Here is a 100,756-nt window from a genome sequence, read left to right as displayed (position 1 = left end):
CGTGCCGGCACCTGCCGCATCACGCTTGTAGTGCCAATTTTGAAAACGCGTTTCCAGGCTAATCAGTGGTTTACGCTTCTATCTGTCGAACTCGGGGGCGCCGGGCCGTTGCCCTCGCCGGAGCCGTGAACGCCCCTAGAGCGTCTTGAGGTACTCGACCAGCGCATCGCGGTCCTCCGCCGGCAGCTCGGTGCCGTACTCGTGGCCGGCGTTGCCGTTGCCGGGCTCGGCGGTGTCGTAGCGGAAGCCGTGCCGCTCGGCCTCCTCGCCCTCGTGGATGAAGCCCAGGCGTTCGGGGTGATAGACGTCGTAGCCGCGGTAGAACACCTCGGGACGCTCCTCGGCGGGGCGCAGCAGGTCCTCGATCGTGGGCACCGAGCCGTTGTGCAGGTAGGGCGCGCGCAGCCAGATGCCGGTCAGGGGCTTGGCCACGTAGCCATCGGTCTTGACGAAGGCGTCGAAGTCCCAGGGGTACTCCTCGGCGTAGGCGTTGTAGCGTTCGGCGGCCTCGGCGGTCCACATCGCCAGGCGGTGGCGGTCGGTGCCCACCTCTTCCTGGGGGATCACCGTACCGGTGCGCGCCCCCTCGGGGCCGTGGCAGTTCGCGCAGTGCTCCGCGAACAGCGCCTCGCCGCGCGCGGCCATCTGCCGGTCCCGGGAGTCGAAGGGGTAGGGCGGCGGCGCCAGCTCGCGCAGGTAGGTCTCCAGTTCACCCAAGGCCTCCACCGGCAGGGAGTCGGGGCGGGCGCCGTCGCCGATGGCGCCGCTGAGCACCACCTCGGTGAGGGAGTCGTTGAGCCCGTCCCAGTGCAGGGCGTAGCCCTCCTGCTCGTCCATGGCCCACAGCGGCATGATGTCGGAGTTGCCGATGGTGGCGTCCTCGGCGGGGTCCAGGGCCAGCAGGTCGGGGTGGAACTTCACCGGGTTGAAGGGATCGATGCGCCCCGGTCCCCAGCGTGGCCGGTCGTCGGTCCAGGTGAAGCGCTCGGCCTGCTCCAGCAGCCCGTCGCGGGTGCGCGGGATGATCAGGAAGCGGTAGAGCAGGCGGTCGAGCCAGGAGAGCTCGGTCTCTTCCTGGATGGCCGCCAGCAGGGTGTCGGCGGTGAAGTCCGGGTCCGCGGCGGCGTCGCCCAGGAAGCGCAGGTAGGCCTGGGGATCGAAGGTCTGATGGGGGCCGGCGGGCACGATGCGGCGCTCGGCCTCCGGCGCCGTGCGGTAGGTGGCGGTGTGGCAGGCCGCGCAGTTGATGCCGATGCGCGGGAAGCCGATGGTCTTCAGCGAGAACCCCACCGGCGTGGGTTCGCCTTCCTCCCAGACCACGCCCAGGGCGGCGTAGCCCGCGTCCTCCCCATCGCCCGGCAGGTGCTGCGGGAACACCTCCGGCAGCACGCGCCAGACCCAGTAGGGCAGGCCCTCCTCCGGTTCGGTGCCGATGGAGCCGTAGCGGTAGTAGGCCTCGACGCCCTCGAGGTGCTGGGGCTCCTCGCGGAACAGCTTGTACCAGCCGATCGCCGCCACCGCGGCGCCCAGCACCAGCAGCAGGGCCAGCCAGGCCAGCCAGCGGCGGGACTTGGGGTGGGCGTGATCCTTGCGAGCCATGACCGCTTCCTCCCGAATGAGCCGAAGACGCCGCTCAGCGTCGGCCGAGCGCCAGCAGCAGCGCGCCCTGGGTGGCGCCGAAGAACAGGTCGAACAGGGCGAGCAGCAGGAATGGTGGATACAGCAGCGTGAAGAACGCGACCCCGGCGAAGCGTGCCAACACCGTCAGCACGGCGACGACCCGGTAGCGGATGGGGTCGAAGGCCGCCGGCAGGTAGAACAGGCTGAGCAGGATCAGCAGCCAGCCGGCGAAGGCGGGCCACACCGTCTCGGCCACCGGTGCCCCACCCACCAGCGCGACCACTGCTTCGGGGACGAAGACTGCGGGTATCGCCAGGGCCAGGTTGGCCACCACCCCCAGCAGTACCATGAAGCGGAATCCCGTCGCGTAGCCACCCTTAGCCAAGCGTCCTCCTTGGGCCCCATGAGACGGGGCGCGACATTGAGGGAGATATAACCCTGTGCTAAAGGTTAGATGTCACTTGCGGTAGGGTCACGTTCAACCTGCGGGGTTGAGGCCTTCCATACCTCGACGAGGCGAAGGCCGGCAAGGGGCGATGCCCCCGTCCTGATCTCAGCGACGGCGTCTACCAGGGAGGATTCCCATGTTCGGACAACGTGGCAGCGGGCTGCTCGGTCGCCTGTTCCGGCGCATCAACCGGCGCCGCCAGTGGTACCGGTTCCCCTTCCCGATCGCCGTCCTCAACCTCGTCGCCCTGCGCGGCAACCTGCGCTGGCACAACCTCCACGACACCGAACGCGAGCGGCCGCCGGACCCCGACAAGGGCGACTTCGACGTGCGCGACTGCCGCACCGCCGATGGCAGCTACAACGACCTGGCGGCCCCCTGCATGGGCAAGGCCCATACCCGCTTCGGGCGCAACGTGCCCATCGCCGAGACCTTCGGCGAGAGCGGCGAGGCGCTGATGACGCCGAGCCCGCGGGTGGTGAGTCGCCGGCTGATGACCCGCGAGACCTTCACCCCGGCCACCACGCTGAACGTCCTGGTGCCCGCCTGGCTGCAGTTCATGGTCCACGACTGGTTCAGCCACGGCAGCAACGACGCCGAGGCGACGCCCCACGAGGTCCCTCTCGACGAGGACGACGACTGGCCCTGGGAGCGCATGACGGTGCTTCGCTCGCGCCGCGACTCGACCCGCGGCGCCGCCGACGAGGGCTATCCGGAGACCTTCCTCAACACCGAGACCCAGTGGTGGGACGGCTCGCAGATCTACGGCAGCAGCCTCAAGCGCCAGCGCCTGGTGCGCAGCGACCCGGAGAGCGGCGAGCTGCTGCCCGACGGCAAGCTCTACCTGCGCCCCGACGGCCACCTGCCCCGGGACGAGCACGGCATCGAGCTGGCGGGGGTCAACGGCAACTGGTGGGTGGGGCTGTCGCTGATGCACACCCTCTTCGCCCGGGAGCACAACGCCATCGTCGACCGGCTGCGCATCGACCATCCGGACCGCGACGGCGAGTGGCTGTTCCAGAAGGCGCGCCTGATCAACGCCGCCCTGATCGCCAAGATCCACACCGTGGAGTGGACGCCGGCGCTGCTCGACACCCCGGAGCTTCGCTTCGGCATGCGCGCCAACTGGTGGGGCATCCTCGACGAGCACTTCTACCGCAGCCGCGGCCGGGTCAGCGACCGCGAGGTGATCAGCGGCATCGTCGGCTCACCGGCGGATCACCACGCCGCGCCCTACGCCATCACCGAGGAGTTCACTGCCGTCTACCGCATGCATCCGCTGGTGCCCGACGACTTCGACTTCCGGCGCCTGGCCGACGACGGCCCGCTCAAGGCGTGCGGCCTGACCGAGGTGGCCGGCTCGCGCACCCAGTCGCTCTACGACGAGGTGCCGCTGGCCGACGCACTCTATTCGCTGGGCACCAGCCACCCCGGGGCGCTGGTGCTGCACAACTTCCCGCGCCACCTGCAGCAGCATGCCAAGCAGGCGCCCCACGAGCGCAACATCGACCTGGCCACCATCGACGTGCTGCGCGACCGCGAGCGTGGGGTGCCGCGCTACTGCCGCTTCCGCCGGCTGATCGACATGCCGGCGCCGAAAAGCTTCGCCGAGCTCACCGACAACCCCGCATGGCAGCGCGAGCTGGAGGCGGTCTACGGCGACGTGGAGCAGGTCGACCTGCTCACCGGCTGCCTGGCCGAGACGCCGCCGCCCGGCTTCGCCTTCAGCGACACCGCCTTCCGCATCTTCATCCTGATGGCCTCCCGGCGCCTCAAGAGCGATCGTTTCTTCACCGACGACTACACCCCCGAGGTCTACACCCGGGCGGGCATGCAGTGGATCGACGACAACAGCCTGCGCACGGTGATCGGTCGCCACTTTCCCGAGCTGTCGCCGCGGATGGAAGGGGTGCGCAACGTCTTCTTCCCCTGGTCTCGTGAAACCAAGCCGCGTGGATAGGGAGGAGCCATGGCCAGGCGCCTGAGCATTCCCGGTCTCGTCAACCTGCTGGAGGTGAGCGACGCCCGGGAGATCCGCCGGTTGGACGGCGAGCCGCGCCTCGATCGCCACCTGGCGCCCGCCGGCGGGCTGATCAATCGCCTGCGCCTGGCCCGCCTGCGCCAGGCCTTCGAATTCGACGGCGAGCCGCTGCCCGCCCTGCTGGCCCGCGAGGCGGAGGGGCGCGAGGCGCGCCACGCCGCGCTGGGGCGGCGCCTCGACGAGCGCGCCGAGGCGTCGGCCTGGAAGCGGGACCCGGCCTTCAAGACCCTGGTGGAGGCGGTGGCCGGCCAGGCCGAGGCCGAGGCGCTGGGCCCCGCCGCCCAGGGGCTGCTGGGGCGGCTGTTCCACGACGATTACCGCGCCGACGAGGCGAGCTACGCGGCGGCCCGGCTGCTCGATGCCTATCCCCGCGTCAACGTCCTGCGCGCCCTGGGCCAACGGCTGACCGGGCGCCTGCGCCATGCCCGGCGGCTGCTGGCCGAGCGTGCCCGGGGCGAGCCGCTGGCCCTGCACGCCACCGGCATCGCCGTGCACAACCTGGTGGCGTCGCTGGCGGCGATGCGCGAACTGGCCGCCACGCCCCAGGCCCGCGGGCTCTCCCAGGCGGCGGTGCTGGGCCGCACCCTGGCGACGCCGGAGACGCTGCTGCGCCGGGTGCGGACGCCGCTGTCGACGCCCTGCGCGCCGCGTCGGCTGGAACCCGGCGACCTGGTGGTGCTGCGCCTGGCGGAGGCCGCCCGGGGCAGCGGTGATCGCGAACTGGCCTTCATGGGCGGGAGCTGGGCGCGCTGCCCGGCCCAGGGCTTCGTCCTGGCGCTGCTGGCGGCGGTCTGGGAGCAGGCCCTGGCGGTGCGGCAAGGGGGGCGAGGCGCATGAGCGAGGACGTCATCTTCACGCCGCTCGAGTGGCGCAACATCACGATCAAGAACCGCCTGCTGCGTTCGAACGTCTCCGGGCGCTTCGACAATGAGGACGGCAGCCTGACCCAGACCCGCATCAACTGGGAGTGCCGCTTCGCCCGCGGCGGGGTGGGGGCCATCCTCTCCTCCTTCGTGCCGGTGCAGATGGAGGGGCGCATCGTCGCCGGCTACGCCACCATCCACCGCGACGACTTCATCCCCCTCTGGCAGCGCCTCGGCGAGGCGGTGCATCGCTTCGACTGCAAGTACATCCTGCAGCTCAGCCACTCCGGCCGGCAGATGGACCTGCCCGGAGTGCACAACCAGCATCGGCGGGCGCTCAGTGCCACCGACCACAAGGAGTCGCTGCACGGCTTCCTGTGCCGCGCGATGACCGGCCACGAGGTCGAGCGCACCGTCGAGGCCTTCGCCCGCGGCGCCTGGCGGGCCCGGGAGGCGGGGCTCGACGGCGTGGAACTGCACGCCGCCAACGGCTACCTCTTCACCCAGTTCCTGAGCTCGGCGATCAACGATCGGCGCGATCGCTACGGCGGCTCGCTGATGAACCGGGCGCGCTTCCTGCTGGAGGTGATCGAGGCGATCCGCGACCGGGTGGGGCCGGACTTCCACCTGCAGGTGAAGATCAGCGCCGTGGACCACAACGACGTGCTGCCCTGGGAGGGCAAGGGCAACAGCCTGGCGGAGACCGTCCAGGTGTGCCGGTGGGCCGAGACCGCCGGCGCCGACGCCCTGCACGTCTCGCTGGGCAGCCTCTTTCCCCACCCCCTGAACCCGCCCGGGGACTTCTCCTTCGAGACCATCGCCAGCACCTACGACACCATGCTCTCCGCCGGGGTCGACACCTTCCGCAACTACCTGCTGTTCCGCTACCCGGCGCTGCGCTGGATCTTCCGCTGGCTGTGGTACCGTCACCGGCGCGGCCGCGAGGTGGAGGGCATCGGCCTGGACGAGGCGCGTGCCATCCGCGAGGCGGTGAGTATCCCGGTGATCAGCACCGGCGGCTACCAGCGTGCCTCCCTGGTGCGCGAGGCGATCGAGACCGGTGCCTGCGACGCCGTCTCCAGTGCCCGGGCGCTGATCGCCAACCCCGACCTGCCGCGCCAGTGGCAGGCCGGCCACGATGCGCCGGAGAACCCCTGTACCTTCTGCAACAAGTGCCTGCTCAACGCGCCCAAGAATCCCCTGGGCTGCTACGAGCTCGAGCGCTTCGGCGGCGACCACGAGCGCATGCTCGAGTCCGTGATGGCCATCTACGAGACCCGGCCCGAGTTGCAGTTGCCGCCGGTGCCGCCCGCTCGCGAAACGCAAGCGGACACCCCGTGAGGCCGCCATGAGACGCCAGGAGCCCCCCGTCACCGCCGTACAGGACGCGTCCCGCCGTCGCCGTCGGCGGCGCCTGCCGTTGACCCTGCTGGCGCTGGCCGTGGTGGTGGCCGGCGTGCTGGTCCTGGCGATCGGCGTCCCCACCCTGTGGCGCTACAGCGGCGAGTCGGTGCGCCACTACGCCGACCCGGAGGCGCACTTCCGCCACGGCTCCATCGGCAGCGAGCCGGAAAGCGGCCTGCCGGTGCGGCTGTGGCGGGTGTTGCCCGAGCTCTTCCCCGAGACACTGGGCGAGGAGGGCTACGCGGCCTTCGGCTTCCTCTACGCCCCGGGCGACAGCCTGGACGCGGGCGACCTGCCCATCGGCGTGGGCACCCGCGAGGTGCGCGGGGTGGAGCTGGGCTGGCTCAACTGTGCGGTATGCCACACCGGCACGGTGCGCGAGTCCCCCGAAGACGAGCCGCGGCTGGTCTCGGGCATGCCTTCCAACAACCTGGACCTCAACGGCTTCATCGCCTTCCTGCTGGAGATCGCCGACGACCCGCGGCTGGCGCCGGACAGCGTGCTCGCCGCCATGGAGGAGCAGGGCCAGGAGTTGGGCTGGGTCGAGCGCCTGGTGTGGCGGCACGCGGTGCTGCCGCGGGTGCGCGAGGGACTGCTGGCGACCCGGGCGCGGCTCGCCCCGCTGCTGGCGGAGCAGCCGGCCTGGGGGCCGGGGCGGGTCGACACCTTCAATCCCTACAAGCTGATCCAGTTCGACATGACGCTCGCCGACCTGACGGAGGGCGAGCGGATCGGCACCGCGGACTTCCCGTCGATCTTCCTGCAGCGTCCCCGCCAGGGCATGGACCTGCACTGGGACGGCAATAACGCCTCGCTGCAGGAGCGCAACCTGAGCGCCGCCCTGGGCGCCGGGGTCACCGAGGAGAGCGTCGACCACGCCGCCATCGAGCGGGTCGCCGACTGGCTGCTCGATCTCGAGCCGCCGCCGAGCCCCCACGACCCCGAGGCCGACGACGTGGCGGCCGGCAAGGCGCTCTACATGCGCCACTGCGCCGACTGCCACGGCTACCAGGAGGGCGAGCGCTACGTCTTCGAGGGCGAGCGGCTCGGCGAGGTGGTGCCCAACGCCCGGCTCGGCGTCGACCCGGCGCGCCTGGACAGCTACACCGAGACGCTGCGCCGCTACCAGCTCACCCTGTTCGCTGAGGATGAGCGCTACCGCTTCCGCCACTTCCGCAAGACCGATGGTTACGCCAACCAACCCCTCGACGGGCTCTGGCTGCGCGCCCCCTATCTGCACAACGGTTCGGTGCCGACCCTGCATGACCTGCTGCTGCCGCCGGAGGAGCGTCCCACGGCCTTCGTCCGTGGCCTGGACGTGCTGGACGGCGACAAGGGCGGCTTCGTGGCCCCCGACTGCACCCCGGGGGAACCCCTGGACGAGGGCTTCTGCTTCGACACCCGCCTGCCCGGCAATGGCAACCAGGGCCATGACTATGGCACGGGGCTGGCGGCGGGGGAGCGGGCGGCCCTGCTCGACTATCTGCTCACCTTCTAGCGGCCGACCGGCCAGGGAGCCTCGCTATGCAGACCTCACACGACGCCTTCCGGACCTTTCGGCGGGTGATGTTCGTCGGCATCGCCCTCAACGTGCTGCTCGGCCTGTGGCTGTGGTGGTGGCCCGAGGGCTTCCTGGCGCTGATCCGCGCCGACCTGGCGGCGCCCCTGACCTGGCCCCGCTACGTCGGCCTGGCCATGCTGGCGATGGGGTTGCTCTACCTGCCGGCGGCCCTGGCGCCGCTGCACAACCGCCTGGTGGCGCTGCTGTCGATCCTGTTCCGGGGGCTCCTCGCGCTGTTCTTCCTGTTCGCCTCGGGGCTGCTGTGGCTACCGGCGCTCTACGAGGCGGTGCTGGCCGTGCTGCAGGGCGTGAGCTTCTGGCGGGGCTGGCGAGCGGACCTGATGGCCAAGCCTTAGGCTTGGCCCGAGAGCTGGCGGCGCTTGGCCAGACGGCGTTAAAAATCGGGTTCTTCGCAAATCAGCGTGAAGCGACAGGTTTCACGCCAAAGTGCGATGATTCAAAAATCGACGCAAAAACCGCATTTACACCCCGTATCTTCGCCGATCTTTGCCTTGTCTGGCCTTTGCTCGCCAAAGGGCCCGCGATCGCTCGCGGGCCCCTGGTCTGGTGCAGCGTAGCGCGATGCGGCGCTAGTCGGTGCAGGCCTCCATCCGGAAGTGCTCCCAGGCATGATGGTAGAGAACGCCGGCATAGCCGTTGCGCTGCATGATCTTGAGGATCTTCGCCGGGTTACCGTCATCCAGGGCCTTGTGCAGTTTCGCCCGCTGCTCGTCATCGAGATCTTCGTACCAGTGGTAGGGTTCGCCCTTGGCGTCGCCTTCCTCGGCCTTGCGCATCAGGTCGATCTCGATGCGTCCACCATGGTGATAGAGGATGTCGTAGCCCTCCTGCAGGTGGTCCGACGGCACATCGCTCGGTTTTTCCAGGCCTTCCAGCACGTTGTAGTAGTAATAGCTCAGCGGTTGCATTATGGCTCCTCCAACGGTATGCCGAGGCTCATCCATCCTTGGCAGCTGTTCCTTGCTCTATCCTGACCGAGATCAGGCGCCGAGCTCAATGGAAAAATGCACGTCATCCTCGCACCCGCTCCACCCCCGGGGGCGGCCCCGGCGAAGCCGCGCGGCTCGGCTTGTCGGGGATCACTGCTGGAAGATATTCGGCCAGTGCTCATCGGCCGCCTCGATGTTGGCGGGAATGGTCGTGGCGGCCTCACCGCGTGCCGCCGATGGCCAGGCCATCGCGGGTAAAGATGCGCCCCGCCGCTCACGAGGTACTGTCGAGAAACGGCCCTCCGCCTTACAGGCGCTGTTGTGCGGGGGCCTCGAGACCGCCTTCCGCCGTCGGGGGAAGGGGAGACTTACCTGCTAGACTGGACTCGAGCCTGGTAGTGCATCGGGCGCTGCCGATAACCCGGTGTCCACCGAACCGGGTCAACTTCAGTCGGCCCCTATGCCCTGTCGTTCTTCTGGAGTCCCTACTGTATGCGCGTCTTTGCCAACCCAGTCGGATCCGGTTCGCTGTGGTTCGACAACCTTGCCACCGCCGATGGCACCCCCGTGGCTTACGACCCGCAGGCGCGGGCCTTCCTGCCCATGCCACCCTTCTGCGCCAACCGGGACGTCATCGGCTGTAACTGGATCGCTTCTGAGCAGGGCGCCTTCTGTCGATCCTGCGCCATGACGGCGCTGGCCCCGGACCCCGCCATCCCCGGCGCCATCCCCAACTGGGCGCAGACCGAGGCCGCCAAGCGCTGGGCGCTCGATAATCTCGGCCGCTGGCACTGGTTCCGGCCGGAGGATCCGGGCACACGACCCGTTTTCCACCTGCTCGCCGAGGGACCGACGCCCGTGCTCATGGGGCATGTCGCGGGCGTGGTGACCATCAGCGTGGCCGAGGCGGACCCGGTCCTGCGCGCAACCCGCCGCCAGGCGCTGGACGAGCCCTACCGCACCATGATCGGCCATATGCGTCACGAGATCGCGCATATGCTTTGGTGGCGGCTCAGCCTGCGCGCCGACTTCCTCGATGCCTTCCGCGCCATGTTCGGCGACGAACGCGCGGATTACCCCACCGCGCTCCAGCGCCACTACCATGACGGTCCGCCGCCCGACTGGAGGCTACGCTTCCTGACCAGCTATGCCTCCGCGCATCCGCACGAGGATTGGGCCGAGACCGCCTCGCACTTACTGCACCTGACCGATATTACCGACAGCTTCGTCGCGGCTGGCCTGTCCTCACCAGAGCTGCCGAGTCCGGGCTGGGACCCGTATTCGGAACCGGATGCCGAGCGCCTGATTCACGTCGCGGCTTCCCTCGCCATAGGGGTCAATCACGTCAACCGCTCCATGGGTCTGTCGGATCTCTACCCCTTCGTGTTGTCGGCCGCCGCGCGCGATAAGCTCGCCTTCGTGCATGACTGGCTGCGCCGAGGCGCGCAGGGGCGTTGACGCGATGCGTCACCGAGGGAGAGAGTCGCGGTCAGCGGGTTGATGCGAGTTCACGAACGAGCGCGATTACGCTGGTCCGACATTGTCGGATCGCATGCAGCTGGCTGTGTTCTTGTCCAGCATTGGGGCTTGTTGGTTCAGACTCGATATCCATTGCGAATGAATACACACCTGCCGAGTAATCTATGACCACTGCTACTTGGTTTATCTTGATCGGTTCGCTGTTGTTGGTAGTGGGCTTTACCTTTTCCTATCTCAAAAGCGTGCCCGCTACCTCTGCCATAGTGTATCTTCTTGTCGGATTTATTATGGGGCCCATGGGCTTTGAGCTGTTTCATTTTAATCCGCTGGAAGAGTCGGCCTTGTTGGAGCTTCTGACCGAGATCGCCGTACTCATTTCATTGTATTGCGCCGGCGTAAAAATGCCGGCGCCGGTTACCCTGAAGCGATGGCGAAATCCCCTGCAACTGGCGGTGGTTTCGATGGCGCTTACCGTCGGATTAGTGACGCTGTTCGGTTACTACTGGCTCGCTTTGCCCCTTGGGGCTGCCGTGTTGCTGGGTGCCGTGGTCGCACCGACCGACCCTGTATTGGCGACCGAGGTTCAGGTTCGTCACGCCGATGATCCTGACGAACTACGTTTTGCATTGACCTGCGAGGCCGGAATGAACGACGGCAGCGCCTTCCCGTTCGTGATGCTCGGCCTGGGGTTGCTGGGGCTGCACGATCTGGGCGACGCCGGTTGGCGGTGGCTGGCAATGGATGTGTTATGGGCAAGCGGTGCGGGTATCGGCATCGGTATCCTGGCGGGCGTTGGTGTCGGTTGGCTGGTCAACAGGATACGCACCCGCTTTGTGGGCACTGCCTTTCTGGAAAGTTTTCTTGGCCTGGGGCTGATTGCGTTCGCCTACGGCATCAGCCTGTTAGTGGATGCCTGGGGCTTTTTGGCTGTTTTTAGTGCAGCGGTGGCGCTGCGCCATACCGAATTGAAATTGGCCGGCCTCAAGCAAGGTTACTCGACACCTGTCGAGACACCTCTGGAAGGTGAGCCGCAAGCTATAGCGCACGTGCACGTGAGCGAAAGCTCTCTGGTATTCAACGAGCACCTCGAACGGCTGGCCGAAATCGTGCTGGTTTTACTGATCGGTGGCTCGCTCTTCTGGGATTCCTGGAGTTGGCGAGCCGTGGGTTTCGCGGCATTTGTGTTTTTTGTCGCCCGCCCCGTCAGTGTGCACCTTGGCGTGCTGGGAAGCAGGGCGCCCATGCGCATGCGCCACCTCATGGGCTGGTTTGGCGTTCGCGGTATTGGCTCGCTGTACTATCTGATGTATGCCATCCAACACGGGCTGCCAGAGGAAGTCGCGCTGGAATTGATACACCTGATCCTGGTGGTGGTTGCCTTGTCGATTCTGGTTCACGGGGTCAGCGTAAAGCCCACTATTGCGCGTTATTGGCGTTCGCGGAAGCCTCGGTAATAGCCATGACCTCACGTCGTCACACTGGCCGACTGTCAGGCCGCTATCCTCATCCCACCAACCGATTCAATCGGCCTGTTCCTCGCCGCCGCCCTGCAGGGCCTGGTCCAGGTCGGCGATCAGGTCGTCGATGTCTTCGAGGCCCACCGAGAGCCGGATCAGCCCATCCTCGATGCCCAGCCGCTCGCGGGTCTTGGCGGGTACGGAGGCGTGGGTCATGATGCCGGGGTGCTCGATCAGGCTCTCCACCCCGCCCAGGCTCTCGGCCAGGGCGAACAGCCGGCAGCGCTCCAGCACGCGTCTCGCCGTCGGTTCGCCGCCGCGTACCACCAGCGAGAGCATGCCACCGAAGTCGCTCATCTGGCGGTTGGCCAGGTCGTGCTGGGGATGGCTGGCGAGGCCGGGGTAGATGACCCGCTCCACGGCCGGGTGGGCGTCCAGCCAGGCGGCCAGCGCCCGGGCGTTCTCGCAGTGCTGGCGCATGCGCAGCACCAGGGTCTTCAGCCCGCGCAGGGCGAGGAAGCTCTCGAAGGGCCCGGCGATACCACCCACGGCGTTGTGGAGGAAGGCCAGGCGCTCGGCGAGTTCGTCATCGGCCACCACGGCCACGCCGCCGACGATATCGGAGTGGCCCCCCAGGTACTTGGTGGTGGAGTGCACCACGATGTCGAAGCCGAGCTCCAGGGGCCGCTGCAGCACCGGACTGGCGAAGGTGTTGTCCATGACGCTGATCAGGCCGTGGTCGCGGGCGAAGGCGGCGACCCGCTCCAGGTCGACGAGCTTGAGCAGCGGGTTGCTGGGCGATTCCACCCAGAGCATGCGGCTGTTGTCGTGCAGGGCGATGTCCAGCGCATCCTCGAGGCTCAGGTCGACGAAACTGAAATCGAGCCCGGCCGAGCGCCGGCGGACGTTCTGGAACAGGCGGTAGGAGCCGCCGTAGAGGTCGTCCATGGCGATCACGTGGCTGCCGTGGTCGAGCAGTTCCAGCACGCTGGCCGTGGCCGCCATGCCCGAGGCGAAGGCGAAGCCCGCCGTGCCGCCCTCCAGGTCCGCCATGCAGCGCTCCAGCGCCAGGCGGGTGGGATTGCCGCTGCGCGAGTATTCGAAGCCCTGGTGGTGGCCGGGGCTGGCCTGCACATAGGTGGAGGTGGCATAGATCGGCGTCATGATGGCCCCGGTGCTGGGATCCGGGGCCTGGCCGGCATGGATGGCCCGGGTCGCCAGCCGATGCGGTCCGTTGCGCTTGTCGTCGTTCATCGTCGCCTCCCTTCAGTCGATCCGGCGTCGCAGGTAGTTAAGCAGGTCGATCCGCGTGATCAGGCCATGGAAGCGGTCGCCTTCGGCGACGATGGCGACGTGGTCCTCCTCGAACACCGCCACCAGGTCATCCAGGCTGGCGCCGGGGCCGAGCTCCTGCAGCTGGGTGATCATCGCCTCGGCAACCGGTGCCTTGAAATGGTCCTCGTGGCCGTACACCGCCATCAGCACGTCCGACTCGTCGATGATGCCGACCACCCGGTCGCCCTCCATCACTGGCAGCTGGGAGACGTCGTAGAGCTTCATGCGCGCATAGGCGGTGGTCAGCGGCTCGTCGGGGGCCACCACCACGGTGTCGTGCTCGGCATAGGGATGGCGGATCAGGTCGCGCAGGTCGCCGTAGTGGTGGCGCTCGATGAAGCCCTGGTCCTCCATCCAGTGCTCGTTGAACATCCTGGACAGGTACTTGTTGCCGGTATCGCAGACGAAGGTCACCACCCGCCTGGGGCGGGTCTGGGCCCGGCAGTAGCGCAGCGCCGCCGCCAGGCAGGTGCCGGTGGAGGTGCCGCCCAGGATGCCCTCGCGCCGCAGCAGCTCGCGGCCGCACAGCAGGCTCTCCTTGTCGCTCACGGTGATTGCCTCGCGGACCCGGGAGAGGTCGGCGATGGGGGGCACGAAGTCCTCGCCGATCCCCTCGATCAGCCAGCTGCCGCTCTCGGTGCTGAGCTGGCCGGTACGCACGTACTCGGCCAGCACCGAGCCCTCGGGGTCGGCGAGGATCAGTTCCACCTCGGGGGCGGCCTTGGCGAAGCAGCGCGACAGGCCGGTCATGGTGCCGCTCGAGCCGACGCCGCACACCACGGCGTCGAGCCGTTGATGCATCTGGCGCAGGATCTCCGGGCCGGTGCCCCGTTCGTGGGCCAGGGGATTGGCGGGGTTGCCGAACTGGTTGACGAAGACCGCGCCGGGCGTCTCCCGGGCGATGGCCGCGGCCTTGTCCTGGTAGTACTCCGGGTGGCCCTTGGCCACGTCCGAACGGGTCATCACCACCTCGGCGCCCATGGCCTTGAGGTTGAAGATCTTCTCGCGGCTCATCTTGTCGGGGATCACCAGGATCACGCGATAGCCCTTCTGCTGGGCGACCAGCGCCAGGGCCAGGCCGGTATTGCCGGCGGTGCCCTCGACCAGGGTGCCACCCGGCTGGAGCTCGCCCGAGGCCTCGGCGGCCTCGATCATCGACAGCCCGATACGGTCCTTGATGGAGCCGGTCGGGTTCATGTTCTCCAGCTTCAGGTAGAGCTCGCAGGGGCCGGTGTCCAGGGTGGCGACCCGCACCATCGGCGTGTTGCCGATCAGCTCCATGGCATTCGCTAGCGGTTGCATCGCGGCCTCCGGAAGTGGCGCCTTCCCTTCCTCAGTGTAGGCCCCCCGGCATCACGGTTTCAGGATATCCACTAGTATGTTGAGAGTATTAAAAGTTTCGTACCGGAAACGGAGGTGATAATGACATCGGATGCCAGGATCGCCGATCTTCGGCAACGCATCCAGCGCTGGCTGCATGAAACGCCATCCGGGGAAGGGGCAGGCCTCGGGACGATCGAGGGACTGGATGCCGATATCATGGCACTCGAAGCCGAGCTGCGGACACTCTTCCAACGCGATGAGTCGACGCCAGATACCTTCGAGGCGCTTCGGGAGCAAGCGGTGCTGCGGACCGTGCTGGAATCGATGGTCGAGGGCGTCATCGTGGCCGACATGGCGGGACACTTTCTCATCTTCAACACGGCCGCCCGGAATCTGCTGGGTCAAGGGCCGGTGGACCAAGGGCCCGCCTCCTGGAGTGAGGCATACGGCCTCTTCCGAGCGGACGGAGAGACGCCTTACCCGTCGGAGGAGTTGCCCCTTAGCCGCTCATTACGCGGCGAGCCGGTGGATCGGGACGAACTGGTCATCCGGACCCCCGAACGGCCGGCCGATTGCCATGTTGCAGCGAGTGGTAGACCCCTGTGGGGAGAAGATGGCCGACAGATCGGTGCCGTCGTGGTGTTCCATGACATCACCGAAACCAAGGCACTGGAGCGGGAACTGCGGCGAGCGCGAGAGAGTGCGGAGGAAACCGCGCGTGTCAAAAGCGAATTCCTTGCCAACATGAGCCACGAAATCCGGACGCCATTGACCGCCGTGCTTGGCTTCACGGACCTGTTACTGGCCCCGTCACTGAGTGATAGTGACCGGCTCAACTACGTACAGGCTGTCCGTCGCAATGGGGAACACCTGCTGGCGCTGATCAACGATGTGCTCGATATTTCCAAGATCAACGCCGACCAGGTCAATGTCGAGTCGGTCGATTTCTCGTTGCACCAAGTGTTGCATGAAGCCGCCTCCGTCATGCAGGTTCGTGCCTATGAGAAGGGCCTGGCTTTCGACGTCGCCTACGAGACGCCTATCCCGGCGCGTATCGAGAGTGACCCCATGCGGGTGCGACAGATCCTGTTCAATCTTCTCAGCAATGCGGTCAAGTTTACCCAAGAGGGTGGGGTCGAGCTGACGGCACGTTGTCTCGATGCGGGCACGGACTCGTCTCGGGTGGAAGTTGTCGTCACCGATACCGGCATCGGCCTGAGCGACGCCGAGATCGAGGGGCTTTTCCAGCCATTCCGGCAGGCCAACCCCTCCACCACTCGGCAATATGGGGGGACCGGCCTGGGCCTGGCCATCTGTCGGTCGCTGGCCGAGGCGCTGGGAGGCGAGGTCCGGGTGAAAAGCACCCCGGGGGAGGGGAGTACCTTCTCCCTGATCCTGTATCAGCCGATCGATGCGCAAGCGGAGATGGTCGCCGAGCCCGGCGTGTCGAGCATCGAATTCGACGTCGAGCCAGGTCAAACGGGTGCGACACGGACGCTAGAGGGGAGCATACTGCTGGCGGAGGACGGTATCGACAACCAGCTCCTGCTCTCGACGATCCTGCGTCGGCAGGGCCTCGAGGTCGAGATTGCCGACAATGGCCAGGCCGCGGTCACGCAGGCCCAGGCTGCCCTCGATGCCAATGCGCCCTTTGACTTGATTCTCATGGATATGCAGATGCCCAGGCTCGACGGCTATGGCGCCACCTCCAGGCTCCGTGCCAGGGGATATACGGGGCCGATCGTCGCCCTGACCGCGCACGCCATGTCCGGTGAGCGTGAGCGCTGCCTGCTGGCCGGCTGTGACGACTACCTTAGCAAGCCGATCGATCGGCCCCTGCTGCTTGCTACCGTCGAGTCTTACCTGAAGCACGATCAGGTCGTTGGCCCGGAACCCACCACTACCGCTACGCTGTCGGGGAGCGACGAATCGGGGGAAGGGGGTGGCCCGCTTTACAGCAGTTTTGCCGACGACCCGGACATGGAGGAGCTGGTCGTCGGTTTTGTCGAGCGGCTGCCGTTACAGGTCCATGATATCCGCTCGGCCGTCGACGCTGGTGACCTGGGGCTTGTCAGGCGCTTGGCGCACCAGCTCAAGGGCGCCGCCGGCGGTTATGGTTTCATGCCCGTGAGCCGTGATGCAGGGGCACTGGAAGTCGCCGCAAAACACGCGAATCAGGTCAGTGAGGTGTTCGATGCAATGAATTGCTTGGCTGCCACCTGTGACCGGGTTCGCCCGGGTCAACAGGGAACTCCCCACCATGAGTGAAAGGGTGTCGCAGTCCGTGTTGGTCGTCGACGACTCGGCTGATATACACCGACTCGTCAGTGCCCGGCTCCGCTCGGAAGGCGTAACGCTATTGCATGCTCACAACGCGGAGGAAGGCCTTGGGCTTGCCCTGCAGCACCTGCCCGACCTGATACTGCTCGATCTCGAGATGCCGGGGACCGATGGTATGGCACTCTGTCGCCAGATCATGGAGGACCCCACGCTATCCGGTATACCGGTGATCTTTCTTACCGGCACTATCGATGTAGCGACAAAGGTCCAGGCCTTCGAACTGGGAGCCGTGGATTATGTGACCAAGCCCTTTGATGCCTTCGAACTCAAGGCTCGGGTCAGATCTGCCCTGCGCACCAAGCGCTACCACGACCTGTTGACCACCAAGGCGCAGATCGACGCCCTCACTGGCCTCTGGAATCGCGGTTATCTCGACGACCGGTTGGCGGTCGAACTGTCGGCCATGGCGCGTCAGGGGGGGCCCGTTTCGCTGATCATGTTGGATATCGATCACTTCAAGTCGATCAACGATACCCATGGACACCCCTTCGGCGACCTCGTGATACAGCGTATTGCGGAAGTGCTCGGCCGGGCATCTCGCGACAGCGATATCGCCTGCCGCTACGGCGGTGAGGAATTCGCCATTATTCTCAGGAATACGGCAACCAAGGGTGCCTTGGTTATCGCGGAACGATTGCGCGAAGAGATTGCGGCAATGCCTCTCAGGCAAGGCCGGGACGAGCTCCGGGTAACCGCAAGCTTCGGGATCGCAGGCAGTGATCAGTTCGACGACCCTTCGCAGGCTTCGCCCGAGACCCTTCTCACGGCTGCCGACCAAGCCCTCTATGGGGCGAAATCCAATGGTCGAAACCGGGTTGAAATGCGTCATACCTGCGGTTGAAGTTCATGGTTCTATACCTGGCGACCGGGTGCGGCTCTCTTTCAGCGGCGGGTGGTCGGCGATCAGGCCGATGGCGAGGCGCCGGCTAGGCCTCCTCGCGCACCAGCTGGATCAGGCTGCCGCGGCGGATCATGTCGACCTGTCGCTTCGACAGGCCGTGGTGCATGGTGTAGGACTCCTGCTTGGTCCGGTTGTGCAGCGTGACCTCGTCGCCGCCGTCGAGGGCGCCGAGCGGGTCGTCCAGGGCCAGCTCGTCGCCCTGGTCGATGCGCTCCAGGTCGTCGGGGTCGGCGAAGGTCAGCGGTACGACGCCGAAGTTGGCCAGGTTCTGCCAGTGGATGCGGCCGTAGGAGAGGGCGCAGACCGCGCGCAGCCCCAGGTAGCGGGGGGCGATGGCGGCGTGTTCGCGGCTCGAGCCCTGGCCGTAGTTGCGGCCGGCGACGAGGAAGAAGCCGTCGCCATCGAGCGCCCTGGCGCGCTGGCTGAAGTCGGGGTCGACGGCCCGGAAGACGTACTCGGCGATGGCCGGGATATTGCTGCGCAGGGGCAGGACCTCGGCCCCGGCGGGCATGATCTCGTCGGTGGAGACGTCGTCACCCAGCTTCAGCAGCACGGGGCCGGAGAAGCGGGCGGGAATGGGCTCGAACTCGGGCAGCGACTTGATATTGGGCCCCTTGATCAGCGCCACCAGGTCGCCGTCCTCGGCGGGGGCGACGAGCATCTCGCGGTTGATCGCCAGTGCTTCGGGTTCCTCGAACCTGGGGTACGCCATGTCCAGCTCGCGCGGATCGGTGATCCGGCCGGTCAGGGCGGAGGCGGTGGCGGTCTCCGGGCTGCACAGGAAGACCCGGTCCTCGGGGGTGCCGGAGCGGCCCGGGAAGTTGCGCGGTACGGTGCGCAGGCTGTTGCGCCCGGTGGCCGGCGCCTGGCCCATGCCGATGCAGCCGTTGCAGCCGGCCTGGTGCAGGCGGGCACCGGCGCGGATCAGCCGCGACAGGTAGCCGTGACTGGCAAGGTTCTCGAGGATCTGGCGCGACGTGGGGTTGACGTCGAAGGAGACGCCCGGCGGAATCCGGCGGTCCTCGACCATCAGCGCCGGCACGGCGAAGTCGCGAAAGCCCGGATTGGCCGAGGAGCCCACGTAGGCCTGGTAGATCTCCTCGCCGGCCACCTCGCGCACCGGCTTGACGTTGCCGGGGCTGCTGGGCAGGGCGATCAGCGGCTCGAGGGTGGAGAGGTCCAGGGCGACATGGTCATCGTAGTCGGCGCCGTCGTCGGCGAGCAGCTCCTGCCAGTCGTCGCCGCGCTCCTGGCGCGCCAGGAAGCGCTGCACCTCGCCGTCGGCGGGAAACACCGAGGTCGTCGCCCCCATCTCGGTGCCCATGTTGGCGATCACGTGACGGTCCATGGCGGAGAGGGCAGCGAGGCCGGGGCCGTAGTACTCGAAGACCTGGCCGACGCCGCCCTTGACGCCGAAGCGGCGCAGCAGCTCCAGCACCACGTCCTTGGCGCTGACCCAGTCGGGCAGCTCGCCGGTCAGCTCCACCCCCACGACCCTGGGCATCTTGAGGTAGAGCGGCTTGCCGGCCATGGCCAGGGCCACCTCCAGGCCGCCGGCACCGGTGGCGAACATGCCCAGCGCCCCGGCGGCCGGGGTGTGGCTGTCCGAGCCGACCAGGGTCTTGCCGGGAATGCCGAAGCGTTCCTGATGGACCGGATGGCTGACGCCGTTGCCGGCCGGGCTGAACCAGGCGCCGAACTTGCGGCAGGCGCTCTGCAGGAACAGGTGGTCGTCGGGGTTCTTGAAGTCCTCCTGCAGGAGGTTGTGGTCGACATACTGGGCCGAGAGCTCGGTGCGCACGCGGCCGACCTGCATGGCCTCGAATTCCAGCATCACCAGGGTCCCGGTGGCGTCCTGGGTCAGGGTCTGGTCGATGGCAAGCCCGATCTCCTCGCCCGGCTCCATCCTGCCTGACAGCAGGTGGGACTCGATCAGCTTGCGGGTCACATTGAGCCGAGTCATGACGCGCTCCCGTCGCGGATTCGCCTTCAGTCTAGCAGTCTGGCGGAGCCGTCCTGGTCGCAGGAACTCTTATACTGGGAGTAGTGACCAAGCACCGACACCGAGGGGAAGGAGCCATGCGACACCTGAATGTGGCCGTGCTGCTCGGTGATCCCCGCCTGCCGTATGCCTATGCCGTCGAGGGGATGTTCGGCAGCGAGGAGCTCGAGGCGGTGGAGCAGTTGCGTACCGCCCTGGAGCGTCTCCCCGGGTATCGCTTCAGCTACCTCGACGACCATGCCGCGTTGATCGATGACCTGCGCGACCGGCCGCCGGACCTGGCGTTGAACTTCTGCGACACCGGCTTCCGTAACGACTGGGAGCTGGAGCGCGATATCCCGGCGCTGCTGGAGATCCTGGGCATCCCCTATACCGGCGCCGACCCCATGAGTATCAGCCTGACCACCGACAAGGCGCTGGTTCGGGCGCTGGCGGCGGGGCAGGGCATCGCCGTGCCCAACGAGACCTATGTGGACCTCGCCGCCGATCCCCTGGTGCTGCCGAGCATCTATCCCTGCCTGATCAAGCCCAACAGCAGCGGCGGCAGCTTCGGCATCACCCGCGACTGCGTGGTGCACGACGCCCAGGAGGCCGAGGCCTACCTGCGCTGGCTGGCGGAGCACTCCACCGTGACCGATGCGCTGATCCAGGACTTCCTCACCGGCGCCGAATACACGGTGGGGTTGGTGGGCAATCCGTCGACCGGCTTCACGGTATTGCCGCCGCTTCAGATCGACTACACCGCCCTCGACCCCGGCCTGCCGCCGATCCTCACCTACGGCTCCAAGGCCAATCCCGACTCGCCCTACTGGGAGAAACTGCGCTTCCGCCGTGCGGATATCGACGACGTCAAGTGGAGCCGGCTGGTCGATGATTCGGTGAAGCTGTTCCGCCGGCTGGGGCTGCGCGATTACGCGCGCATCGACTTCCGCGAGGGCGAGGATGGCCAGCCACGGCTGCTCGACGTCAACACCAACCCCACCTGGTACTGGAACGGCAAGCTGGCGCTGATGGCCGAATGGGCCGGTTACCCCTACCACGAACTGCTGCGCCTGATCCTCGAGGCGGCGGTGGCGCGCCATGGGCTAGAGACACCGACCTGAGGCCTGCCCGCTCTTACAGCAGTTCGCGGATCACCTCCTCGTCCCAGTCGCGGCGGGCGAACAAGGCGTTGCCTTCGTAGGCCTTGAGCGTGCCGCGGATGCGGAAGCGCTCCGCGGTGGCGGTGAGCTGGGTGCGGCATTCCAGCCGCGTCGACCAGTCGCCGCGACGGTGGGTGGTGGTCTGTTCCACCGTCGCCTCGGCCGTCGCCGGGTCGTAGTCATGGATGCGGTAGGTCTTGGCGATGGTGTAGCCGACGGTCAGGTCGATGTCCTCGAGCCGGGCCACGGCGGCGTCACCGAAGTCGCCGCCGGTGGTGGCGATGCGGTAGATCGACATGCCGGTGGTCAGGTCGCGCTCCACCTGGCGGCGGAAGGGCGCCACGTGCAGCGTGGTCATCTCCGGCATGGGCGCGCGTTCCGGCGGGTCGAAGGCGCGCAGCTCGGCATCCGCGTCGCGCGGCGGCCGCTCCGGCAGTTCCAGCCGGCTGGTGCCGGTGTAGAGGGTCAGGTTGACCCGCTCCGGCGCCGGCCAGATCACCGGCCAGTAGCAGGTCGAGACCGCCAGGCGGATGGTATGGCCGGGGGCGAAGGCATAGGCGATGTCGTTGAGCCGCACCCGGACGCGATAGCGCCGCCCGGGGATCAAGGGCGCGGGGCGTTCACGGCTGTCGCGCTGGGTCAGGTTGAGGATGGCGTAGCTGACCCGCGCCGAGGCGCCGTCGGGGGCGACGTCGTTGAGGCGCACGATGACGTAGGCGACCGGCTGGTCCACCGCCAGCTCGAGGCTGGCCACGGGGGCGCCGAGGATCTCCAGCCGCGCCGGCAGCGGATCGGAGTCGAAGACCAGCGACCTGCCGTCGTCCTCGCGCTGGTCGGTGGGCGACTCGCCCTCCGCGCCGAAGCCGTACCAGTCGCCGGCGGCCAGGCCGGTGGTCTGCGGCGAGGCGATGCGCAGCCGGTCCTCGCCATCGGCGCGCTCGCCCAGCGACAGTACGTTGAGGTAGAGGGTGCGTGGCGTCAGCCGCGGCGACGGCCAGACGTCCTCCGCCACCCAGCGGCCCGGCCTTTCTGCATGCATCGGCGCCGGGGGCACATACTCCTCCATCCACACGCGCAGCATGGGTTCGTCCATCAGGCCGGTGTCCCGGCCCTTCAGCCAGTGGTCCCACCAGCGCAGCGCCTCCTGGAAGAAGCCGATCGCCGGCCCGGGCAGGGCGGCATGCGGGAAGGCATGCGACCAGGGCCCGATCAGCGCCTTGCGTGGGCCCTCGAGGCCGGCCATCAGCCGCGGGATGGCATTGACGTAGCCGTCGGCCCAGCCGCCCACCGCATAGACGGGGCAGCTGACCGCGGCGAAGTCCTCGCACACCGAACCGTGTCGCCAATAGGCGTCGCGGTGGGGATGGCGCATCCACACCAGCGGATAGAAGGGGGCGTTGTCGAGCCGGTGGCGCCACTTGGCGCGCCAGTCGGCGCCCACGATCTCGGGGTCCGGCGGTGTGCTGGCGCAGGACAACAGCACCGAACCCCAGCCCAGGTTCTCGTTGAGCAGGCAGCCGCCCTGATAGTGGACGTCGTCGCTGTAGCGGTCGTCGGTGGAGCACATGGTGATGATGGCCTTGAGCGGCGCGGGGCGCAGGGCGGCCACCTGCAGCGCATTGAAGCCGCCCCAGGAGATGCCCATCATGCCGACCTCGCCGCTGCACCAGGGCTGCGCGGCCAGCCAGTCGATGGCCTCCACGGCGTCGTCGAGTTCCTGTTGCAGGTATTCGTCGAGTAGCAAGCCGTCGGAGTCGCCGCTGCCGCGCAGGTCGAGGCGGATGCAGGCGTAGCCGTGGCCGGCGAAGTAGCGGTGCAGCGGCTCGTCGCGCAGCCGTGTGAAGTCGCGTTTGCGGTAGGGCATGTACTCCAAGATGGCCGGCACCGGATGACGCTCGGCGTCGGTGGGCAGCCAGATCCGTGCCGCCAGGCGCACGCCGTCGGCCATGGGAATCCAGACGTTCTCGATGACCCGCACCTCGCGGGGGAAGGCATGCACGATCTTCATCGCAGCACCTGCAGGGAAGGCGCCGTAGCGGCGGGGACCGTATTCATCATATACGATAAAAGGGCTGGCGCCGCGGTGCTGCCAGTGCCGGGGCGAACGCCGGAGGGGCGCAGAATGCATGATGGGCAGGCGGCCGCAGTCGAGATCATCGAGAATACCTGGATCCCCATGCCCGACGGCGTGCGCCTGGCCGCCAAGCTGTGGCTGCCGGCGGATGCCGCGGCGCATCCGGTGCCCGCGGTGCTCGAATACATTCCCTACCGCAAGCGCGACTTCCGGGCGGTGCGCGACAGCGGGATCCATGGCTTCTTCGCCCGACACGGCTACGCCGGGGTGCGCGTGGACCTGCGCGGCAGCGGCGACTCCGACGGCGTGCTGCTCGACGAATACCTGCAACAGGAACTCGATGACGGCGTCGAGGTGATCCGCTGGCTCGCCGCCCAGCCCTGGTGCGACGGTCGCGTGGGCATGCTGGGCATCTCCTGGGGCGGCTTCAACGCGCTGCAGATCGCCGCCTTGCAGCCGCCCGCGCTGGCCGCGGTGATCAGCGTCTGCTCCTCCGATGACCGTTACACCGACGACGTCCACTACATGGGCGGCTGTCTGTTGACCGACAACCTCTCCTGGGCGTCGGTGATGCTCTCCTACAATGCCTGCCCGCCGGACCCGGCCGTCGTCGGCGAGCGCTGGCGCGAGTTGTGGTTTCAGCGTCTCCGGGGCAGTGGCCTGTGGCTCAAGCACTGGCTGGAGCACCAGCGGCGTGACGCCTTCTGGCGCCACGCCTCGGTGTGCGAGGACTTCGCGGCGATCCGCTGCCCGGTGCTGGCGGTCAGCGGCTGGGCCGACGGCTACTGCAACACCGTGTTCCGCCTGATCCACCATCTCGAGGTGCCACGCCAGGGGCTGGTGGGGCCCTGGGGCCATAAGTACCCGCACCTGGGCGGGCCCGGCCCGTCCATCGACTTCCTCGGCGAATGCCTGCGCTGGTGGGACCGCTGGCTGAAGGGCGTCGACAATGGTGTCGACGCCGAACCAAAGCTGCGCGCCTGGATGCAGGACAGCGTCTCGCCGATCAGCGACGATCGTCCCGGGCGCTGGGTGGCCGAGGACGACTGGCCGAGCCAGCGCATCCGGACGCAACCCTATGCCCTGTCACCGGGCCGTCTCGAACCGCCCGGCGGGGCGGCCGGCCCCGCATCGCCGCCGCTGGTGATTCGCAGCCCCCTCAGCGTGGGGATGTTCGCCGGCAAGTGGTGCAGCTACTCGGAGAGCACCGACCTGCCCACCGATCAGCGCCTCGAAGACGGCGGTTCGCTGTGCTTCGACACGCCACCGCTAGACGAGGCCGTCGAGATCCTCGGCCAACCGGTGGTCGAGCTCGATCTGGCGGCGGACCGGCCCCAGGCGATGATCGCCGTGCGCCTCTCGGACATCGGCCCCGACGGCACCGTGACCCTGATTACCTATGGTTTGTTGAACCTCAGTCACCGCGACGAGCATGCTCGGCCCACCCCGCTGGTGCCCGGGCAACGCTACCGGGTCAGGGTGCGGCTCAACCACGTCGCCCAACGCTTCCCGGTCGGCAATCGCATCCGCCTGGCCGTCTCCTCGTCCTACTGGCCGCTGGCCTGGCCGTCCCCGGTCCCGGCGACCCTGACGCTCCACTGCGAAGGCTGCCGACTGCTGCTGCCGGAGCGCCCGGCGCGGCAAGCCGATGGCGAGCTGCGCGACCTGGGCCTGCCGCGAGCCGCCCCGGCACCCTCGACCACCCTGCTCGAGCCGGCACACCGGGAATGGACGGTGCTGTTCAACCTGGCCACCAACGAGGTCAGCCTGAGGGTCATCGACAACGACGGCGCCTGGCGCCTCGATGACCTCGAGCTGACCCTCGGCTATGACGTCAGTGAATGCTACCGCTACTGCAACGACGATTACGCCACGCTCAGCGGCGAGGTGGTCAACCATCGTTCCTTCGAACGCGGCGACTGGTCCGTGGTCGTTACCACCCGCACGGAGCTCACCGCCACGCCGACACACTTCCGCATAAACGCCACCGTGGATGCCTACGAGGGCGGCGACCGGGTCTTCGCCAGCACCTGGAACGAGAGCGTGCCGCGGGACAGCCTGTGATCCCCGTCACGGCCCGGCGCCACTCGCCTGTCTCGTAGTAGAAGGTCCCGGCCATCGGGTCGGTCGGCGGGCAGGGTCGAAGGGAGTAGGCGACACTTGCTGTGTACGGGTCGCTGAGTCGCGAGGGCCTATGAAGACGACCGATGCACTGCAGCCGGGGCGGGTGGCCTTTCAGCGGCGGGCATGGGCGGATGCCTACGCCGAGCTGTCCGGCGCCGCCCGGGGGACCACGCTGGCGTTGGACGATCTCGAGCGACTCGCCATTGCCGCCTACCTGGTGGGCAAGGATGCCGAGAGCAACGACCTCTGGGCCCGGACTTACCACGATGCGCTGGCCGCGGGCGATCCGGCGCGTGCGGCCCGGTGTGCGTTCTGGTTGGGCTTCGGGCTGCTCATGAGCGGCGAGAAGGCGCGAGGCGGCGCCTGGGTCGCTCGGGCCAGCCGTCTCATCGACGAGGAAGGGCTCGACTGTGTGGAAGCCGGCTACGTGCGGATTCCGGCTGCGCTCGGGAGCCTGGGAGCGGGCGACCACGCGGGGGCCCACGCCCTCTTTCGGCAGACGGGTGAGCTCGGTCGCCGCTTCGGGGAGCCGAACCTGGTGGCCATGTCCTGCCTCGGTCAGGGCCAGGCGCTGATCGGCTTGGGGAAGATCCAGGCGGGGGCCACCCTGCTGGACGAAGCCATGGTGGCGATGGATGCCGGCGAGCTCTCTCCCCTGGTCGCGGGGATCGTCTACTGCGGCGTGATCGAGACGTGCCAGCAGATCTTCGATCTGCGCCGGGCCCAGGAGTGGACGGCGGCGCTGACCCGGTGGTGCGAATCCCAGCCGGATCTGGTTCCCTATCGCGGACGCTGCCTGGTGCACCGGGCCGAGCTCATGCTGTTGCATGGCAGCTGGCCGGATGCCCAGCAGGAGGCGGAAAAGGCGTGCCATCGGCTCTGCGATCGGCCCGGGGAGGCCGGCACCGGCTATGCCTTCTACCTGTGCGGCGAGCTCCATCGTCTGCGTGGCGAGTGGCGCGAGGCCGAGCGGGCCTATGCGCAGGCCAGTCGCTGGGGGCATGCGCAGCAGCCCGGCCTGGCGCTCCTGCGGCTGGCCCAGGGCAAGGTCGACGCCGCCGAGGCGGCGATTCGGCGGATCCTGGACGAGGCTAGCGGGGAGTCGAGCCGCGCCGCCATCCTGCCCGCCTATACCGAGATCATGCTCGCCGTGGAGGATATGCCGGCGGCCCAGGCCGGTGCCGATGAGCTCGCCGAGATGGCCGAGAGGCTCGACGCCCCCTTCCTGCGGGCCCTGGCGGCCGGCGCCCGGGGCGCGATCCGGCTGGCCGAGGGCGCCCCCCGGGCGGCGCTGGGGCCCCTGCGTGAGGCCTGCCGGTTCTGGGAAGACCTGGAAGTCCCCTATGAGCTGGCCCGCAGCCGGGGACTCATCGGGCGTGCCTGCGAGCGGCTCGGCGATGTCGATAGCGCCAGGATGGAGTTCGACACGGCCCGGTGGTATCTCCGGGAACTGGGCGCCTTACCCGAGCTGTCTCGCCTGCCGGCCCATGCCTGCGGAGACACGGCCCGCCACGGCCTGACCCCGCGCGAACTCCAGGTGCTGCGCCTGATTACCTCCGGCAAGACCAACAAGGCCATTGCGCTCGAGCTTTGCGTCAGCGAGCGGACGATCGACCGCCACGTGGGCAACATCCTCGCCAAGCTCAACGTGCCGTCACGGACCGCGGCCACGGCCTACGCCTGCCAGCACCAGCTCCTTTGATCCCCCCTGCCTGGCGGAAACTACCCAGTGGTCAAGTGAGGCCGATTGGGTAGCTTCGCCGAGGCGCCGCCCGGCTTCCTGGCGCAGTCTTGAAGCGTGGAGATGACCTCAACGAGGGGAGGGGCGATCATGACCATCAACGCCAGCATCATCCAACAGTTCCAGGACCGCTTGCGGGGACGGCTCGTCCTGCCGGAGCACGAGGCCTACGACGAGGCTCGCCGGGTGTTCAACGGCCTGGTCGACCGACGCCCGGCCATGATCGTGCGGTGTGCCGGGGTGGCCGATGTGATCGCGGCGGTCGACTTCGCGCGTGAGTCGGCGCTGCCGATCGCCGTACGCGGCGGTGGCCACGGTGTGACAGGCAGCGCCGTCGGTGACGAGGGCCTGGTGATCGACCTGTCGCCGATGAGGAGCGTGTGGGTCGATCCCCGTCAGCGCGTGGCGCGCGCCGAGGGCGGCGCCACCTGGGGGGACTTCGATCATGAGACCCAGGCCTTCGGCCTGGCGACCACCGGCGGCATCGTGCCCTCCACCGGCATCGCCGGGCTCACCCTGGGGGGCGGGATCGGCTACCTCAACCGCAAGCATGGCCTGGCCTGCGACAACCTATTGTCGGTCGATGTGGTCACCGCGGAGGGACGGCTGGTGACGGCCAGTGCCGACGAGCAGCCGGAGCTGTTCTGGGGCCTGCGCGGCGGAGGTGGCAACTTCGGCGTGGTGACGTCCTTCGCGTACCGGCTGCACCCGGTGGGGCCGGTGCTGGGCGGTGAACTCGTCTATCCCCTCGAGCGTGCCGGGGAGGTCCTGCGCTTCTACCGTGACTGGTCCACTACGGCCCCCGATGAAGTGAGGGCGGATGCCACCCTGCTGTCCGGACCCAAGGGCCCCGTACTGGACATCAAGATGTGCTATTGCGGGCCCCTCGAGGAGGGCGAGGCCGTGTTGCGGCCCATGCGCGCGTTCGGCGCTCCGCTGCTCGACAGCGTTGCGCCGGTCCCCTACGCCAGGGTGCAGAATCTGCTCACCGAGGTGTTCCAGCCCGGCCGGCTGCATTACTGGAAGGCCGGCTTCATGCGCGCGTTCGGCGACGACGCCATCGATGCGCTGCTGGAGTTCTTCGTCGCCGATACGCCCGCGCCCTTTGCCGCGATCGCCATCGAACACCTGGGGGGCGCGATCGGTCGCGTGGGCGCCCAGGATACCGCCTTCGCCTACCGGCAGGCGCAGCACGGCGTCCTGGTGCTGCGGATGTGGCAGGATCCCGCGGAATCGGCGGCGAACATCGCCTGGGGACGCCGCTGCTTCCGCGCCGTGGCCTCCTTCCTGGAGGAGGGCGCGTACGTCAACTACCTGGGCGATGAGGGCGAGGCGAGGGTCAGGGCGGCCTATGGCGCCAACCTCGCGCGGCTGGTCGCGCTGAAGAACGAGTACGATCCGGCGAATGTCTTCCGCTTCAATCAGAACATCACGCCGACGGCGGGCGGATGACGGGGCGACTCGACGGGGGCGTGAACCCTGACTATCGTTATATTGCTAAGGTTCTTTATTCTTTGAGGTTCCATTTTTTTCCTGCTTAGACTTAATCGATTGCTCCATTCAGCATGCTTGGGAGTGTCGTCATGTCGGATTGCTGCACTGACCTGCGTCCGAGGGAAGCGGGCGATCTGGACATCATCCACATCAGCCGTGGCGTCGGCCGCCGTACCCTGCTCAAGGGCATGGCGGGGGCCGCAGGCCTGATGGCGCTGGGCGACGTGGGCGCGGTCCTCGGCCAGGACCTCAAGCACATTCGCCTGGCCTTCTGCAGCCAGCTGCTCTGCGTGGTGCCCTACGAGGCCACCCGGGCGGCGGGCTTCTTCGCCGAGGAGGGGCTCGATGTCGAGCTCGTCTATACCCGCGGCGGCAGCGCCGCCCTCCAGGCGCTCAACGGCGGCGCCGTGGAGTACGCGGCGACTTCCTTCGACGCCGCCCTCAATGCCTTCGCCAGCGGTGCCGACATCGTGCGCGTCGCGACCACCGGGCGCCTGCCGCTGTTCGCCCTGGCCACCAGCGTCGAGGGGGCCGAGACCATCACCTCCGTCGAGGATCTCGCGGGGCGCACCCTCGGCGTCTCGGCGCTGGGCAACGCCGACCATGCCTTCCTGATGTATCTCCTCCAGCGGGCCGGGGTGGACCTCGACAGCGTCGAGTTCGCCACCGTGGGGACCAACCTCTACGACGCCCTGCGCCTCGGCCAGCTGGACGCCGGCATGGTCCAGGAGCCGGCGCTGTCGCTGCTCCAGGAGCGCGGTGCGCGGGTGCTGGTCAACGGCATGGACATCGAGGACGCCAACGAGTACCTGGGCGGCCCCTACGAGTTCATGGGCGTGGCGGTGCGCCGCGAGGAACTCGAGGCGCGCCGCGACGAGATCCTGCGCCTGGGTCGCGCCCTGGCCAAGGGGCTCGAGTACGTCCAGGAGGCCGAACCCGAGGAGCTGGTGGAGGCCTTGCCACGCGAGATCATCACCGGCGGGGACCGCGAGCTCGTCGCCGCCAGCCTGGAGCGCTACCGGGCCTCCCTCTATCCCGTCGAGGTACGGCTCGACCTCGAGGCCATGCAGCGGGTGATCGATGTGCAGAAGGCCGCCGGTGGCCGCGGCGGCGGCGTCGACCTCGAGCGAATCGCCTATCCGGACCTGTTCGCTTCATGATGCTGGATATCCGCGACCTGCAGATGAGCTACGGTGACGAGCCGGTGCTCGAGGCGGTGGACCTCGGCGTGGCCGAGGGCGAGTTCGTCAGCCTGATCGGCCCCTCCGGCTGCGGCAAGAGCACCTTGCTGCGCGCGGTGATGGGCCTGCAGAAGCCCAGCGCCGGCGAGGTGCGGCTGGGACCGTCGCGTGACGAGGTCGGCTTCCTGTTCCAGGACGACGCCCTGCTGCCGTGGCGCACCGCCCGCGACAACGTGGCGCTGGGGCTACGCATCCGCGGCACCGGCAAGGCCGAGGCGCGGCGCACGGCCCTGGGTTGGCTGGAGTCCATGGGGCTCGGCCAGTTCGGCGACCGCTATCCCCGCGAGCTCTCCGGCGGCCAGCGCAAGCGGGTGGCGATCGCCCAGGTGCTGGCACTGCGCCCCAGACTGCTGTTGATGGACGAGCCCTTCGCCTCCCTGGACGCCATCGTGCGCCACTACCTGACCGAGGACCTGCTGGGCTGGGTCGAGGGCGAGCACCTCACCGTGCTGATGGTCACCCATGACCTGGAGGAGGCCGTGGCCGTCTCCGACCGGGTGGTGCTGCTCGGCAGCGGGCCGCGGGCCCAGGTGAAGGGGCGCTGGGAGATCGACCTGCCGCGGCCGCGCGACCTGCTGAGCGTCAAGGAAGAACACGAGTTCGCGGTCACCGCACGGGCGTTGTGGGATGCGCTCTCCGAGGAGGTGCGCACCCCCGTCTCGCGGCGTCGGCCGACCGCGGAGGCGGCGGCATCATGAACCGGGCGACCCTGTGGCTGCAGCTGCGGCGCACCGCCGCCCTGGCCCTGGTGCTGTTGCTCTGGGAGGGCATCAGCGCCCTGGGCTGGGTCGACCCCTTCTACGCCCCGCCGCCCTCGGCCATCGGCGGCGCCATCGCCGAGCTGTTCGTCGACGGCGAGATCTACAAGCACCTCGAGGCGACCTTCGGCGCGGCCCTGATGGGCCTCTTCCTGGGCCTGGCCGGCGGGGCCCTGCTGGGCTTCATCGCCGCCCTGGTCCGGCCGGTGGCGGAGCTGCTGGAGCCGGTGATGGCGATGCTCAACGCCATCCCGCGGGTCATCCTCGCCCCGCTGTTCATCATCTGGCTGGGCATCGGCATCGCCTCCAAGGTGGCGCTCTCCTTCATCCTGGTGGTGGTGCTGACCTTCTTCGCCGTCTACAACGGCATCCGCGACGTGGACATGCGCCTGGTGGAGCGCGTGAAGACCCTCGGCGGCGGCCCCCTGGTGCTGCTGAGGGAGGTCTATGTGCCCTCGGTGGTGGCCTGGGTGATGGGCAGCCTCAAGGTGGCGGTAGGCTTCGCCTTCACCGGCGCCGTGGTGGGCGAGTTCGTCGCCTCCAGTCGCGGCCTGGGCTACCTGCTGGCGTTCGCCCAGAGCACCTACAATGCCGAGTTGACCTTCGCGCTGATCGTGCTGGTGCTGGTCTTCGTGATGCTGCTGTTCGGCCTGGCCGGCGCCCTGGAGCGCTACCTGCTGCGCTGGAAGTACCGCCGATGACCTGTTGCCATGTCCCCGCGCGCCCCCTGCGGTTGCAGGACTGCCTGGAGCGCGGCCTGCGCACCCGGCGCGCCGCGCCGCTGCCGCACCTGGGCGAGTGGATCGAGACCCCCAAGGGCCTGCGCGCCCGCTTCAGCCTGGCGGTGGAGCAGGCCGTCATCGCCGAGATCCGCTTCGAGGCCACCCCCTGCGCCACCCTGGTGGCCTACTGCCAGGCGCTGGTCGAGCACGAGACCGGCCGGCCCCTGGCGGCGTCCGGCCTGGATGCCCGGGCGCTGCTGGCCCTGCTGGCCGGCGTGCCCCCGGCGCACCGGGATCGCGCCGTGCTGGCCGTTGCCGCCTGGCGCACCGCGATTCCTTCCCCCCTGCAGGAGAGCCCATCATGAAGGTCGCCTATCTGTTCGCCACCCAGCGTCACAACGTCTCCTACGTGCTGGCCAGAATGATCCTGCCCCAGCTCGAGGAGGGCCGCCACGGCGCCGAGGTGGTCGGGATGTTCTTCTTCGAAGACAACAACTACGTGCTGGTGGACGGCAACCCCATCGGCGAGCGGCTGCGTGCCGTGGCCGAGCAAAGCGGCATGCTGCTGATGGGCTGCGACCAGTGCTGCTACGAGCGCGAGATCGCCGACCGCCTGATGCCCGGCGTGCCCATCGGCTGCTTCCCGGACCTCTATGCGGCCCTGGGCGGCAACCCGCCCGACCAGGTCATCACCCTCTGATTATGTCGATTCACTTGAAGCGGGCCTTCGTGGCACCCAGTCATGAGGATGGCTACCGGGTCCTGGTCGACCGCCTCTGGCCGCGGGGCCTGGCCAAGGCCGAGGCGCGCATCGACGCCTGGCCCAAGGAAGCCGCCCCCAGCGACGAGCTGCGCAAGGCGTTCCACGCCGGCGAGCTCGGCTGGGGCGAGTTCCGCCGCCGCTACCTGGCCGAGCTCAAGGCCCACCGCGAGACGCTGCGGCCACTGGCCGAGCGCGCCGCCCGCGAGCCCGTCACCCTGGTGTTCGCCTCGAAGGACGAGCGCCACAACAACGCCGTGGTGCTCGGGCAGTACCTGAGGATGCTGGGTTGAGCCTGTCGGGCATCGCCGGGGCAGGGCGCCGGCCTCGTCGCCTCGGGCCCTATGGCTTGGCGGCCTGCACGTGCATCCAGTCGAAGTTGCGGGTGCGGCCCAGGCTGACCCAGCCTTCCTCCTCCCAGAGCCGCCACCAGGTGTCGTACTCCGGCCCGGCCAGGCGTGCCCGGTCGCGGCCCCACTTGAGCTTGTTGTGGGCCGGGTCCCAGTCGATGGCGATACCCCAGGCGTGGGTGGACCAGCTGGTGCCGCCGCGCTTGCGACGCTTGTTGTAGCAGCCGCCGTAGCGATGCAGGCCCAGTTCCCGTAGGCGCTCGGGGCCGTAGTGGTCGTGGATGCGGGCCAGCACCCGGGCCAGGCTGTCGGCCACCTGCTCGTGGCAGCCGATGCCGGAGGGGCGAGTGTTGAGGTCCCAGGCCAGGGCCAGCGGCCAGGGGCAGGGCACCACCACTAGGGGCGGCTTGCGGGTCGGGGTGCCGAGGGCCTGGGTGAGCTCCGCCTCCCGTGGCCAGCCGTTGGGGTTGGCGTCCAGTGGCTGCTGGTCGCGCCAGGGCGCGGGCTTCTTGCCGGTGGCCTGGAGATGGGCCAGGACCTCGGTGGCGTACTCGGTCTGCGGGCCCCAGAGGCCGTCGATGGGCCCGACCTCGATCTTGTGCCGACGACAGGCGAGCTGCAGGCAGGCGATGGCGCGGCGTCGGTCGCTCCAGGCGTCGGCGCCCTTGGGCAGTTCGTCGGCGAGGGTCGCGAGGCTGGCCTCAACGGCGGCGCGGGTCTTGGGGCCGCGGATGCCGTCGATGCGGCCGCTGTAGGTGTCGTGCTTCTGGAGGAACTGTTGGAGGGTGCGGACGGCGGTCTTGTTCATCTTGGACCTCCCTGCGCGGGCTTGGGTGCGGTGGCCTCGGGGGAGACCACGCCTGCCCCTTGCAGTCTAGGCGCCCGTCCGAATCCCTGGCGACGATCGGTCGAATCCGACAGGCTCCTAGGCGCCCGCCGCCATCAGTGCGCCGGGTCCACCAGGCCGCCCAGCGAGGCGTTGCGCCGGAACCAGCCGGCGATACTGGCCCGCGGCAGGCGGGTCGGCAGCACCTCGTGGGGCACGCTGTCGGCGAGGAAGCAGGCGAAGGTGCCGGCCTCGGGGCGTACCTTCGCCACCTCGCGATCGGGGGCGTCGGCGGCGAAGATCCGCATCTCGCCGCCGCCGTCGGCGGGCCAGCCGGGGTTGAGGTAGCCGACGGTGGAGATGACCCGGTTGGCGCGGCCGCGGAAGCTGTCCAGGTGCTTGCGGTAGAAGGCGCCGGGCGGGTAGTGGGCGAAGTGGGCCTCGTACTCGAACAGCCCCAGGAAGAGCGCCTGGTTGAGGGCCTGCTGCAGCTCGCCCATGGCCTCCAGGTAGCGGCGCTGGGCCTGGCTCTCGCGGTCCAGCCAGCGGATGGCGTCGCCGCGGATGTCGCGGCGCAGCGCATGCTCGCTGCCACGGCCGATGCCGGCGGCCGCCAGGGCGTCGCGCTCGGCCATGGCCGTCAGCTCGGCATGCAGCTCGGCGCAGAGGTGGGCATCGAGGTCCCCCTCGCCGACGTACCAGCCCTGTTCCACCAGGGCATCGATCAGGCGGGGCAGGGCCACGGGCGAGAGGGCGGGGGCGTGGTTCAGCGTCGTCGTCTCCATGGTCGCTCAGGACGTGGCGCGCTGCTGGATGCGCGCCAGGCGCTCGGGAAAGTAACACAGCCGCCCCGCCGGCTCACGGTGCAGGCTCACCGACTGCCCGAAGCCCTCGGCGAGCAGTTCCACCAGCATCATCGCCGAGAGGCCCCAGATCACCTGGCCATCCACGTGGTAGTTGGGAACGTAGTAGGGGCGGCCGTCCACGGGGATGACGTCGGTATGGTGGCGACGATCCTCGAGGAACAGCGCCAGCGGCACCTCGAAGAGGGTGTCGAGTTCGGTGGGATCGGGCGTGAGCGGCAGGTCGGGGGGAATCAGGCCCACATAGGGGGTGACGCGAATGCCGTGCAGCGAGACCACGTCCGACAGCCGGCCCAGCAGCTCGACGCACTCGGGGGGCAGGGCGATCTCCTCCCGGGACTCGCGCAGCGCGGTGGTCAGCAGGTCGGGATCCCGGGCCTCGCGCTTGCCGCCGGGAAAGGCGACCTGGCCGCTGTGGGTGTTGAGGTGGTCGGCGCGGCGGGTGAACAGCAGGGTGGGCTCGGGGCGGTCGACGATGGGCATCAGTACCGCCGCCTCGGGCAGGCGCAGCGCCACGCGGCGGGGGCGGTGCGCTTGCAGGCGTTCGCGAAGTTTCTCTAACATGGGATTTCCGTCGGGTTTGATCTCTTCTACCCGGCCGCCTCGAGCGGCGTCAAGCCCGTCAGCCTGCCAGGGAGCCCCATGAACTTCTGCAGCCACTGCGGCCATACCGTGCGCTTCGCGATTCCCGAGGGGGATGACCGCCCGCGCTACCTGTGCGACGAGTGCGGCACCATCCATTACCAGAACCCGCGCATCGTCGCCGGCACCCTGCCGGTGAGCGGCACCCGGGTGCTGCTGTGCCGCCGCGCCATCGCCCCGCGCAAGGGGTTCTGGACCCTGCCGGCGGGCTTCATGGAGAACGCCGAGACCACCGTCGAGGCCGCCGCCCGGGAGACCCGCGAGGAGGCCTGCGCCGAGGTGGATATCCACGGGCTCTACACCCTGATCAACCTGCCGCACATCAACCAAGTCTACATGATCTTCCGCGCCGATCTGGCCGGCGGCTTCGACGCCGGCCCCGAGAGCCTGGAGGTGGCGCTCTTCGAGGAACACGAGATTCCCTGGGACGAGCTCGCCTTCCCCACCATCGAGCGCACCCTGCGCCACTTCTACACCGACCGCCGCGACCTGGTGTTCCCGCTGCATATCAGCGACATCACCGCCGAGGATCGCGAGCGCTATTTTGGTTCAGCCTGACGGGCTCGGCCTGGCGCCGATCCTGCGGGGCAGCGAGGACAAGGACGCACCGTGGACAAGTTCGAGGTAAAGCTGGATCAGGCGGCGCGTGCGGCCTGGATGTCCTTCGTGGGGGGCATGACCCAGGACGAGATCGCCCAGCAACTGGGCGTGTCGCGCCCCGGGGTACAGCGCCTGCTGGCCCTGGCCCGCCAGGAGGGGCTGATCAAGGTGCACATCGACCACCCCATTGCCTCCTGCATGGCCCTGGCCGGCGCCATTCGCGAGCGCTTCGCCCTGGACTTCTGCGACGTGGTGCCCGCCGAGCCGGGTGCCTCCGATGGCGCCGCGAACTACCTGGCGGTGGCCGGCGCCGAGCGCATCGCCCGCCTGGTGGAGCGCAGCGAGCCGCTGACCCTGGCGCTGGGTACCGGCCGCTCGGTGCGCGCCACCGTGGAGTCGCTCAGCCGGATGGAGCGCCCCCAGCACCGCTTCGTCTCGCTGGTGGGCAACGTCGCCCGCGACGGCTCGGCCAACCGCTATGACGGCGTCATGGTGCTGGCCGACAAGACCGGCGGCGAGCGCTTCCTGCTGCCGGCGCCGGTGGTGGCCGGCTCCGTGGAGGAGAAGGAGGCGATGCAGCAGCAGTACCTCTTCCGGGCCATCACCGAGGTCGCCCGCCGGGCCGAGGCGGGCTTCATCGGTATCGGCAAGATCGACCGCCAGGCGACCCTCTTCCAGGATCACTTCATCACCGAGGAGGAGCTCGAGGAACTCCTCGACCTGGAGGCGGTGGGCGAACTCCTCGGTTGGCCGATGAACGCCCGGGGCGAGTTGATCGACTGCTCGACCAGCCGCCGCATCACCAGCCTGCCGCTGGAGATGCTGGCCGGCCAGTCGCTGGTGGCCCTGGCCGGGGGGCTCGGCAAGGCGCCGGCCATCCTCGCCGCCCTGCGCGGCGGTTGGCTCAAGGGGCTGGTCACCGACGAGGTGGCGGCGCGTTATATCACCGAGCGGGCGGGGAGCTGAGCCGCCCGTCCACCCGACTCTCTCCGACCAAAGTCTAGGGCTCCGGGCTTTGCTTTTTTTGGGTCCGTGTCCGATCATTTGATTGATCGATGATCAAATTGATCAGGATGACGCGACACACAACAACACGAGTCCCGAGAGGAGCCCATCATGAAGCTCACCCGAGCCCTGCCGCTGGCCACCCTGACGGCGGCCGTCGCCGCCGCCTCCCAGGCCCAGGCACAGACCGAGATCACCGTCGCCACGGTCAACAACAACGACATGGTGATCATGCAGAGCCTCACCGAGGAGTTCGAGGCGGCCCACCCCGACATCGAGCTCGACTGGGTGGTGCTGGAGGAGAACGTGCTGCGCCAGCGACTGACCACCGACGTCGCCACCGGGGGCGGCCAGTTCGACGTCATGACCATCGGCACCTACGAGGTACCCATCTGGGCCGAGCGCGGTTGGCTGACGCCCCTCGACGACCTGCCGGAGGCGTATGACGTCGATGACCTGCTGCAGTCGGTCCGCGACGGCCTCTCCCATGACGGTACCCTGCATGCGCTGCCGTTCTACGGCGAGAGTTCGATGATGTACTACCGCCAGGACCTGTTCGACGCGGCGGGGATCGAGGTCCCCGAGCAGCCCAGCTGGGAGGAGGTACGCGACTGGGCCGCCGAGCTCCACGACCCGGATAGCGAGACCTATGGCATCTGCCTGCGCGGCAAGCCGGGCTGGGGCGAGAACATGGCCTTCGTCTCGACCCTGGTGAACACCTTCGGCGGTCGCTGGTTCGACGAGGAGTGGCACCCCGAGCTCGACTCCCCCGCCTGGCAGGAGGCGATTTCCTTCTACGTCGACCTGCTGGACAACTACGGCCCGCCGGGCGCCAGCTCCAACGGCTTCAACGAGAACCTGGCACTGTTCTCCCGCGGCAACTGCGCCATGTGGGTCGACGCCACCTCGGCGGCCGGCAAGCTCTACGACCCGGACGAATCCGAGGTCGCCGACCGGCTGGGCTTCGCCCCGGCGCCGGTGGCCGAGACGCCCAAGGGCTCCCACTGGCTGTGGTCTTGGGCGCTGGGCATCCCGGCCTCGTCCGAGAACCAGGAAGCCGCCAGGACCTTCATCCAGTGGGCGACCTCCAGGGAGTATATCGAGCTGGTGGGCGAGACCCAGGGCTGGACCAGCGTGCCGCCGGGCACCCGCGAATCCACCTACGCCAACGAGAAGTACCAGCAGGCGGCGCCCTTCGCCGACTTCGTGCTGGAGGCGATCCGGGGCGCCGATCCCACCGACTCGACCCTGGAGCCCAGCCCCTACATCGGCGTGCAGTTCGTGGGCATTCCCGAGTTCCAGTCCATCGGCACCCAGGTCGGTCAGACCGTCGCCTCGGCGTTGACCGGTGACGTCACGGTGGAGCAGGCGCTGCAGACCGCGCAGCGTGCCACCGAGCGCACCATGCAGCGCGCCGGCTACCTGGATTGATCCCTCGCGTCGGCCGGGGAACACCCCGGCCGGCACCATCCCTCCCATCCCAATGGGCCAGATCATGACCAAGACACGAGCCGCCGGGCGCACCGTCGGGGGCCTCCGTACCCTGTCGCTGCAGGCGCCCGCCGTTACCCTGCTGTTTCTGTGGATGATCGTGCCGCTGGCGATGACCGTATGGTTCTCGCTGCAGCGCTACAACCTGCTGATGCCGGAGATGACCGGCTTCGCCGGGCTGGAAAACTACCGCTACCTGTTCACCGACCCGGCGCTGTGGGCGGCGATGGGCAATACGCTGCTGCTGGTCGGGGCGGTGCTGGCGATCACCGTGGTCGGCGGCACCCTGCTGGCGGTGCTCTTCCAGCAGGAGTTCCCCGGGCGCGGCGTGGCCCGGGTGCTGGCCATCTCGCCGTTCTTCGTCATGCCCACGGTGAGCGCCCTGGTGTGGAAGAACATGATGATGCACCCCTCCAACGGCGTGCTCTCCTGGGTGGCCGAATCCTTCGGCCTGCCCGCCGTGGACTGGTTCTCGTCGCTGCCGCTGACCTCGATCATCATCATCGTCTCCTGGCAGTGGCTGCCCTTCGCGCTATTGATCCTGCTCACCGCCATCCAGTCGCTGGACGACGACCAGGTCGAGGCGGCGCGCATGGATGGCGCCGGGCCGGTGGCGATCTTCTTCTTCATCACCCTGCCGCACCTCAAGCGGGCGATCAGCGTGGTGATCATGATCGAGATGATCTTCCTGCTGACCATCTTCGCCGAGATCTTCGTCACCACCTCCGGCGGGCCGGGACTGGCCACCACCAACCTGGCCTTCCTGATCTACATCCAGGCCCTGCTCGACTTCGATGTGGGCATGGCTTCCGCGGGTGGGGTGATCGCCATCATCCTCGCCAATATCGTCGCCATCTTCCTGGTCCGCATGGTGGCCAAGAACCTGGAAAGCTAGCGCCGGAGGCTTCTCATGACCACTGCCAAGACCAAGACCCTCGCCGCCGACGGACAGGCACCGGCCGTCCCGATACCTCGCACCTCGACGCTGAGCTCGGCGCGAACCCGCCGGCTGGGGCTGACGGTGCTGGGCTGGGCGATCGCCTGCCTGATCTTCTTCCCGATCTTCTGGATGGTGCTGACCGGCTTCAAGACCGAGTCGGCGGCCATCGCCGACCCCAGCCTGATCTTCTCGCCGACGCTGGAGAGCTATGCCGAGGTCCAGCTGCGCGCAGACTACTTCAAGTTCGCCCTGAACAGCGTGGTGGTGGCCTTCGGCTCGACGCTCGCGGCGCTGTTGATCGCCATTCCCTCGGCCTATTCCATGGCCTTCCTGCCCACCAAGCGCACCAAGGGCACCCTGCTGTGGATGCTCTCCACCAAGATGCTGCCGCCGGTGGGCGTGCTGGTACCGATCTACCTGCTGTTCCGCGACGTCGGGCTGCTGGACACCCGCACCGGCCTGACCATCGTCTACACGCTGATGAACCTGCCGATCGTGGTGTGGATGCTCTACACCTTCTTCAAGGACCTGCCCAAGGACATCCTCGAGGCGGGCCGCATGGACGGCGCCAGCACTCTCCAGGAGGTGGTGTTCCTGCTGCTGCCGCTGACCCTGCCGGGCATTGCCTCCACCGGGCTGCTGTCGGTGATCCTCAGTTGGAACGAGGCCTTCTGGAGCCTCAACCTCACCTCATCCAATGCGGCCCCCCTGACCGCCTACATCGCCTCTTTTTCCAGCCCCGAAGGCCTGTTCTGGGCCAAGCTCTCCGCCGCCTCGACCATGGCCATCGCACCCATCCTGGTGTTCGGCTGGTTGACCCAGAAGCAGATGGTACGTGGCCTCACCTTCGGCGCCGTCAAGTAATCCGGGAGTCTCCAACATGGCAACATTACAACTCAATCAGGTCACCAAGAGCTTCGATGACACCCACGTCATCAAGGGCGTCGATCTGGAGGTCAACGACAAGGAGTTCGTGGTCTTCGTCGGCCCTTCCGGCTGCGGCAAGTCGACCCTGCTGCGCATGATCGCCGGCCTGGAGAGCGCCACCTCCGGCGACATCATGATCGATGGCACGCGCATGAACGAGGTCGGTCCCGCCGATCGCGGCCTGGCCATGGTGTTCCAGAGCTATGCGCTCTACCCGCACATGACCGTCGAGGACAACATGGGCTTCAGCCTGCGCCTGGCCGGCGTCGACAAGGAGCAACGCCGCGACAAGGTGCGCGAGGCGGCGCGGATCCTGCAGCTCGAACCGCTGCTCGACCGCAAGCCCAAGGCGCTCTCCGGCGGCCAGCGCCAACGGGTGGCCATCGGCCGCGCCATCGTGCGCAACCCCAGCATCTTCCTGTTCGACGAGCCGCTTTCCAACCTGGACGCGGCGCTGCGGGTACAGATGCGCATCGAGCTGGCGCGGCTCCACGAGGAGCTGGATGCCACCATGATCTACGTCACCCACGACCAGATCGAGGCCATGACCATGGCCGACAAGATCGTGGTGCTGCAGGGCGGCGTGGTGGAGCAGGTCGGTTCGCCCATGGAGCTCTACCACCATCCCCGCAACCGCTTCGTGGCCGGCTTCATCGGCTCGCCGAAGATGAACTTCCTGCCCGTCGAAGTGGTGGAGGCCGATGCCGAGGGGGTCAGGGTGCGCCTGCCGGGCGGCGGCGTCACCAAGGTGCCGGTGGAGGGCCGGGACCTGCGTCCCGGTACGGCGCTGGAGCTGGGCATCCGCCCCGAGCACCTGGTGCTCGACGATGACCAGGGTCCGCTTTCCGGCGATATCCAGGTACTCGAGCGCCTGGGGGGCCAGACCTCGCTGTACGTCCAGATGGACGACGCCATGGTGACCATCATGGCCGACGGCGACGTCGCCCATCGCGTGCACGACAAGGTGCGCTTCGGCTTCGAGTCCGGCCGCGCCCATCTCTTCGACAGCGATGGCCTGGCCCTTCCCAGCCTCGAGCTGCACCCGCTGGCCGGCCTGCGTCGTCAGGACAACCGCGCCGCCACCGACGTCAACGGCGCCTGAGGGGACCCCATGGAGACCCTGATCTTCGATTGCGACGGCGTGCTGGTGGACAGCGAGGCGATCGCCGAGGCGACCCTGGTGGAGCTGCTCGGCGAGTGGTTGCCGGACCTGGACGCCGACACCGTGCTCAGCCAGGCGCTGGGCATGACCACCGCCGATATTCTGCGCCACCTGGAGGGCCTGAGCGCGCATCGTTTGCCGCCGGCGGCCACCGATCTGGTGGACGACACCATCGAGGCGCGGCTGGCCCGGGAGCTCCAGGCGATGCCGGGGGTGACCACGGCCATCGAGGCCATCGACCTGCCCAAGGCGGTGGTCTCCAACAGCCGGCGTCGGCGGGTGCTGGCCTCGCTTTCCACCACCGGGCTCGCTGCCCTCCTCGCCGGGGCGCCGGTGTTCACCGCCGAGCAGGTGGCCCGTCCCAAGCCGGATCCCGCCCTCTACCGCCTGGCCGCCGAGACGCTTTGCACCCCGCCGGCGCACTGCCTGGTGGTGGAGGACAGCGTCTCCGGGGTCACCGCCGCCCACGCCGCCGGCATGACGGTGATCGGCTTCACCGGTGCCAGCCATGTGCAGCCGGGCCAGGCCGAACGCCTGGCCGCGGCCGGCGCCTGGCGGGTCATCGAGCGCATGCGGGACCTCGAGCCACTGGTGCAAGCCTGGCGCCGACGAGTGCAGGCCTAGGCCCTGCGCATTTGCCATCCACCATCCACCCCACATAGCGAGACACGCCATATGAAACTGCAAGATCGGATCGCCGTCGTCACCGGAGGCGCCCGCGGCATCGGCCTTTCCATCTCCCGGGCCTACCTGGAGGAGGGCGCCTCGATGGTCATCGCCGACATCGACCAGGGCGCCATCGACGAGGCCCTGGCCACGCTGGAAGGCGAGGGCCATGCCGCCTCCCGCCTGATGGGCGTGCGCCTGGACGTCTGCGATCGCCAGGCCATCGACGCCATGGTGGAAAGCGTCACCGAGCGCTTCGGCGGCATCGACATCCTGGTCAACAACGCCGCCGTCTTCGACATGGCCCCGGTGCTGGAGGTGACCGAGGCGAGCTACGACAAGCAGTTCGCCGTCAACGTCAAGGGCCTGTTCTTCACCCTCCAGGCGGTGGCCAAGGCGATGGTGGACCGTGGCCAAGGGGGGAGGATCATCAATATGGCCTCCCAGGCGGGGCGCCGCGGCGAGCCGCTGGTGAGCATGTACTGCGCCACCAAGGCGGCGGTGATCAGCCTGACCCAGTCCTGTGCCCTGGACCTGATCCAGTACGGCATCCGCGTCAACGGCATCGCCCCCGGGGTGGTGGACACCCCCATGTGGGGCGAGGTGGACGCCCTCTTCGCCCGCTACGAGGGACGGCCCCTCGGCGAGAAGAAGCGTCTGGTGGGCGAGGCGGTGCCCTATGGGCGGATGGGACGACCGGAAGACTACGCCGGCCCGGCGGTCTTCCTGGCCGGCGACGACAGCGAGTACGTGGTGGCCCAGACGCTGAACGTCGACGGCGGCAACTGGATGAGCTGAGGTCTTCCCATGATGCCAGAACTCCACGAACTCGCCCGTCAGGTGGTAGAGGCCGCCGAGGGTCAGTCACGCTTCGTGGTGGCCCTGGCCGGCCCGCCCGGGGCCGGCAAGTCCTATCGCTCGGAGCGCCTGCGCGAGGCCATCGACGAGAGCCTGCCGGGCCAGTCCGCGGTGGTGCCGATGGATGGCTACCACTTCGATAACGCCGTGCTGGAACCCGACGACCAGGTGTCGGTCAAGGGGGCCCCGCATACCTTCGACGTCGACGGCCTGCGCGTCGGCCTCGAGCGCATTCGCCGCGCCGACCGGCCGGTGGCGGTGCCGGTATTCGATCGGCCCCTGGACCTGGCCCGTGCCGGCGGACGCCTGATCACGCTCGAGCACCGCGTCGTCATCGTCGAGGGCAACTACCTGCTGCTCGACCAGGCGCCCTGGACCGAGCTGCATCCCCTGTTCGACCTGACTGTGATGCTGGATGTGGCCGACGACGTCCTCGAACAGCGGCTTTTCGACCGCTGGCTGGACATGGGCCAGGATGCCGCCGGCGCCCTGGAGAAGGCGCGCCACAAGGACATGCCCAACGCCCGCCTGGTCAAGACCCATTCCATTACGCCCGACCTGGTGTGGCGCTGACGCCGTGCCACGGGCCGACACGCCGAGCGCGCTCGGCCGGAGATTCCCATGACTCGACTCACCAACGCCAACCTGGACCGGCTGGCCTCCGAGATCGCCACGCCCGGCTATGATCGCGGCGCCGTCACCCCCGGCATCGTCCACTTCGGGGTGGGTGGCTTCCACCGCGCCCACCAGGCGATGTACCTGGATGCGCTGATGAACCGCGGCGAGGCGCTGGACTGGGGCATCGTCGGTGTCGGGGTGATGCCCGGCGACCGCCGCATGCGGGAGGTCCTGGCCGCCCAGGACCACCTCTACACCCTGGTGATCAAGCACCCCGACGGCCGCCGTGAGCCGCGGGTCATCGGCAGCCTGGTGGATTACCTGTTCGCCCCCGACGACCCGGCGGGGGTGGTGGAACGCCTCGCCGATCCGGCGATCCGCATCGTCTCGCTGACCGTCACCGAGGGCGGCTACAACTTCCATCCGGTCTCCGGCGAGTTCGACCTGGAGAACCCCGACATCCGCCACGACCTGGAACACCCCGAGGCGCCGAAGACGACCTTCGGGCTGATCGTCGAGGGCCTGGCGCGTCGCCGCGAGCGCGGCATTCCGCCCTTCACCCTGATGTCCTGCGACAACATCCAGGGCAACGGCGAGGTGGCGAAAGAGACCTTCACCGCCTACGCCCGGGCCCGGGACCCGGCGCTCGCCGACTGGATCGAGGCCTCGGTGGCCTTTCCCAACGCCATGGTGGACCGCATCACCCCGGTGACCGCCGAGTCCGACATCGCCGAGCTGAGCGAATGCTTCGACGTCGAGGACGCCTGGCCGGTGGTCTGCGAGCCCTTCACCCAGTGGGTACTGGAGGATCGCTTCGTCGTCGGCCGCCCGCCGCTGGAGACGGCCGGGGTGCAGCTGGTGGACGACGTGGTGCCCTACGAGCTGATGAAGCTGCGCCTGCTCAACGCCAGCCATCAGGCGCTGACCTACTTCGGCTACCTGGCCGGCTACCGCTATGCCCACGAGGTGTGCCGGGACCCGCTGTTCGTCGACTTCCTGCTCGACTACATGCGCCTCGAGGGCTCGCCGACCCTGGCCCCGGTGCCGGGCATCGACCTGGAGGACTATCGCCTGACCCTGATCGAGCGCTTCGCCAACCCCGAGGTGAAGGACACCCTGGCGCGGCTCTGCGCCGAGAGCTCGGATCGCATTCCCAAGTGGCTGGTGCCGGTGATCCGCGAGCAACTGGCCCGGGGCGGCGAGATCCGGCGCAGCGCGGCGGTGGTGGCCAGCTGGGCGCGCTACGCCGAGGGCGTCGACGAGGCGGGCGACCCCATCGCGGTGGTGGATCGTCTCAGGGAGGAATTGATGGCCATCGCCGCCGAGAATCGCATCCGGCCCACCGCCTTCATCGAGAATCGCGAGCTGTTCGGCGACCTGGCCGAGGCCCCCCGCTTTCGTGAGGCCTACCTGTCGGCCCTGACCTCGCTCCACGAAGGCGGCAGCCGTGCCACACTGGAGGCACTGGTGACGACACGAGGAGAGGCTTGATGTACATCGGCGTGGACTGCGGGACCCAGAGCACCAAGGTGGTGGTGGTCGATGTCGACCGCGCGCGGGTCCTCGGCGAGGCGAGCCGGCCGCACCGCCTGGACGAGGGGGAGGGCGGCCGCCGCGAGCAGGACCCCGGCGAGTGGATCGCGGCGCTGCGTGGCGCCTTCGACGAGGTGCTGGCGATGACCGGCATCGACCGCCGGGCGATTCGCGCCATCGGCGTCTCCGGCCAGCAGCACGGCCTGGTGGCCCTGGACGCTGCCGGCGAGGCGGTGCATCCGGCCAAGCTGTGGTGCGATACCGAGACCGCGGCCTGGAACGCCGAGCTGATCCAGCGCCTGGGCGGTGAGGCGGGCTGCCTCGACCGGCTCGGCCTGGTGCTGCAGACCGGCTACACCGCCTCCAAGATCGCCTGGTTGCGTGACGCCCGGCCCGAGGCCTATGCGCGCATCGCCACCCTGCTGCTGCCTCACGACTACCTCAACTTCTGGCTCACCGGCGAGCGGGTGGCCGAGGCCGGCGACGCCTCCGGCACCGGCTACTTCGACACCCGCACGCGGCGCTGGCGCCACGACGTCCTGACCGAGATCGCCCCGGAACTCGACGCCGAGCGGGTGCTGCCGCGGCTGATCGACGCCCATGAACCGGCGGGCACCGTGCGCCCCGAGGTGGCCCGCGAGCTGGGGCTGGCCGACGATGTGCTGGTGTCGAGCGGGGGCGGCGACAACATGCTCGGCGCCATCGGCACCGGTAACATCCGCCCGGGCCTGGTGACCCTGAGCCTCGGCACCTCGGGCACCATCTGCGCCCACTCCCCCGAGCCGGTGGTGCCCGACAGCGCCATGGTGGCCAACTTCTGCGCCAGCCACGGCGGCTGGCTGCCGCTGGTCTGCACCATGAACGTGACCTCGGCGACCACGCGGATCCGCGAGCTGTTCGGCCTCGACCTGGCGAGCTTCGGCGAGCGGATCGCTAGCGCGCCCATCGGCGCCGAGGGGGTCACCCTGCTGCCCTTCTTCAACGGCGAGCGGGTACCCATGCTGCCCGAGGCCACCGCCAGCCTCGACGGCCTGACCAGCGTCAACACCACCCAGGCCAACCTGTGCCGGGCGGTGGTGGAGGGCGCCACCCTGGGCCTGCGCTACGGCCTGGACCAGTTCGGCCAACTGGCCGAGGGGCTGCACGAGATCCGCCTGATCGGCGGCGGCTCGCGCAGCCCGGTGTGGCGGCAGATGGTCGCCGACGTCACCGGCAGCCGGGTGATCTGCCCCGAGATCGCCGACGCCGCGGCCCTGGGCGCCGCCCTGCAGGCCGCCTGGTGCCACCGGGGCGGCGAGCTGGCCGACCTCTGCGCGCGCCTGGTGCACCTCGACGAGGCCTCGCGGGCCGAGCCCGACCCGGCCGGCGTCGCCGCCTACCGCGAGGTCTACGCCCGCTACCGCCGGTGCCTGGCCGAACGCCATGGCACTCACTGAATCTCCCGGGAGGAACCGCATGACCACACGACTCGACGCCCTGAAGACACACTCCCTGGTGGTCGCCGACACCGGTGACCTGGATGCCATCGAGCGCTACCGGCCGCACGACGCCACCACCAACCCCTCGCTGCTGCTCAAGGCCTTCGATATGCCGGGCTACCAGGCGCTGATCGACGCCGAACTCGCCGCCGTCAAGGGCGAGTTCCGGGACCCCCAGGCGCGCCTCGAGCATGCCGTGGATCGCCTCGCCGTGGCCAAGGGCGCGGAGATCGCCAAGCGCGTCCCGGGGCGGGTCTCCACCGAGGTGGCCGCGCGGCTCTCCTTCGACACCCAGGCCAGCATCCGCAAGGCCCACGAGCTGGTGGAGCTCTACGACAGGCGCGGCGTGGGCCGCGAACGCGTGCTGATCAAGCTCGCCTCCACCTGGGAGGGGATCCGCGCCGCCGAGGTACTGGAACGCGACGGCATCCAGTGCAACCTGACCCTGCTGTTCAGCGAGGCCCAGGCCCAGGCCTGCTTCGACGCCGGGGTCTTCCTGGTCTCGCCCTTCGTCGGCCGGGTCACCGACTGGTACAAGCAGGCGACCGGCCGCGACTATGCCCCCGAGGAGGACCCGGGCGTGCGCTTCGTACGCGGGGTCTGCGAGCGGGTCGGCCGTGGCGGCTACGCCACCGTGGTGATGGGGGCGAGCTTCCGCACCGTCGGCCAGGTACTGGCGCTGGCCGGCTGCCCGCGCCTGACCATCTCGCCGGCGCTGCTCGAGGAGCTGGCGGCCGAGGAGGGCGAGGTCGCCCGGGCCGTGGAGATTCCCGCCGCCGGCGAGCGCCCCGCGCCGCTCGACGAGCCCGCCTTCCGCTGGGGCCACAACCAGGACGCCATGGCCAACGACAAGCTGGCCGAGGGCATCCGCCGCTTCGACGAGGACCAGCGTACCCTGGAGGCGCGCCTCGCCGAGCGGCTGGGCTGAGTGCGGTTCGCCCCGGGCAACCGGCGGCCCCGGCGCCTGGCGTCGGGGCCGCCGTCGTCAGCGGCCTCAGAAGGCTTCCAGCTTCCAGACATCGAAGGCCGGCTCCTCGTAGGGATGGGCGGCCCTGAGCGCCGCCACCGCCTCGTGGATCAGCGCGTCCTCGCAGACCAGTTCCACCTTGAGCTCCTCCACGCGTTCCAGGTCGCCGACCCGGCCGATGTGCGGGTCGGCACCGGCCAGGGGCCGGAACTGCCCGGTGCCCGGGGTCTGGAAGCAGCACGCCTCGTAGTCGCCGATGCGCCCGGCGCCGGTGGCGAAGACCGCCTCCTTGACCGTCTCGGCGTCCTCCACGGGGACGAAGAAGGCCAGCTTGTACATGGTCGTTCTCCTTTGGGGTGAGTGTTCCCGTTGTGCCACAGGAAGGGGGCGCGCGTCAGCCCGGTGGAGTTTCTTGTACAGGAATGAAAAATTTCTTGTTCAAATCCTATACATTGTCTAGGGTGTGTATAGGTCGAGGCGAAAGATGCCCGACCGGGTTCCCACCAAGGGGCAGACCGGTCGACCACCGGCGGCCCGAGAGGAGAGAGACACCATGCGCACTATCCGTCCCAGCCTTCCCCTGACCCTCGGCGCCGGCGTCGCCGGCCTGATGCTGGCCGGTGCCGTCCTGGCCGATCATCATGGCGACAAGCAGGACATCGTCGACACCGCCGTGGAAGCGGGCCAGTTCGAGACCCTGGTCGCCGCGGTCGAGGCCGCCGGCCTGGTCGAGACCCTCAAGGGGGAGGGGCCCTTCACCGTCTTCGCTCCCACCGACGAGGCCTTCGCCGCGCTGCCGGAGGGCACCGTGGAGTCGCTGCTGGAGGAGGAGAACCGGGACCAGCTGGAGGCGATCCTGACCTACCACGTAGTGCCCGGGAAGGTCATGGCCGAGGACGCCATGGCCACCGACAGCGCTACCACCGTCCAGGGCCAGGATCTCACCATCACCACCATGGACGGCAGCGTGATGATCGATGACGCCACCGTGGTCCAGGCCGATATCGAGGCCAGCAACGGCGTGATCCACGTCATCGACGCCGTGCTGATGCCCGAGTGATTCACGGGGCCGTGGCCCCTCTGTTGTCCCTTGCTCCCTGTTGCCGCCCGTCCGGGCGGCTTTTTTCGTCTCGGCGGCCGGCTTGACGAGCGGGCGCCGGCCGGCAAGCCTGGGGGAGACGCGCATCAGAGGAGACGTGCCATGGAGGCGACGCTGGCGAGAAACCTGGAAACGGCCGGGCTGGTGCCGGCGGGTGAGCCGGAACCGCTGGCCGGCGGGGATATCGCGGCGGTCTACCGCCTGGCCACCGACCAGGGCCCGATGGTGGTCAAGCGCGACGATCCCGACCGCCTGGCCGGGGAGGCCGACGGGCTGCGTGCCCTGCGGGCGGCGGACAGCGGCCTGGTAGTGCCCGCGGTGCTCGCCGAGGGCGATGGCTGGCTGGTGATGGAGGCGCTCGAGACGGCGCCCGGGCGGGGCCGCGATGCGGCGGCCCTGGGCGAGGGGCTGCGCCGGCTGCACGGCGTGACCGGGGAGGCCCACGGCTGGCCCCGGGACAACGCCTGCGGGGCGACGCCCCAGCCCAATGCGCCGCTCGCCGACGGGCGCGCCTTCCAGCGCCAGCGGCGCCTGCTGCCGCTGGCCGAGGCCTGCCAGGCGCGCGGGCTGCTGGACGCGCGATTGCGCCGGCGGGTGGAGGCCGTGGCCGAGGGACTCGAGGCCTGGCTGCCGGACGCCCCGGCGAGCCTGGTGCATGGCGACCTATGGTCGGGCAACGTGCTGTTCACGCCGCGGGGGCCGGCGCTCATCGACCCGGCGGTCTACCGCCACTACCCGGAGGTGGACCTGGCCATGCTGAGCCTGTTCGGCTCGCCGGGCGAGGCCTTCTTCGAGGCCTACTGGGACGGCGAGGCCCCGGCCGACTGGCCGCGGCGCGAGGCGCTGTTCCAGCTCTATCCGCTGCTCAACCACCTGCTGCTGTTCGGCGGCGGCTATCGCGGCGCGGTGGAGCGCTGCGTGGCCAGACTGGCGGCGGGGTAGGGGGCCGTGGCTGCCACCGGGCAACCCCGCACACGAGGTCGTGGCTCTCGGGATGCTGCTGGGCCTGGCGCGCATCACCCTGGCGACGGCCTTCCCTATCAGTTTGCTCGAGCTCCGGATTCTCCACGACGAGCGCCATTACGGCTGGCTGCTATGACCTCAGTCTGATGAAGCCTCATCAGTCACTGCGTTGTCGGCTGGTTGGGTAATCTTTGCTGTCTATTCATGGGGGCGTGGGTCGCCAGGGGCTCGCTTCACGGTCCGGGCCGCAGCGTGTCGAGGCGGGTACCGTCACCCAAGGTCGGTAATGGCTCGGATCGACTTGCGGTACCAGAAAAGTAAAACTAGGGTTGAAATATAGCGCAAATGCCGAAGTGCCAGAACAATCGGCCTGACAACTCTGTACAAGCAGAGCCGGTTAGTGTGTTGTCTGGCTGTTTTTATGTGGCGGAACCCGTTGGTATGCGGTCATCGTGAGAGACGATGAAAAGCAGCGGGAAGGTACGCTTAAGATTCGTGTGGTGCTATAGAGTGGTAATAAGGAAACAGGGTTGTCGCTAAGGAATCAGGCTGCTCTATCTCATCTGAATTATTCCCATGAGTCCAGTGAGGCCAGCTATGGTGAAGGTTAGAAATCTGGCGAGACGCCCCGTAACGCTAGCGTGCAACAGCGGTGAATACCGGCATATTCCCGCCCTGGGTTCGGTGGAGATGTCCGATATCGATATCAAGGGTAACGCCATGCTCGATAAGCTGGTCAAGCGGTATGTGCTGGCGCTGGGAGAGGAGGGCAAGGCGGAGGCGAAAAAGCCCTCCAGCGCCAAGGCGAGAAAAGGCCAGCATGCCGACACCCGCCGTGCTTCCACCACCTCCAGGAGCGGGGCATGACGCCCGCGGCGTGAGGGGGTGATCGAGGAGGGGGCGGTCCGCGAGATGGCGTCGGCATCAACGATCGGTTCTAACCGACAGGGCTGACAAGACAACGTAAAAGGTACACCCCAATGGCTCAAGTCTCTTATCCCGGCGTCTATGTCGATGAGGTCTCCAGCGGTGTGCGCCCGATTTCGGCGGCCAGTACCTCCACGGCGGCGTTCATTGGTCAGGCGGAGAAGGGCAGCCTCACCGAGGCGAAGCGAATCTTCAATTTCACCGAGTTCGAGAACCAGTACGGGGGATTCCTCGACGACTCCTATCTGGCCCATGCGGTCTATCAGTTCTTCAATAATGGCGGCGCGATCTGCTATGTGGTCCGCGTCGCGGGGGAGAATGTCGAGACGGCCAATATTGTGCTGTCCGATCGCGCCGACACCCCGCAGGATACCCTCACCATCGAGGCGGTCAGCCCCGGTCAGTGGGGTAATGAGCTGGAACTGGTGGTAACCGACGGTACCGTGGACCCCGGCAACGAGTTCACTCTCGAGGTCTACCAGGGCGATGCCAGCACACCCACCGAGCGCTTCGAGGACCTGAGCATGGTGCCGAACGCGCCCAACTTCGTGGAGAAGGTGACCAATGCCTCGACATTGATCCGGGTCACCGCCGACCCGACCAATACCAACGCCGTGGCGGGCACCAGTCGCGGCGGGGGCACACCGACCCTGCCGCTGACCAGCCCGCGTACCCAGCTGCGAATCAACATCAATGCGGACGGCTATCAGACCATCGACCTGCAGGAGGCGGTAACCGATGGCACCGTCGACAACCTGGATGACCTGGGGAACGTGGTCGCCGCCCTGAATGCCCGGGTCCAGGCGTTGAGTCCTCTGCGCAGTTCCACCGATCCGGCGGCGTTCACGGGCTTCACCGCCTCGGATGACGGCGGGGTGTTGTTGCTGACCTCCGGGACGAGCGGCGTCGCCTCCTCGGTCAGCGTGGCGCGGGCCGCCGATAGCAACACCAATGCCACCAGCCTGCTGCGGCTGGGACGCCTGGAAGGAGGCACCGAAACCCAGGGCGGGGCCGTGACCCGGCCGGTGGTCAATAGCGGTGCGGTGCCACGCTATCGGGTGGGCGATCATGGCCTGCCGGCCGCCGGGATTTCCTCGGTTCGCGCCGGCTCCGACGGCGATCCGATCACCACCGATCTGCCCTATATCGAGGCCTTCGGCAGGCTCGACGACAAGGATGACGTCAGCCTGATCGCCGTGCCGGGCATCGGTTCCGCCAATGTGGTGGGCGAGGGAATGGCCTACTGCGAGTCCCGCTCCCTCAGCGACTGCTTCTTCATTGGCGACATGGGGTTGGACGTGGATACCACGGCCGAAGCGCAGTCGTTCGTCGCCGGACTTTCCCCCAAGAATTCCTATGGGGCGCTGTATCTGCCTTGGGCGACCATGGTGGACCCCACCGGCCAGTCGCCGGAGCCCATCCCGGTGCCGCCGTCGGGCTTCGTCGCCGGCATGTACGCCAAGACCGATGCCCGCCGCGGCGTGTGGAAGGCACCGGCGGGCACCGAATCGGCCCTGGCGGGGACGGCGGCCCTGGTGGTCACCTTTACCGATGCCCAGCAGGGCCTGCTCAATCCGGCGCCCTACAACATCAATGTCATCCGCCAGTTCGCCGCTTCCGGACGCGTGCTGTGGGGCGCGCGCACCATCACCAGCGATGCCGAATGGCGCTATATTCCGGTGCGCCGCACCGCCATCATGCTGCGGGTGAGCATCTACCGGGGCATCCAGTGGGCAGTCTTCGAACCCAACGACGTGGACCTCTGGCAGCAACTGCGCCTGAACATCTCGGCCTTCATGATGACCCTGTTCCGACAGGGAGCCTTCCAGGGGGCCACCGCCGATCAGGGGTTCTTCGTGAAATGCGATGCCGAGACCACTACCCAGGCGGATATCGATAACGGGGTCGTTAATGTGCTGGTGGGTTTCGCGCCCTTGAAGCCCGCCGAGTTCGTGGTGGTCAAGCTCAGTCAGAAGGCGGGTCAGTCCGCCTAGGCGAGGGCAGGAGGAGCGATCATGCCGCGTTTTTCAGTCAACTCGTACCGTTTCGATCCCTACCGGAATTTCAAGTTCAAGGTCAAGTGGGACAACGAGTATGTTGCCGGCCTGAGCAAGTGCAGTGCCTTGAAGAAGAGCACCGAGGTGGTGGAATTCCGCGAGGGTGGCGATCCGTCTCACAACCGCAAGATGCCGGGCATGACCAAGTACGAACCCATCACCCTCGAGGCCGGCGTCACCCATGACGCCGCCTTCGAGGAGTGGGCCAATCTGGTCAACAACTTCGCCGGCGATGCGGCCATGTCACTCAAGGACTTCCGCAAGGACCAGATCGTGCTGGATGTCTTTAACCTTCAGGGCATCAAGGTGTTCTCCTACATCATCCACCGCTGCTGGGTCTCGGAATACCAAGCCTTGCCGGAACTCGATGCCAGCGGCAATGCCGTGATGATCCGCACCCTGACCCTGCAGAATGAAGGGTGGGAGCGCGATACCAGCGTCACCGAGCCCAGCGAGACCTGAGGTCGGGCCTGGACGCGCTTCGCGCGTGTCAGCAATCCTCGATCGAGAGTATCCCGTGCCATGAGTGTCGTCGCTTGCCGCTTACCGATAGGGCTGTCGGGTCCGGATGGCCGATGCCATCGAGACGCCCTGTTACGCGCGCTGGGCGGGCGCGAGGAGGAACTGCTGGCGGAATCCGAGGGTTCCCTTTCCATCGCCGAGCGGATAACGGCCGTACTGGCGAGTTGCCTGGCGCGGATCGGCACTATCGAGCCGGTCACCGAGGCCCAGGTGCGTGCGTTGAGCGTGGCCGATCGCCACTGCCTGATGCTCAAGCTGCGGGCCTTGACCTTCGGTGACGAGGTATGGGCGCAGGTCGAGTGTCCCTCGCCGGACTGTCGGGCTCCCGTGGATGTGCACTTCCGCCTGTCCGATATTCCTCTGGCGGACGACGACCTGGAGCCCGAGCAGACGCTGACCCTGTCGCCGCAGCAGGCCGGCACCCCCAAGCCGATGACGGTGCGGTTTCGCCTGCCCAACGGCGCCGACCAGGAACGCCTGGCAGGCCTGCCTCACGCCAATGGCGCCGTGGCGCTGACGACCCTGCTGGCGGGATGCGTGCTGGCCCTGGACGAGCGGGTATCGCCGAGTGTCGAGGAGATCCGCCAGCTACCGGCGAGCGCCCGACATGCCATCGAGGCCGCCATGGAGGCGGTGGCCCCCGGCATCGAGCTGACCCTGGATACCCACTGTCCCGACTGCGGGGCGGCCTTCGTGGTGCCCTTCGATATCCAGGACTTCTTCTTCGGCGAGCTGAGGAGCAGCGAGGCCCTGCTGCGTCGCGAGGTGCATTACCTGGCGTTCCATTACCACTGGAGCGAACGGGAAATCATGGCCATGCCACTTCAGCGCCGTCGTCGTTATATCGAGGTGCTGGCGGAAGAGATCGAGAGGTTGAACGATGCGGCGGCCGGCTGACGAGGTGACGATAGCGTCCCGCCGGGGGAGCTTTCTGCTCGGCGTACTGAGCGGTGCGGCCAAGCCCTTCGCCTATCCCGAGCGGGTCGCCGGGCTGGTCGGTATCCGCCCGCGTGCGGGGCAGGTACTGCGCCTCAAGGCCGGCAGCGTCGCGCCGCCACCCGCCTTTCCCTATCCGTTCGCGCCGGAGGACAACGGCGGGCGCCCTGGCCTAGACGATCCTCACGCGCACGGGCGCGATCTGCCCGAGGGGACTGACGCGCGGGCAGACAGGGCGGCCCCGGCCTCAGGCCGCCCCTCGACGAGACCTGGCCCGCCGGCGGCGCCCGAGTGCGAGGCCGAGCTCCCCGGCACCACCGAATGCCCCTCCAGCCCGCTTCCGGAACCCTATGCCTGGTCGGCCGACGATCGTGGCGAAGCGCCGAGCGACGCCAGTGAACCGCCCGACGGTGGCGCCCGCGAAGAAACCGGGCCGTCTCCGGCGCCGGCCCCACCGCCTGGTGGGCCCGCGGCATCGCCACCCGCGTCGGCGCCCTCGTCTCCGGAGCCCCCGGTCGAACGGGTGCCCCTGCCGTCGCGGGAGCGCTCGTCGCCACACGAGGAGGCAGAGGGCGAACCGGCCGAACCGGCTCGGCCTCGCAGCGTCGCGCCTGACGCCATGCCTTCCTCGGCACAGGACACGAAACCCGCGTCCCCGGCTTCCCGGCGCTCCGGCACGAGGATGCTCAGCGATGAGCGTGGCGTCCCCGACGCTGGCCATACCGTCCGACGCGGGGCTCCCGTCGGCCGCGAGAAAGACCCGCCATCGATGGCCGTCACCGCGGCGCAGGCGATACCGGCGAGCCGGTCGGTGCCGCCGACCGCGTCGCCGCGGCCGACCGTGAGCGGTGGCCAGCCCCTGGGGGCGTTTCCTCACCGCCGGCCGGCGGCGCCGCCCGAGTCAGGGGCTGGGCCCGCGGCATCGGGGAAGCCGGCGGAAGCGTCGGGGAGGCGCCGGGGCGAGGCGGCCGGCGCCCCGACGGCGTTTCCGGCGCTCTCCCCAAGCGGCGACGGCGCCAGGCAAGGCGCGGCGTCGGAATCCACCCGGCACCCGGCACGAGAGGCGCCCCGTCAGACGGTGCACCAGGACGTGACCGTGCTGTCCGCGCCGGCGCCGACCCCGCCAGGGGGCCGGGGGTACTGGCAGCGTCGGTATCTCGGCAGGGCCTTTTCCAAGCGGGGCCGCTAAGGAGGTTGCGTGAGTGCATCCACTGCCATTGGCCTGGTCGGCGAGTCGCTCAAGTCGCTGCTCGAAGGCGAGATGCAGCTGACGCCGGCGACCGATGTCACGCTGCTGGGGCCGGACGAGAGTCACGGCAACCGTCGCCTCAATCTCTTCCTCTACAAGGTTCAGGAAAGCCCGTTCCAGCGCAACATGGAGTGGCAGGTGGCCCCGGGGGCGCCGGGCCGGCTCGATCCGCCACCGCTGACCCTGAACCTCTTCTATCTGATGACCCCCTATGCGTCGAACGACCCCGACACCGGTCATACCAACGCCCACGCCATCCTCGGCGAGGCGATGCGCGTCTTCCACCAGTTTCCGGTGATCCCGGATGCCCATCTGAATGCGGGCCTGCGCGATGCCCGGGAGCAGGTGAAGATCACCCCCAGCGTCCTGGACCTGGATGAGCTCAGCAAGGTGTGGAGCACCTTCGGTCAACCCTTTCGCGTGAGCGTGGCCTACGAGGTCTCCGTGGTCTCGATCGATCAGTCGGCCGAGCAGCAACGGCCGCTTCCGGAGCGGGTCCGCTCCATCGGCGTGCCCGAGGTGGTGGCCCCCTTCGCGCCGCCGGTACTGGAGAGGATGGCACCGACCAGCGGTCCGGCGGGCACCACCGTCACCTTCACGGGGCGGTATCTGGAGGGATGGCAGGCCCATGTCGCCCTGGGGCGCCGGCGCCTCGTCGACGGCGAGGCGATCGAGGGCAGGCACTTTGACGCCACGCTGCCGGCCGACCTCATGCCCGGCTACCATCAGTTGCAGGTGGACGTCGCGCACCTGACGCGTACGACCTTCTTCTTCGAGGTGACGCCATGAGCCAACGGGAGCCTCGGACGACAGCCGAAGCGGCCCCGGCCTATCGGCATGGCCGCGAGCATCTGCGCGATGAGCTGGCGGTGCTCGATCTGTTCCTGCGTCGGCGAGTGGCACGCTTCCGTGACGGCCTCCTGGATGCCGACGGGGCGCCGGTGCACGAGCTGGCCGGCAGCGCCCATCGGCCCTATATCCCCCACGGCGAGGTGGATTGGCTGCTGGAGTCGTCGACCCCGCCTCGACACGACCAGGAGGCGTTATCGCGGGCCATCCAACGGGCCCAGCGGCGCATCGATGATCGGGTGGGCGGGGCGCTGTCCGCCGGCACCCTGCTGCCGCTGGTGCAATTGGCGCGGCTGTTCCGGCTCACCGATTTCGAATACCAGTGCCTCATCGCCTGCCTGGCGCCGGAACTCTACCGCAAGTACGACACCCTCTACGCCTATCTGCACGATGACATCGCCCGCAAGCGGCCGAGCGTCGAGCTGATGCTGGATCTCTTCTGCGACGACGACGACGAACGCTGGTCCGCCCGCGGGTTGCTCACCGACGACGGCGTACTGCTGGAGGCCGGCTTGCTGTACGGCGTGGACGATGTGGCCAGCCTCTCCGGTGCCAGTGGCCTGGCCCGCTTCCTCGCCGTGGATACGCGTATCCTGCACTTCGTGCTCGGCAATGACCTCCTGGACCCCTGGTTGCGCGGCCACGCCCGGTTGGCGGAGGCGACCGTTTCCCTACCCGAGGTGATCCTGCCCGAAGCGCTCAAGGCGTCGGTAACGGCGACGGTGGAGCAGGGCCTGTCGGGGAGAGACGACGCGCACAAGCTCCTCGTCCACCTGCACGGCCCGGAGGGCATCGGCAAGCGAACCCTGGCCGCGGCGATCGCTGCCGAGTTCGGCACCGCCTTGCTGGTCCTGGACATGGAGGTCGTCGCCGCCGGCGACTCCCCCGAGCGGCTCATCCAGCGGGCGTTTCGCGAGAGCCTCCTGCTGCAGACGCCGCTCTGCCTGGAGAACGCGGACGTCCTGCTGGAAGCGGACGCGACGGCCCGCCGGCTGGGCAGGAGCCTCTTCCGCTGGGCCGACGAGACGGGATGGCTGGGGTTCGTGCTGACGTCCCGCCCCTGGACAGGGTACGACATGCCGGAGGGCGTGCGTCTGACGAGCGCCGCTTTGCCGATGCCTGACGTCGAGCTGCGCTGGCAGGCCTGGCAACGCTACCTGGGGGAGTGCTGCGCCTCGGCTCGGTTGCACGACGTTGCGCAGCGCTTCCGGCTGACGGTGGGGCGCATATGCCGGGCGTCGAAGGTGGCAAGGCAGGATCTGTCGCCAGGGCAGGGTCTGGGTGACCGTGAACTCTACGCGGCGTGTCGCGGGACCGCCCACCACTCACTGGAGCGCCTGGCCGGGAAGGTCGAGCCCGTCCACGACTGGCAGGACCTCGTCCTGCCGCCCCAGGTCGTCGCGCATCTGGAAGCGCTCCGCGCCCAGGTGCGCCAGGGCCACCGGGTGCTGTCGGAGTGGGGGTTCGCGGGCAGCATCACCGGTGGGCGGGCGCTCAGCGCCCTGTTCACCGGCTCGCCGGGTACCGGCAAGACGATGGCCGCCCAGGTGATCGCCAATGACCTGGGGCTGGATCTCTACCGGATCGATCTCTCCAGCGTGGTCAGCAAGTACATCGGCGAAACCGAGAAGCACCTGGCGCAGATCTTCGACGAGGCCCAGCGCAGCGATTCGATCCTCCTGTTCGACGAGTGCGATGCCCTGTTCGGCAAGCGCACCGAGGTCACCGACGCCCACGACCGCTACGCCAACATCGAGGTGAGCTTCCTCCTGCAGAAGTTGGAGGCGTACGAGGGCATCGTCATCCTCACCACCAATCTGCGCAAGAACATCGACGAGGCGTTCGTGCGCCGCCTCCGCTTCATCGTCGAGTTCCCCTTCCCCGACGAGGCCAGTCGTCGACGCATCTGGCGCGCCCACATTCCCCGGCAGGCGCCGATGGCCGCTGACGTGGATCTCGACTTCCTGGCCGACAAGCTCACCGTGCCCGGCGGGACCATCCGCAACATCGTGCTCAATGCCGCTTTCCTGGCGGCGGAGAAGGAGGAAGCGATCGGCATGACACACCTCATCGACAGCGCCCGGCGCGAATACGAGAAGATCGGCAAGCTGTGGGACGAACGCCAGCTTGGTGAGAGGACCTGGCGTCCGATGAAGGAGGAGGTGGTCAATGGGTGATGGCTTCACGAACAAGCCGAAGATCCTGCGCGGGGCCTTCGTCGAATACGGCCTGAATCTACCGCCGTTGATCGTGCCGTTTCAGTTCAACCCCGAGCAGCTCAGCCGCAACCGCAGCCTCAGCTATGCCGGCGAGGAGTTCTCGGTGGTGCAGCAGCCGGTCATCGGCGAGACCGAGGCGTCCCGCGAGCAGCGTGTCCAGCAGCGTCGACGCTCGCTGCGCGAGCTCCACCAGGGCAAGGAGGACCTGCTGGCAGTGCGCGAAGCCCAGCAGGTCACGGTGCAGGAGGAGAGCCTCGATTTCGAATTGCGCCTCGATGCCGCCGACGATCTCAACGAGGGCAACGAGGTCATCGGCCGGGTCGGCATCGCGCCGCGCCTGGCGACCCTGGAGCTGATGGCCACGCCCAAGGAGGACAGCGTGCTGGGCGACGAGTTGGAGTCGATCGCCGCGGACCTGCTGTCGGGCTCCGGGTTCAGTTTCACGGGCGGGCGCAAGCCGCCGATGATCCTGTTCATCTGGGGGCCGTCGCGGGTGCTGCCGGTGAACCTCAATCGCCTCCACGTCACCGAGACCGAGTTCAACACCCTGTTGAGCCCGGTGCGGGCGACGGTCTCGGTCAGCCTGACCGTGATCGAGGGGCCGAATGCGCTTCACCAATACTCGACGGCCGCCAAGGAGGCCTTGTCGTTGATGAACATCGGCAACCTCGGCGAGGTGACCGACATCGTGATTCCGGGCTAGGAGCCATCATGTTCAGCAGGCTATCGCGCTATCGAAAACTCCCCGAGGTGGTCACCGTCGACCCCCGGGGACGGCAGCTCGCCTCGAAGGCGCTGCGGCCCATGCCCGAGGTGGCCGGCGTGTTGCAGCACAGCATCGAGGCCTCGGACCGCCTCGACCACCTGGCCTACAAGTTCTACAAGCAGAGCCGTCACTGGTGGCGCATCTGCGATGCCAACCCGGATCATGCCTCGCCGCTGGAGCTGCTGGGGCAGACGCCGCTGACCCAGTGCCGCATCCCCCTGCCCGGCGATGAAGCGCTGATGCCCTATCCCTGGACACGGGTACTGCATACGTTGCACGGCCTGCCCGGGGTGGAGGGGGTGGTGCCGGAGGAGCGCGTCTCCCTGGTCGAGGAGGCGCGCAGCGTGGCGGGCGCCACGGTCGTGGTCAACGCCGAGCGGTTCCACCGGGCGGTGAGGGTCACCTTCAATCGTCGCCGAGTCGAGGTCGAGCGGCTGGTTGCCGCCCTGGCGGATGCCGGTTTCGCCTCGGCCGAGCCGCAGACGATCGGGCGGGTGGGCAAGGCATTGTCGATACCGCGCAACGTGACGTTATAGAGGGGGACCGAGCATCCATGCCCGCGGAGACATTGATGATCGAGGTCGCCGGCGAGGAGGATCCCGGGCTGTACCAGGACCTGCTCAGCCTGGAAGTGGAACTGGACGACGAGATGGCGGCCATGGCGATCCTGCGCCTGTCGATGCGCCGTCAGCCGGATGGTCGTTGGACCTATCTGGACGATGAGCGCTTCGCCGTGTTCAACGACATGACGGTCAACGCGGGGTTCGAGGGGGTGGCGGAGCCGCTGTTCGGCGGCTACGTGACCCAGCTGCGGCCCTGGTTCGACCCGGAACCGGGGAACTGTGTGCTGGAGGTCTGGGCCATGGACGCCACCGTGCTGATGGACCGTCAGGAGCGGATCAAGGACTGGCCGGACAAGAAGGACAGCGACATCGCCCTGGAGGTGTTCGCGGCCCACGGCCTGGACGCCCGCCTGGGCGATACGGTGCTCGATACCCGCGTGGTCCATGACCGGGCGGTCTCCACCATCCTCCAGCGCGAGACCGATATCCGTTTCCTGCGCCGGCTGGCATTGCGGAACGGCTACGAATGCTTCGTGGAGGGCGAGACCGCCTTTTTCCGACCGCCGCGGGTCGAGGGCGAACGGCAGCCGGTACTGGCGGCGCACTTCGGTGCCGACACCACCCTGACGTCGTTCTCCGCCGAGGTGAACGCGTTGCCCCCTGCCGACGTGGCAGCGGTGCAGTTGGACCGCCTGAACAAGACGGTGCTGGAGGAGGAGGCCACCGTCAGTGACTCGGCCCTGCTCGGCGACAGGGACCTGGCGGCGCTGCTGCCCGCCGGCCAGGAGCCGGGCAGGGTCTGGGTCGGGATGAATGCCGCCACCGGCAGCGCGGAGATGGCCGCCCTCTGCCAGGGGCTGTACCAGGAGGGCGCCTGGTTCGTCACCGCCGAGGGCGTCGTCGCGGCCAACAAGTACGGCCATGTGCTCAGGCCCCGGCAGCCGGTCACCATCAAGGGGGTCGGCGAGACCTTCAGTGGTGACTACTACGTCACACGCACCCGACATGTTTTCGGCCTGGAAGGCTACAGCCAGAGCTTCAGGGCCAAGCGCAACGCGGTCTTTCCCACCGGCGACGAGCGCTTCGCCGGCGGTGGTGGACCCGATCTCTTGTAGGGAGCCGGATCGATGGAGATGGAACGTGCGGTCGCCGACCTGGTGGAGAGGCTCGAGCGCCGCTTCTACGGCAAGTACCGCGGCATCGTCGAGGACAACGCCGACCCCGAGCACCTGGGCCGACTGCGGTTGCGGGTGCCCAGTCTGCTCGGCGCCGAGCTGGTGACCGGCTGGGCGCTGGCCTGCGTGCCCTATGGTGGAGCCTCGGGGCAGGGCCAGCTATTCATTCCCGACCGGGGCGCGGGTGTCTGGGTGGAGTTCGAGGAGGGCGACCTGGAGTTCCCCGTCTGGGTCGGCACCTTCTGGAGCAAGCCCCAGGGCGACAGCGAGCTGCCCAGGCCCAATGACCCGGACGGCACCGCGCAGAGTCAGGCCCAGGACCCGCCGACGCGCAAGATCATCAAGACGAAGAAGGGCCACACCCTGCAATTCGAGGACAAGGACGACGAGGAACTGGTGCTGCTCCACGAGGCCAGCAATCGGCACGTCATCAGGATGGACAAGGACGGCATCACCATCAGCGATGGCACCAACGGTCACGAGGTGACCATGACCGCCTCGGGCATGACCCTCACCGACGGTGCCAACAGCGGCAATACCGTCGTCATGGAAGGCGGCGGGGTCAGCATCCAGGACAAGAACGGCCACAAGGTGGTCCTGGGGACCGGCGGCGTGCAGATCGGCAGCGACGGCGCCACCGAGCCGTTCGTGCTGGGCACCCAGTTCTTGACCAAGGTGGCGAGTTTTCTCACCGCGCTGAGCACCCATACCCATGTGGGCAACATGGGGGCGCCCACCTCGCCACCCACCGCGCCCCTCAACCTGGATGTTCCATTGTCCACCAAGCACCGGACGGAGTGACGGCGTCATGAGTCTCGATTACGGCGACATCACGGCCAGCAGCGGCATGAGCCAGGCCATCTACCTGCAGATGGACGCGCTGCTCTCGCCGCCCTTGCAGCAGGCCGTGGACGAGGCGGAAAAGGAGGAAGTGCGGGCGGCGGCCCAGGAGGCCCTGGACAAGGCGCGCGAGGGCTGGCGCAAGCTGTCCTACGCCATCGCCCGCGGCGTGGTGGAACACCTGATCGGCCACCTGGAGATCGATGGCGTGCGCACCCGGGGAACGGTGAACATCCGGGTCACCGGCGACACCGAGCCCGCCGACGGGCACCGGCATGGCGTGGATCTCGGTGACGGCGACACCGCGACGTTCGATCAGATCAATGGCGGCACCGGCTTGGTGAGCTGAGATGGCTACACGACGTCTGTCCTTCGGATTTCCCTTCACGGTCGACCCCGGCGGCCGGGTCGAGGCCAGTGGGGGCGACGAGATGCTGCGCGGCAAGATTCTCCAGGTGCTGTTCACGGCCCCCGGCGAGCGCCTGCATCGGCCCGACTTCGGCTGTGGCCTGTTCAACCTGGTGTTCGAGCCCAACGACGCGGTGCTCGCCGCGGCCACCGAGTTCACGGTCAACCAGGCCCTGTTGCGCTGGTTGTCCGAGGAGATCGTGGTCGATGGCGTCGCCATCCGCCACGAGGGCGAGAGCGTGATCGTGGAGATCGCCTATACCCGCAGGGCCGACCGCCAGAGCCAGGCGGTCCGGGTGCGGTTCCGGTAGGCGACGGGCGAGGAGGAGGAGATGAGCACAGAGGATGCCGGCAGGAAGGGTGTCGATTACATGGCGCGGGACTATGACAGCCTGCTGCGCGCCATGCGCGAGCAGATACCCCGCAAGCTGCCGGAGTGGACCGAGTACGAGTCGGAGGCGGATTTCGGCAACGTGCTGCTGCAGCTGTTCGCCCACATGGGCGACATCCTGAGCTACTACCAGGATCGCGTCGCCAACGAGAGCTTCCTGGGTACCGCACGGGAACGGCGCAGTGTGATTCACCATCTCGCCTTGATCGGTTACCGGCTGGCCACCGCCGCGCCGGCGGCCGCCGAGGTGACCCTGCGCTTCCCGGCCGACCGCACCGAGGTGGTCACCCTTCACCGCGGCGATGCCTTCGCCACCCGCAGCCAGAAGGACAGCTCCAGCGTGCGCTTCGAGTACCTGGGGGAGGATCGCCCCATCGACACCGGCAGCCTGCCGCTCGACCCCGACACCGGCGACAAGCGGCTGAGGATCCAGGTCGAGGAGGGGCGACGGATCGACGGCGATGTGCTCGGCGTCTCCGACGGCAGTCCCAATCAGCGGTTCCCGCTGGGGCACGCCCCGCTGATCCTGCGCTCCATCGGCGAGAGCGCGCGGGTCAATCCCGACCTGACGCTGGAGGTGGAGCTCGGCGGCGTGCGCGATACCGGCTGGCGGCTCCAGGAGACCCTGGCCTTCAGCCTCGCCGACCAGAAGGACTTCACGGTACGGATCGACGAGAACGAGCGCGCCACCCTGATCTTCGGTGATGGCGACTTCGGCGCCATCGTGCCGGCCGGCGCCACCCTTCGCGCCACCTATCGGGTGGGGGGCGGCGTCAAGGGCAATGTGGGCCCCGGGCGGATCGAGACCCTGGTCGATGCCCCCGAGCTGGCGCTGGTCGGGGCCACGGTGACCAACGAGGCCGTGGCCACCGGCGGTGCCGAGCGCGAGAGCATCGATCACGCCGTGGCCCATGCCCCCGAGGTGTTCCGCTCGCTGAAACGCTCGGTGACCGGCAACGACTACGAGGCCCTGGCGCGGAACTTTCCCGGCGTCGGCAAGGTACGCGCCGAAGCGGGGAACTGGAACACCGTCAACCTCTTCATCGCCCCCCAGGGCGGCGGCTACCTCAGCGATGTGCTGAAGGCCAACCTGCGGGCGTACTTCGAGGACAAGCGGCCGCTCTCCACCCTCATCGAGTTCCACGACGTGGACTATGTGTCGGTCTTCGTCACCGCCGAGGTGCACTTGCAGGGCTACTACTCGCAGACCGAGAAGCACGACGAGATCCGGACTGCGGCCGGGGCCCTCATCGCCTTCGACAACGTCGACTTCGGCCGCCCCCTCTATCTCAGCAAGTTCTACGAGGCCATCGAGGCCATCGAGGGAGTGGCGTTCGTCACCATCACGGAGTTCCGGCGCATCGGCCACGATGGGCTCAGCGAGGCGACCCTGGGCAAGCTCGAGTTCGCCGAGTACGAGCTGCCCCGGGCACCTGTCGAGGCGCCGTATCGCGGCGGCGTCAAGATCGCCGTCTCGGGAGGGTACTGAGGTGAGACTGGAGGCCATCATCGCCCGTCCGAATCCCCACGGCTATGGGGTGGATCTCGCCTGGGGCTATCCGCCGGCGCCCGACTATCCGGCGGTTCGGGTGGTGCGCCGGTCCGGGACCCACCCGCTCGACCCGGACGACGGGGTGGTGGTCGCCGAGGGTGAGGGGCTCACCGCGGCACGGGATACCGGGCTGGAGGCGGAGGTCACCTACTACTACACCCTCTTTCCCTATCGCGGCACCCCGCGGGACTATGTGGTGGACCGCCGCAACCGGGTCGCGGCCATGGCCACCGGCGTCTACCAGCTGGCCGAGCAGATGTACGAGGCCCTGCCCGCCCTCTATCGTCGCTACGATATCGCGCTGCCCGACCCGACCCGCGTGGCGGCGGAAGACGCCGAGCGCGGCCAGCTGCGACGCCTGCTGGAACTGCCCGGCGCGCAACTGGACCAGCTCTACAGCGTCATCCGGGCGTTGCCGCGGTTGTACGAGGTGCCGCAGGCGCCCGGCAGTGTCTTGCCGCTGCTGGCGCAATGGATCGGCTGGCAGACCGACACCCGACGGGAGCTGGACAGCCAGCGTAACGAACTCGCCTACGCCCCGGCGCTCTACCAGCGCCTCGGCATCCTGCCCACCGTGAGCGCTACCACCAAGCGCGTCACCGGCTGGGAGAGCCGCACCAAGGAGTTCGTCCACAACGTCCACCGCTCGAACCAGCCGGAGCGGCTCAATCTCTGGGCCCGCCGCCGTGACACGACGGGGGAGGAGCCCGATGGCTGGCCGGCACAGGGCGAGCCGCTCTCCCTGGACCACGCCTTCGACGGCCGTCCCGCCCTGGCCCGCGAAGGCGATGTCCTGTGGCTCTTCTACCACACCCCGCGCAACGGCCGCTGGGACCTCTGGTACAAGACCCTCGCCATCGGCGCCGACGGCACCTGGACGCCCAGCCGGCGCCTGACCCACCGCGCCGTGCTGGACAAGCACCCCACGGCCACGGTGGCCGGCGGCGTGCTGTGGCTGTTCTGGTCCGGCTTCGACGAGGCCGACGGTCGCTGGCGCCTCTATCGCCAGCGCCGCGAGGCCGGCGAATGGCTGGCGGAGCCTGAGCTCGCGGGCGTCACGGGGGTGGGCTCCCAGGAGCCCGCCGCCACCCGCGCCGACGGCGCGGTGTGGCTGTTCTGGTTGCAGCGCGAGGCAGGCAGCAGCCGGCTCCGCTACGCCCGCCACGCTGGCGGCGGTTGGTCCGCCGACGTGGACTTCCCCGACGACGACGGCGCCCTCCCGCGGGTGGAGGCGGAGCCCTTCGCGGCCTTTCAGGGGGCTCCGGGGTCGCCGCGGCTGTTCGTCTTCTGGGCGCGCAAGCGGCCGGGGGGCGGGGCCGGGCAGACCCGCTGGCAGATCGCCTACCGGGTCAAGACCAGCCTGGCAGCCGACGCGAGCGGCTGGAGCAATGTCCGGACCTTGCCGGTGGACCCACCGGAGGCGGACTTCCACGATCGCCAGCCGTTCGCCCATGTCGACGACGGCGGCGAGCTGACGCTGTACTGGAGCAGCAACCGGGGCACCACCGGCTATTGCCTCTGGCGCAGCCGGTTGAGCGCCTTCGACAGCGACCTGGCCGCCGGCACCGATACCTGGTCCGAGCCCCGACGCCTGACCGACGGGCCCTATGCCGAGCGTTACCCGGCGGTGATCGACGCCGGGACCGAGCGCTGGCTGCTGTATCGCTCCAATCGTCACCTCAGTCACCGCAGCCAGGTCTATCGGGCGACCACCCTCATCGATGGCCGTTATGCCGGCTCGCTGGCGGTGGACCCGCGTAACGGCGCCCAGTTGGCGCTGCACCGCGCCTATGAGGATTTTCTCACCTTCACCTTCGATACCGGCGACGGCGGCAGGCGCGACGACCGCCACTGGTACGGCCGCGACACGGTGGGGATCTATCTCGATAACGACACCCTCGACGAGGCGGTGGTGGCGCGGGGCATCGATCGTCTGGGGCGTGTGTTGCGGGAGTTCATGCCGCTGACCGAGCGGGCGGTGTTTATGCCGCGCCATGACCTCCACACCGAGTGGGTCTATCACTATCACCGTCCGGCGGCAGGGGACCACCACACCATTACCGAGACGCTCATCGACGAGCTCAATGGCGAGCGGCAGGAGTCGCTATTCGGGCCCGGCGAGGACTTCTCGGACCAGCTGGAATGAGGCGAGACGACGTGAGCCGGATAAAGGACACACCCCAGGGCATCTACCACGACCTGATCGTTCATGGCGACGGTCGTTACCAGGACCGGGGCTGGTGCAGCAACCGGGTGGTGAATCGCTGCCGCATTCTGCTGGCCGCCTTCATGCGGGGCGACTCGCGTGTGGCCCCCGGCGTGCAACTGATGGCCCTGGGCCGCGGCGAGCCGAGCTGGGACACCACGCCGCCGGAGTCGCCCGCCGCCAGTGCCCAGGCGCTGGTGGATGCCTCGCCGGTGACCATCGCGGCTGCCGATCTGGATCTGGCGTATCTGGACGCGACCGGTGAGTCCCTCGGCGAGGCGAGTCATCGGCTGCAGGTCAGCGTGACCGTCATCGGCGGCGACCTGCCGATCGCTGGCGATGGCACCTTTCCGTTGCGCGAGTTCGGCCTGTTCGGTCGCTTCGACGGTGAGGACTACATGATCGACTACGTACGGCACCCGGTCATCCATATCGGATCCGGCGACACCCTGGTGCGCCGGATCCGTCTGGTCTTCTAAGCAGGGGAAGCAAACCCATGGGCGACTATTCGCGGGACACTTTCAGACTGACCAATGTGATGCACCAGTTGCTCACCGGTGAGGCGGTCGCCGACGCCCGGCACTACGTGGGGGTGCGCCTCCAGCAAGGCGTCCCCATGCTCGATGCCGACTGGAACGAACTGGAAGACGTGCGCCGCGTCGAGGAGCGACTCAAGCTGCGCGATTTCTTCGGCAATGGCATCCCGGCGGGAAACGGCGGCTTTCGCATCGGCCCGGTGACCGAAGACAACGACTTCGCCATCGCCTCGGGGGTGGCCATGGTGGACGGCATGCTGGTGGTCAACCGACATGCCGGCTTGACTTACCTGGGGCAGGCGACGGTGTTCGGTATCCCCCCGTCGCCACTGTCGCCACCGGCCAGCGGAACCCGGGACGATCTGGTGGTGCTGGACGTCTGGGAGCAGCAGGTCGGGGCCGCCGATGGCAGCGGCGCCGATCCTCGGCTGGTGAATCCCACCGTGGGGCTGGAGACCTGCCGGCGCATCGAGCGCCGCTGGGCGGTGCGAGTGATCGAGGACGCCACCGATCTCGCCGCGGTCACCCCGGAGGCGGGACACAGCTACATGCCGCTGGCCCGGTTGCGCCGGGCGGAGGGCGAGGCACGCATCGAATCGCGACGGATCTTCGACCGGCGCCGCAAGGACCTGAACGTGGCCGAGTACCTCAAGGTGCCGGTACGGGTCGAGCGCGGCGGCGTGACCGTGGACAGCGATCGACTGGCCGAGCGGCTGTCGGCGCTGCGGACCATCCTCATGGATCGACTGGCGGCCAACCAGGTGTTCACCGACGGGCTGCCGACCCTGGATCAGACGGTGATCCACTTCGCCCTGCAGCACGTCATGGAGATCTGCTCCAGCGGGGCCTTGCAGGCGCGCACCCGCAACCTGACCGAAACCGACGCCCTGCGCCTGATGGCCGAACTGGTCGCTGCCCAGGCGGGCTTCTGCACCGCCCTGACCGACCATGGTGCCGGCGATACGCCCACCACCGACTTCGTCGAGGCGTATCGCGAGCACCTGGATGGCAGCGAGGCGGTGGGCGGCGACGCGGGGCTGGGCGGAGTGCGTCCGCCGCTGGCCGAGGATGACCTGATCGGCGCCTATCAAGGCCAGCAGGTGCTCAATGCCTGGCTGTCGGCCGCCGGCGGCACCCTGCCCGAGGGCAGTGTCCTCGCCCGCTTCCTGAGCATTACGCCGTTCGAGGCCATCGATGCCGCCCGGACCTACGACGTCACCATCGAGATCGTCAGCCAGGCGATTTCGGATCAGGGCAGCGAGGTCTTCGACGTCACGCTTACCCTGTCTTCCGACCTGTGGAGTGTGGATCGTGGCAGCGCCGAGATCACCCTGACCAACGGCGGCGGCCGGGGCGAGTTGACCTTTGCCGTCACGCCCGATGCCGGCAATGCCGAGTGCACGGTGTCGGTCCGCGCCGAGGCGCGCCGTAATCCCTCGGTGGTGCATACCCCGCCCACCGATCTGCTGCTGCGGATCGGCGAGCAGCCCACGGTGGTCGGTACGTTGTTGTATGCCGGCGGGCTCAACGATGACGGCCAGGTGGAGCTCAACGCCGGGCAGCTCGACTTCGGCCTGGCCAGCGCGCAGTTCGCCCTGAACAACTCCACGGACACCGACCGGTCCTACACCGTGGCCTCGCACCTGGAGCTGAGCAGCGGGGAATCCACCGCTCCCGTCGAGCGCATCATCTCGGTTTCCGCCGAGGACGTGGAGACCGTGGCGATCAACTTCGGCATGCCCGATGGCACGACGGCCAGCGCCGGCGATACCGGTACCTTGACGGTGCGACTGCTCCGTCGCAACGGCGTCGACCTGCCGGCCGATGAGCAAGAGACGGTAGAACTTCCATTCCTGGTCGTCTGATACGGCCCCAGCAGGGAGGAGAGGCAGCCATGGTCAACGAAAACAGCATGAAAGGGGGTCGCCGGGTCGCCTGTCTGATGGCCGGTGGCCTCCTGGTCGCCGGCTGGAGCGGCGGCGTTGCCGGCAGCGCTGTCGCCGATGCCGGCGGGAGCTTCCTGATCCCCGAGCTCTCGGCCAGCGACGGGCCGATCACGCTGGACTGCAACGCCGGCGACTGGCCGGCGGATGCCATGAGCTTCGAGGTGGTCTCGCTCAACGACGCCTCGACCGTGCTCGGTACCGGCAGGATGGTGATCGACCACCCGGACGACCTGATGCAGGACGAATCGCTCTATCTGTTCGTCGAACTGACCGATGACACCGCGGACAATAGTGACGAGCTGGTCCTGATGTTCGACAACTCCCATGATCAGGTCCCGCCGGACACCAGCTCCTACGAGGCCAGCGATGATCGTGGCATTCGCTTCCGTCGGGACGGCGGCGCCATTCGCGTTTTCGGTACCCTCGATGCCCCCAACGATCACCCCGATCCCGCCGAGGTCGATCTGGAGCCTGGCCGTCTCTGCATCGAGGGCAATACCGCCGGCAGCCCCAGCTGGCAGATCGAGACCGAGCTGCTGCCCGGCGATCTGGGGTTGAATGGCTTCGCCGCCCTTTCCGGTGCTGCCGCCGTGAGCGCCGATACCAGCGGCGGCAGCGATTCGGTGGGCATCTGGCCGGATGCCCAGATCATCGGGGGAACCGAGGGCACCACGCCCCAGGAAGAGTGGAGCAACCTGCTCACGCGCCAGCCCATCGACTACCTGCTCGTGCTCGACCAGTCGGGCAGCATGAGTGGCGACAAATGGGAGTCGGCCCTGCAGGCCGGCGACAACTTCGCCCTGATCCTGTCGGTGCTCCACGATAGCGAGGTGAGCAACGAATTCGGCGAGACCGAACGATTGTTCCAGGGTGATCGGGTCGGTGTGACCAGCTTCCAGTGGCTGAGCGGGTCGGCTCGAACCCCCACGCATATCGGGCTCTCTTCCATCCCCACCAATCCCGAAGGCCTCGTCAGCGATGCCCTGGAGGACGAATCGCCGGGCGGGCGCACGCCCATGGTGGCCGGCATCAACAAGGCCATCGGGACGTACACGGCGTTCGGCGACGCGGGCGACCTGGACGATCCGCGCCAGCGGGTGATGCTGCTGCTCAGCGACGGCAAGCACAATGAGCCGGATACCACCATCGACTTCGCCGATTTCAGCTACGCGCCCTCACCCTGCGGGAGCGAGACGGCCATCCGCATCAATACCGTCGCGCTGGGCACCGATACCACGGTGGACACCGGCAAGCTGAATGCCATCAAGGACTGCTTCTCGGGTAACGTGGGTGGCGACGGCTCGGAGGTGCCGTTGAGTATCTACAACATTACCGGGGGGGAGGGGGCGACCGGAGCGCAGCTCACCGCCGAGCTCACCCAGTTCTTCGTCCAGACCCTCGAGCCCTACTACGACTGGAACATCATCAACGACAACGGCGAGGGCTTCGACCTGCTCGCCGGCGAGCGCAAGCTGCTGCTGTTCGCCTTCTGGGACAATCCCGGCGATGCCCAGGAGTTCACCGTGACGACCCCCACCGGTTCGGAGACCGCCACCGCCGATACGGACCTGGGCTATGCCCATCTCATCCTCGACAACCCGCCCGAAGGGACTTTCGGGAGCTTCGCGCCCACCGCCGATGCCAGAATGGCCCTGGTGGATCTGCGGGTGGAGAGCCGCTTCGGCATCGACAACCGTTCCCATGGCACCAGCAGCACCATCACCCTGCGCGGGCGGTTGCGCGAGGATGGGCAGCCGATCACCGGGGCCGATGTGCGGGTGGACATCGCTCGGCCGGAAGAGGGCTTCGGCAGCGTGGCTTCCACACTGTCGCCGGACCGCTGCGAGCCGCACACGCCGGGCCTGCCGCCGGTCGACCAACTCTCCGGCAAGGCCCTGTCCGCGCTGATCGAGGGCAGGGACACACCGGTCGCTGTCACCGATGCCACGGACGCTGGTGGCGGCGACGTGCAGCCGCCGGCGTTTTCCCGTATGCAGGCCATCCTGGATGCCTGCGGCAAGCCCGGGCTGGAACGCGGCGACGATTCCGGGTTGAGGCTGTTCGACGATGGCACCCACGGCGATGAGGTGGCCGACGATGGCATCTACACCCTCACCTACGAGAACACCGAGATCGAGGGAAGCTACGCGTTCCGCTTCAGTGCCACCGGCGCCATGGGCAACGGTCAGCCGTTACACCGCGTACGCCAGGTCGCGGAGTACATCCGTCTGGACGTCGATCCCGCCGCTACCACCTTCGACTCCCGGCGACTGCAGGAGGCGGAGAACAGGGTGCTGACAGAGCACTATGTCATCCCTCGGGATGTCCATGGGGGCTACCTGGGGCCGGGGCACGTGGATCAGGTGGCGTTCCTGGTACAAGGAGCGCAACGGGTCGGGCCCGTGCGCGACTACAACAACGGCATCTATTCGCAGGTGGTGCGCCATGACAGCGGCCAGCCCGACCCGCAGGTGGTTCCCGTGGTGCAGGACAAGCCGATCCTCCCGACACCGGACGGCGTGATGCCCGCCTGGGCGCTCCTGATCATGATCCTGCTGGTGTTCATCATCATCGTGCTGTCGATCCTTAACTGGAAACGGCGTCAAGCCGGCAAACCTTGAGCGGCCGGGAGCCACAGGATGCTGACCCGTCACTTCTATCGCTTCCTCGCCGCTCGGCTCAAGGGCCCGCCTCTCGAGGGGGGCGGGCTGTTCGTCGCCGTGGGTGCCGGCAGGCCGGACTGGGACCAACGCCCCCCGGTGTTGCACCGGGGGCGCGAGGCCTTGACCGCCGAGCTGGCGCGCCGCGCGGTGGGCGACGACGGCATTGCCTTCCTGGACGATGACGATCGGCCCAGCGACCGACCGACGGCGCGGCTGCGGGTGAGTGCCACCTTCGGCCCCGGCAGCGGGGAAGGCAGCCTGCGAGAGTGCGGGGTCTTCGGCTTCGACGCGGGGCCGGCCGCGGGCTCCGGCGTGCTGTTGGCGTATTACGTGCATCCGGTGGTCGAGAAGCGGGGCGACGCGACGCTGACCCGCAGCATTCGTCTGGATCTCACGCCACGGCCCGGCGGCGATCGGGTGGACACCCGCTATCTGGGCAACGCCAACAGCCGCGAGCTCCACGACCTGGAGAACCTGACCGGCGCCTGCCAGGTGGACGAGATCTCGCCGGACCGCCGCGTTCCCTATGCCAGTCGCGAGGAGGCGTTGGCGGCCGGCTACGATTTTTGTGCCTTCTGTTTCGGCCGTGAGTTGTCGCGGCGATGAGCAGGGGGCGAGGCAAGCCTGACCCTCGATGGAGCGCGCGTCGGGCAAGCCGGAAGGCGCGACGTCGGGCCTGACAGGAGGGGGCGATGCAGCGCAGATACGGGCCAGGAACGACACGGGCGGAGCCAGGGGCCCGCGTCGGCGACACTGGGGGGTCGCCCGGGCGCGGCCGTCGGGGGGCCAGCGGGAATGCCCGACTGTCGCAGGTGCGCGGTAACGCCGCAGCGCAACCTCGGGCCGTCCCGGAGCGGTCGACGGCGATCCGGCTCGCACGTGCGGACGACATGCCGTCACCGGAAGCCTGTCCGGTCAGTTGCCCGCTGCCGGTCTCGTCTCCCGAGGCGGGCATGCTGCAGCTGCGTTTCGCTCAGGATTCGAGCCGCCTCGATGCCGCGCAGCGTGGGGCCCTCTATGCCTTCATCGGCAACTGGCACGCCGCCGGCGGTGATCAGGCGATCCGCCTCGACGGCTTCGCCAGCGAAGAGGGAGATGCCTGCTACAACCTGGAGCTGAGCTGTCAGCGCACCGTCGGGGTGCTGAGAGAGCTGATCCAGCCCACCGATCCCTCGGTACCGGCCATCCCGGCCGCCTATCTCCGCTATTACGCGCAAGGCGAGACCACCGCCTACGGTCCCACTCGGGCCGACAACCGGATCGTCTCGCTCTCGGTCGAGCGTCGTCGGCGGCAAGCCGAGCCGCGCCATCCGAGCCGGGAGGAGTGGTTGGAGCGCGCTTATGCCGAGGCGGGCATCGACGCGGGCGACTGGGTCCCCAGACGGGGATTCGAGGCCAACGAATCGAACGTGCGCAAGGTCTATGCCTACTACACCGCCTTGTTCAACCGTGATGAGGAGCTGTTGTGGGCGGGCATGGCCAAGTTGGCGGGGGGCACGGTGCTGAACGGCCTGCGGCAGACCCAGGCCCCGATCGATGCCTACGAGGTCGCCCGCGACAATGCCGTCTGGGGCGATCCCGGTGAGCGGGCCTTCGTCAGCATGATGGGCGTCCAGGCGGGTTATGCCCGACGACTGCAGCAGCTCTTGCTGGCCATGCAGAAGGCGATCTTCGAGGACCTCGCCTGGCAGCACCAGGCCTACATCGAGCGGGGGTTGCCGGCCCTGGAGACCCTGCACGACAGCGGCGAGTCGGTGCCCATCGAAGCCTGGCGCGATATTGCCAGTGGCGAACCCGGTCGCGTGCAGCGCGGCAACCAGGCCTTATTGCGTCGTGAGCAGGGCAGGGTCCTGCCCCGTTTCTACGGCGAGATTCGCGACATCCCCGATTTCGATCAGATCCCCTCCCGGATGTCCGGACGCGCCCGCTCGCCGATTCCCGGCGGCAGATCCTTCGAGGATGTCGTGCCCGGTGGCGAGATCACCCGTTTCCCGGATCGCTGGCGCTGGATCGAGCGGGATATGCTCCCCGCCTACGAAGGGCTCTCCGGGGAGCGTCGCCGCCAACTGGTCAACACTACCTTGAACGACTTGGCAGCTCGGCGCTTTCCCGAACCGTGAGGGGGCCGACAACGAAGGGGCAGATCCATGAACAAGACGACACTCTCCCCATCTCCCGAGGGCAGCAAACGCGGCGCACCGTGCCTCACACCGGGATGTCGCCGTTGTGACGCCGGCGTTACCCCCGTCCGAGCGGCCGCGGGGATGAAGCGCTCGGGGGTCGGCAACGCCGCCCTGCAGCGTGCCGGCCGACCGGGGGGCGTGCCGGAAGTCGGCTCGGCAGGCGACCGCTACGAGGTGGAGGCCGACCGATTGGCCCGGCGCGTCGTGGAGGCGCCGGTGTCCCGCTCGACCCCGTCGACCGGCGATGCCCGGGGCGGTGATCGGCCGACTCCGCCGAGCCGCGGTGTCGCGTCGGATGGCAGCGGGTTGTTTCCGGGCACCGGCAGCCGCATCGCGGCCGCACCGCGGCGCGAGCTGGAGAGCCGCTTCGGCCACGCCCTGGATCATGTGCGAGTCCACACCGATGGAGCGGCGTCGCGCATGGCCGGGATGCTCGGAGCGCGAGCCTACACGCTGGGACACCGGATCGGTTTCGCCGCCAACGAGTATCGACCCGCCAGCGCCGCGGGGCGTCGACTGCTCGCCCACGAGCTGGTGCATGTCCTGCAGCAGGGCGGCGGGCGGCCGTTTCATCCCCGGGCGCTGAACGTCACCCGAGTCCCCGCGGGTAGGGTCGCCCGGGTGCAGCGCTCCTGCCGTGACCTGGCCGCCCTCGGTGGCCGTGACCCCGACATCGGCGATGAGGAGCGCCAGCGGCGGAGGCAGCAGGCCGCTCGGCGGATCGCCGAGACCGGCTCCGACGACGACAAGCGCCGGCTGCGTCGCCAGATCCGCGAGTGCGCCGAAGAGGCCTTGGGGCGATACCGGCAACGGCTGACCGAGTTGCCGGAGGTTGGCCAGCTGCGCGGCGCCCAGCGGAACCGATATCGACAGGCGGTAGCCCTGGTGGAGCAGGGCATGCGCAACCTTCGGGGGGCCGAGGGCGAGCAGATGGCCATGCGTCGTCAGCTGCTCGGCGCCTTGCGAACCCAACTGGACCAGACGCTGTTCGTGCACTTCTACCTCAGCGGTGACGGCTATCGCGTCCGGCTGGAGACGGTTCGCCGGATCGGTAATCCGGCGGTCACCATGGAGGCCGACGAGTTGGAGTTGCGCCGCTACGAGTTGTCGCAGTACCAGCGTGGCAGCGCCTACGTGATTCGCCGACAGCTGGAGGAGACTCTCTACCAGGGGCTAGCCGTCACCCGAGAAGAGCTGCGTACGCCCGACGAGGCTCCTGCCGCTGACGAGCCGGCCGCCGAGCCTGGCGGTGTCGGAGGCGAGACCGGCGAGGAGGCGTCGGAGCTGTCACGGGAAGATCTCCTGCTGCTCCAGGAGTTCGCCGATGAGGCCCAGCGGCACGACGTATCGGTGGAGGGGGCCGACACCCGGCGGGCGCTGGAGATCCTGCGCGAGATGGACGCCGCCGAGCGCGCGCGCTTCCTGGAGTTCTACCGTGAGGTGGCCGACGAGGACGTGACCTCGGAACGCTACACCTCCCTGGCCGACGCCCTGGAGCGCTACAACGCCATGTCCGAGGCGCAGCGCGAGATCCTGCGCACCAACCGCGAACTGGCCGACCCGGAGCGCGCTGGGCCGATCAACGACGAGGTCCGCCTGGCCCTGCAGCAGAACGCCGAACAGGACCGCACCATCACACAGCAGACCGAGGCGGTGAACAGCGTGCTGAGCCAGATCGACGGCATGCTCAGCGATGAGGCCCGGGAGCAGGTGGACGTCTCGCCGCTGGCCGGCGAGTTCACCTTCTTCATCAACGAGATCACCATGTTCAAGGGGCTCCTGGCCGGGGCCAGCAGCCGCTCGCCGGAGATCCGCCAGGTCTCGCAGGACCTGCTCCGGGAGATCCGCGCCCTGTTGGATCGCATCCAGACCGAGCTGCGCTGGTTACTGGTGGAATCGGCCGGCGCTGCCGCCATCACCTATTTCACCGGTGGGGTCGGCTCGCCGACCCTGCTGCTGGTGGCGCGTCGGCTCAACCAGCTGCGCCGGCTGGTCAACAGTGCCCAGCGGGCGTTCGCCGTCTACGAGACCATCCGCGACATTCTCCAGGTGGTGCGGCGTGGTCGCGAGAGCTATGAGCGCTTCCGCGAGGTCGTGGACCAGCGAGTCGAGCAGCTCCAGGCCGTCGAGGAGCAGCTGCACGACCTGGAGGCGCCGGCATCCCTCGAGGCCGAGCGCGAGCGGCTGGAGCAGGAGCTGCTGGAGCAGTTCCAGCAGCAGCTCGGCGAGGGCGGTGCCCTGGGCGAGATGCTGGGGCACTTCTATATCCCCGAGGACGCCTCCAACGAGGAACTGGTGCAGATCCTGCTGGACATCCCCCGCGGCGTGGACGATCTGGACCGTCTCTCCGATTACTACGAGGCGCACCGGGACGACGACGACCCCCAGGTGCCCGAAGTGCTCGGCGCCATCGCGGTGCGTGCCGGTGCGCGCCTCTATCCCCTGGTGGGGTACATGGCGGCGGTCATCGGCGGCGAGCTGCCCAGCATCCTGCCGGAGCGCAGCCCCTCGGAGCGGTTGATGCGCTTCGTCTCACGAGTGGGCACCGGCCGCGGGACGCGGCGTCGCCGCGAGCGCAACCGGGGAGTGTTCAGCCGGCTGTTTCGTGACCGCTTCGAGTATCACGGAGGCGATCTGCGCACCGAGCTGGCCTGGGGCGAGCGCTGGCTCCAGGAACGGCTACGCCGGGACGAGCCGGGCGGTCACTGGGTACGGTCGTGGTTCCGCTGGAGCATCCGCCGGCGGGTGCGCGAACTCAATCGTCAGGCCCGGACCGAAGGACGGCGGGTGCGCGGCCGCGAGCGGCAACGCCGGCGGGGTCGAGGGGGCGGCGGCAGCCGCTGGCAGCAGGTGCCGTTGCCCCGGTTCCGCGTCCGGTTGCCCCTGCTACCCAGGGCCGGCCGCCGACTCAACGCCACCCTGCGACTCAACCCCGGCCGCCGGATCGAGGTGGACCGCCTCACCTTCGACGACTTCCGCGGCAGCGGCATCCGCTTCGACCCGGCCAACCGCCGCCGGCACCGAGCGCTGGTGGATTGGCTGGAGGATCACGGCTACGAGATCACCACCGACAACAGCGGCAACCGGCACCTGCGCATGGAGGGCGGCCGCCGGCAGACCCGCCGCAGGCCGTATCTGCAGTTCGACGGTTCACGCATCGAGCTGGATCGGGATCTTGCCCTCACCAAGCGGCTCCTCGGTGGCAACGATGCCAGCCGCTTCGTCGGCAAGGAGGTGCACCACTCCCGCGATCTACCGGAGGGCTACTACTGGTCCTCCGGCCGCGCCCGTACCCACTATATCCGCCGCAAGAGCCGGGTGCCGCGGCTGGAGCGCAACCCTCGCGGGCTGCCGCAGCTGGGGGTGAACGATCAGGGCAGGCTGGTGGCGGGCGAGGGCGTGCGTCGCGCCCAGCGCCAGGAACAGGCCGCGCTCGATTCACCCACCCTGGAAAGCTACGACTGGCGGGGCGCGGTGGAGGCCATGTTCGAGCCCGATGGTACCCCCAGGACCAGTGCCAACACCCAGAATCGCAATCGCCGCCGCTGGCTGAACCTGGTCAACGCCGAACAGGACCTCAAGCGCCGCCCGAAGCGGATCACCGGCAAGCTCGGCCATACCGTCAATGCCCGCCTACTGGGCGACTCCCTGTCCAGCCGCCACCTGCCCAGCATGGAACCCGGCGATGACAAGGGCCACCTGGTGGCCAGGCGGTTCGACTCGCCGGTGAACGACCCCTACTGGAACCTGATCCCCATGCGCCGCACGATGAACCGCTCTCCCGGTCGCTGGTATCGCATGGAGACCGACATGGCGGCGGTATACCGCGACCGCGCCCCGGGCAGTGGAGAGGCCGTGCACATCGACATGCAGATCGACTACGGCCGCTTCACCAGCCGCCGACCGAGCGTGTTTCGGGTGCGCTGGTGGGTGGAGCGCGACGGCTCTCGGCAGGGGAGCGAGAATCGCGTGACGGCACGGAATTGAGGAGCCTGCCATGAACGCGTCCCGGTGAGGCGAGTCGGTGTAGTGATGCCTCTGACAGGCCGTTCAGCGGTCGGCCCGCAGGGTTCTGAGCCAGCCGGTCAGGCGCTGCCACCAGCCGGAGACCTGGCGCGCCTCGGCTGCGGGGCGTCGGCGCCCGGCGGGGCGCAACAGGAAGTCGGTGATGGGGGTGACCTGGCTGTCCCGGTCGAGCATGGGGGCATGGCCGCAGCCGGGCACTTCCAGGCGCACCAGGCCGGGCTGGGCCTCGGCCATGCGCGCGACGCTGTCGGTGCGCAGCAGGGGCGAGTCGGCGCCGCGGATCACCATCAGCGGGCAGCGGATCGCCGCCCAGTCGGCCCAGGTGTCGCGGGGCGTGTCGTGGATGAATTGCTCGCCGATGCGCGGATCGTAGTGGTAGGTCCAACTGCCGTCGGGCAGGCGCCGGGCACTCTCCAGGGCCAGTCGCCGCCAGGCGTCGTCACCCTCGATGCCGAAGCCGACATAGTGGCGGCGCAGCTCCGCCTCGAGTTCGCCGAAGCGGCAGAAGCGGTGGGGCACGCCGAAATAGGTGGCCAGCTCGGCCAGGCCGTCGGGGTCGAGCTCGGGGCCCACGTCGTTGAGCACCAGGCGCTCGATGCGGCTGGCGGTGGCGTCCTCGGCGGCCAGCAGCATGCCCAGCAGCCCGCCCATGGAGGTGCCCACCCAGGGCACCCGCTCGAGCTCGAAATGGTCGAGTACCGCCACGGCAATCGTCATGTAATGGGAATAGAGATAATCGTGGGCGGGGTAGAGCGACCAGCTGGAGAGGCCGCGGCCCGGGGTGTCCGGGGCCAGCACCCGCCAGCGTGGTCCCAGCAGGCGGGCGAAGTCGGCGAAGTCGCCGCCGTGGCGGGCCAGGCCGTGCCAGGCGATCAGCGTGCGCGGGGCCTCGGGGTGCCAGACGCGCACCGCCACCTCCAGTTCGCGGACCCTGACCAGTTCCAGTGCATCCATGGCGTCGTCCCGATGATCTATATTGCATTGCAGCGTAGCGCAGTCGAAGAGCCGCGACCAGCCGCCGGGATTCGCCGATTTGCACGATAAGTGCTTTCTTCTAGGGGTGGATTCCCTTCTAAAACATGCGAGAATGTATGTATAGAGCGAATCGAAGAATCGAGGATGAACCCATGATGCCCCCCCGCCCCCTTCGCCCGACCCGCCTCGCCCAGGGATCGGGCCTGCGTCGTGCGTTGCTGCCGCTGCTGGTCGCCTCCGCCCTGGCCGCGCCGGCCCAGGCCGCCGACCTGCTGACCATCGCCAACGACGCGCTGCAGAACAACGCCGAACTGGCCTCGGAGCGGTCCCGGACCGGCAGCGTCGAGGCGGGGCGAGACGTGCAGCGCGGCGACCTGCTGCCCCAGGTCAGTGCCTCCGGCGAGCTGGCCCATGCGCGTACCTACGAGCGTCAGGAATCCGATCAACAGTTTGCCGGCGCCGATGCCAGTGCGAGTGACGATAGCGTCAACAGCGTCGGCCTGAGCCTCGAGGCGACCCAGGCGCTGTACGACGCCATCGACAGCCGTGAGGTGGAGCAGGCCGAACGCGAGATCGACCAGCAGCTCTACCAGTTGGCCGCCACCGAGCAGCAGGTGCTGATCGACGTGGCCACCGCCTACTTCGAGATCCTGCGTGCCCACGAGGTGCTGGAGGCGCGTCGCGCCCAGGAGCGGGCCATCGGCCGCCAGCTCGAGCAGGCCCGCGAGCAGTTCGAGGTGGGGCTGATCGCCATCACCGAAGTGGAGGAGGCCCAGGCCAGCTTCGACCAGTCGCGGGCGGTGCGCATCGCCGCCGAGAGCGACCTGCAGGTGAGCTTCGAGGCCCTGGAGCGGCTCACCGGCCAGCGCTATGACAGCATCGACGCCCTGGGCGACGAGCTGCCCATCCAGCCGCCCAGCCCGGCGGACCGTGACCACTGGGTCGAGCTGGCCATGGAGAACAACCCCCTGGTGCTGGCCAGCCAGGCCGGGGTCGAGGTGGCGCGCAGCAGCGTGGACATCGCCCGGGCCCAACGCCTGCCCACGGTCAACGCCTTCGCCAACTACCAGTTCGGCGACAATGACGCCGACGAGGTCAGCGGTCACGACTCCAGCAGCCAGGTCGGGGTGGGGGTGAACCTGCCCCTCTATACCGGTGGCCGGACCAGCGCGTCCATCCGCCAGAACACCTACCTGCTGGAGTCGAGCCAGTACGACTTCGAGGCCCAGCGTCGCGACACCATCCAGCAGGTACGCTCGCGCTACACCCAGGTGAGCAACGATGTCTCCACCGTTGAGGCGCGCGCCCAGGCCATCGTCTCCAACCAGAGCGCCCTGGACGCCACCCGCGCCGGCTACGAGGTGGGCACCCGCAACATCGTCGACGTGCTCAACGCCGAGCAGAACCTCTACGATGCCGTCGCCGACCACGCCAGCGCGCGCTACGACTACGTGATCAATCTGCTCACCCTGCGCCAGCAGGCCGGCACCCTGGACGAGGAGGCGGTGGCCGAGGTCAACGCCTGGCTGGACGGCGGCAGCGTCGGCTTCAGCCTGCCCGAGGAGAGCCGCTACGACGGGGCGCTGGACATCGGCGAGCGGCCGACGCCCGAGGGCTGATGGTTAGGCGACTAATATTTACATCCATACAGGGATGAATGTAAGATTCGTCCATCTTGACGTATCCACGGGAAGCACACGCACATGAAAACCCCCATCCGACACGCCCGGGCGGTCCTGCTGACCCTGGCCGCCGGCCTGTTGCTGGCCGCCTGTGGCCAGGAGGAGGCCCCTCAGCAGGCCCAGCAGGGTGCCGGCCAGGAGCGGCCGCCGCAGCCGGTCGAGGTCACGGAGCTGGCGCGCCAGGACATCGCCCTGGAGAAGTCCTATCCGTCGCTGCTGCGCAGCGACGACGAGGTCACCCTGGTGGCCCGGGTCACCGGGACCCTGGAGGCGCGTCACTTCGAGCCGGGCCAGTTGGTGGAGAAGGGGCAGACGCTGTTCTCCATCGAGCCCGACGTCTACCAGGCGGCGGTCAACCAGCGCGAGGCCGACCTGCAGAGCGCTCGCGCCGAGCTGGCCCGCGCCCAGCGCGACGCCGAGCGCTTCGAGCGGTTGCTGAGCCAGAACTCGGTGAGTCGCCAGCAGGTCGACCAGGCGCGCGCCGAACTGGGCGTGGCGCGGGCGGCGGTGGCCCAGGCCGAGGCGGCGCTCGCCAGCGCCAACCTCGACCTGGGCTATGCCGAGGTCACCGCGCCGGTGTCGGGGATGATCGGCCTGTCGCGGGTCAACGTGGGCAACCTGGTGAACCATGGCACGCAGCTTGCCACCATCACCCCCCTGGACCCGCTCGAGGTGCGCTTCCAGTTGCCCCAGCGCGACGCCTTCGAGCTGCGGCGCCAGTTGGGGAACGTCGCCTCCGTCGAGGAGATCCGTGCCGTGCTGCGCGTGCCGGCCGAGGATGGCGCCGCCGAGCAGACCCTGGAGGGCCATCTGGACTTCCTGGGCTCTCGCGTGGATGAGGCCACCAGCACCGTCCAGGCCAGTGCCAGTTTCCCCAATCCCGAGGCCAACGTGCTGCCCGGGCAGTTCGTGCGCGTCGCCCTGGAAGGACTGAAGCGCTACGACGTCCTGGCGGTGCCGGAGATCGCCATCGGGCAGGGGCTGATGGGGGCCCAGGTGTTCGTGCTCGACGAGGAGAACCTGGCCCGGGCGCGCACCGTGGACCTGGGCGAGGTGGCCGGCCCCTGGCAGATCATCCGCGAGGGTCTTGCGCCCGGCGACCGGGTGGTGATGGGCGATCCCACCGGCATCGAGCCCGGCACGCCCATCGATCCCCAGGCCTTCGACGGTGACGCCGGCGAGATCGTCGAGGCGTCCGCCGAGGACGATGCCTCATGAGCTTCTCCAACTTCTTCATCAAGCGGCCGATCTTCGCCACCGTACTGGCGATCATCCTGACCGTGATCGGGGTGGTCAGCATGCGGGTGCTGCCCATCGAGCAGTATCCCAGCGTGGTGCCGCCCACCGTCTCGGTGAATGCCCAGTTCCCGGGCGCCGATGCCGAGACGGTGGCCCAGACGGTGGCGGCGCCCCTGGCCGAGGCCATCAACGGGGTCGAGGACATGCTCTACATGACCTCGACCAGCGCCGACAACGGCAGCATGAGCCTCGACGTCGCCTTCGACATCGGCACCGATGGCGACATCAACACCATCAACGTCAACAACCGCGTCCAGGGGGCCCTGTCGCAGCTGCCCGAGGCGGTCCAGTCCCAGGGCGTGACCGTGGAGCTGAGTTCCAGCTCGATCCTGATGGTGATCTCGCTGATCTCCCCGCAGGGCGACTACAACAGCACCTTCATGCAGAACTACGCGACCCTCAATGTCCTCGACGAGCTGCGCCAGGTGCCGGGCGTCGGCAATGCCGAGGTGCTGGGGGGCGGCGAGTTCGCCATGCGCATCTGGATGGACCCGGACAAGCTGGCCCAGTACGACCTGACCCCCACCGAGGTGGCCAGCGCCATCCGCGCCCAGAACACCGAGGTGCCGGCGGGCAGCCTGGCGGCCACCCCACAGGGCGAGCCGCGCGCCTTCACCTACACCATCACCGCCGGTGGCCGGCTCAACGACGTCGATGACTTCCGCGACATCTTCCTGCGCACCAATCCGGACGGCTCCTCCCTGCGCCTGGAGGACGTGGCGCGCATCGAGCTGGGGGCCTCCTTCTACGGTGTGGAGGCCCGCCTCAACGGCGCCGAGATGACGCCGATCATCATCAACCAGCAGCCCGGGGCCAACGCCCTGGAGACGGCCGAGGCGGTACGGGGCACCATGGCCGACCTGGAGTCGCGCTTCCCGCCGGGGCTCGAGCAGGTGGTGCCCTACGACACCACCCTGTTCATCGACGCCTCGGTGGAGACGGTGACCCATGTGTTCATCGAGGCCTTCCTGATCGTCGGCGTCATCCTGTTCATCTTCCTGCAGAACTGGCGCTTCACGGTAATCGCCATGTCGGTGGTTCCGGTCTCGGTGCTGGCCACCTTCGCCGGCTTCTACGTGTTCGGCTTCTCGATCAACCTGCTGACGCTGTTCGCCCTGGTGCTGTCCATCGGCATCGTGGTGGACGACGCCATCCTGGTGGTGGAGAACGTCGAGCGGGTGCTCGCCGAGGACGACGAGATCAGCGTCACCCAGGCCACCATTCGCGCCATGAAGGAGGTCGGCGGCCCGGTCATCGCCACCTCGCTGATCATGGCCGCGGTGTTCGTGCCGGTGGCCTTCCTGGGCGGCTTCACCGGGCAGATCTACCAGCAGTTCGCGTTGACCGTGGCGATCTCGGTGGCCTTCTCGGCGCTGATGGCGCTGACCTTCACCCCGGCGCTGTCGGCGATCTTCATCAAGCACAAGCCGAAGATGGGCGAGTCGAAGCTGATGCGCGCCGTCTACACGCCGCTGCGCCTCTTCGACCGCCTGTTCGCCGGCATCACCGCCGTCTACATGTGGGTGGTCAAGGCGCTGGTGCGCTTCTGGGGCCTGGCACTGCTGCTCACCGGCCTGGTGATCGGCGGCGCCTGGTGGCTCTACCAGGCCACGCCCTCGACCCTGGTACCGGAGACCGATCAGGGCCTGGTGATGGTGTCGGTGCAGCTGCCCGACTCCGCCTCCCTGGCGCGCACCCGGGACTACATGGGCGAGCTGAGCGAGCGCATCGAGGAGATCCCCGGGGTGCAGTACTCCGTCGCGGTGGCCGGCTACGACATCCTCTCCAGCGCGGTGAACACCGCCCGCGGCATCATGTTCATCAACATGGTGCCCTGGGCCGAGCGCGAGCTGACCGCCGACCAGCTGGTGGGCCAGATCATGCAGCTGGGCGCCGAGATCCCCGGCGGCTCGGCCATGGCCTTCAACATGCCGCCGATCATGGGGCTCTCCACCACCGGCGGCTTCACCGGCTACCTGCAGTCCTTCCAGGGGGCCAGCTCCCAGGAGCTCTACCAGGCCTCGCTGCAGGTGATGCAGGCGGCCAACCAGCACCCGGCCCTGCAGCAGGTGTTCACCACCTTCAACGTCAACGTGCCGGGCTACCGCGCCGAGATCGACCGGCAGAAGGCGCTCAGCTACGGCGTGGCCCTGGAGGACCTCAACGCCACCCTGTCGAACACCTTCGGCAACGGCTTCGTCAACTACTTCAGCTACCAGAACCGCAACTTCCAGGTCTATCTGCAGAACGAGGACGAGTTCCGCAAGACCCCGGATGACATCGCCAACGTCTATGTGCGCGGTGGCAACGGCGAGCGGATCCCCCTCTCGGAGTTCGTGACCCTGGAGCGCCAGGCCAAGCCGGCGGTGGTGTCGCGCTTCGGGGTCTACCTGGGGGCGCAGTTCCAGGGCGGGCCGGCGCCGGGCTACAGCTCGGGCCAGGCCATCACCGCCATGGAGGAGATCGTCGAGGAGACCCTGGGCGACGGCTGGGGCATGGGCTGGACCGGTACCGCCTACCAGGAGAGCGAACTGGGCAACACCGCCCTGCTGGCCATCGTCTTCGGCCTCCTGATGGTGTTCCTGATCCTGGCGGCCCAGTACGAGAGCTGGTCGCTACCCCTGGCGGTGCTCACCGCCACGCCCTTCGCCTTCCTGGGCGGCATCGGGGGCATCGTGCTGCGCGGGCTCGACACCAGCGTCTACGTGGAGATCGGCATGCTGGTGGTGGTGGGCCTGGCGGCCAAGAACGCCATCCTGATCGTCGAGTTCGCCGAGCTGCAGCGCCGCGAACAGGGCAAGTCGATCCGCGAGGCGGCCATCACCGCGGCCCGGCTGCGCTTCCGCCCCATCGTGATGACCTCGCTGGCGTTCATCTTCGGTACCCTGCCGCTGGCGCTGGCCAGCGGGGCAAGCGACGTCAGCAGCCACCACATCGGCACCACCGTGGCGGTGGGCATGGCCACGGTGGCGGTGCTGGGCAGCTTCTTCGTGCCGAGCTTCTACGCCATGATCGCCGCCGTCTCCGACTGGCTGCGGCGCAAGACCCGGGACAGCGACGCCGGGCATCAGCGGCCGGCGACCCAGGGCGACCAGGGCTGAGGCCTCGGCTTCGCCACCGTGACGGGAAGGGCGCCACCCCGCGGGGTGGCGCCCTTCGTCGTTGCGCGCCCCCACGCTCGCTGCCTTGGGGATGGTCTACGCTGAAGGCAAACATCCATTTGCCGGCTAAGTACCGGTAAGGAGCGCGCCATGGAATCCTTCCGCGAGATCGTCCTCAGCTTCCCCGTGTTCGTCTTCGTGCCGGTGCTGTTGCTGGTGGCGCTCTACTGGCTGCTGGTGGCGCTGCGCCTGGCGCCGCTGGAACTCTTCGAGCACGACAGCCTCAAGGGCGATCACCTGGCCAGTACCCTGGTGGCGCTGGGGTTCGCCGGCGTGCCGGCCTCCTTCGCGCTGTCCGCGCTGCTGGTGCTGGCGGGGGCAGCCACCCTGGTGGCGGAGGTCGCCGTACTGCGCTGGCTACCGCTGGGGCTGTTCCGCATCCCCGTGGGGGTGGCGGTGTTGTGGGGCGCCTTCGTGGTCGCCTCGCCCCTAGCCGCCGCCCTGTGCCACGCCCTGCATCGCTGGTTCCATCGCCATGCCCCGCAGCAGCGGCGCTGCCTGTTGGGCGAGAAGGTGGAAGTGAAGGCGGAGCCGGATGCCGCGGGCTGGACCACGGCCGCGCTGCTCGACGACCCGGAGTGGGAGGTACGCCTGCACGGCAAGGTCGGCAGCATGCCGCACGCCGGCGAGCGTCGGGTGCTGGTCAAGTACCTGGCCGGGGAGGGCGCCTACCGCAGCGTGGCGGAGAGCGACTATCGCGAGGCGCGGGCCCACCTGAGGCGTTTGCGCCTGCGCCAGGGGGGTGGCGGTACGGGGCGTGGCGGTGCCGCGGCGTCACTCTGAGGGCGGGGAACGCATCAGGTCGAGTTGCGTATCCAGCAGCACGGTGCCGCGTTCGCGCAGCGAGAAGCGCTCGTGGTTGCGCAGCCAGTCGTGGAAGAGGCCGCCGAGCATGGCCTGCAGCAGTTCGGCGGCCACCTCCGGGCTGAGGCCCGGGTGCAGGTGGTCCAGGCGGGCGGCGCATCCGAAGTAGTCGATCAGCGCCCCGCAGGCCTCCTCGGCCATCTCGTTCTGCATGGCCAGGGGATCGATATCGCCGAACACTTCGCAGTGGTGGATCAGGATGGCGTGCACGCGCCGGTAGCGCGGCTGTTCCAGGCGTTCGAAGCCCCGCAGGCAGGCCAGGCGGATCGCCTCCAGGGGGCGCTCGACGAGGCTCGGGTCGCCGATCTCCTCGACCAGCTCCTGGAAGGGCATGCGCACCCGCTGCAGCATGGCCTGGAAGAGGTCGGCCTTGTTCTTGAAGTGCCAGTAGACCGCACCGCGGGTCATGCCGGCGTGGCGGGCGATCTGTTCCAGGGAGGTGCGGGCCACGCCCCTCTCGAGGAAGACTTCCTCGGCGGCGTCCAGCAGGGCTTCCCGGGTGGCGGCGGCCTCGGCCTTGGTGCGTCGGGCCATGGGGCGTCGTCTCTCGATAAGGATTCGGCCCCATTCTACCCGATGTGGCGGCGATTTACATGCATGAGTGTATGCTAATCGGGGCGGTCGCGGTTGAAGCGGCGGCCCCGGGTATCCGGGCTCGTCTTTCGCAGCGTCCCGGCGTATAAGGTGTGTGACGGAACACTGTTTTCCTTGCCAGGAGTGCGAGATGGCCCGAGCCCCCTTCGAACTCGCCGGCGTGCGGATCGCTCCGGGTAACCGCACCCAGATCGACGTGCCGGCGGCACGCCTCTACACCCATGCGCCGCTGCACATTCCCCTGGAGGTGGTCCACGGCCGCCAGGCCGGCCCCGTCCTGCTGGTGTGCGGCGGCATCCACGGCGACGAGATCAATGGCGTGGAGATCGTGCGTCGCCTGCTGCGCTCGAAGCAACTGCAGAGGCTGCGCGGGACCCTGATCGCCGCGCCCATCGTCAACGTCTTCGGCTTCGTGCAGCACAGCCGCTACCTGCCCGACCGTCGCGACCTCAACCGCTGCTTCCCGGGCAGCGAGTCCGGCTCGCTGGGCGGGCGCATGGCGGCATTGTTCCGCGAGGAGATCGTCGACCATGCCAGCCATATCATCGACCTGCACACCGGGGCCATCCATCGCACCAACCTGCCGCAGATCCGTGCCCAGCTCACCCCCGGTGGCGAGACCGAAAGCATGGCCAACGCCTTCGGGGCACCGGTGATCCTCAATGCCGAGCTGCGCGAGGGCAGCCTGCGCCACTACGCCCAGAGCCGCGGGATCCCGGTGCTGACCTACGAGGCCGGGGAGGCGCTGCGCTTCGACGAGTGGGCGATCGCCCCGGGGGTGCGCGGGGTGCTGAGGGTGATGCGACGGCTGGGCATGCTGACCGGCGAGCACCGCCGTCGTTCGCCCCCGGCGGCGGAGGTGGCCAACGGCTCGAGCTGGGCGCGGGCGCCCATCGACGGCATCCTGCGGCCCAAGGTGCGGCTCGGTGCGCGGGTGGCCAGGGGCGAAGTGCTGGGGCGCGTGGCCGATCCCTTCGGCAACGCCGAGGGCGAAGTGAAGGCCATGGCCGACGGCATCGTCATCGGCATGAGCCGATTGCCGCTGGCCAACGAGGGCGAGGCGCTGTTCCACATCGCCCGTTTCGACGCCATCGAGGAGGCCGAGAGCGCCATCGAGGACTTCCAGTCGAGCCTGGAGCCGCCCCCCGACTCGCTCTACTGATTCGCCTCAGGCCGCGGGCACCGCCTCGCGCTCCGCCACCAGCCCCAGGGCGTCATCGAACACCTGCAGGCCGGCACCGTCGCGGTGGGCGTTCTCGGAGAGGTGGCGGCGGAAGCGGCGCCCGCCGGGCTGGCCCTGGAAGAGCCCCAGCAGGTGACGGGTCAGGTGGTTGAGCCTGGCGCCCTCGGCGAGCCGACGGGCGATATAGGGGCGCAAGGCAAGCGCCGCCGCGTGACGACTGGCCGCCGGCCCCGGCTCGCCGTAGAGGGCCGGGTCCACACCGGCCAGCAGCCAGGGATTCTGGTAGGCCTCGCGGCCGACCATCACGCTGTCCACGTGCCGGAGTTGCTCGCGGCAGTCATCGAGCGTCTTGAGGCCACCGTTGATGCCGATATGCAGTTCGGGATGCTGTCGCTTCAGGCGGTGAACGCGGCCGTAGTTCAGCGGCGGGATATCGCGGTTCTCCTTGGGGGAGAGGCCCTCCAGCCAGGCCTTGCGGGCGTGGACGATGAAGGTGTCGCAGCCGGCATCGGCCACCACCCGGATGAAATGCTCGAGATCGGCGTCCTCGTCCTGGTCGTCGATGCCGATGCGGCACTTCACCGTCACCGGAATCGACACCGCTTCCCGCATGGCGCGCACCGCGGCGGCCACCTTCCCGGGATGGCCCATCAGGCAGGCGCCGATCAGGTTGTTCTGCACCCGGTCGCTGGGGCAGCCGACGTTGAGGTTCACCTCGTCATAGCCCCAGGCCTCGGCGATGGCCGCACACTCGGCGAGCGCCCCGGCGTCGCTGCCACCCAGCTGCAGGGCCAGCGGATGCTCGACCTCGGCATGGCCCAGGAAGCGTTCCCGCGGGCTGCCGTGCAGGATGGCGCCGGTGGTCACCATCTCGGTGTAGAGCAGGGCGCGGCGGGTCAGGGTCCGGGCGAAGGCGCGGTAGTCGCGGGTCGTCCAGTCCATCATCGGGGCAACCGAAAAGGTGCGGTCGAGCTGGGACATCGGGCATCACGGTGTGGCGTGGGAGACGGCGCATTCTACCCGGGTGGCGGGGGCGGCTGCCACCCTGGCGCGGCGAGCGTGCGTGAGCCGTTGAGCCGGCCGGTGGGACGCCCGCCCCGGGCGGTGGTAGCCTAGCCCTACAGCAAGCTGGCGAAAGAGGTGGCGCATGAACGCAGGGTGTCGGTGGGTACTCGTGGCGGCGCTGCTGCTGATGCTGGTCGGCTGCGGTGGAGAGACGGAGGAGGCCGCCGAGGACGAGCCGGAGCTCGTGGCGTTGGAGGCCGAGTCCCGCGAGCCGCCGGCCGAACCGGCGCCCGAGGTGTCGCCCATGGACGCGCCGGTGACGATCGAGTTCGACGCCAGCCTGAGCAGCGATCGCCGCCTGGTGGTGGAGGGACAGAGCAACCTGCCCGAAGGGGCGCGCCTGCGCGTGGTGGTGGAGCGTGAGCTCAGCGGCGTGCGCTGGCAGCAGCGCACGACACTGGCGGAGGGGCGCTTCCGGGTCGGTCCGCTGGGCCCGGGCAGCGGCTTCCCGGATGGCGGTTATCGCATCACCGTGAACCTGCCCGAGGCCACCGTCCAGCCCGAGGCCGTGCGCCGGCGCATCGGCGAGCAGGGAGAACACCTCAGCGGCCCCCTGGTGGGCGGTTCCCAGCACGGGCTGGGCCAGGTGGCCAGCGCCTCGCGGCGCTTCCTGGTGGGCAGCGAGCCGCGCCGTACCAATGACCAGGCCGAGGTGCTGGAGGTGGAATAGCCGCCAGGAGCCTGTCGGATTAGACCGATCGTTGCGGGAGACCGGGGCGCGTAGCGGATCAGCGTCGAGCCCGACAGGCGCCTAGAAGGGGGTGGCCTGCCAGCGGGCCAGCAGCTTGCCGAGCAACTTGGTGTCGGGGGTGTAGCCGGTGATCTCCTCGCTGCCCTGACGGGCGAATTGCAGGGCGCCGTCGGTGGCCTGGGTGACGTACCGCACCCGATGTTCGCCAGCCTGTTCGATCAGGTAGAGACCGGGCTGGCGGAAGATCTCGCTGGGCGCCAGCGCCACCAGGTCACCCGGGGACAGGAAGTCGAAGGATTCGTCGGGGGCCGGCGTGACCAGGAAGCAGTCGCCTTCCCACTCCAGATCGGGGACCAGCTCGAAGGTCAGGTCGATGCGTCCGGCATGACGATCCTGCCAGGGCGCCGGCGGGTAGCGGCGCAGGTAGAGGGGGGAGGCGCGGCCGCTCTGTTCTCCCTCCAGCAGCCGCGAGAGCGGGCAGCCCAGCGCCTCGGCCAGCGCGACCAGGCGCTCGTGCCCGATCTGCTTGATGGCCCCCGACTCCCAGTAGGAGATGGTGACGTCGGAGACGCCGACCCGGCGTGCCAGGGCGGCCTTGTTGAGGTGGGCCTCCTGCCGGAGCTCCTTGATGCGCGGGCCTAGTGAATCCATTTCTCCATCCTGTCGACTCTCATTTCGGTTTGTATTGTGATCCGCGATGATCGGTGATCGATGTAGAGTGTGCAACAACGCGCATCAACGCTGATCCTGCGCCGCCGCTTTCTCCTTGCGTGATCGCCAGACATTGACCCCGTGTGATGCGGATGATTCCCTGCCGTGGCTGCCCCGGCCGTATCGGGTGCGTATAATGCCGCCATTCATCCACCCACGGCTCCGGGACACCGCAACGACATGACCGTACGCACGCGTATCGCGCCGTCACCGACCGGCGACCCCCACGTCGGCACCGCCTATATCGCGCTGTTCAACCTCTGCTTCGCCCGCCAGCACGATGGCCAGTTCATCCTGCGCATCGAGGATACCGACCGGGTGCGCTCCACGGCCGAGTCGGAGCAGATGATCCTCGACTCGCTACGCTGGCTGGGGCTGGAGTGGGACGAGGGCCCCGACGTGGGCGGTCCCCACGGGCCCTACCGCCAGAGCGAGCGGGGCGAGATCTACGCCGACCATGCCCGCCGCCTGATCGAGGCGGGGCACGCCTTCCGTTGCTACCGCACCAGCGAGGAGCTCGACGCGCTGCGCGAGGCGCGCAAGGCCGCCGGCATGCACCTGGCGCTGAAGCCCGCCGACCTGGCGCTGCCCGAGGAAGAACAGGCGCGCCGCGAGCGCGAGGGCTGGCCCCATGTGGTGCGCATGAAGGTGCCGGCCAGCGGTGCCTGCGTGGTGCAGGACATGCTGCGCGGCCGCATCGAGGTCGACTGGGCCCAGGTGGACGCCCAGATCCTGCTCAAGTCCGACGGCATGCCCACCTACCACCTGGCCAACGTGGTGGACGACCACCTGATGGGCATCACCCATGTGCTGCGCGGTGAGGAGTGGATCAACTCGGCACCCAAGCACCAACTGCTCTACGAGTACTTCGGCTGGGAGATGCCGCAGCTCTGCCATATGCCGCTGCTGCGCAATCCCGACAAGTCGAAGCTCTCCAAGCGCAAGAATCCCACCTCCATCAACTACTATCGGCGCATGGGCTACCTGCCCCAGGCGGTGACCAACTACCTGGGACGCATGGGCTGGTCGATGCCCGACGAGCGCGAGAAGTTCTCGCTCGCCGAGATGATGGCCCACTTCGACATCCAGCGCGTGTCGCTGGGCGGGCCGGTGTTCGACCTGGAGAAGCTCACCTGGCTCAACGGCCTTTATATTCGCGAGGAACTCGACGACGAGGCCTTCCTGCAGGCACTGAGGGAATGGGCCTTCAACGAGCAGTACGTGCGCGAGATCCTGCCCCAGGTGCGCCCGCGGGTGGAGACCCTCGCCGATGTGGTGCCGCTGGCCGGCCACTTCTTCTCGGGTCTGCCGCAGATCGACGAGACGAGCTTCGATGCCGTCAAGCTGGAGCGCGAGGACCTGCTCAAGCTGTTGCAGTTCCTGGTGTGGCGCTTCGAGCCGCTGCCGTCCTGGCACAAGGAGGCCCTGCTGGCCGAGGTCAAGGCGCTCGCCGGCCACTTCGGGCTCAAGATGAAGGACTTCCTGGCCCCGGTGTTCATCGCCATCACCGGTTCGCCCTCCAGCACCTCGGTGATGGACGCCATGGCGATCCTCGGCTCGGACATGACCCGGGCCCGCCTGCGCCACGCCATCGGGGTGCTGGGCGGAGTCTCCAAGAAGCAGGCCAAGCGCTTCGAGAAGGAATATCGGGAGCTCTGAAAAACTGTTGACGAACCCTGGGCGGATCAGTAACATACGCCTCGTCTTCACGGCGCGTGGGGCCTTAGCTCAGCTGGGAGAGCGCAACACTGGCAGTGTTGAGGTCAGCGGTTCGATCCCGCTAGGCTCCACCAATCATCGCCGGAACGACATCCGTCCCATTCGTCTAGTGGCCTAGGACACCGCCCTTTCACGGCGGTAACAGGGGTTCGAACCCCCTATGGGACGCCATCTCCTCGCCCGCCGCCTCGGCGGCGGGCACGACAGGGGCACCCTCGCGGGTGCCCCTTCGTCTTTCGGGGCGGGCGATGTCTACCGTTGACACTGCCGCCCGTCCAGCGCCTCCCTTGTCCGCGAATCGGCGCGAAACCCCCTTGACTTGTCCACCAGGCATGGTTCCGCCGGTTGCCTTGTGCACAGCCGGCGTGCAACTGCCGGCGAGCACGGGGTTTTTCTTTAATTCCTTTTTTATCAATGAGTTAGAGAAGAACAAAAATTGATCAATTTAAGCCGAAGCCCCTGATCATGGCGATTCGACGACCTTTTCTAGCGGTTGTGAACAGGCTTATCCACAGAATGTGTGGAAAACGGTGGAGGACGCCGGGAAGGAGGGGCGTCATCTCCAGAGTTTGAGAAATACCATCCCTCAGGGGTGAGACCGCTGGTACTCGAAACGAGGGGAAAAGAGGAGGGCGGGCGCCATCCGGGTGGCGCCCGCCGAGAGGCGTTCAGGGCGTGCCGACGGCACGCAGGCGACGCAGCAGGGAGGAGGTGTCCCAGCGACCGCCACCCATCACCTGGACATCGGCGTAGAACTGGTCCACCAGGGCGGTGACCGGCAGCCGGGCCTGCAGGCGGCGCGCCTGCTCCAGGCATATCCCCAGGTCCTTGCGCATCCAGTCCACTGCGAAGCCGTGGTCGTACTGGTCGGCGATCATGGTCCTGTGGCGGTTCTCCATCTGCCAGGAGCCGGCGGCGCCCTGGGCGAGCACCTCGATCACGCGTTGTTGGTCCAGACCGGCCTGCTCGGCGAAGTGCAGTCCCTCGGCCAGGCCCTGGACGAGACCGGCGATACAGATCTGGTTGACCATCTTGGTGAGCTGGCCGCTGCCGGCGGGGCCCAGCAGGGTCACGGCGCGGCCGTAGTGGCCGAGCAGCGGCTCAACGCGGGCGAAGGCGGTCGGCTCGCCGCCGCACATGATGGTCAGGGCGCCGTTCTCGGCACCCTGCTGGCCGCCGGACACCGGGGCGTCCAGGAAGTCGACGCCGCGCTCGCGGCAGGCGGCGTCCAGCTCCTCGGCCAGGTCGGCCGAGGCCGTGGTGTGGTCCACCAGCAGGCTGCCCTCGGCCATGCCATGCAGGGCGCCGTCCGCGCCGCTGGTGACCTGACGCACGTCGTCGTCGTTGCCCACGCACACCAGCACCAGGTCGGCGCCGGAGGCGGCCTCGCGCGGGCTGGGGTGGTGGCTGCCGCCGTGCTCGGCGGCCCAGGCCTCGGCGCGGGCCTCGGTGCGGTTGTAGACGCGCACCTCGAGGCCGGCGCGGGCCAGGTGGCCGGCCATGGGGTAGCCCATCACGCCCAGGCCGATGAAGGCGACGGTGGAGATCTCCTGGCTCATCTATGGCTCCTTGTAGCGTTGGGGGAGGGGCCCGATCAGGCGCCCCGGAACGCAGGAAGCCGCCCGGGGGCGGCTTCCTGCGGATCGCGATGCCTCGCCTGCCGGCTTACTTGGCAGGATAGTCGCGCTGGTCGTGGCCGGTGTAGAGCTGGCGCGGGCGACCGATCTTGTAGCTGTCGCTGAGCATCTCGTGCCAGTGGGAGATCCAGCCGATGGTCCGCGACACCGCGAAGATCACCGTGAACATGTTGGTGGGGATGCCCATGGCCTTGAGGATGATGCCGGAGTAGAAGTCGACGTTGGGGTAGAGCTTGCGCTCGACGAAGTACTCGTCCTCCAGGGCGATCTGCTCCAGGCGCTTGGCGATCTGCAGCTGCGGGTCGTCGGAAAGGCCCAGCTCGGCCAGCACCTCGTCGCAGGTCTCCTTCATCACCTTGGCGCGCGGATCGAAGTTGCGATAGACGCGGTGGCCGAAGCCCATCAGCTTGAAGGGATCGTCCTTGTCCTTGGCCTTGTCGACGAAGCGCTGGATGTTCTCCTCGGAGTCGTCGCCGATCTCGTCGAGCATCTTCAGCACCGCCTCGTTGGCGCCGCCGTGGGCCGGCCCCCAGAGGGCGGCGATGCCGGCGCTGATACAGGCGAAGGGGTTGGCACCGGTGGAGCCGGCCAGGCGCACCGTGGAGGTGGAGGCGTTCTGCTCGTGGTCCGCATGCAGCATGAAGATGCGGTCCATGGCCTTGGCGTAGACCGGGTTGATCCGGTACTCCTCGCAGGGGTTGCTGAACATCATGTAGAGGAAGTTCTCTGCATAGCTCAGGTCGTTGCGAGGATAGTTGAACGGCTGGCCGATGTTGTACTTGTAGGACATCGCCGCGATGGTCGGCATCTTGGCGATCAGGCGGATGGCGCTGATCACGCGATCCTCTTCCTGGGTGGTGTCCATGTGGTCGTGGTAGAAGGCCGCCAGGCCGCCGACCACGCCGCACAGGATCGACATCGGGTGGGCGTCGCGACGGAAGCCCTTGAAGAAGTTGTTGATCTGGTCATGGACCATGGTGTGGTTGCGCACCCGCGACGCGAAATCCGCGTACTGGGCGTCGCTGGGCAGCTCGCCGAACAGCAGCAGGTAGCAGAGCTCGACGAAGTTGGATTCCTTGGCCAGCTGGTCGATGGGGTAGCCGCGGTGCAACAGGACGCCCTTGCCGCCATCGATGTAGGTGATGGCGGACTGGCAGGAGGAGGTCGCCATGAAGCCCGGGTCGTAGGTGAACAGACCCTCGGCGCCCAGCCCACGCACGTCGATCACGTCGGGCCCGAGTTTGCCCGAATAGACAGGCAGCTCGATCGTCTTGTCCAGACCGTCTACCTTCAGCGTCGCTTTCCTGTCAGCCATGGGAGGCCTCCTCTCGAGTTCGTGATAGGGCGATAAGTCGTTATTTCTTGGAGCAGGTTCGCGGGGGATGCCGGCGAAAAGGTTCGCCCACTATAGAAGCGTTCCCGCGATTGTCAATTAGCCCATGGCGACCGGACTGTTGTACGTGGCGGAACAGCGTGGACACACAGTGTACAAGAAATGGTGCTCTGCACCATGGCGGTGCGGGTTCCGGCGCGATCCCCCTTGTGGTGGGGGCTGGTGAGTGTCGACAGGCTTTGCACCATGGTCTAGTGGTCGGGGTGTCGGTTTGTCATGGTGGGGCCATGTCCCTATAATCCATCCCGCGCGACTGGCAGGAACAGGCGGCCTTGCCGTCACCGGCAACGGCCGACTCCTTCCCGAAACCACCGCCCGCCCGGGCCGTGACGACGTGTCCTGAGTGCGGGCCTTAGAGAGTGTGTAGAGAGCCGTGAATAGCAAACGACCCGTAAACCTGGATCTGTCCACGATACAGTTTCCGCTACCCGCCCTGACGTCGATCGCCCACCGCATCACCGGCGTCATCCTCTTCATCGGCCTGATCTTCGCCTTCTGGGCGCTCAGCAAGTCGTTGTCCTCCCCGGCCGGCTTCGCCGCCGTGAGCGATGCCCTGGCCCACAACTTCCTGGCCAAGCTGATCGCCTGGGGGCTGCTGTCCGCCCTGGCCTTCCACTTCGTGGCCGGCATCAAGCACCTGCTGATGGACATCGACATCGGCGTGACCCTGGAAGGCGGCGTCAAGAAGGCGCAGATCACCGTGGTGGTGAGTGCGGTCCTGATCATTCTGGCGGGAGTCTGGGTATGGTAACCAACATCACGAACTTCGGCCGCAGCGGCCTCTCCGATTGGCTGATCCAGCGGGTCTCCGCCATCATCCTGGCCGTCTACACCCTCTTCATCGTTCTCTATCTGCTGTTCAACCCGGGCCTCGACTACGCCACCTGGAGTGGCCTGTTCGCCCAGACCTGGATGCGCATCTTCTCGTTGCTGGCCTTCGTGTCGCTGGCCGCCCACGCTTGGGTGGGCCTGTGGACCGTGACCACCGACTACCTCAAGCCGACCGGCATCCGCGTCGGCGTCCAGACCCTCATCATCCTGGCCATTTTCGTGTTCCTGGTCTGGGGCATTCAGATTCTGTGGGGAGCCTGATCCATGTCCAACATGCGTAGCCTGTCCTTCGACGCCATCATCATCGGCGGTGGCGGTTCCGGCCTGCGGGCCGCCCTCGAGCTGGCCAAGTCCGGCAAGAAGACCGCGGTCCTCTCCAAGGTCTTCCCGACCCGCTCCCACACCGTCTCCGCCCAGGGCGGCATCACCTGCGCCATCGCCTCCGCCGACCCCAACGACGACTGGCGCTGGCACATGTACGACACCGTCAAGGGCGGTGACTACATCGCCGACCAGGACGCCGCCGAGTACATGTGTTCCGAGGGCCCGAAGGCGGTATTCGAACTCGAGCACATGGGCCTGCCATTCTCCCGCTTCGACAACGGCCGCATCTATCAGCGCCCGTTCGGGGGCCAGTCCAAGAACTTCGGCACGGGCGGCCAGGCGGCCCGTACCTGCGCCGCGGCCGACCGTACCGGTCACGCCCTGCTGCACACCCTTTATCAGAACAACCTGAAGAACAACACCACCTTCCTCAACGAGTGGTACGCCATCGACCTGGTGAAGAACGCCAACGGCGACGTCGTGGGCTGCATCGCCATGGACATCGAGACCGGCGAGGTGGTTCACGTCAAGTCCAAGGCCACGGTGCTGGCCACCGGCGGTTCCGGGCGCATCTACGCCTCCACCACCAACGCCCTGATCAACACCGGCGACGGCATCGGCATGGCCCTGCGTGCGGGCTTCCCGATGCAGGACATGGAGATGTGGCAGTTCCACCCCACCGGCATCTACGGCGCCGGCGTGCTGGTGACCGAGGGCTGCCGCGGCGAGGGCGGCTACCTGGTCAACAAGGACGGCGAGCGCTTCATGGAGCGTTACGCCCCCAACGCCAAGGACCTCGCCGGCCGCGACGTGGTGGCCCGCTCCATGGTCATGGAGATCCTCGAGGGCCGCGGCTGCGGCGAGCACGGCGATCACGTCTACCTCAAGCTCGACCACCTGGGCGAGGAGGTGCTCGGCAAGCGCCTGCCCGGCATCGTCGAGCTCTCCAAGACCTTCGCCCATGCGGATCCGGCCAAGGAGCCGATCCCGGTGGTGCCTACCTGCCACTACATGATGGGCGGCGTGCCGACCAACGTGCACGGCCAGGCCATCATGACCGACGCCGACGGCAAGGACAGTATCGTGGGCGGCCTCTACGCCTGCGGCGAGGCGGCCTGCGTCTCGGTGCACGGCGCCAACCGCCTGGGCGGCAACTCGCTGCTCGACCTGGTGGTGTTCGGTCGCGCGGCCGGCATCTTCATCGAGAGCGCCCTCAACGAGGGGGTCGACTACCTCGAGGCCTCCGAGTCCGACGTGGACGCCGCCATGAAGCGCGTCACGCGCTGGAACGAGTCGCAAGGTGGCGAGTCGGTGCCGGCGCTGCGCGCCGAGCTGCAGGGCATCATGCAGAACTCCTTCGGCGTGTTCCGCGAGGAGGAGAACATGCAGAAGGGCGTGGGGCAGCTCGCCGAACTGCGCAGCCGGATCGCGAACGCCCACCTGCCGGACAAGTCGGGCGCCTTCAACACCGCCCGGGTCGAGGCGCTGGAGCTCGACAACCTGATGGAGGTGGCCGAGGCGACCGCCATCGCCGCACTGGAGCGCAAGGAGAGTCGTGGCGCCCACTGCCGCTACGACTACCCGGACCGTGACGACGTCAACTGGCTGAAGCACTCGCTCTACTTCCCGGCCGACAAGAAGGTCGGCAAGCGCGACGTCAACTTCGCGCCCAAGACCGTCGACATGTTCGAGCCGAAAGTCCGCACCTACTGAGGGGGAGTCACGATGCTTCAGGTATCCATCTATCGCTACAATCCGGAAACCGACTCCGCGCCCTACATGCAGGAGTTCCAGGTCGATACCCAGGGTCGCGACCTGATGGTGCTCAATGTCCTCGAGCTGATCAAGGAAGGGGACAGCACCATGGCCTACCGCCGCAGTTGCCGCGAGGGCGTGTGCGGCTCCGACGGCATGAACATGAACGGCAAGAACGGCCTGGCCTGCATCACGCCGCTTTCCGAAGTGGTGAAGAACGGCAAGCTGACCCTGCGTCCGCTGCCGGGCCTGCCGGTGATCCGCGACCTGGTGGTCGACATGGGGCTGTTCTACAAGCAGTACGAGCGCATCCAGCCGTACCTGCAGAACGACGAGCCGGCACCGGCCATCGAGCGGCTGCAGTCGCCGGAGGACCGCGACAAGCTCGACGGCCTCTACGAGTGCATCCTGTGCGCCTGCTGCTCCACCGCCTGCCCGTCGTTCTGGTGGAATCCGGACAAGTTCGTGGGCCCGGCGGGCCTGTTGCAGGCCTATCGCTTCCTGGCCGATTCCCGCGACACCGCCACCCGCGAGCGCCTCTCCGAGCTGGAGGACCCGTTCAGCGTGTTCCGCTGCCGCGGCATCATGAACTGTGTGGCGGTGTGCCCCAAAGGGCTGAACCCGACCCGCGCGATCGGCAAGATCCGCGAGATGCTGCTGGCCAATGCCACTTAAATCGTGGCCCGCGGCTTGTTATCATATGCCGCGCGTTCCGGCTGCGACCGTGGGTCGCAGCCGGACATCGGCACATAGCGTCATGGAGCCGGTGCCCTGGGCACCGGCTCCTGACCATCGAATTCAAGGTTTCCGGCCAGCGATGGCCGGAGGCGCCGGAAAGCTGAGGCCCCACCGGCAGGGCACCACCGATGTCGCCGTGGCCGCGTCGCGGTGACGCCGATCACACCCCATCAGTGCAGGGTGACCGAGAGATGCAACAAGGCATAATGGAGTTGATGTGGCGCTCCTCCCACGTCAGTGGCGGTAACGCCCACTATGTGGAAGCGCTCTACGAGCAGTACCTCGATGATCCCACCGCTGTCCCCGACGAATGGCGCAACTACTTCGACCAGTTGCCGCGTCCCGAAGGCAGCCCCTCACAAGATGTACCGCTGACCCCGGTCCGAGAGCAGTTCCACCAGCTAGGCAAGCAGCGCCGTACCGCCCTGACCCCCGCCGCCGATGGCGACGAGAACCGCAAGCAGGTCAAGGTCCTCCAGCTGATCAACGCCTACCGCTTCCGGGGCCACCAGAAGGCCGATATCGACCCGCTTGGCCTGCGCAGCCAGACCCCCATCCCCGACCTCGACCTCTCCTTCCACCAGCTCTCCAAGGGCGACCTCGACAGCGAATTCCAGACCGGCTCCTTCTTCATGGGCCTGGACAAGGCGCCACTGAAGGAGATCGTCGAGGCATTGGAGCAGACCTACTGTCGCTCCATCGGCTGCGAGATCATGCACATCGTCGACACCGAGGAGAAGCGCTGGCTGCAGCAGCGTTTCGAGTCGGTGCGCAGCGCCCCGAAGTACAGCGGGGACATGCGCAAGCACGTGCTGGAACGCCTGACCGCCGCCGAGGGCCTGGAGAACTACCTGGCCTCCAAGTACCCGGGCACCAAGCGTTTCGGCCTGGAGGGCGGCGAGTCCTTCATCCCCATGATGGACGAGCTGATCCAGCGCGGCGGCGGCTACGGCATCAAGGAAGTGGTCATCGGCATGGCCCACCGCGGGCGGCTCAACCTGCTGGTCAACATCCTCGGCAAGAACCCCTCGGAGCTGATCGACGAGTTCGACGGCAAGAAGCTGATCGAGCGTGGCTCCGGCGACGTCAAGTACCACCAGGGCTTCAGCTCCAACGTCATGACGCCGGGCGGCGAGGTGCACCTGGCGCTGGCCTTCAACCCCTCCCACCTGGAGATCGTGGCGCCCGTGGTCGAGGGCTCGGTACGCGCCCGCCAGGATCGCCGCGACGACTCGCTCGGTGACAAGGTGCTGCCGATCAACGTGCATGGCGATGCCGCCTTCGCCGGCCAGGGCGTGGTCATGGAGACCTTCCAGATGTCCCAGACCCGCGCCTACAAGACCGGCGGCACGCTGCACATCGTCATCAACAACCAGGTCGGTTTCACCACCTCCAACCCGCTGGACACCCGTTCCACCGAGTACTGTACCGACATCGCCAAGATGGTCCAGGCGCCCATCTTCCACGTCAACGGCGACGACCCCGACGCCGTGCTGCACGCCACTCAGGTGGCCCTGGACTACCGCCAGCAGTTCAAGAAGGACGTGGTGATCGACCTGGTCTGCTACCGTCGCCGTGGTCATAACGAGGCCGACGAGCCCTCCGGCACCCAGCCGGTGATGTACCAGAAGATCAAGAACCACCCGTCCTCCCGCGAGCTCTACGCCCGCCGCCTGGTGGAGCAGGGCGTGCTCTCCGAGGAGAGCGCCAAGGCGATGATCGAGACCTACCGCGAGGACCTGCTGGCCGGCAACCACGTGGCCAACGCCCTGGTGCAGCAGCCCAATACGGCGCTGTTCGTCGACTGGACCCCCTACCTGGGCCACGAGTGGACCGGCCATGCCGAGACCGGCGTGGAGATGAAGCGCCTGCAGCGCCTGGCGGCGAGGATGTGCGAGGTCCCCGACGGGGTCGAGGTGCAGCGCCAGGTGGCCAAGATCTACGACGATCGCCGCAAGATGCTGGCCGGCGGCATGCCGCTCAATTGGGGCTTCGCCGAGACCCTGGCCTACGCCACCCTGCTCGACGAGGGCCACCCGGTGCGCCTGACCGGCCAGGACTCCGGCCGCGGCACCTTCTCGCACCGCCATGCGGTGGTGCACAACCAGAAGGATGGCAGCGCCTATGTGCCCCTGCAGCACATGAGCGACGGCCAGCCGTGCTTCACCATCCACGACTCCTTCCTCTCCGAGGAGGCGGTGCTGGCCTTCGAATACGGCTATGCCACCACCACACCCAACTCGCTGGTGATCTGGGAGGCCCAGTTCGGCGACTTCTTCAACGGTGCCCAGGTGGTGGTCGACCAGTTCATCTCCTCCGGCGAGACCAAGTGGGGCCGGCTGTGTGGGCTGACCATGCTGCTGCCCCACGGCTACGAGGGCCAGGGCCCCGAGCACTCCTCGGCCCGCCTGGAACGCTTCCTGCAGATGTGCGCCGAGCACAACATGCAGGTCTGCGTGCCGACCACCCCGGCGCAGATCTTCCACCTGCTGCGCCGCCAGGTGATCCGCAAGCTGCGCAAGCCGCTGGTGGTGATGTCGCCCAAGAGCCTGCTGCGCCACAAGGAGGCCACCTCGAGCCTCGACGAGCTGGCCAATGGCCAGTTCCGGATGGTGCTGCCCGACCAGGGCGACCTCGCCGCCGAGAAGGTCGAGCGCATCGTGCTGTGCGCCGGCAAGGTCTACTACGACCTGGCCGCCTGGCGCGAGGATAACGAGCGCGACGACGTGGCCATCCTGCGCATGGAGCAGCTCTACCCCTTCCCCAAGGAGGAGCTCTTCGAGACGATCAAGGCCTACACCAACGTCACCGACGTGGTGTGGTGCCAGGAGGAACCGCTCAACCAGGGCGCCTGGTATCCGAGCCAGCACCACATGCGGGCGGTGGCCGAGATGCTGCGCGAGGGCCTGGGTGGCAGGCTCAAGTTCGCCGGCCGTCCGGCCTCGGCGGCACCCGCGGCGGGCTACATGTCCGTGCACACCGACCAGCAGCGCCAGCTGGTGGAAGACGCCTTCAATCTCTAAGGGCGCCCACCGGGACGAGAGAACACACAAGGGAAACGACATGGCTACCGAGATCAAGGCCCCAACCTTTCCGGAATCCGTTGCCGAGGGCAGCGTCGCTGCCTGGCACAAGGAGCCGGGCGACAGCGTCGAGCGCGACGAACTGCTCGTCGAGATCGAGACCGACAAGGTGGTGCTGGAGGTGCTGGCGCCGGAGGCGGGCACCCTCGCCGAGGTGCTGGCCGAGGAGGGCGACACCGTGGAGTCCGAGCAGGTGCTGGGCAAGCTCGGCGAGGCTGCCGCCCAGGGCGGCGGTGACGGCGGCAAGCCGGCCGAGGCCAAGGCGGAGT

Annotated in this window: 83 protein-coding genes and 2 tRNA genes (1 of these 85 only partly in view); 68 read left to right on the top strand and 17 right to left on the bottom strand. The window is 68.3% G+C overall.

Annotated features, from left to right (window positions below):
- Positions 1-135 precede the first annotated feature (135 nt).
- Positions 136-1,599 carry a c-type cytochrome gene (locus tag QWY80_RS13980; protein ID WP_290232566.1) on the bottom strand — a complete coding sequence of 488 codons (1,464 nt, stop codon included), beginning with the start codon at positions 1,597-1,599 and terminating at the stop codon, positions 136-138.
- 34 nt (positions 1,600-1,633) lie between these two features.
- Positions 1,634-2,005: a hypothetical protein gene (locus QWY80_RS13975; protein ID WP_290232564.1), complete on the bottom strand. Its 372-nt coding sequence runs from the start codon at positions 2,003-2,005 to the stop codon at positions 1,634-1,636.
- Positions 2,006-2,204: 199 nt separating this feature from the next.
- On the opposite strand from QWY80_RS13975, the gene QWY80_RS13970 reads away from it, so the two are divergent.
- Genes QWY80_RS13970 through QWY80_RS13950 form a run of 5 tightly spaced genes read left to right on the top strand, consistent with a single transcriptional unit; the run spans position 2,205 to position 8,293 of the window.
- Complete coding sequence (locus tag QWY80_RS13970) at positions 2,205-4,028, top strand: peroxidase family protein (protein ID WP_290232562.1); 1,824 nt, start codon at positions 2,205-2,207, stop codon at positions 4,026-4,028.
- Positions 4,029-4,037: 9 nt separating this feature from the next.
- Positions 4,038-4,946 (top strand): hypothetical protein, encoded by a 909-nt coding sequence (locus QWY80_RS13965; RefSeq protein ID WP_290232560.1) that lies wholly within the window; start codon positions 4,038-4,040, stop codon positions 4,944-4,946.
- A complete protein-coding gene (locus QWY80_RS13960; protein WP_290232558.1) occupies positions 4,943-6,313 on the top strand; it encodes an NADH:flavin oxidoreductase in 1,371 nt (456 codons plus the stop codon). The genes QWY80_RS13965 and QWY80_RS13960 overlap by 4 nt, the downstream gene beginning before the upstream one ends.
- 7 nt (positions 6,314-6,320) lie before the next feature.
- Positions 6,321-7,874: a c-type cytochrome gene (locus QWY80_RS13955; protein ID WP_290232555.1), complete on the top strand. Its 1,554-nt coding sequence runs from the start codon at positions 6,321-6,323 to the stop codon at positions 7,872-7,874.
- Between the two features lie 26 nt (positions 7,875-7,900).
- On the top strand, positions 7,901-8,293 hold the full coding sequence (locus QWY80_RS13950; RefSeq protein WP_290232554.1) for a hypothetical protein: 393 nt from the start codon (positions 7,901-7,903) through the stop codon (positions 8,291-8,293).
- Positions 8,294-8,527: 234 nt separating this feature from the next.
- On the opposite strand, the gene QWY80_RS13945 is transcribed toward QWY80_RS13950, so the two are convergent.
- The gene (locus tag QWY80_RS13945) at positions 8,528-8,866 is read right to left on the bottom strand and encodes a hypothetical protein (protein WP_290232552.1); all 339 of its coding nucleotides are present in this window, start codon (positions 8,864-8,866) and stop codon (positions 8,528-8,530) included.
- A 513-nt stretch (positions 8,867-9,379) separates the two neighbouring features.
- On the opposite strand from QWY80_RS13945, the gene QWY80_RS13940 reads away from it, so the two are divergent.
- Positions 9,380-10,345, top strand: coding sequence for a zinc-binding metallopeptidase family protein (locus tag QWY80_RS13940; RefSeq protein ID WP_290232550.1), 966 nt, complete (start codon positions 9,380-9,382; stop codon positions 10,343-10,345).
- A gap of 185 nt (positions 10,346-10,530) precedes the next feature.
- On the top strand, positions 10,531-11,820 hold the full coding sequence (locus tag QWY80_RS13935) for a cation:proton antiporter (protein WP_290232548.1): 1,290 nt from the start codon (positions 10,531-10,533) through the stop codon (positions 11,818-11,820).
- Positions 11,821-11,886: 66 nt separating this feature from the next.
- On the opposite strand, the gene QWY80_RS13930 is transcribed toward QWY80_RS13935, so the two are convergent.
- Both QWY80_RS13930 and QWY80_RS13925 read right to left on the bottom strand, forming a co-directional pair.
- Positions 11,887-13,077, bottom strand: coding sequence for a cystathionine gamma-synthase (locus QWY80_RS13930; protein ID WP_290232546.1), 1,191 nt, complete (start codon positions 13,075-13,077; stop codon positions 11,887-11,889).
- Between the two features lie 12 nt (positions 13,078-13,089).
- The gene (locus QWY80_RS13925; protein WP_290232544.1) at positions 13,090-14,460 is read right to left on the bottom strand and encodes a pyridoxal-phosphate dependent enzyme; all 1,371 of its coding nucleotides are present in this window, start codon (positions 14,458-14,460) and stop codon (positions 13,090-13,092) included.
- 120 nt (positions 14,461-14,580) lie between these two features.
- Between QWY80_RS13925 and QWY80_RS13920 the strand changes: the two genes are divergently transcribed.
- Entirely contained in the window at positions 14,581-16,749 is a 2,169-nt protein-coding gene (locus QWY80_RS13920; protein WP_290232542.1) for an ATP-binding protein, read from the top strand.
- Positions 16,742-17,662 carry a diguanylate cyclase gene (locus QWY80_RS13915; RefSeq protein WP_290232540.1) on the top strand — a complete coding sequence of 307 codons (921 nt, stop codon included), beginning with the start codon at positions 16,742-16,744 and terminating at the stop codon, positions 17,660-17,662. The genes QWY80_RS13920 and QWY80_RS13915 overlap by 8 nt, the downstream gene beginning before the upstream one ends.
- An 85-nt stretch (positions 17,663-17,747) precedes the next feature.
- On the opposite strand, the gene QWY80_RS13910 is transcribed toward QWY80_RS13915, so the two are convergent.
- On the bottom strand, positions 17,748-19,685 hold the full coding sequence (locus tag QWY80_RS13910; protein ID WP_290232538.1) for an aconitate hydratase: 1,938 nt from the start codon (positions 19,683-19,685) through the stop codon (positions 17,748-17,750).
- A gap of 116 nt (positions 19,686-19,801) precedes the next feature.
- Here QWY80_RS13910 and QWY80_RS13905 point away from each other — a divergent pair, with 116 nt between their 5' ends.
- Complete coding sequence (locus QWY80_RS13905; RefSeq protein ID WP_290232535.1) at positions 19,802-20,827, top strand: D-alanine--D-alanine ligase family protein; 1,026 nt, start codon at positions 19,802-19,804, stop codon at positions 20,825-20,827.
- Between the two features lie 13 nt (positions 20,828-20,840).
- On the opposite strand, the gene QWY80_RS13900 is transcribed toward QWY80_RS13905, so the two are convergent.
- A complete protein-coding gene (locus tag QWY80_RS13900; protein WP_290232533.1) occupies positions 20,841-22,874 on the bottom strand; it encodes a CocE/NonD family hydrolase in 2,034 nt (677 codons plus the stop codon).
- 114 nt (positions 22,875-22,988) lie between these two features.
- On the opposite strand from QWY80_RS13900, the gene QWY80_RS13895 reads away from it, so the two are divergent.
- From QWY80_RS13895 to QWY80_RS13855, 9 genes are all read left to right on the top strand, one after another.
- A complete protein-coding gene (locus tag QWY80_RS13895; RefSeq protein WP_290232531.1) occupies positions 22,989-25,004 on the top strand; it encodes a CocE/NonD family hydrolase in 2,016 nt (671 codons plus the stop codon).
- A gap of 130 nt (positions 25,005-25,134) precedes the next feature.
- Positions 25,135-26,766, top strand: coding sequence for a helix-turn-helix transcriptional regulator (locus tag QWY80_RS13890; protein WP_290232528.1), 1,632 nt, complete (start codon positions 25,135-25,137; stop codon positions 26,764-26,766).
- A 129-nt stretch (positions 26,767-26,895) separates the two neighbouring features.
- Positions 26,896-28,257, top strand: coding sequence for an FAD-binding oxidoreductase (locus QWY80_RS13885; protein WP_290232526.1), 1,362 nt, complete (start codon positions 26,896-26,898; stop codon positions 28,255-28,257).
- Between the two features lie 131 nt (positions 28,258-28,388).
- Positions 28,389-29,459: an ABC transporter substrate-binding protein gene (locus QWY80_RS13880; protein ID WP_290232524.1), complete on the top strand. Its 1,071-nt coding sequence runs from the start codon at positions 28,389-28,391 to the stop codon at positions 29,457-29,459.
- Positions 29,456-30,238: an ABC transporter ATP-binding protein gene (locus QWY80_RS13875; RefSeq protein WP_290232522.1), complete on the top strand. Its 783-nt coding sequence runs from the start codon at positions 29,456-29,458 to the stop codon at positions 30,236-30,238. The genes QWY80_RS13880 and QWY80_RS13875 overlap by 4 nt, the downstream gene beginning before the upstream one ends.
- Positions 30,235-30,999, top strand: coding sequence for an ABC transporter permease (locus QWY80_RS13870; protein WP_290232519.1), 765 nt, complete (start codon positions 30,235-30,237; stop codon positions 30,997-30,999). Before QWY80_RS13875 ends, QWY80_RS13870 begins: the two co-directional genes overlap by 4 nt.
- On the top strand, positions 30,996-31,385 hold the full coding sequence (locus QWY80_RS13865) for an iron-sulfur cluster assembly scaffold protein (RefSeq protein ID WP_290232517.1): 390 nt from the start codon (positions 30,996-30,998) through the stop codon (positions 31,383-31,385). The genes QWY80_RS13870 and QWY80_RS13865 overlap by 4 nt, the downstream gene beginning before the upstream one ends.
- Positions 31,382-31,720, top strand: coding sequence for a SaoD/DsrE family protein (locus tag QWY80_RS13860; protein ID WP_290232515.1), 339 nt, complete (start codon positions 31,382-31,384; stop codon positions 31,718-31,720). Before QWY80_RS13865 ends, QWY80_RS13860 begins: the two co-directional genes overlap by 4 nt.
- A gap of 2 nt (positions 31,721-31,722) precedes the next feature.
- Entirely contained in the window at positions 31,723-32,073 is a 351-nt protein-coding gene (locus QWY80_RS13855; RefSeq protein ID WP_435389371.1) for a DUF488 domain-containing protein, read from the top strand.
- Between the two features lie 49 nt (positions 32,074-32,122).
- Here QWY80_RS13855 and QWY80_RS13850 read toward each other — a convergent pair whose 3' ends face one another.
- From QWY80_RS13850 to QWY80_RS13840, 3 genes are all read right to left on the bottom strand, one after another.
- A complete protein-coding gene (locus tag QWY80_RS13850) occupies positions 32,123-32,938 on the bottom strand; it encodes a M15 family metallopeptidase (RefSeq protein ID WP_290232511.1) in 816 nt (271 codons plus the stop codon).
- A 134-nt stretch (positions 32,939-33,072) separates the two neighbouring features.
- Positions 33,073-33,741, bottom strand: a complete 669-nt coding sequence (locus tag QWY80_RS13845) for a 2OG-Fe(II) oxygenase (RefSeq protein ID WP_290232508.1) — start codon at positions 33,739-33,741, stop codon at positions 33,073-33,075.
- Between the two features lie 6 nt (positions 33,742-33,747).
- Entirely contained in the window at positions 33,748-34,383 is a 636-nt protein-coding gene (locus tag QWY80_RS13840; RefSeq protein WP_290232506.1) for a CoA pyrophosphatase, read from the bottom strand.
- 78 nt (positions 34,384-34,461) lie between these two features.
- Here QWY80_RS13840 and QWY80_RS13835 point away from each other — a divergent pair, with 78 nt between their 5' ends.
- The 12 genes from QWY80_RS13835 to tal all read left to right on the top strand — a co-directional run bounded on the left by QWY80_RS13835 (position 34,462) and on the right by tal (position 46,667).
- Positions 34,462-35,019, top strand: coding sequence for an NUDIX hydrolase (locus tag QWY80_RS13835; RefSeq protein ID WP_290232504.1), 558 nt, complete (start codon positions 34,462-34,464; stop codon positions 35,017-35,019).
- A 51-nt stretch (positions 35,020-35,070) separates the two neighbouring features.
- A complete protein-coding gene (locus QWY80_RS13830; protein ID WP_290232501.1) occupies positions 35,071-36,027 on the top strand; it encodes a sugar-binding transcriptional regulator in 957 nt (318 codons plus the stop codon).
- A 150-nt stretch (positions 36,028-36,177) separates the two neighbouring features.
- Positions 36,178-37,497 carry an ABC transporter substrate-binding protein gene (locus QWY80_RS13825; RefSeq protein ID WP_290232499.1) on the top strand — a complete coding sequence of 440 codons (1,320 nt, stop codon included), beginning with the start codon at positions 36,178-36,180 and terminating at the stop codon, positions 37,495-37,497.
- Positions 37,498-37,561: 64 nt separating this feature from the next.
- On the top strand, positions 37,562-38,452 hold the full coding sequence (locus QWY80_RS13820) for a carbohydrate ABC transporter permease (protein ID WP_290232497.1): 891 nt from the start codon (positions 37,562-37,564) through the stop codon (positions 38,450-38,452).
- 15 nt (positions 38,453-38,467) lie between these two features.
- Positions 38,468-39,361 (top strand): carbohydrate ABC transporter permease, encoded by an 894-nt coding sequence (locus QWY80_RS13815; RefSeq protein WP_290232495.1) that lies wholly within the window; start codon positions 38,468-38,470, stop codon positions 39,359-39,361.
- A gap of 16 nt (positions 39,362-39,377) precedes the next feature.
- Entirely contained in the window at positions 39,378-40,526 is a 1,149-nt protein-coding gene (locus QWY80_RS13810; protein ID WP_290232491.1) for an ABC transporter ATP-binding protein, read from the top strand.
- A 9-nt stretch (positions 40,527-40,535) separates the two neighbouring features.
- Complete coding sequence (locus QWY80_RS13805) at positions 40,536-41,210, top strand: HAD family hydrolase (RefSeq protein ID WP_290232488.1); 675 nt, start codon at positions 40,536-40,538, stop codon at positions 41,208-41,210.
- Positions 41,211-41,261: 51 nt separating this feature from the next.
- Positions 41,262-42,050 (top strand): L-iditol 2-dehydrogenase, encoded by a 789-nt coding sequence (locus QWY80_RS13800; RefSeq protein WP_290232486.1) that lies wholly within the window; start codon positions 41,262-41,264, stop codon positions 42,048-42,050.
- A gap of 9 nt (positions 42,051-42,059) precedes the next feature.
- Positions 42,060-42,683 (top strand): nucleoside/nucleotide kinase family protein, encoded by a 624-nt coding sequence (locus tag QWY80_RS13795; RefSeq protein WP_290232484.1) that lies wholly within the window; start codon positions 42,060-42,062, stop codon positions 42,681-42,683.
- A 48-nt stretch (positions 42,684-42,731) separates the two neighbouring features.
- Entirely contained in the window at positions 42,732-44,219 is a 1,488-nt protein-coding gene (locus QWY80_RS13790) for a mannitol dehydrogenase family protein (protein WP_290232481.1), read from the top strand.
- Positions 44,219-45,697 carry a xylulokinase gene (xylB, locus tag QWY80_RS13785; protein ID WP_290232478.1) on the top strand — a complete coding sequence of 493 codons (1,479 nt, stop codon included), beginning with the start codon at positions 44,219-44,221 and terminating at the stop codon, positions 45,695-45,697. Before QWY80_RS13790 ends, xylB begins: the two co-directional genes overlap by 1 nt.
- Positions 45,698-45,716: 19 nt before the next feature.
- Positions 45,717-46,667, top strand: a complete 951-nt coding sequence (tal, locus tag QWY80_RS13780) for a transaldolase (protein WP_290232476.1) — start codon at positions 45,717-45,719, stop codon at positions 46,665-46,667.
- Positions 46,668-46,733: 66 nt separating this feature from the next.
- Here the strand turns inward: tal and QWY80_RS13775 are convergent, their stop codons facing one another.
- Positions 46,734-47,045 (bottom strand): YqfO family protein, encoded by a 312-nt coding sequence (locus QWY80_RS13775; protein ID WP_290232474.1) that lies wholly within the window; start codon positions 47,043-47,045, stop codon positions 46,734-46,736.
- 214 nt (positions 47,046-47,259) lie between these two features.
- On the opposite strand from QWY80_RS13775, the gene QWY80_RS13770 reads away from it, so the two are divergent.
- The 22 genes from QWY80_RS13770 (at position 47,260) to QWY80_RS13665 (ending at position 76,743) form a co-directional block, all read left to right on the top strand.
- Positions 47,260-47,766 carry a fasciclin domain-containing protein gene (locus tag QWY80_RS13770; RefSeq protein ID WP_290232472.1) on the top strand — a complete coding sequence of 169 codons (507 nt, stop codon included), beginning with the start codon at positions 47,260-47,262 and terminating at the stop codon, positions 47,764-47,766.
- 141 nt (positions 47,767-47,907) lie between these two features.
- Positions 47,908-48,747 (top strand): fructosamine kinase family protein, encoded by an 840-nt coding sequence (locus QWY80_RS13765; RefSeq protein WP_290232470.1) that lies wholly within the window; start codon positions 47,908-47,910, stop codon positions 48,745-48,747.
- 711 nt (positions 48,748-49,458) lie between these two features.
- Positions 49,459-49,635, top strand: a complete 177-nt coding sequence (locus tag QWY80_RS13760; protein ID WP_290232468.1) for a hypothetical protein — start codon at positions 49,459-49,461, stop codon at positions 49,633-49,635.
- A gap of 113 nt (positions 49,636-49,748) precedes the next feature.
- On the top strand, positions 49,749-51,689 hold the full coding sequence (locus QWY80_RS13755; protein ID WP_290232466.1) for a phage tail sheath family protein: 1,941 nt from the start codon (positions 49,749-49,751) through the stop codon (positions 51,687-51,689).
- A 21-nt stretch (positions 51,690-51,710) separates the two neighbouring features.
- Positions 51,711-52,214 (top strand): phage tail protein, encoded by a 504-nt coding sequence (locus tag QWY80_RS13750; protein ID WP_290232464.1) that lies wholly within the window; start codon positions 51,711-51,713, stop codon positions 52,212-52,214.
- Between the two features lie 60 nt (positions 52,215-52,274).
- The gene (locus tag QWY80_RS13745; protein WP_290232461.1) at positions 52,275-53,171 is read left to right on the top strand and encodes a T4 family baseplate hub assembly chaperone; all 897 of its coding nucleotides are present in this window, start codon (positions 52,275-52,277) and stop codon (positions 53,169-53,171) included.
- A gap of 1,237 nt (positions 53,172-54,408) precedes the next feature.
- Positions 54,409-55,248: a Pvc16 family protein gene (locus QWY80_RS13740; RefSeq protein WP_290232459.1), complete on the top strand. Its 840-nt coding sequence runs from the start codon at positions 54,409-54,411 to the stop codon at positions 55,246-55,248.
- A complete protein-coding gene (locus QWY80_RS13735) occupies positions 55,245-57,485 on the top strand; it encodes an AAA family ATPase (protein WP_290232457.1) in 2,241 nt (746 codons plus the stop codon). Before QWY80_RS13740 ends, QWY80_RS13735 begins: the two co-directional genes overlap by 4 nt.
- The gene (locus QWY80_RS13730) at positions 57,478-58,230 is read left to right on the top strand and encodes a hypothetical protein (protein WP_290232455.1); all 753 of its coding nucleotides are present in this window, start codon (positions 57,478-57,480) and stop codon (positions 58,228-58,230) included. The genes QWY80_RS13735 and QWY80_RS13730 overlap by 8 nt, the downstream gene beginning before the upstream one ends.
- An 8-nt stretch (positions 58,231-58,238) precedes the next feature.
- Positions 58,239-58,829 (top strand): hypothetical protein, encoded by a 591-nt coding sequence (locus QWY80_RS13725; protein ID WP_290232453.1) that lies wholly within the window; start codon positions 58,239-58,241, stop codon positions 58,827-58,829.
- 35 nt (positions 58,830-58,864) lie between these two features.
- Positions 58,865-59,971, top strand: a complete 1,107-nt coding sequence (locus QWY80_RS13720) for a phage late control D family protein (RefSeq protein WP_290232451.1) — start codon at positions 58,865-58,867, stop codon at positions 59,969-59,971.
- A 12-nt stretch (positions 59,972-59,983) separates the two neighbouring features.
- The gene (locus tag QWY80_RS13715; RefSeq protein ID WP_290232449.1) at positions 59,984-60,832 is read left to right on the top strand and encodes a phage baseplate assembly protein V; all 849 of its coding nucleotides are present in this window, start codon (positions 59,984-59,986) and stop codon (positions 60,830-60,832) included.
- A 7-nt stretch (positions 60,833-60,839) separates the two neighbouring features.
- Positions 60,840-61,220: a hypothetical protein gene (locus QWY80_RS13710; RefSeq protein ID WP_290232447.1), complete on the top strand. Its 381-nt coding sequence runs from the start codon at positions 60,840-60,842 to the stop codon at positions 61,218-61,220.
- Position 61,221: 1 nt separating this feature from the next.
- Entirely contained in the window at positions 61,222-61,590 is a 369-nt protein-coding gene (locus tag QWY80_RS13705; RefSeq protein ID WP_290232444.1) for a GPW/gp25 family protein, read from the top strand.
- A 21-nt stretch (positions 61,591-61,611) separates the two neighbouring features.
- Positions 61,612-63,159, top strand: a complete 1,548-nt coding sequence (locus QWY80_RS13700) for a baseplate J/gp47 family protein (RefSeq protein ID WP_290232442.1) — start codon at positions 61,612-61,614, stop codon at positions 63,157-63,159.
- Between the two features lies 1 nt (position 63,160).
- Positions 63,161-65,368, top strand: a complete 2,208-nt coding sequence (locus QWY80_RS13695; RefSeq protein WP_290232440.1) for a hypothetical protein — start codon at positions 63,161-63,163, stop codon at positions 65,366-65,368.
- Positions 65,369-65,379: 11 nt separating this feature from the next.
- Entirely contained in the window at positions 65,380-65,907 is a 528-nt protein-coding gene (locus tag QWY80_RS13690; RefSeq protein ID WP_290232438.1) for a hypothetical protein, read from the top strand.
- 17 nt (positions 65,908-65,924) lie between these two features.
- Positions 65,925-67,829: a DUF6519 domain-containing protein gene (locus QWY80_RS13685; protein WP_290232436.1), complete on the top strand. Its 1,905-nt coding sequence runs from the start codon at positions 65,925-65,927 to the stop codon at positions 67,827-67,829.
- A 29-nt stretch (positions 67,830-67,858) separates the two neighbouring features.
- Positions 67,859-70,531, top strand: coding sequence for a vWA domain-containing protein (locus tag QWY80_RS13680; RefSeq protein WP_290232434.1), 2,673 nt, complete (start codon positions 67,859-67,861; stop codon positions 70,529-70,531).
- A gap of 18 nt (positions 70,532-70,549) precedes the next feature.
- Entirely contained in the window at positions 70,550-71,179 is a 630-nt protein-coding gene (locus QWY80_RS13675) for a hypothetical protein (RefSeq protein WP_290232432.1), read from the top strand.
- A gap of 284 nt (positions 71,180-71,463) precedes the next feature.
- Complete coding sequence (locus QWY80_RS13670) at positions 71,464-72,693, top strand: OmpA family protein (RefSeq protein WP_290232430.1); 1,230 nt, start codon at positions 71,464-71,466, stop codon at positions 72,691-72,693.
- A 144-nt stretch (positions 72,694-72,837) separates the two neighbouring features.
- Complete coding sequence (locus QWY80_RS13665) at positions 72,838-76,743, top strand: eCIS core domain-containing protein (protein WP_290232428.1); 3,906 nt, start codon at positions 72,838-72,840, stop codon at positions 76,741-76,743.
- A 63-nt stretch (positions 76,744-76,806) separates the two neighbouring features.
- Here QWY80_RS13665 and QWY80_RS13660 read toward each other — a convergent pair whose 3' ends face one another.
- Positions 76,807-77,736, bottom strand: coding sequence for an alpha/beta fold hydrolase (locus QWY80_RS13660; RefSeq protein WP_290232426.1), 930 nt, complete (start codon positions 77,734-77,736; stop codon positions 76,807-76,809).
- A 173-nt stretch (positions 77,737-77,909) separates the two neighbouring features.
- On the opposite strand from QWY80_RS13660, the gene QWY80_RS13655 reads away from it, so the two are divergent.
- From QWY80_RS13655 to QWY80_RS13640, 4 genes are all read left to right on the top strand, one after another.
- A complete protein-coding gene (locus QWY80_RS13655) occupies positions 77,910-79,376 on the top strand; it encodes a TolC family outer membrane protein (RefSeq protein ID WP_435389370.1) in 1,467 nt (488 codons plus the stop codon).
- 84 nt (positions 79,377-79,460) lie between these two features.
- Positions 79,461-80,657, top strand: a complete 1,197-nt coding sequence (locus QWY80_RS13650) for an efflux RND transporter periplasmic adaptor subunit (protein ID WP_290232424.1) — start codon at positions 79,461-79,463, stop codon at positions 80,655-80,657.
- A complete protein-coding gene (locus tag QWY80_RS13645; RefSeq protein ID WP_290232422.1) occupies positions 80,654-83,839 on the top strand; it encodes an efflux RND transporter permease subunit in 3,186 nt (1,061 codons plus the stop codon). Before QWY80_RS13650 ends, QWY80_RS13645 begins: the two co-directional genes overlap by 4 nt.
- 150 nt (positions 83,840-83,989) lie before the next feature.
- A complete protein-coding gene (locus QWY80_RS13640) occupies positions 83,990-84,682 on the top strand; it encodes a hypothetical protein (protein ID WP_290232420.1) in 693 nt (230 codons plus the stop codon).
- Here the strand turns inward: QWY80_RS13640 and QWY80_RS13635 are convergent.
- Positions 84,674-85,297, bottom strand: coding sequence for a TetR family transcriptional regulator (locus QWY80_RS13635; protein ID WP_290232418.1), 624 nt, complete (start codon positions 85,295-85,297; stop codon positions 84,674-84,676). The two genes, QWY80_RS13640 and QWY80_RS13635, sit on opposite strands and share 9 nt — an antisense overlap.
- A 190-nt stretch (positions 85,298-85,487) precedes the next feature.
- On the opposite strand from QWY80_RS13635, the gene QWY80_RS13630 reads away from it, so the two are divergent.
- A complete protein-coding gene (locus tag QWY80_RS13630; RefSeq protein WP_290232417.1) occupies positions 85,488-86,519 on the top strand; it encodes a succinylglutamate desuccinylase/aspartoacylase family protein in 1,032 nt (343 codons plus the stop codon).
- A gap of 6 nt (positions 86,520-86,525) precedes the next feature.
- On the opposite strand, the gene dusA is transcribed toward QWY80_RS13630, so the two are convergent.
- Positions 86,526-87,521, bottom strand: coding sequence for a tRNA dihydrouridine(20/20a) synthase DusA (gene dusA, locus QWY80_RS13625; RefSeq protein WP_290232415.1), 996 nt, complete (start codon positions 87,519-87,521; stop codon positions 86,526-86,528).
- 166 nt (positions 87,522-87,687) lie between these two features.
- Here dusA and QWY80_RS13620 point away from each other — a divergent pair, with 166 nt between their 5' ends.
- Positions 87,688-88,275, top strand: coding sequence for a hypothetical protein (locus tag QWY80_RS13620; protein WP_290232414.1), 588 nt, complete (start codon positions 87,688-87,690; stop codon positions 88,273-88,275).
- A gap of 81 nt (positions 88,276-88,356) precedes the next feature.
- Here the strand turns inward: QWY80_RS13620 and QWY80_RS13615 are convergent, their stop codons facing one another.
- The gene (locus tag QWY80_RS13615; protein WP_290232412.1) at positions 88,357-88,947 is read right to left on the bottom strand and encodes a helix-turn-helix domain-containing protein; all 591 of its coding nucleotides are present in this window, start codon (positions 88,945-88,947) and stop codon (positions 88,357-88,359) included.
- A gap of 240 nt (positions 88,948-89,187) precedes the next feature.
- Here QWY80_RS13615 and gltX point away from each other — a divergent pair, with 240 nt between their 5' ends.
- The 3 genes from gltX (at position 89,188) to QWY80_RS13600 (ending at position 90,897) form a co-directional block, all read left to right on the top strand.
- On the top strand, positions 89,188-90,666 hold the full coding sequence (gltX, locus tag QWY80_RS13610) for a glutamate--tRNA ligase (protein ID WP_290232410.1): 1,479 nt from the start codon (positions 89,188-89,190) through the stop codon (positions 90,664-90,666).
- A 58-nt stretch (positions 90,667-90,724) separates the two neighbouring features.
- Positions 90,725-90,800: transfer RNA gene (locus QWY80_RS13605), tRNA-Ala, on the top strand.
- 21 nt (positions 90,801-90,821) lie between these two features.
- Positions 90,822-90,897 (top strand) — tRNA-Glu (locus QWY80_RS13600).
- Positions 90,898-91,394: 497 nt separating this feature from the next.
- Here QWY80_RS13600 and QWY80_RS13595 read toward each other — a convergent pair.
- On the bottom strand, positions 91,395-92,285 hold the full coding sequence (locus tag QWY80_RS13595; protein ID WP_290232408.1) for an NAD(P)-dependent oxidoreductase: 891 nt from the start codon (positions 92,283-92,285) through the stop codon (positions 91,395-91,397).
- A gap of 106 nt (positions 92,286-92,391) precedes the next feature.
- Complete coding sequence (gltA, locus tag QWY80_RS13590; protein ID WP_290232406.1) at positions 92,392-93,678, bottom strand: citrate synthase; 1,287 nt, start codon at positions 93,676-93,678, stop codon at positions 92,392-92,394.
- Between the two features lie 451 nt (positions 93,679-94,129).
- Between gltA and sdhC the strand changes: the two genes are divergently transcribed.
- The 6 genes from sdhC to odhB form a co-directional block, all read left to right on the top strand.
- Positions 94,130-94,507, top strand: coding sequence for a succinate dehydrogenase, cytochrome b556 subunit (gene sdhC, locus QWY80_RS13585; RefSeq protein WP_290232404.1), 378 nt, complete (start codon positions 94,130-94,132; stop codon positions 94,505-94,507).
- Complete coding sequence (sdhD, locus tag QWY80_RS13580) at positions 94,501-94,848, top strand: succinate dehydrogenase, hydrophobic membrane anchor protein (RefSeq protein WP_290232402.1); 348 nt, start codon at positions 94,501-94,503, stop codon at positions 94,846-94,848. The genes sdhC and sdhD overlap by 7 nt, the downstream gene beginning before the upstream one ends.
- A gap of 3 nt (positions 94,849-94,851) precedes the next feature.
- The gene (sdhA, locus tag QWY80_RS13575; protein WP_290232400.1) at positions 94,852-96,624 is read left to right on the top strand and encodes a succinate dehydrogenase flavoprotein subunit; all 1,773 of its coding nucleotides are present in this window, start codon (positions 94,852-94,854) and stop codon (positions 96,622-96,624) included.
- 12 nt (positions 96,625-96,636) lie between these two features.
- The gene (locus QWY80_RS13570; RefSeq protein ID WP_290232398.1) at positions 96,637-97,341 is read left to right on the top strand and encodes a succinate dehydrogenase iron-sulfur subunit; all 705 of its coding nucleotides are present in this window, start codon (positions 96,637-96,639) and stop codon (positions 97,339-97,341) included.
- A 254-nt stretch (positions 97,342-97,595) separates the two neighbouring features.
- Positions 97,596-100,427, top strand: a complete 2,832-nt coding sequence (locus QWY80_RS13565; protein WP_290232396.1) for a 2-oxoglutarate dehydrogenase E1 component — start codon at positions 97,596-97,598, stop codon at positions 100,425-100,427.
- A gap of 40 nt (positions 100,428-100,467) precedes the next feature.
- A protein-coding gene (gene odhB / locus QWY80_RS13560; protein ID WP_290232394.1) for a 2-oxoglutarate dehydrogenase complex dihydrolipoyllysine-residue succinyltransferase crosses the window boundary here: on the top strand, positions 100,468-100,756 show its 5' portion. 1,250 nt of this gene lie beyond the right edge of the window; only the first 289 of its 1,539 coding nucleotides appear in the window; it begins with the start codon at positions 100,468-100,470; the stop codon falls past the right edge of the window.

Origin of the sequence: Halomonas ramblicola, from assembly GCF_030409215.1 — a bacterium.
Taxonomy (GTDB): Bacteria; Pseudomonadota; Gammaproteobacteria; order Pseudomonadales; family Halomonadaceae; genus Halomonas; species Halomonas ramblicola.
Note: the sequence above shows the minus strand (reverse complement) of the source record. Positions and strands in the feature narration are given on the sequence as shown.

Excerpts from the sequence above, each read along its gene's own strand:
- QWY80_RS13980 (WP_290232566.1), bottom strand. The coding sequence starts at position 1,599 with ATGGCTCGCAAGGATCACGCCCACCCCAAGTCCCGCCGCTGGCTGGCC.
- QWY80_RS13970 (WP_290232562.1), top strand. The coding sequence starts at position 2,205 with ATGTTCGGACAACGTGGCAGCGGGCTGCTCGGTCGCCTGTTCCGGCGC.
- QWY80_RS13965 (WP_290232560.1), top strand. The coding sequence starts at position 4,038 with ATGGCCAGGCGCCTGAGCATTCCCGGTCTCGTCAACCTGCTGGAGGTG.
- QWY80_RS13960 (WP_290232558.1), top strand. The coding sequence starts at position 4,943 with ATGAGCGAGGACGTCATCTTCACGCCGCTCGAGTGGCGCAACATCACG.
- QWY80_RS13955 (WP_290232555.1), top strand. The coding sequence starts at position 6,321 with ATGAGACGCCAGGAGCCCCCCGTCACCGCCGTACAGGACGCGTCCCGC.
- QWY80_RS13950 (WP_290232554.1), top strand. The coding sequence starts at position 7,901 with ATGCAGACCTCACACGACGCCTTCCGGACCTTTCGGCGGGTGATGTTC.
- QWY80_RS13945 (WP_290232552.1), bottom strand. The coding sequence starts at position 8,866 with ATGCAACCGCTGAGCTATTACTACTACAACGTGCTGGAAGGCCTGGAA.
- QWY80_RS13940 (WP_290232550.1), top strand. The coding sequence starts at position 9,380 with ATGCGCGTCTTTGCCAACCCAGTCGGATCCGGTTCGCTGTGGTTCGAC.
- QWY80_RS13935 (WP_290232548.1), top strand. The coding sequence starts at position 10,531 with ATGACCACTGCTACTTGGTTTATCTTGATCGGTTCGCTGTTGTTGGTA.
- QWY80_RS13930 (WP_290232546.1), bottom strand. The coding sequence starts at position 13,077 with ATGAACGACGACAAGCGCAACGGACCGCATCGGCTGGCGACCCGGGCC.
- QWY80_RS13925 (WP_290232544.1), bottom strand. The coding sequence starts at position 14,460 with ATGCAACCGCTAGCGAATGCCATGGAGCTGATCGGCAACACGCCGATG.
- QWY80_RS13920 (WP_290232542.1), top strand. The coding sequence starts at position 14,581 with ATGACATCGGATGCCAGGATCGCCGATCTTCGGCAACGCATCCAGCGC.
- QWY80_RS13915 (WP_290232540.1), top strand. The coding sequence starts at position 16,742 with ATGAGTGAAAGGGTGTCGCAGTCCGTGTTGGTCGTCGACGACTCGGCT.
- QWY80_RS13910 (WP_290232538.1), bottom strand. The coding sequence starts at position 19,685 with ATGACTCGGCTCAATGTGACCCGCAAGCTGATCGAGTCCCACCTGCTG.
- QWY80_RS13905 (WP_290232535.1), top strand. The coding sequence starts at position 19,802 with ATGCGACACCTGAATGTGGCCGTGCTGCTCGGTGATCCCCGCCTGCCG.
- QWY80_RS13900 (WP_290232533.1), bottom strand. The coding sequence starts at position 22,874 with ATGAAGATCGTGCATGCCTTCCCCCGCGAGGTGCGGGTCATCGAGAAC.
- QWY80_RS13895 (WP_290232531.1), top strand. The coding sequence starts at position 22,989 with ATGCATGATGGGCAGGCGGCCGCAGTCGAGATCATCGAGAATACCTGG.
- QWY80_RS13890 (WP_290232528.1), top strand. The coding sequence starts at position 25,135 with ATGAAGACGACCGATGCACTGCAGCCGGGGCGGGTGGCCTTTCAGCGG.
- QWY80_RS13885 (WP_290232526.1), top strand. The coding sequence starts at position 26,896 with ATGACCATCAACGCCAGCATCATCCAACAGTTCCAGGACCGCTTGCGG.
- QWY80_RS13880 (WP_290232524.1), top strand. The coding sequence starts at position 28,389 with ATGTCGGATTGCTGCACTGACCTGCGTCCGAGGGAAGCGGGCGATCTG.
- QWY80_RS13875 (WP_290232522.1), top strand. The coding sequence starts at position 29,456 with ATGATGCTGGATATCCGCGACCTGCAGATGAGCTACGGTGACGAGCCG.
- QWY80_RS13870 (WP_290232519.1), top strand. The coding sequence starts at position 30,235 with ATGAACCGGGCGACCCTGTGGCTGCAGCTGCGGCGCACCGCCGCCCTG.
- QWY80_RS13865 (WP_290232517.1), top strand. The coding sequence starts at position 30,996 with ATGACCTGTTGCCATGTCCCCGCGCGCCCCCTGCGGTTGCAGGACTGC.
- QWY80_RS13860 (WP_290232515.1), top strand. The coding sequence starts at position 31,382 with ATGAAGGTCGCCTATCTGTTCGCCACCCAGCGTCACAACGTCTCCTAC.
- QWY80_RS13855 (WP_435389371.1), top strand. The coding sequence starts at position 31,723 with ATGTCGATTCACTTGAAGCGGGCCTTCGTGGCACCCAGTCATGAGGAT.
- QWY80_RS13850 (WP_290232511.1), bottom strand. The coding sequence starts at position 32,938 with ATGAACAAGACCGCCGTCCGCACCCTCCAACAGTTCCTCCAGAAGCAC.
- QWY80_RS13845 (WP_290232508.1), bottom strand. The coding sequence starts at position 33,741 with ATGGAGACGACGACGCTGAACCACGCCCCCGCCCTCTCGCCCGTGGCC.
- QWY80_RS13840 (WP_290232506.1), bottom strand. The coding sequence starts at position 34,383 with ATGTTAGAGAAACTTCGCGAACGCCTGCAAGCGCACCGCCCCCGCCGC.
- QWY80_RS13835 (WP_290232504.1), top strand. The coding sequence starts at position 34,462 with ATGAACTTCTGCAGCCACTGCGGCCATACCGTGCGCTTCGCGATTCCC.
- QWY80_RS13825 (WP_290232499.1), top strand. The coding sequence starts at position 36,178 with ATGAAGCTCACCCGAGCCCTGCCGCTGGCCACCCTGACGGCGGCCGTC.
- QWY80_RS13820 (WP_290232497.1), top strand. The coding sequence starts at position 37,562 with ATGACCAAGACACGAGCCGCCGGGCGCACCGTCGGGGGCCTCCGTACC.
- QWY80_RS13815 (WP_290232495.1), top strand. The coding sequence starts at position 38,468 with ATGACCACTGCCAAGACCAAGACCCTCGCCGCCGACGGACAGGCACCG.
- QWY80_RS13810 (WP_290232491.1), top strand. The coding sequence starts at position 39,378 with ATGGCAACATTACAACTCAATCAGGTCACCAAGAGCTTCGATGACACC.
- QWY80_RS13805 (WP_290232488.1), top strand. The coding sequence starts at position 40,536 with ATGGAGACCCTGATCTTCGATTGCGACGGCGTGCTGGTGGACAGCGAG.
- QWY80_RS13800 (WP_290232486.1), top strand. The coding sequence starts at position 41,262 with ATGAAACTGCAAGATCGGATCGCCGTCGTCACCGGAGGCGCCCGCGGC.
- QWY80_RS13795 (WP_290232484.1), top strand. The coding sequence starts at position 42,060 with ATGATGCCAGAACTCCACGAACTCGCCCGTCAGGTGGTAGAGGCCGCC.
- QWY80_RS13790 (WP_290232481.1), top strand. The coding sequence starts at position 42,732 with ATGACTCGACTCACCAACGCCAACCTGGACCGGCTGGCCTCCGAGATC.
- xylB (WP_290232478.1), top strand. The coding sequence starts at position 44,219 with ATGTACATCGGCGTGGACTGCGGGACCCAGAGCACCAAGGTGGTGGTG.
- tal (WP_290232476.1), top strand. The coding sequence starts at position 45,717 with ATGACCACACGACTCGACGCCCTGAAGACACACTCCCTGGTGGTCGCC.
- QWY80_RS13775 (WP_290232474.1), bottom strand. The coding sequence starts at position 47,045 with ATGTACAAGCTGGCCTTCTTCGTCCCCGTGGAGGACGCCGAGACGGTC.
- QWY80_RS13770 (WP_290232472.1), top strand. The coding sequence starts at position 47,260 with ATGCGCACTATCCGTCCCAGCCTTCCCCTGACCCTCGGCGCCGGCGTC.
- QWY80_RS13765 (WP_290232470.1), top strand. The coding sequence starts at position 47,908 with ATGGAGGCGACGCTGGCGAGAAACCTGGAAACGGCCGGGCTGGTGCCG.
- QWY80_RS13760 (WP_290232468.1), top strand. The coding sequence starts at position 49,459 with ATGTCCGATATCGATATCAAGGGTAACGCCATGCTCGATAAGCTGGTC.
- QWY80_RS13755 (WP_290232466.1), top strand. The coding sequence starts at position 49,749 with ATGGCTCAAGTCTCTTATCCCGGCGTCTATGTCGATGAGGTCTCCAGC.
- QWY80_RS13750 (WP_290232464.1), top strand. The coding sequence starts at position 51,711 with ATGCCGCGTTTTTCAGTCAACTCGTACCGTTTCGATCCCTACCGGAAT.
- QWY80_RS13745 (WP_290232461.1), top strand. The coding sequence starts at position 52,275 with ATGAGTGTCGTCGCTTGCCGCTTACCGATAGGGCTGTCGGGTCCGGAT.
- QWY80_RS13735 (WP_290232457.1), top strand. The coding sequence starts at position 55,245 with ATGAGCCAACGGGAGCCTCGGACGACAGCCGAAGCGGCCCCGGCCTAT.
- QWY80_RS13730 (WP_290232455.1), top strand. The coding sequence starts at position 57,478 with ATGGGTGATGGCTTCACGAACAAGCCGAAGATCCTGCGCGGGGCCTTC.
- QWY80_RS13725 (WP_290232453.1), top strand. The coding sequence starts at position 58,239 with ATGTTCAGCAGGCTATCGCGCTATCGAAAACTCCCCGAGGTGGTCACC.
- QWY80_RS13720 (WP_290232451.1), top strand. The coding sequence starts at position 58,865 with ATGATCGAGGTCGCCGGCGAGGAGGATCCCGGGCTGTACCAGGACCTG.
- QWY80_RS13715 (WP_290232449.1), top strand. The coding sequence starts at position 59,984 with ATGGAGATGGAACGTGCGGTCGCCGACCTGGTGGAGAGGCTCGAGCGC.
- QWY80_RS13710 (WP_290232447.1), top strand. The coding sequence starts at position 60,840 with ATGAGTCTCGATTACGGCGACATCACGGCCAGCAGCGGCATGAGCCAG.
- QWY80_RS13705 (WP_290232444.1), top strand. The coding sequence starts at position 61,222 with ATGGCTACACGACGTCTGTCCTTCGGATTTCCCTTCACGGTCGACCCC.
- QWY80_RS13700 (WP_290232442.1), top strand. The coding sequence starts at position 61,612 with ATGAGCACAGAGGATGCCGGCAGGAAGGGTGTCGATTACATGGCGCGG.
- QWY80_RS13685 (WP_290232436.1), top strand. The coding sequence starts at position 65,925 with ATGGGCGACTATTCGCGGGACACTTTCAGACTGACCAATGTGATGCAC.
- QWY80_RS13680 (WP_290232434.1), top strand. The coding sequence starts at position 67,859 with ATGGTCAACGAAAACAGCATGAAAGGGGGTCGCCGGGTCGCCTGTCTG.
- QWY80_RS13675 (WP_290232432.1), top strand. The coding sequence starts at position 70,550 with ATGCTGACCCGTCACTTCTATCGCTTCCTCGCCGCTCGGCTCAAGGGC.
- QWY80_RS13670 (WP_290232430.1), top strand. The coding sequence starts at position 71,464 with ATGCCGTCACCGGAAGCCTGTCCGGTCAGTTGCCCGCTGCCGGTCTCG.
- QWY80_RS13665 (WP_290232428.1), top strand. The coding sequence starts at position 72,838 with ATGAAGCGCTCGGGGGTCGGCAACGCCGCCCTGCAGCGTGCCGGCCGA.
- QWY80_RS13660 (WP_290232426.1), bottom strand. The coding sequence starts at position 77,736 with ATGGATGCACTGGAACTGGTCAGGGTCCGCGAACTGGAGGTGGCGGTG.
- QWY80_RS13655 (WP_435389370.1), top strand. The coding sequence starts at position 77,910 with ATGATGCCCCCCCGCCCCCTTCGCCCGACCCGCCTCGCCCAGGGATCG.
- QWY80_RS13650 (WP_290232424.1), top strand. The coding sequence starts at position 79,461 with ATGAAAACCCCCATCCGACACGCCCGGGCGGTCCTGCTGACCCTGGCC.
- QWY80_RS13645 (WP_290232422.1), top strand. The coding sequence starts at position 80,654 with ATGAGCTTCTCCAACTTCTTCATCAAGCGGCCGATCTTCGCCACCGTA.
- QWY80_RS13640 (WP_290232420.1), top strand. The coding sequence starts at position 83,990 with ATGGAATCCTTCCGCGAGATCGTCCTCAGCTTCCCCGTGTTCGTCTTC.
- QWY80_RS13635 (WP_290232418.1), bottom strand. The coding sequence starts at position 85,297 with ATGGCCCGACGCACCAAGGCCGAGGCCGCCGCCACCCGGGAAGCCCTG.
- QWY80_RS13630 (WP_290232417.1), top strand. The coding sequence starts at position 85,488 with ATGGCCCGAGCCCCCTTCGAACTCGCCGGCGTGCGGATCGCTCCGGGT.
- dusA (WP_290232415.1), bottom strand. The coding sequence starts at position 87,521 with ATGTCCCAGCTCGACCGCACCTTTTCGGTTGCCCCGATGATGGACTGG.
- QWY80_RS13620 (WP_290232414.1), top strand. The coding sequence starts at position 87,688 with ATGAACGCAGGGTGTCGGTGGGTACTCGTGGCGGCGCTGCTGCTGATG.
- QWY80_RS13615 (WP_290232412.1), bottom strand. The coding sequence starts at position 88,947 with ATGGATTCACTAGGCCCGCGCATCAAGGAGCTCCGGCAGGAGGCCCAC.
- gltX (WP_290232410.1), top strand. The coding sequence starts at position 89,188 with ATGACCGTACGCACGCGTATCGCGCCGTCACCGACCGGCGACCCCCAC.
- QWY80_RS13595 (WP_290232408.1), bottom strand. The coding sequence starts at position 92,285 with ATGAGCCAGGAGATCTCCACCGTCGCCTTCATCGGCCTGGGCGTGATG.
- gltA (WP_290232406.1), bottom strand. The coding sequence starts at position 93,678 with ATGGCTGACAGGAAAGCGACGCTGAAGGTAGACGGTCTGGACAAGACG.
- sdhD (WP_290232402.1), top strand. The coding sequence starts at position 94,501 with ATGGTAACCAACATCACGAACTTCGGCCGCAGCGGCCTCTCCGATTGG.
- sdhA (WP_290232400.1), top strand. The coding sequence starts at position 94,852 with ATGTCCAACATGCGTAGCCTGTCCTTCGACGCCATCATCATCGGCGGT.
- QWY80_RS13570 (WP_290232398.1), top strand. The coding sequence starts at position 96,637 with ATGCTTCAGGTATCCATCTATCGCTACAATCCGGAAACCGACTCCGCG.
- QWY80_RS13565 (WP_290232396.1), top strand. The coding sequence starts at position 97,596 with ATGCAACAAGGCATAATGGAGTTGATGTGGCGCTCCTCCCACGTCAGT.